This window comes from Pseudorhodobacter sp. W20_MBD10_FR17 (assembly GCF_052119765.1).
GTDB lineage: Bacteria > Pseudomonadota > Alphaproteobacteria > Rhodobacterales > Rhodobacteraceae > Pseudorhodobacter.
On sequence record NZ_JBGQOQ010000011.1, the window covers coordinates 1 to 109136 of the forward strand.

Annotated in this window: 122 protein-coding genes (1 of these 122 running past the window's edge); 43 read left to right on the forward strand and 79 right to left on the reverse strand. The window is 57.4% G+C overall.

The window, feature by feature from the left end:
• Positions 1–510 precede the first annotated feature (510 nt).
• Entirely contained in the window at positions 511–1503 is a 993-nt protein-coding gene (locus tag ACEN2J_RS09275) for an adenosine kinase (protein WP_442105231.1), read from the reverse strand.
• Positions 1500–2144, reverse strand: coding sequence for an endonuclease III (nth, locus tag ACEN2J_RS09280; protein ID WP_442105439.1), 645 nt, complete (start codon positions 2142–2144; stop codon positions 1500–1502). Before nth ends, ACEN2J_RS09275 begins: the two co-directional genes overlap by 4 nt.
• 118 nt (positions 2145–2262) lie before the next feature.
• Between nth and ACEN2J_RS09285 the strand changes: the two genes are divergently transcribed.
• The 3 genes from ACEN2J_RS09285 to ACEN2J_RS09295 all read left to right on the forward strand — a co-directional run bounded on the left by ACEN2J_RS09285 (position 2263) and on the right by ACEN2J_RS09295 (position 4790).
• Entirely contained in the window at positions 2263–3129 is an 867-nt protein-coding gene (locus ACEN2J_RS09285; protein WP_442105233.1) for a methylated-DNA--[protein]-cysteine S-methyltransferase, read from the forward strand.
• Between the two features lie 106 nt (positions 3130–3235).
• Positions 3236–3877, forward strand: a complete 642-nt coding sequence (locus ACEN2J_RS09290; RefSeq protein WP_442105235.1) for an OmpA family protein — start codon at positions 3236–3238, stop codon at positions 3875–3877.
• Positions 3878–4022: 145 nt separating this feature from the next.
• Positions 4023–4790: a FadR/GntR family transcriptional regulator gene (locus ACEN2J_RS09295; protein WP_442105237.1), complete on the forward strand. Its 768-nt coding sequence runs from the start codon at positions 4023–4025 to the stop codon at positions 4788–4790.
• Between the two features lie 65 nt (positions 4791–4855).
• Here the strand turns inward: ACEN2J_RS09295 and ACEN2J_RS09300 are convergent, their stop codons facing one another.
• The 5 genes from ACEN2J_RS09300 to ACEN2J_RS09320 all read right to left on the reverse strand — a co-directional run bounded on the left by ACEN2J_RS09300 (position 4856) and on the right by ACEN2J_RS09320 (position 7424).
• The gene (locus ACEN2J_RS09300) at positions 4856–5410 is read right to left on the reverse strand and encodes a F0F1 ATP synthase subunit B (protein WP_442105239.1); all 555 of its coding nucleotides are present in this window, start codon (positions 5408–5410) and stop codon (positions 4856–4858) included.
• A gap of 4 nt (positions 5411–5414) precedes the next feature.
• On the reverse strand, positions 5415–5969 hold the full coding sequence (locus ACEN2J_RS09305; RefSeq protein ID WP_442105241.1) for a F0F1 ATP synthase subunit B': 555 nt from the start codon (positions 5967–5969) through the stop codon (positions 5415–5417).
• Between the two features lie 76 nt (positions 5970–6045).
• Entirely contained in the window at positions 6046–6282 is a 237-nt protein-coding gene (locus tag ACEN2J_RS09310; RefSeq protein WP_022703988.1) for a F0F1 ATP synthase subunit C, read from the reverse strand.
• 49 nt (positions 6283–6331) lie between these two features.
• Positions 6332–7081: a F0F1 ATP synthase subunit A gene (locus tag ACEN2J_RS09315; protein WP_442105243.1), complete on the reverse strand. Its 750-nt coding sequence runs from the start codon at positions 7079–7081 to the stop codon at positions 6332–6334.
• Positions 7074–7424 carry an AtpZ/AtpI family protein gene (locus tag ACEN2J_RS09320; RefSeq protein WP_442105245.1) on the reverse strand — a complete coding sequence of 117 codons (351 nt, stop codon included), beginning with the start codon at positions 7422–7424 and terminating at the stop codon, positions 7074–7076. Before ACEN2J_RS09320 ends, ACEN2J_RS09315 begins: the two co-directional genes overlap by 8 nt.
• A gap of 216 nt (positions 7425–7640) precedes the next feature.
• Between ACEN2J_RS09320 and ACEN2J_RS09325 the strand changes: the two genes are divergently transcribed.
• Positions 7641–7979 (forward strand): ArsR/SmtB family transcription factor, encoded by a 339-nt coding sequence (locus ACEN2J_RS09325; protein ID WP_442105247.1) that lies wholly within the window; start codon positions 7641–7643, stop codon positions 7977–7979.
• Positions 7980–8246: 267 nt separating this feature from the next.
• Here the strand turns inward: ACEN2J_RS09325 and ACEN2J_RS09330 are convergent, their stop codons facing one another.
• The 9 genes from ACEN2J_RS09330 to ffh all read right to left on the reverse strand — a co-directional run bounded on the left by ACEN2J_RS09330 (position 8247) and on the right by ffh (position 14535).
• Entirely contained in the window at positions 8247–9056 is an 810-nt protein-coding gene (locus tag ACEN2J_RS09330) for a division plane positioning ATPase MipZ (protein WP_442105248.1), read from the reverse strand.
• Between the two features lie 312 nt (positions 9057–9368).
• A complete protein-coding gene (rpmE, locus tag ACEN2J_RS09335) occupies positions 9369–9590 on the reverse strand; it encodes a 50S ribosomal protein L31 (RefSeq protein ID WP_442105250.1) in 222 nt (73 codons plus the stop codon).
• Positions 9591–9601: 11 nt separating this feature from the next.
• Positions 9602–9976: a 50S ribosomal protein L19 gene (rplS, locus tag ACEN2J_RS09340; RefSeq protein WP_442105251.1), complete on the reverse strand. Its 375-nt coding sequence runs from the start codon at positions 9974–9976 to the stop codon at positions 9602–9604.
• A gap of 49 nt (positions 9977–10025) precedes the next feature.
• Positions 10026–10868 (reverse strand): tRNA (guanosine(37)-N1)-methyltransferase TrmD, encoded by an 843-nt coding sequence (gene trmD / locus ACEN2J_RS09345; RefSeq protein WP_442105252.1) that lies wholly within the window; start codon positions 10866–10868, stop codon positions 10026–10028.
• 174 nt (positions 10869–11042) lie between these two features.
• Positions 11043–11558 (reverse strand): ribosome maturation factor RimM, encoded by a 516-nt coding sequence (gene rimM / locus ACEN2J_RS09350; RefSeq protein WP_442105254.1) that lies wholly within the window; start codon positions 11556–11558, stop codon positions 11043–11045.
• Complete coding sequence (gene bluB, locus ACEN2J_RS09355) at positions 11558–12190, reverse strand: 5,6-dimethylbenzimidazole synthase (RefSeq protein ID WP_442105256.1); 633 nt, start codon at positions 12188–12190, stop codon at positions 11558–11560. Before bluB ends, rimM begins: the two co-directional genes overlap by 1 nt.
• Positions 12191–12217: 27 nt before the next feature.
• A complete protein-coding gene (gene rpsP, locus ACEN2J_RS09360; protein ID WP_442105257.1) occupies positions 12218–12580 on the reverse strand; it encodes a 30S ribosomal protein S16 in 363 nt (120 codons plus the stop codon).
• Positions 12581–12635: 55 nt separating this feature from the next.
• The gene (locus ACEN2J_RS09365) at positions 12636–12932 is read right to left on the reverse strand and encodes a chorismate mutase (protein ID WP_442105258.1); all 297 of its coding nucleotides are present in this window, start codon (positions 12930–12932) and stop codon (positions 12636–12638) included.
• A 103-nt stretch (positions 12933–13035) separates the two neighbouring features.
• The gene (ffh, locus tag ACEN2J_RS09370; RefSeq protein ID WP_442105260.1) at positions 13036–14535 is read right to left on the reverse strand and encodes a signal recognition particle protein; all 1500 of its coding nucleotides are present in this window, start codon (positions 14533–14535) and stop codon (positions 13036–13038) included.
• Between the two features lie 310 nt (positions 14536–14845).
• Between ffh and ACEN2J_RS09375 the strand changes: the two genes are divergently transcribed.
• Together ACEN2J_RS09375 and ACEN2J_RS09380 are read left to right on the forward strand one after the other, a co-directional pair.
• Entirely contained in the window at positions 14846–15727 is an 882-nt protein-coding gene (locus ACEN2J_RS09375) for a LysR family transcriptional regulator (RefSeq protein WP_442105261.1), read from the forward strand.
• Positions 15712–16611, forward strand: a complete 900-nt coding sequence (locus ACEN2J_RS09380) for a DMT family transporter (protein ID WP_442105263.1) — start codon at positions 15712–15714, stop codon at positions 16609–16611. Before ACEN2J_RS09375 ends, ACEN2J_RS09380 begins: the two co-directional genes overlap by 16 nt.
• Positions 16612–16626: 15 nt before the next feature.
• Here ACEN2J_RS09380 and ACEN2J_RS09385 read toward each other — a convergent pair whose 3' ends face one another.
• From ACEN2J_RS09385 to ACEN2J_RS09435, 11 genes are all read right to left on the reverse strand, one after another.
• Positions 16627–17421 carry an amino acid ABC transporter permease gene (locus ACEN2J_RS09385; protein ID WP_442105264.1) on the reverse strand — a complete coding sequence of 265 codons (795 nt, stop codon included), beginning with the start codon at positions 17419–17421 and terminating at the stop codon, positions 16627–16629.
• Complete coding sequence (locus tag ACEN2J_RS09390) at positions 17421–18200, reverse strand: transporter substrate-binding domain-containing protein (protein WP_442105266.1); 780 nt, start codon at positions 18198–18200, stop codon at positions 17421–17423. The genes ACEN2J_RS09385 and ACEN2J_RS09390 overlap by 1 nt, the downstream gene beginning before the upstream one ends.
• Positions 18201–18235: 35 nt before the next feature.
• Positions 18236–19306: a HesA/MoeB/ThiF family protein gene (locus tag ACEN2J_RS09395; protein WP_442105268.1), complete on the reverse strand. Its 1071-nt coding sequence runs from the start codon at positions 19304–19306 to the stop codon at positions 18236–18238.
• Positions 19307–19321: 15 nt separating this feature from the next.
• Positions 19322–19777, reverse strand: coding sequence for a dUTP diphosphatase (gene dut, locus ACEN2J_RS09400; protein WP_442105269.1), 456 nt, complete (start codon positions 19775–19777; stop codon positions 19322–19324).
• A 185-nt stretch (positions 19778–19962) separates the two neighbouring features.
• A complete protein-coding gene (locus tag ACEN2J_RS09405; protein ID WP_442105271.1) occupies positions 19963–20829 on the reverse strand; it encodes a dioxygenase family protein in 867 nt (288 codons plus the stop codon).
• Between the two features lie 11 nt (positions 20830–20840).
• Positions 20841–22148, reverse strand: coding sequence for a TRAP transporter large permease (locus ACEN2J_RS09410; RefSeq protein WP_442105272.1), 1308 nt, complete (start codon positions 22146–22148; stop codon positions 20841–20843).
• Positions 22145–22696: a TRAP transporter small permease subunit gene (locus ACEN2J_RS09415; protein WP_442105274.1), complete on the reverse strand. Its 552-nt coding sequence runs from the start codon at positions 22694–22696 to the stop codon at positions 22145–22147. The genes ACEN2J_RS09410 and ACEN2J_RS09415 overlap by 4 nt, the downstream gene beginning before the upstream one ends.
• Positions 22697–22725: 29 nt before the next feature.
• On the reverse strand, positions 22726–23799 hold the full coding sequence (locus ACEN2J_RS09420) for a C4-dicarboxylate TRAP transporter substrate-binding protein (RefSeq protein ID WP_442105276.1): 1074 nt from the start codon (positions 23797–23799) through the stop codon (positions 22726–22728).
• Between the two features lie 44 nt (positions 23800–23843).
• Positions 23844–24305, reverse strand: a complete 462-nt coding sequence (locus ACEN2J_RS09425; protein WP_442105278.1) for an OsmC family protein — start codon at positions 24303–24305, stop codon at positions 23844–23846.
• A 9-nt stretch (positions 24306–24314) separates the two neighbouring features.
• Complete coding sequence (locus ACEN2J_RS09430) at positions 24315–24980, reverse strand: malonic semialdehyde reductase (protein WP_442105280.1); 666 nt, start codon at positions 24978–24980, stop codon at positions 24315–24317.
• A complete protein-coding gene (locus ACEN2J_RS09435) occupies positions 24977–25861 on the reverse strand; it encodes a fumarylacetoacetate hydrolase family protein (protein WP_442105282.1) in 885 nt (294 codons plus the stop codon). The genes ACEN2J_RS09430 and ACEN2J_RS09435 overlap by 4 nt, the downstream gene beginning before the upstream one ends.
• 90 nt (positions 25862–25951) lie before the next feature.
• On the opposite strand from ACEN2J_RS09435, the gene ACEN2J_RS09440 reads away from it, so the two are divergent.
• Both ACEN2J_RS09440 and ACEN2J_RS09445 read left to right on the forward strand, forming a co-directional pair.
• Positions 25952–26338 carry a YciI family protein gene (locus ACEN2J_RS09440; protein ID WP_442105283.1) on the forward strand — a complete coding sequence of 129 codons (387 nt, stop codon included), beginning with the start codon at positions 25952–25954 and terminating at the stop codon, positions 26336–26338.
• A gap of 38 nt (positions 26339–26376) precedes the next feature.
• Positions 26377–27036, forward strand: coding sequence for a GntR family transcriptional regulator (locus tag ACEN2J_RS09445; RefSeq protein ID WP_442105285.1), 660 nt, complete (start codon positions 26377–26379; stop codon positions 27034–27036).
• An 83-nt stretch (positions 27037–27119) separates the two neighbouring features.
• On the opposite strand, the gene ACEN2J_RS09450 is transcribed toward ACEN2J_RS09445, so the two are convergent.
• The 3 genes from ACEN2J_RS09450 to ACEN2J_RS09460 all read right to left on the reverse strand — a co-directional run bounded on the left by ACEN2J_RS09450 (position 27120) and on the right by ACEN2J_RS09460 (position 29448).
• On the reverse strand, positions 27120–27899 hold the full coding sequence (locus ACEN2J_RS09450) for a COG4705 family protein (protein WP_442105287.1): 780 nt from the start codon (positions 27897–27899) through the stop codon (positions 27120–27122).
• A gap of 24 nt (positions 27900–27923) precedes the next feature.
• Positions 27924–28571, reverse strand: a complete 648-nt coding sequence (locus ACEN2J_RS09455; protein ID WP_442105288.1) for a hypothetical protein — start codon at positions 28569–28571, stop codon at positions 27924–27926.
• A 106-nt stretch (positions 28572–28677) separates the two neighbouring features.
• Entirely contained in the window at positions 28678–29448 is a 771-nt protein-coding gene (locus ACEN2J_RS09460; protein ID WP_442105290.1) for a phosphatase PAP2 family protein, read from the reverse strand.
• Positions 29449–29755: 307 nt separating this feature from the next.
• Between ACEN2J_RS09460 and ACEN2J_RS09465 the strand changes: the two genes are divergently transcribed.
• Positions 29756–30430, forward strand: coding sequence for a winged helix-turn-helix domain-containing protein (locus ACEN2J_RS09465; protein ID WP_442105291.1), 675 nt, complete (start codon positions 29756–29758; stop codon positions 30428–30430).
• Positions 30427–31773 (forward strand): sensor histidine kinase, encoded by a 1347-nt coding sequence (locus tag ACEN2J_RS09470; RefSeq protein WP_442105293.1) that lies wholly within the window; start codon positions 30427–30429, stop codon positions 31771–31773. Before ACEN2J_RS09465 ends, ACEN2J_RS09470 begins: the two co-directional genes overlap by 4 nt.
• A 107-nt stretch (positions 31774–31880) precedes the next feature.
• Here the strand turns inward: ACEN2J_RS09470 and coaBC are convergent, their stop codons facing one another.
• The 3 genes from coaBC to ACEN2J_RS09485 form a co-directional block, all read right to left on the reverse strand.
• The gene (coaBC, locus tag ACEN2J_RS09475) at positions 31881–33080 is read right to left on the reverse strand and encodes a bifunctional phosphopantothenoylcysteine decarboxylase/phosphopantothenate--cysteine ligase CoaBC (RefSeq protein ID WP_442105295.1); all 1200 of its coding nucleotides are present in this window, start codon (positions 33078–33080) and stop codon (positions 31881–31883) included.
• A gap of 179 nt (positions 33081–33259) precedes the next feature.
• Positions 33260–34093 carry a ChaN family lipoprotein gene (locus ACEN2J_RS09480; RefSeq protein ID WP_442105296.1) on the reverse strand — a complete coding sequence of 278 codons (834 nt, stop codon included), beginning with the start codon at positions 34091–34093 and terminating at the stop codon, positions 33260–33262.
• Positions 34093–34968: an RNA polymerase factor sigma-32 gene (locus tag ACEN2J_RS09485; protein WP_442105297.1), complete on the reverse strand. Its 876-nt coding sequence runs from the start codon at positions 34966–34968 to the stop codon at positions 34093–34095. Before ACEN2J_RS09485 ends, ACEN2J_RS09480 begins: the two co-directional genes overlap by 1 nt.
• Before the next feature lie 69 nt (positions 34969–35037).
• On the opposite strand from ACEN2J_RS09485, the gene cobU reads away from it, so the two are divergent.
• The 4 genes from cobU to ACEN2J_RS09505 all read left to right on the forward strand — a co-directional run bounded on the left by cobU (position 35038) and on the right by ACEN2J_RS09505 (position 38660).
• Positions 35038–35568: a bifunctional adenosylcobinamide kinase/adenosylcobinamide-phosphate guanylyltransferase gene (cobU, locus tag ACEN2J_RS09490; RefSeq protein WP_442105299.1), complete on the forward strand. Its 531-nt coding sequence runs from the start codon at positions 35038–35040 to the stop codon at positions 35566–35568.
• On the forward strand, positions 35565–36122 hold the full coding sequence (locus ACEN2J_RS09495) for a histidine phosphatase family protein (protein ID WP_442105301.1): 558 nt from the start codon (positions 35565–35567) through the stop codon (positions 36120–36122). Before cobU ends, ACEN2J_RS09495 begins: the two co-directional genes overlap by 4 nt.
• A gap of 82 nt (positions 36123–36204) precedes the next feature.
• Positions 36205–37077: a glutathione S-transferase gene (locus ACEN2J_RS09500; protein ID WP_442105303.1), complete on the forward strand. Its 873-nt coding sequence runs from the start codon at positions 36205–36207 to the stop codon at positions 37075–37077.
• Positions 37078–37142: 65 nt separating this feature from the next.
• Complete coding sequence (locus tag ACEN2J_RS09505; RefSeq protein WP_442105304.1) at positions 37143–38660, forward strand: YifB family Mg chelatase-like AAA ATPase; 1518 nt, start codon at positions 37143–37145, stop codon at positions 38658–38660.
• Positions 38661–38824: 164 nt separating this feature from the next.
• Here the strand turns inward: ACEN2J_RS09505 and gshB are convergent, their stop codons facing one another.
• The 3 genes from gshB to rsmI all read right to left on the reverse strand — a co-directional run bounded on the left by gshB (position 38825) and on the right by rsmI (position 41111).
• Positions 38825–39766, reverse strand: a complete 942-nt coding sequence (gshB, locus tag ACEN2J_RS09510) for a glutathione synthase (protein WP_442105306.1) — start codon at positions 39764–39766, stop codon at positions 38825–38827.
• A 74-nt stretch (positions 39767–39840) separates the two neighbouring features.
• Entirely contained in the window at positions 39841–40194 is a 354-nt protein-coding gene (locus tag ACEN2J_RS09515; protein WP_442105307.1) for a YraN family protein, read from the reverse strand.
• Positions 40191–41111: a 16S rRNA (cytidine(1402)-2'-O)-methyltransferase gene (gene rsmI, locus ACEN2J_RS09520; protein WP_442105309.1), complete on the reverse strand. Its 921-nt coding sequence runs from the start codon at positions 41109–41111 to the stop codon at positions 40191–40193. The genes ACEN2J_RS09515 and rsmI overlap by 4 nt, the downstream gene beginning before the upstream one ends.
• Positions 41112–41197: 86 nt before the next feature.
• On the opposite strand from rsmI, the gene ACEN2J_RS09525 reads away from it, so the two are divergent.
• Genes ACEN2J_RS09525 through murJ form a run of 3 tightly spaced genes read left to right on the forward strand, consistent with a single transcriptional unit; the run spans position 41198 to position 46782 of the window.
• Positions 41198–42376: a penicillin-binding protein activator gene (locus ACEN2J_RS09525; RefSeq protein ID WP_442105311.1), complete on the forward strand. Its 1179-nt coding sequence runs from the start codon at positions 41198–41200 to the stop codon at positions 42374–42376.
• A 30-nt stretch (positions 42377–42406) separates the two neighbouring features.
• A complete protein-coding gene (locus ACEN2J_RS09530; RefSeq protein ID WP_442105312.1) occupies positions 42407–45238 on the forward strand; it encodes a [protein-PII] uridylyltransferase in 2832 nt (943 codons plus the stop codon).
• The gene (murJ, locus tag ACEN2J_RS09535; RefSeq protein ID WP_442105314.1) at positions 45235–46782 is read left to right on the forward strand and encodes a murein biosynthesis integral membrane protein MurJ; all 1548 of its coding nucleotides are present in this window, start codon (positions 45235–45237) and stop codon (positions 46780–46782) included. Before ACEN2J_RS09530 ends, murJ begins: the two co-directional genes overlap by 4 nt.
• 211 nt (positions 46783–46993) lie before the next feature.
• On the opposite strand, the gene ACEN2J_RS09540 is transcribed toward murJ, so the two are convergent.
• The 4 genes from ACEN2J_RS09540 to ACEN2J_RS09555 form a co-directional block, all read right to left on the reverse strand.
• Positions 46994–47842 carry a fumarylacetoacetate hydrolase family protein gene (locus ACEN2J_RS09540; protein ID WP_442105316.1) on the reverse strand — a complete coding sequence of 283 codons (849 nt, stop codon included), beginning with the start codon at positions 47840–47842 and terminating at the stop codon, positions 46994–46996.
• 15 nt (positions 47843–47857) lie between these two features.
• The gene (locus ACEN2J_RS09545; RefSeq protein WP_442105317.1) at positions 47858–48601 is read right to left on the reverse strand and encodes an SDR family oxidoreductase; all 744 of its coding nucleotides are present in this window, start codon (positions 48599–48601) and stop codon (positions 47858–47860) included.
• A 116-nt stretch (positions 48602–48717) separates the two neighbouring features.
• Positions 48718–49602: a BadF/BadG/BcrA/BcrD ATPase family protein gene (locus ACEN2J_RS09550; protein ID WP_442105319.1), complete on the reverse strand. Its 885-nt coding sequence runs from the start codon at positions 49600–49602 to the stop codon at positions 48718–48720.
• A gap of 5 nt (positions 49603–49607) precedes the next feature.
• Positions 49608–49847 (reverse strand): accessory factor UbiK family protein, encoded by a 240-nt coding sequence (locus ACEN2J_RS09555; RefSeq protein ID WP_442105321.1) that lies wholly within the window; start codon positions 49845–49847, stop codon positions 49608–49610.
• 153 nt (positions 49848–50000) lie between these two features.
• Between ACEN2J_RS09555 and lgt the strand changes: the two genes are divergently transcribed.
• From lgt to ACEN2J_RS09575, 4 genes are all read left to right on the forward strand, one after another.
• Positions 50001–50885, forward strand: a complete 885-nt coding sequence (gene lgt / locus ACEN2J_RS09560) for a prolipoprotein diacylglyceryl transferase (RefSeq protein WP_442105323.1) — start codon at positions 50001–50003, stop codon at positions 50883–50885.
• Entirely contained in the window at positions 50872–51957 is a 1086-nt protein-coding gene (locus tag ACEN2J_RS09565; protein WP_442105325.1) for a class I SAM-dependent methyltransferase, read from the forward strand. Before lgt ends, ACEN2J_RS09565 begins: the two co-directional genes overlap by 14 nt.
• Entirely contained in the window at positions 51950–52702 is a 753-nt protein-coding gene (pgeF, locus tag ACEN2J_RS09570; RefSeq protein ID WP_442105327.1) for a peptidoglycan editing factor PgeF, read from the forward strand. The genes ACEN2J_RS09565 and pgeF overlap by 8 nt, the downstream gene beginning before the upstream one ends.
• A 244-nt stretch (positions 52703–52946) precedes the next feature.
• Positions 52947–53102 carry a hypothetical protein gene (locus ACEN2J_RS09575; protein WP_442105328.1) on the forward strand — a complete coding sequence of 52 codons (156 nt, stop codon included), beginning with the start codon at positions 52947–52949 and terminating at the stop codon, positions 53100–53102.
• A gap of 451 nt (positions 53103–53553) precedes the next feature.
• Here the strand turns inward: ACEN2J_RS09575 and ACEN2J_RS09580 are convergent, their stop codons facing one another.
• Entirely contained in the window at positions 53554–54054 is a 501-nt protein-coding gene (locus ACEN2J_RS09580) for an Lrp/AsnC family transcriptional regulator (protein ID WP_442105330.1), read from the reverse strand.
• A 189-nt stretch (positions 54055–54243) separates the two neighbouring features.
• Between ACEN2J_RS09580 and trxB the strand changes: the two genes are divergently transcribed.
• The gene (gene trxB / locus ACEN2J_RS09585) at positions 54244–55185 is read left to right on the forward strand and encodes a thioredoxin-disulfide reductase (protein WP_442105331.1); all 942 of its coding nucleotides are present in this window, start codon (positions 54244–54246) and stop codon (positions 55183–55185) included.
• Between the two features lie 58 nt (positions 55186–55243).
• On the opposite strand, the gene ACEN2J_RS09590 is transcribed toward trxB, so the two are convergent.
• The 3 genes from ACEN2J_RS09590 to ACEN2J_RS09600 all read right to left on the reverse strand — a co-directional run bounded on the left by ACEN2J_RS09590 (position 55244) and on the right by ACEN2J_RS09600 (position 56544).
• Positions 55244–55675: a DsrE family protein gene (locus tag ACEN2J_RS09590; protein WP_442105332.1), complete on the reverse strand. Its 432-nt coding sequence runs from the start codon at positions 55673–55675 to the stop codon at positions 55244–55246.
• 215 nt (positions 55676–55890) lie between these two features.
• The gene (locus tag ACEN2J_RS09595) at positions 55891–56118 is read right to left on the reverse strand and encodes a DUF1150 family protein (protein ID WP_442105333.1); all 228 of its coding nucleotides are present in this window, start codon (positions 56116–56118) and stop codon (positions 55891–55893) included.
• A 12-nt stretch (positions 56119–56130) separates the two neighbouring features.
• On the reverse strand, positions 56131–56544 hold the full coding sequence (locus tag ACEN2J_RS09600) for an Hsp20 family protein (RefSeq protein WP_442105335.1): 414 nt from the start codon (positions 56542–56544) through the stop codon (positions 56131–56133).
• Between the two features lie 199 nt (positions 56545–56743).
• Here ACEN2J_RS09600 and ACEN2J_RS09605 point away from each other — a divergent pair, with 199 nt between their 5' ends.
• From ACEN2J_RS09605 to ACEN2J_RS09615, 3 genes are all read left to right on the forward strand, one after another.
• Entirely contained in the window at positions 56744–56962 is a 219-nt protein-coding gene (locus tag ACEN2J_RS09605; protein WP_442105336.1) for a YdcH family protein, read from the forward strand.
• Positions 56963–57170: 208 nt separating this feature from the next.
• Positions 57171–57656 (forward strand): 5-(carboxyamino)imidazole ribonucleotide mutase, encoded by a 486-nt coding sequence (gene purE, locus ACEN2J_RS09610; protein WP_442105338.1) that lies wholly within the window; start codon positions 57171–57173, stop codon positions 57654–57656.
• Positions 57649–58725: a 5-(carboxyamino)imidazole ribonucleotide synthase gene (locus ACEN2J_RS09615; RefSeq protein WP_442105339.1), complete on the forward strand. Its 1077-nt coding sequence runs from the start codon at positions 57649–57651 to the stop codon at positions 58723–58725. Before purE ends, ACEN2J_RS09615 begins: the two co-directional genes overlap by 8 nt.
• A gap of 229 nt (positions 58726–58954) precedes the next feature.
• Here ACEN2J_RS09615 and ACEN2J_RS09620 read toward each other — a convergent pair whose 3' ends face one another.
• Positions 58955–59401: an NUDIX domain-containing protein gene (locus ACEN2J_RS09620; RefSeq protein ID WP_442105341.1), complete on the reverse strand. Its 447-nt coding sequence runs from the start codon at positions 59399–59401 to the stop codon at positions 58955–58957.
• 63 nt (positions 59402–59464) lie between these two features.
• On the opposite strand from ACEN2J_RS09620, the gene ACEN2J_RS09625 reads away from it, so the two are divergent.
• A complete protein-coding gene (locus tag ACEN2J_RS09625) occupies positions 59465–60238 on the forward strand; it encodes an esterase/lipase family protein (protein WP_442105343.1) in 774 nt (257 codons plus the stop codon).
• Here the strand turns inward: ACEN2J_RS09625 and ACEN2J_RS09630 are convergent, their stop codons facing one another.
• The 3 genes from ACEN2J_RS09630 to ACEN2J_RS09640 form a co-directional block, all read right to left on the reverse strand.
• Positions 60239–61078 (reverse strand): DMT family transporter, encoded by an 840-nt coding sequence (locus tag ACEN2J_RS09630; protein ID WP_442105344.1) that lies wholly within the window; start codon positions 61076–61078, stop codon positions 60239–60241.
• 205 nt (positions 61079–61283) lie between these two features.
• Positions 61284–62933: a chaperonin GroEL gene (gene groL, locus ACEN2J_RS09635; RefSeq protein WP_442105346.1), complete on the reverse strand. Its 1650-nt coding sequence runs from the start codon at positions 62931–62933 to the stop codon at positions 61284–61286.
• 86 nt (positions 62934–63019) lie between these two features.
• On the reverse strand, positions 63020–63307 hold the full coding sequence (locus ACEN2J_RS09640) for a co-chaperone GroES (protein ID WP_442105348.1): 288 nt from the start codon (positions 63305–63307) through the stop codon (positions 63020–63022).
• Positions 63308–63505: 198 nt separating this feature from the next.
• Between ACEN2J_RS09640 and ACEN2J_RS09645 the strand changes: the two genes are divergently transcribed.
• The 7 genes from ACEN2J_RS09645 (at position 63506) to ACEN2J_RS09675 (ending at position 69469) form a co-directional block, all read left to right on the forward strand.
• Positions 63506–64492: a TraB/GumN family protein gene (locus tag ACEN2J_RS09645; protein WP_442105350.1), complete on the forward strand. Its 987-nt coding sequence runs from the start codon at positions 63506–63508 to the stop codon at positions 64490–64492.
• A gap of 76 nt (positions 64493–64568) precedes the next feature.
• Entirely contained in the window at positions 64569–65489 is a 921-nt protein-coding gene (locus tag ACEN2J_RS09650; protein ID WP_442105352.1) for a manganese-dependent inorganic pyrophosphatase, read from the forward strand.
• A 63-nt stretch (positions 65490–65552) separates the two neighbouring features.
• Entirely contained in the window at positions 65553–66446 is an 894-nt protein-coding gene (locus ACEN2J_RS09655; RefSeq protein ID WP_442105354.1) for a TIGR01459 family HAD-type hydrolase, read from the forward strand.
• Positions 66447–66576: 130 nt separating this feature from the next.
• The gene (locus ACEN2J_RS09660; protein WP_442105356.1) at positions 66577–67020 is read left to right on the forward strand and encodes a MaoC family dehydratase; all 444 of its coding nucleotides are present in this window, start codon (positions 66577–66579) and stop codon (positions 67018–67020) included.
• Positions 67021–67047: 27 nt separating this feature from the next.
• Entirely contained in the window at positions 67048–67974 is a 927-nt protein-coding gene (locus tag ACEN2J_RS09665; RefSeq protein WP_442105358.1) for a bifunctional riboflavin kinase/FAD synthetase, read from the forward strand.
• The gene (locus ACEN2J_RS09670) at positions 67971–68453 is read left to right on the forward strand and encodes a YcgN family cysteine cluster protein (protein WP_442105360.1); all 483 of its coding nucleotides are present in this window, start codon (positions 67971–67973) and stop codon (positions 68451–68453) included. The genes ACEN2J_RS09665 and ACEN2J_RS09670 overlap by 4 nt, the downstream gene beginning before the upstream one ends.
• The gene (locus ACEN2J_RS09675; protein WP_442105362.1) at positions 68453–69469 is read left to right on the forward strand and encodes a threonine aldolase family protein; all 1017 of its coding nucleotides are present in this window, start codon (positions 68453–68455) and stop codon (positions 69467–69469) included. The genes ACEN2J_RS09670 and ACEN2J_RS09675 overlap by 1 nt, the downstream gene beginning before the upstream one ends.
• Before the next feature lie 19 nt (positions 69470–69488).
• On the opposite strand, the gene ACEN2J_RS09680 is transcribed toward ACEN2J_RS09675, so the two are convergent.
• Positions 69489–70085 carry a 2-hydroxychromene-2-carboxylate isomerase gene (locus ACEN2J_RS09680; protein WP_442105363.1) on the reverse strand — a complete coding sequence of 199 codons (597 nt, stop codon included), beginning with the start codon at positions 70083–70085 and terminating at the stop codon, positions 69489–69491.
• Between the two features lie 106 nt (positions 70086–70191).
• On the opposite strand from ACEN2J_RS09680, the gene ACEN2J_RS09685 reads away from it, so the two are divergent.
• Positions 70192–71208 carry a ribose-phosphate pyrophosphokinase gene (locus ACEN2J_RS09685; RefSeq protein WP_442105364.1) on the forward strand — a complete coding sequence of 339 codons (1017 nt, stop codon included), beginning with the start codon at positions 70192–70194 and terminating at the stop codon, positions 71206–71208.
• Positions 71209–71244: 36 nt separating this feature from the next.
• Here the strand turns inward: ACEN2J_RS09685 and ACEN2J_RS09690 are convergent, their stop codons facing one another.
• From ACEN2J_RS09690 to ACEN2J_RS09720, 7 genes are all read right to left on the reverse strand, one after another.
• Positions 71245–71595 carry an H-type lectin domain-containing protein gene (locus ACEN2J_RS09690; protein ID WP_442105366.1) on the reverse strand — a complete coding sequence of 117 codons (351 nt, stop codon included), beginning with the start codon at positions 71593–71595 and terminating at the stop codon, positions 71245–71247.
• A gap of 190 nt (positions 71596–71785) precedes the next feature.
• A complete protein-coding gene (locus ACEN2J_RS09695; RefSeq protein WP_442105367.1) occupies positions 71786–72184 on the reverse strand; it encodes a F0F1 ATP synthase subunit epsilon in 399 nt (132 codons plus the stop codon).
• A gap of 9 nt (positions 72185–72193) precedes the next feature.
• Positions 72194–73627: a F0F1 ATP synthase subunit beta gene (gene atpD, locus ACEN2J_RS09700; protein ID WP_442105368.1), complete on the reverse strand. Its 1434-nt coding sequence runs from the start codon at positions 73625–73627 to the stop codon at positions 72194–72196.
• Between the two features lie 21 nt (positions 73628–73648).
• Positions 73649–74524 carry a F0F1 ATP synthase subunit gamma gene (locus ACEN2J_RS09705; RefSeq protein WP_442105370.1) on the reverse strand — a complete coding sequence of 292 codons (876 nt, stop codon included), beginning with the start codon at positions 74522–74524 and terminating at the stop codon, positions 73649–73651.
• Positions 74525–74536: 12 nt separating this feature from the next.
• Positions 74537–76075 carry a F0F1 ATP synthase subunit alpha gene (atpA, locus tag ACEN2J_RS09710; protein ID WP_442105371.1) on the reverse strand — a complete coding sequence of 513 codons (1539 nt, stop codon included), beginning with the start codon at positions 76073–76075 and terminating at the stop codon, positions 74537–74539.
• Positions 76076–76636 carry a F0F1 ATP synthase subunit delta gene (locus ACEN2J_RS09715; RefSeq protein WP_442105373.1) on the reverse strand — a complete coding sequence of 187 codons (561 nt, stop codon included), beginning with the start codon at positions 76634–76636 and terminating at the stop codon, positions 76076–76078.
• 527 nt (positions 76637–77163) lie between these two features.
• Entirely contained in the window at positions 77164–77985 is an 822-nt protein-coding gene (locus ACEN2J_RS09720) for a methyltransferase domain-containing protein (RefSeq protein WP_442105375.1), read from the reverse strand.
• Positions 77986–78047: 62 nt separating this feature from the next.
• Here ACEN2J_RS09720 and gloB point away from each other — a divergent pair, with 62 nt between their 5' ends.
• Positions 78048–78821, forward strand: coding sequence for a hydroxyacylglutathione hydrolase (gene gloB, locus ACEN2J_RS09725; RefSeq protein ID WP_442105376.1), 774 nt, complete (start codon positions 78048–78050; stop codon positions 78819–78821).
• A 168-nt stretch (positions 78822–78989) separates the two neighbouring features.
• On the forward strand, positions 78990–81308 hold the full coding sequence (gene clpA, locus ACEN2J_RS09730; RefSeq protein ID WP_442105378.1) for an ATP-dependent Clp protease ATP-binding subunit ClpA: 2319 nt from the start codon (positions 78990–78992) through the stop codon (positions 81306–81308).
• 154 nt (positions 81309–81462) lie between these two features.
• Here clpA and ACEN2J_RS09735 read toward each other — a convergent pair whose 3' ends face one another.
• From ACEN2J_RS09735 to ACEN2J_RS09745, 3 genes are all read right to left on the reverse strand, one after another.
• Positions 81463–83472, reverse strand: a complete 2010-nt coding sequence (locus ACEN2J_RS09735) for a peptidoglycan -binding protein (RefSeq protein WP_442105379.1) — start codon at positions 83470–83472, stop codon at positions 81463–81465.
• A 3-nt stretch (positions 83473–83475) separates the two neighbouring features.
• The gene (locus ACEN2J_RS09740) at positions 83476–84684 is read right to left on the reverse strand and encodes a biopolymer transporter ExbB (protein ID WP_442105381.1); all 1209 of its coding nucleotides are present in this window, start codon (positions 84682–84684) and stop codon (positions 83476–83478) included.
• Between the two features lie 68 nt (positions 84685–84752).
• Positions 84753–85298, reverse strand: coding sequence for a gamma-glutamylcyclotransferase (locus ACEN2J_RS09745; protein WP_442105383.1), 546 nt, complete (start codon positions 85296–85298; stop codon positions 84753–84755).
• A 65-nt stretch (positions 85299–85363) separates the two neighbouring features.
• On the opposite strand from ACEN2J_RS09745, the gene ACEN2J_RS09750 reads away from it, so the two are divergent.
• Complete coding sequence (locus tag ACEN2J_RS09750) at positions 85364–86341, forward strand: DUF2125 domain-containing protein (protein ID WP_442105384.1); 978 nt, start codon at positions 85364–85366, stop codon at positions 86339–86341.
• A 3-nt stretch (positions 86342–86344) separates the two neighbouring features.
• Here ACEN2J_RS09750 and ACEN2J_RS09755 read toward each other — a convergent pair whose 3' ends face one another.
• The 5 genes from ACEN2J_RS09755 to ACEN2J_RS09775 all read right to left on the reverse strand — a co-directional run bounded on the left by ACEN2J_RS09755 (position 86345) and on the right by ACEN2J_RS09775 (position 91166).
• On the reverse strand, positions 86345–87136 hold the full coding sequence (locus ACEN2J_RS09755; protein WP_442105386.1) for an extensin-like domain-containing protein: 792 nt from the start codon (positions 87134–87136) through the stop codon (positions 86345–86347).
• Complete coding sequence (locus ACEN2J_RS09760) at positions 87133–88083, reverse strand: prephenate/arogenate dehydrogenase family protein (protein WP_442105388.1); 951 nt, start codon at positions 88081–88083, stop codon at positions 87133–87135. The genes ACEN2J_RS09755 and ACEN2J_RS09760 overlap by 4 nt, the downstream gene beginning before the upstream one ends.
• Positions 88083–89168, reverse strand: a complete 1086-nt coding sequence (hisC, locus tag ACEN2J_RS09765; RefSeq protein WP_442105390.1) for a histidinol-phosphate transaminase — start codon at positions 89166–89168, stop codon at positions 88083–88085. Before hisC ends, ACEN2J_RS09760 begins: the two co-directional genes overlap by 1 nt.
• 136 nt (positions 89169–89304) lie before the next feature.
• On the reverse strand, positions 89305–89925 hold the full coding sequence (rpsD, locus tag ACEN2J_RS09770) for a 30S ribosomal protein S4 (RefSeq protein ID WP_442105392.1): 621 nt from the start codon (positions 89923–89925) through the stop codon (positions 89305–89307).
• A gap of 170 nt (positions 89926–90095) precedes the next feature.
• Positions 90096–91166 (reverse strand): Hint domain-containing protein, encoded by a 1071-nt coding sequence (locus ACEN2J_RS09775; protein ID WP_442105394.1) that lies wholly within the window; start codon positions 91164–91166, stop codon positions 90096–90098.
• Positions 91167–91361: 195 nt separating this feature from the next.
• Here ACEN2J_RS09775 and ACEN2J_RS09780 point away from each other — a divergent pair, with 195 nt between their 5' ends.
• The 4 genes from ACEN2J_RS09780 (at position 91362) to ACEN2J_RS09795 (ending at position 96039) form a co-directional block, all read left to right on the forward strand.
• Positions 91362–92579, forward strand: coding sequence for an AGE family epimerase/isomerase (locus ACEN2J_RS09780; RefSeq protein WP_442105396.1), 1218 nt, complete (start codon positions 91362–91364; stop codon positions 92577–92579).
• 100 nt (positions 92580–92679) lie between these two features.
• A complete protein-coding gene (locus ACEN2J_RS09785; protein ID WP_442105397.1) occupies positions 92680–94029 on the forward strand; it encodes a DUF1800 domain-containing protein in 1350 nt (449 codons plus the stop codon).
• A gap of 3 nt (positions 94030–94032) precedes the next feature.
• A complete protein-coding gene (locus tag ACEN2J_RS09790) occupies positions 94033–95244 on the forward strand; it encodes a DUF1501 domain-containing protein (RefSeq protein WP_442105399.1) in 1212 nt (403 codons plus the stop codon).
• Positions 95245–95337: 93 nt separating this feature from the next.
• Positions 95338–96039 carry a GNAT family N-acetyltransferase gene (locus ACEN2J_RS09795; RefSeq protein ID WP_442105401.1) on the forward strand — a complete coding sequence of 234 codons (702 nt, stop codon included), beginning with the start codon at positions 95338–95340 and terminating at the stop codon, positions 96037–96039.
• A gap of 113 nt (positions 96040–96152) precedes the next feature.
• Here ACEN2J_RS09795 and ACEN2J_RS09800 read toward each other — a convergent pair whose 3' ends face one another.
• Positions 96153–96917 (reverse strand): response regulator, encoded by a 765-nt coding sequence (locus ACEN2J_RS09800; RefSeq protein WP_442105403.1) that lies wholly within the window; start codon positions 96915–96917, stop codon positions 96153–96155.
• A 182-nt stretch (positions 96918–97099) separates the two neighbouring features.
• Between ACEN2J_RS09800 and mce the strand changes: the two genes are divergently transcribed.
• Both mce and ACEN2J_RS09810 read left to right on the forward strand, forming a co-directional pair.
• Positions 97100–97504 (forward strand): methylmalonyl-CoA epimerase, encoded by a 405-nt coding sequence (gene mce, locus ACEN2J_RS09805; protein WP_442105405.1) that lies wholly within the window; start codon positions 97100–97102, stop codon positions 97502–97504.
• Entirely contained in the window at positions 97501–97785 is a 285-nt protein-coding gene (locus ACEN2J_RS09810) for a DUF1467 family protein (RefSeq protein WP_442105407.1), read from the forward strand. Before mce ends, ACEN2J_RS09810 begins: the two co-directional genes overlap by 4 nt.
• Here the strand turns inward: ACEN2J_RS09810 and ACEN2J_RS09815 are convergent.
• From ACEN2J_RS09815 to hisD, 14 genes are all read right to left on the reverse strand, one after another.
• Positions 97782–98483, reverse strand: coding sequence for an EI24 domain-containing protein (locus tag ACEN2J_RS09815; RefSeq protein ID WP_442105408.1), 702 nt, complete (start codon positions 98481–98483; stop codon positions 97782–97784). The two genes, ACEN2J_RS09810 and ACEN2J_RS09815, sit on opposite strands and share 4 nt — an antisense overlap.
• Entirely contained in the window at positions 98480–99058 is a 579-nt protein-coding gene (locus tag ACEN2J_RS09820) for a nitroreductase family protein (RefSeq protein ID WP_442105410.1), read from the reverse strand. Before ACEN2J_RS09820 ends, ACEN2J_RS09815 begins: the two co-directional genes overlap by 4 nt.
• A 275-nt stretch (positions 99059–99333) precedes the next feature.
• Complete coding sequence (gene phoB / locus ACEN2J_RS09825) at positions 99334–100026, reverse strand: phosphate regulon transcriptional regulator PhoB (RefSeq protein WP_442105412.1); 693 nt, start codon at positions 100024–100026, stop codon at positions 99334–99336.
• Positions 100026–100748 (reverse strand): phosphate signaling complex protein PhoU, encoded by a 723-nt coding sequence (gene phoU, locus ACEN2J_RS09830; protein ID WP_442105414.1) that lies wholly within the window; start codon positions 100746–100748, stop codon positions 100026–100028. Before phoU ends, phoB begins: the two co-directional genes overlap by 1 nt.
• A gap of 124 nt (positions 100749–100872) precedes the next feature.
• A complete protein-coding gene (pstB, locus tag ACEN2J_RS09835) occupies positions 100873–101670 on the reverse strand; it encodes a phosphate ABC transporter ATP-binding protein PstB (protein WP_442105416.1) in 798 nt (265 codons plus the stop codon).
• Positions 101671–101681: 11 nt separating this feature from the next.
• Positions 101682–103016: a phosphate ABC transporter permease PstA gene (gene pstA, locus ACEN2J_RS09840; protein WP_442105417.1), complete on the reverse strand. Its 1335-nt coding sequence runs from the start codon at positions 103014–103016 to the stop codon at positions 101682–101684.
• Positions 103013–104473, reverse strand: coding sequence for a phosphate ABC transporter permease subunit PstC (gene pstC, locus ACEN2J_RS09845; RefSeq protein ID WP_442105419.1), 1461 nt, complete (start codon positions 104471–104473; stop codon positions 103013–103015). The genes pstA and pstC overlap by 4 nt, the downstream gene beginning before the upstream one ends.
• Before the next feature lie 61 nt (positions 104474–104534).
• The gene (locus ACEN2J_RS09850) at positions 104535–105560 is read right to left on the reverse strand and encodes a substrate-binding domain-containing protein (RefSeq protein WP_442105421.1); all 1026 of its coding nucleotides are present in this window, start codon (positions 105558–105560) and stop codon (positions 104535–104537) included.
• 373 nt (positions 105561–105933) lie between these two features.
• The gene (locus tag ACEN2J_RS09855; RefSeq protein WP_442105423.1) at positions 105934–106797 is read right to left on the reverse strand and encodes a carbon-nitrogen hydrolase family protein; all 864 of its coding nucleotides are present in this window, start codon (positions 106795–106797) and stop codon (positions 105934–105936) included.
• A gap of 12 nt (positions 106798–106809) precedes the next feature.
• Positions 106810–107394, reverse strand: coding sequence for a GNAT family N-acetyltransferase (locus tag ACEN2J_RS09860; RefSeq protein ID WP_442105425.1), 585 nt, complete (start codon positions 107392–107394; stop codon positions 106810–106812).
• A complete protein-coding gene (locus ACEN2J_RS09865; protein ID WP_442105426.1) occupies positions 107391–107786 on the reverse strand; it encodes a ketosteroid isomerase-related protein in 396 nt (131 codons plus the stop codon). The genes ACEN2J_RS09860 and ACEN2J_RS09865 overlap by 4 nt, the downstream gene beginning before the upstream one ends.
• Positions 107783–108184: an arsenate-mycothiol transferase ArsC gene (locus tag ACEN2J_RS09870; protein WP_442105428.1), complete on the reverse strand. Its 402-nt coding sequence runs from the start codon at positions 108182–108184 to the stop codon at positions 107783–107785. The genes ACEN2J_RS09865 and ACEN2J_RS09870 overlap by 4 nt, the downstream gene beginning before the upstream one ends.
• Before the next feature lie 62 nt (positions 108185–108246).
• Positions 108247–108723 (reverse strand): UPF0262 family protein, encoded by a 477-nt coding sequence (locus tag ACEN2J_RS09875; protein ID WP_442105429.1) that lies wholly within the window; start codon positions 108721–108723, stop codon positions 108247–108249.
• A 64-nt stretch (positions 108724–108787) separates the two neighbouring features.
• Positions 108788–109136, reverse strand: the end of a protein-coding gene (gene hisD, locus ACEN2J_RS09880) for a histidinol dehydrogenase (RefSeq protein ID WP_442105431.1). It continues 953 nt past the right edge of the window; 349 of the gene's 1302 nt are visible here — the last part of the coding sequence; its start codon lies beyond the right edge, outside the window — the gene reads right to left on this strand; it ends in the stop codon at positions 108788–108790.

The following is a 109136-nucleotide window of genomic DNA, read 5'->3' on the forward strand; positions in this document are numbered from 1 at the left end:
GGAATTGAAGCCACAACCCCAGACCAGATCGCCGCATGACCGACAAGCCTCAAACACCAGATTTGACAATAACTCGATTAAAGCGGGTTGTCCCCCGCTTTGAAGAGGGCATTTGGGCACCAAGACAGGCACAGGCTTGGTCATGTTGAATTTGCGTTTGATCTAAAAAACCAGATCAAACGCAAATGAACTGTCTGAAATGGGTACAGCACAGGCGGCCAAGATTACTCCGCGCGCCCTTGGGAAAGGGCACAGATCAAACTATCACCCCAACATTTTCAGTGTCAGCTAGCCCTAGCTTGGCCCAGGACAAAACCTTAAAACGCGAACACATCACTCATACCAAAGAAAACAAAAGCACTAACCTTCGCCATTCATCTTGGCTCAAATACCTAAACACCCAACCAATCGACGCCAGCCCCCAAAAATAGAGACGTGTCGCTGCAACACTCGGCGACAGCAGCGTCAGGCTGATGGCCCCAAAGGGGCTTGAAGCCTGACGCACCCGCCTCAGATCACACCGTGCTCGGCAAACAATTTCATCAAATCCGCCTCTGGCCGCGCGCCAATATGGCTAATCACTTCTGATGCCGCGATGTTGCCCATCCGCGCCGCCGTCTCAAACCCCTGCCCATTGGTGATCGCCCACAAGAACGCGCCTGCGAACAAATCGCCGGCACCGGTTGCATCCACGATCTTGGTGGGAATCGCAGGCACATGCCAGTGCTGCCCATCCGCCAAAACATGCGCGCCATTGGCGCCATCGGTGCAGGCAACAATCGCCACATCCTCGGCCGCCGCCTGCAAAGCCGCATCATAGTCATCGGTCTGATACATCGACAAAATCTCGGCGCGGTTGGCGAACAACAGATCCACATCTTCCACAATCATCTTGCGAAACGCCGCGCGGTGGCGGTCAATGCAAAACGCATCCGACAGTGTGATGGAAACGCGCCCGCCTGCGCCCTTGCAGGCCTCAATCGCATCGGCAAAGGCTTGATGGCTTTCCGGCCCGTCAAAGCGGTAGCCTTCAAGGTAAATCCATTCAGCGTTGGCCATCTGATCGGCATCAATATCGGCTGGCGTCAAAAACTCGGACCAGCCCAGATAGGTGTTCATCGACCGTTCACCATCCGGCGTCACAATCACGATACAGCGTCCGGTTTCATGGCCGCCATCCTTGGGCGCCATCTTGGTCTCATACACGGCCCCCTGCGCGCGCAGGTCGTGGGCAAAAATCGCGCCCAACTGATCGTCTTTGACTTTGCCGACATAGGCCGTGCGCCCGCCCAAATGCGCGATGCCCGCAATTGTATTGGCCGCCGACCCGCCCGAGATTTCCTTGGCTGGCCCGATGCAGCCGTACAGCTCGACCGCGCGGCTCATATCGATCAACTGCATGATGCCCTTACCAATGCCGTTTTCTTCCAAAAATGCATCATCGGCGTGGGACAACACATCAACCATGGCGTTACCGATGCCGACCACCTGAAACTTTTTCATATCGTTTTATCCTCATAAGGGCAGAGATCGCGGATCGGGCAGATCCCGCATTTGGGTTTGCGCGCAACACAGATATACCGGCCGTGCAAGATAAGCCAGTGATGCGCATGCTGTTGAAATTCGGCGGGAATGTTATCCTCAATCGCGCGCTCGACAGCATCGACGTCTTTGCCGGGGCAAATGCCCGTCCGGTTGCCGATACGGAAAATATGAGTATCAACGGCCTGCGCGGGCATGTGAAACCACATGTTCAGCACCACATTCGCCGTTTTACGCCCGACTCCGGGCAAAGATTGCAGCGCGGCACGGCTCGATGGCACCTCGCCGCCGTACTCTGCCACCAAAATCTCGGCCATTTTCATCACATTCTTGGCCTTGGTGTTAAACAGCCCGATAGTCTTGATCGCCTCGGTCAGGCCCGCAAGCCCCAGATCAACCATCTTTTGCGGCGTATCAACATGGGCAAACAGCGGCCGCGTGGCCTTGTTCACGCCCACATCAGTTGCCTGCGCCGAAAGCGCCACCGCAACCAACAGGGTATAGGCATTGGTGTGAAACAGCTCCCCCTTCGGTTCCGGCTCAATCGCCTGAAACCGGGTGAAAATGTCGTGCATGTGGTGATAATCTAGCTGTTTTACCATATCCAAACCTATGCCCAAATTGCACAGCGCCTGCAAGGCTGGCCCGCGGATTTGCGCAGGAAACGGGTCGCATTTGCCACCCTGCCCCGCTAATCTGAACCCTAATAAGGAGGCGGTCATGCCCAGCGACCTAAGCGACAGCTATCATTTCCATGTCATGCGCCGCGCGATTGATGCGATTGACGCCCAAGAGCAGCCCTTGTCACTGGATCAACTGGCACAGACCATCGGCATGAGCTCCGCCCATTTCCAGCGCCTGTTCTCACAATGGGTTGGCGTATCGCCAAAACGCTATCAGCAATATCTGACGCTGGACCATGCCCGCCGCCTGCTGGCCGAACGCTTTACCGTGCTGGAAACCAGCCTTGCCACCAACCTATCGGGCACGGGCCGCCTGCATGATCTGTTCCTGCGTTGGGAGGCGATGAGCCCCGGCGACTATGCCAATGGCGGCGCGGGTCTGACCATCCGCTGGGGCTGGTTTGACAGCCCCTTTGGCCAAGCCCTTGTGATGGGCACCGAAAAAGGCATCTGTGGCATAGGCTTTGTTTCCGAGACGGATGAGGCAGCGGCGATGCTAGACCTTACCTCACGCTGGCCCAAAGCACAGTTCGTGCAAAATGCCGATATGCTGCGCCCTTGGGTTCAAACCGCCTTTGGCGCCACCGCAACGGCTGACAAAGCCCCACTTTACATGATCGGCGCGCCGTTTCAGATAAAGGTGTGGGAGGCGTTGCTGCGCATTCCTTCAGGCCATGTCACGACCTATTCCGAAATAGCCGACGCCATTGGCAATCCTCGCGCGGTGCGGGCCGTTGGCACGGCTGTCGGCCGCAACCCCGTCAGCTGGCTGATCCCCTGTCACCGCGCCTTGCGCAAATCGGGCGCATTGGGCGGCTACCATTGGGGCCTGCCGGTCAAACGGGCGCTTTTGGCATGGGAAGGCGCGCGGGCCGATCACGAAACGACCCTCTCTGCCCGCTGATTGGCCAAATTCCGCCTAAGGCCCCGCTTGAAATGGTGCAGCCCTTTGAATTCGGGTGTATGAAGAGTGGCTCCCACTGCAGGGGCCAATAATATGAGGCTTTGAGATGATTTTGAAAACACCGCTTACCCTGCTCACGCTGGGCGCATTCACACTGGCCGGCTGCGTTACGACCACCGAAGACAACCGCCGCCAAAATACTGGTGCCTTGACCGGCGCATTGCTTGGTGGCGCACTTGGCGCGACATCCAAAGGCGATGACAAGCTGCTGAAAACCGTGGTTGGCGCTGGGATCGGTGCCGCAATCGGTGGCGCGATCGGGTCAAGCCTTGACGCACAAGCCGCCGAGCTGCGCAATTCCATTGGCAATGACCGCGTGTCGATTACGAACACCGGTTCCGAACTGATTGTGAACCTGCCGCAAGATATCCTGTTCGCCACCGACAGCGCCACGTTGCGCGGCGATCTGACCCAAGATTTGCAGGCCGTTGCCCGCAGCTTGTTGAACTATCCCAACACCACCGTTCAGGTTCTGGGCCATACCGATAATACCGGCTCGGCTGCCTATAACCAAAACCTGTCGCAACGCCGTGCGCAATCTGTCGCCTCGGTTTTGCAGGCAAATGGCGTACCGGGTGGCCGGATCATCGCAATTGGCCGTGGCGAAGACCAACCTGTTGCCTCGAACCTGTCCGAAGCAGGCCGTGCGCAAAACCGTCGGGTCGAGATCGTTATTCGTCCAAACTAAGGTTTGCGGGACATTTAAGACAAAGGGCGGGTATCTCCTCGCCCTTTTTTCATGCGTTTTTTATGGCCACTGCCAGCCCATATTTAAGCATTGAGACTTGTCTAGTCTGGTCATAGAATTTGACCAATGCCGACTGGAGACGCCAATGCCCTTTGAACCTGTCCAAGCCGAAAAGCTGTCCTCTGCTGTTATCCGGCAGATTGAACAGTTGATATTGCGCGGTGTCTTGCGCCCCGGCGACCGGCTGCCGTCAGAGCGCGAGCTGTCCGAACGTATGGGCGTTTCGCGCCCCAGCCTGCGCGATGCAATTGCCGATTTGCAAGACCGCGGGCTGTTGGACAGCCGCCCCGGCTCTGGGGTCTTTGTCGCCGAGGTGCTCGGCTCGGCCTTTTCGCCCGCCTTGATAAACCTGTTTTCGCAACACGAAGAATCGGTGTTCGACTACCTCGCTTTTCGCCGCGACATGGAAGGGCTGGCCGCCGAACGCGCCGCAAAACTTGGGTCTGACACCGACCTAAAGGTGATCGGTACAATTCTTGCCAAGATGGAAGCCGCCCATGGAAAACGCGCCTCGACAGATGAGGCAGAGCTGGACGCCGCTTTTCACATGGCGATCATTGAAGCCAGCCATAACGTCATCATGCTGCATATGATGCGGTCGATGTATGACCTGTTAAAGCAAGGCGTTTTCTACAACCGGCAAGTCATGTTTCGAAATAAGACCACCCGAGCGGATTTGCTGGACCAGCATCGCGCCATCAATGCAGGCCTGCAAGCCCGTGACCCTGCCGCCGCACGCTTGGCGGTGAACGCCCATTTGGATTATGTCGAAGAGGCCCTAAGCGACCAGCTAAAAGCCAGTAAAAACGAGGCTATTGCCCGCCAACGTTTTGAACATGAACTATCGCGCTAAAGCTTTCAAAAAACAAAAAACCCGGCACTGAGGCCGGGTTTTTTTAACGTTTTCAAGAATCGCACTTAGTGCATCTTTGCACCGACTTGTGCAATCGCTGCATCGATTGAGGCAGCAGCAGTCTCTGCCGTCGATTGCTTGGCAAGAACTTCACCAGCAACTGCAACCGCAATTGCCACAGCCTGATCACGCACCGCGCGCACAGCACTGGCTTCAGCCGAAGCAATACGCTCTTCTGCCGCAGCCAAACGGCGTGCGATAGAGTTCGCCAAATCAACCTTGGCCTGTTCGGCCGCAGCATTTGCCTCTTCTTTGGCCGAGGCGACGATACGATCAGCCTGCTCCTGCACTTCTTTCTTTTTGCGCTCGTAGCTGGCCAAAACAGCCTTAGCTTCTTCGCGCAAAGCACGGGCTTCGTCCAGATCAGCTTTGATCTGCTCGGCGCGCTTGTCCAGCATTCCGGTCAACATGCCAGGCACGCCAAACTTCAGCAACACAGCCACGAACAGGATAAAGGCGATCGATACGATAAAGTTCGTATTGCCCAACGAGAAGAACGGACCCGTTGCCGCGATCGCAGGACTTGCTGCAACAGTTGCCAAAAGGAATAGCTTTTTCATGGCGTTATCCTTTCAAACGGGCGGAAACCGCCGCTGTGATCGAGCGTGCATCTGCTTTACCACCCAGAACTGCAACCAGTTCTTTGGCGGCTTCGTTTGCCACTTCAGTCACGCTTTCCAGCGCTCCTGCCCGAATTTCATTGATCCGCTTTTCAGAAACCGCTGCTTTTGCATCAATATCAGCATCCGCTTTGGCAGTTGCCTTGGCAAGATCAACATCAATATCCGCACGGGCCGCGGCGACGATTTTGCCAGCCTCAACACGCGCTGTTGCCAGAGCTTTGTTGTAGGCGGTTTCAGCTTCGGTCGCTTTTTGCTTCAGCTCTTCGGCTGCGGCCAGATCATTGGTGATCGTGCCACGGCGTTCGGCCAAAACAGCACTGATACGGGGCAAAGCGACCCGCGTCAGAATAAAGTAAATCGCGACCAGCGTGACCAAAAGCCAGAAAATCTGGTTTGGCCAGGTCGAAATATCAAGCTGCGGCATACCAACAGCAGCACCGGCATCATGGCCAGCGGCGGCGTGGGTTGCTGCAGCGTCATGCGCTTCAGTCGCCATGTCTTTTCTCCAGCATCTCAAAGACTTGGCCGGGCAGGCATCATGCCCCCCCGGCCAAAAGTTCAGAAACTTTGGATCAGACTGCGAACATCAACAGCAGAGCGATCAGGAACGAGAAGATCCCAAGTGCTTCGGCGAACGCAATGCCGACGAAAAGGTTTGCAGTCTGGCTTGCAGCTGCCGAAGGGTTACGCAGTGCGCCTGCAAGGAAGTTCCCTGCAATGTTGCCCACGCCGATACCAGCGCCGCCAAGACCGAAAGCGGCCAGACCTGCACCGATGTATTTACCCATTTCTGCGATATCGCCTTCCATAGCTTTTGCTCCTTATGGAATTGTAGATTGGTTGGTTGGTTGAAAGACCTTAGTGATGCGAGCCGCCGACAGCGTCGCGCAAATACACACAGGTCAGGATTGTAAAGACGTAGGCCTGTACGCAGGCCACCAGCAGTTCCAACCCGTAGAGGGCCGTTACTGCGCCGACAATTACAGGCGATGCTACTGCGAGCGTCGCAAAGCCTGCGATAACTTTGATAACAGCGTGGCCAGCCATCAGGTTGCCCGCCAAACGAATGGAGTGGGAAACCGGGCGTACGAAGTAAGAGATAACTTCGATCAAGGCCAAGATCGGGCGGATGATCAGGGGTGCAGAAGACACCCAGAACATGCTCAGGAACCCGATGCCATTTTTAACAAACCCAAGAACGGTCACACCAACGAAGACCAACAGCGCCAGCGTTACGGTCACCGCAACATGGCTAGTGGTTGTAAAGGCCGTTGGCAGCAGGCCCAAAAGATTCGAAAACAGGATGAACAGGAACAGCGTCATGACATAGGGGAAATACTTAATCCCTTCATGGCCCGTCACTTCTTCAACCATATTGTAGATAAAGCCGTACAGCAGCTCGGCAACCGACTGGCTGCGCGATGGCACGATAGCGCGGCGACGTGTGCCAAGAATCAGCAGGGCCGCAATAACCGCGACAGCAATAGCCATCCACAACGTCACATTGGTCACAGTGTACCAAGCGATATAGTCGCCGCCAAACAATGGCTTGACGATAAACTGGTCCATCGGATGGATGGCGAACCCTGTGCTTGCTTCTTCAGACATCGTTGCCCTCGTCGTTATCAGGGGTCCTGCCCCCGTTTGTTTTGTCATACGCTGGCGTCATGGTGTGCGCAGTCCGTAACATGGTCCGCACACCCGCCACAAAGCCAAGCAGCACAAAGATGACCAGAAAGATTGGTCGCGTGCCGAACACATAGTCCAACCCAAACCCGATCGACAGCCCCAGCAATAAGCCGGATACCAATTCGATCACCATCCTCCAAGCCATTTCGCCCTGCGAAAATGCCCCGCCGTTCTCGGCTTTCACCTTTTGCGGCCTCCCCTTAACATGCGCGATACGGGCCTCTAGGGCCTTGAGCCGCGCAGCATCGGGTTCTTCCGTCATCACAAAGATGTCCCTCAAACAGTTGCGCTTTAACTACGCAGCCACAGGCCCCGAGTCAAGCAATCATGCCGACATGTAAGCTATTGAAATAAATAGTTATTAAAAATGCGGCCCGCGAAAAATTCGGCGCCGCCCGGCGAAAATCACAAATCCGTGCGATTTCGCTTATTCAACCATTTGGTTGACGATTGCGCTGGCCCAATGCACAAACCAAACATGGCACATCCACTTGATACCACCTTCGCCGCCCTCGCCGACCCTACGCGCCGCTTGATCCTGTCAATGCTGCTCGAGGATGATATGGCTGTAACGGATGTGGCCGCCCCTTTTACCACATCCTTGGCAGCGATTTCAAAACATCTGCAAGTGCTGGCCGATGCGGGCCTGATCAGTCAGGAGAAACGCGGTCGGGTGAAATGGTGCAAACTGGAACCCGACGCGCTACGCGCCGCCTCGGTTTGGATGCAAGGGTTTGGACAGTTCGAACCGGTTGATCTTGATGCGTTTGAACGGTTTTTGGTCGCCGATCTGGGCGAGCCTGATCCGGCGGGCTAGGCAAACGCCCCCCGCCCCGCACAGGCATCAACTGGTTTGCATCAAAACCAATCTATTGTGCCAATCCGCAGCCTATTGCAGCCGCAGTTGCGCCCCATTTCAGCGCAAAGTAACTGCAGCCAAACAAAGGAACCTGCCCCATGACAACATCTCGCAACCTTACGATTGACCGTCTTCGCCGCGAAGCCCTAACGGGCGATTGCTTTGCAAACCGCCTGTTGCGGTTAGACCGCAATCGCGTGGCGCATTTGCCCAGCTTGGTCTTGTTCAGAAATCAATCGTCACGCCGGGCAGCTTAAGCTCGGCCATCAGGTCACGCAGCTCTTGGCGGGCGGCAAGGTTAGACATGTTCAGCTGGTCCACGCCTGTATCTTTCAAATCCAGCAGGGTCAGACCGCGCGGGAACAATTCCCGAAAGATAACCCGTTCGGAAAAGCCGGGGGCCACACGAAAACCGATACGACGCGACAGATCCTCTAGCGCCGCACCGACCTTTTTCTTGTTGTGCATCTGCTGCGCGCCCAAACGGTTGCGCACCACCAACCAGTCAATCGGCTTTAGCCCGGCCTGCGCCCGCAACTGCCGCGCCTGCCACACCATTTCCGAATAGATCGATGGGCCAGTCACCTTGCCCGTTTCGGCATCAATCCGCGCCAACAGGTCAAAATCGATAAAACTGTCGTTCAGCGGCGTAATCAACGTATCCGCAAGGCTGTGCGCAACCTGACTAAGCCGCGTGTGCGAACCGGGGCAATCGATGATGATGAAATCCGACACCGCCTCTAGCGCGGTCACCGCAGCCGACAAACGCGCATCATAAGGGTTTTCGCCCTCGGTAAGCGTTTCTGGCGCAATTTCTGGCAGGGTGCGATAATCCGGCGTTGGCAACTCAAGGCCTGCCCGTTCCAGATACGCCAAGCGATTCTCAATATAGCGGCCAAAACTACGCTGCCGCAGATCAAGATCAAGCGCGCCCACGCGGTGCCCCATGCGCACCAAAGCCGTGCCCACGTGCATAGAGGTGGTCGATTTACCCGACCCGCCCTTTTCATTCCCGACAACGATGATGTGCGCCATAATAAACCTGCCTTGCCATAGGGGCGAATTGCTCTCTCTAATGACAATGTGGCGTGCAAAGGTGAAGCCCTTTTCGGGAATATTCAAACCTTATGCGAAGACTGCGACCAATAGATCAATCTTGGCCCCTGCCCGGACCAAGGCTATGCCATGCAAAACCTGCCCTACCGTGCCAGAAGCGTTTGGGCCTGTGCGGTGCTGGCGCCGTAAAACCCAAACTTTCGCCCCAAGGGTCCAGCCTGCAATGGACCGGTCTTAAACGAAAAACGCCGCCCCAAAGGGACGGCGTATTCCGTAACACCGTGGCGGGTCTTAGAAGCCCAAGCCAGCGTATTTGTTTTTGAACTTGGTCACACGGCCACCGGTGTCCATCAGACGCGAGTTGCCGCCAGTCCAAGCTGGGTGCGCCAGTGGGTCGATGTCCAGCGCCATTTGGTCGCCTTCTTTGCCCCAAGTGGTGCGCGTTTGAAACACCGTACCGTCCGTCATTTTGACGTCGATCTTGTGATAGTCGGGGTGGATTCCATCTCTCATCGGTCCGCTCCTTATGCCTTAGGCGCTTTGTAATTGGTGTCTTCCACGATGCGGGCAGACTTACCGCGACGATCGCGCAGGTAGTACAGCTTGGCGCGACGAACGCGGCCACGACGGACTACTTCAATGCTGTCGATGTTGGTGGAATAGAGCGGGAACACACGTTCTACGCCTTCACCGAAGGAAATTTTCCGAACAGTGAAAGAGGCTGCCAAAGTGGCGCCGCCACGGCGAGAGATGCAAACGCCCTCATAATTCTGTACACGCGAACGCGTGCCTTCGGTTACTTTGTAACCGACTTTGATCGTATCACCGGCTTTAAAGTCCGGAATAACTTTGCCGAGGGCGGCGATCTGTTCCGCCTCGAGCTTTGCGAGCAGGTTCATACCTGGTCCTTTCAGTTGCTCACGGTTTTCCCGCGAAATTGATGCTGCCTCATTGCTCTTGGTCTTCAACCGAGTCCCTACCGTGCGATGCACAGTAAGCCCGCCAGAGATCAGGCCTGCGTTCTTTGGTCAGCCTTTCGGCCATTGCCTGCCGCCAGTCGGATATGTTCCCGTGATGGCCGGATTGAAGTACTTCCGGTATCTCAAGCCCGTTCCAAACGGCAGGTTTAGTAAACTGTGGAAATTCCAAAAGCCCGTCCGAAAAGCTTTCCTCTTCGGTGGACGTTTGATTCCCAAGCACGCGGGGTATAAGCCGCACAGTTGCATCAAGCAAGGCCGTTGCAGCAATCTCGCCGCCAGTCAGGACAAAATCGCCCAAAGACACCTCTTCGACGCCGTAATGATGCAGAACGCGCTCGTCCACGCCTTCAAACCGGCCGCAGAGCATGGTCATACCCTTGGCTGCTGCGAATCGCCGCGCCATCGCTTGGTCAAAGGGTTTGCCGCGGGGTGACAGGTAAATCACTGGCCATTCCGTGCGATCCGGCGTGCCGATGGCTGCCTCGTCCAGCGCGGCACCCACGACATCGGCGCGCAAAACCATGCCCGCGCCGCCACCCGCAGGCGTGTCATCGACATTCTTATGCTTGCCAAGGCCAAAGCCCCGCAGATCAATCGTTTCCAGCGCCCAGAGCCCAAGGTCCAGCGCCTTGCCCGTCAGCGACAGGCCCAAAATGCCCGGAAAGGCATCGGGAAACAGCGTGATAATTTTGGCCCGCCACGCGCCTGCAACCCGCACATCGGCCATCAGGTCGCGTGGTTTCAGGTTCGCCTGCACCGAAATGCGGCCATGCGATTTTTGCTTTGGGGGGGGCGTGTCATCTTGTGTCATATTCGGTGTTTAGCCCGTCTGCGCCCCAACGGAAAGGGGGAACGCAGACCCTTTGACAACGGCGGGCCCTGTGATGCCACCTCGGCTTGCAACACGGCAATTGCGGGATGCCCCTGCATGGCCATCAACCGCGATTTGTTTGGCACCATTTTTTGCCTTGACCCTGATAACTGGTTAGTCCAGCTCTTCGGGCAGGTTGATCACGACACGCCCCGCCGCAAGATCGACGGTGGGCACGGTGGCCATCGTAAAGGACAGCAAAACCGACGGCTTGCCCCCCCCGCCGATTTCCAACAAATCCCCCGCGCCGTGGTTGTGCACCGCCGTCACCGTCCCCAGCAAAACACCGCCCGTATCGCGCGCCTCTAACCCGATCAGGTCGGCGTGGTAAAACTCGTCATCTGGCAGGCTTGGCAGCTTGTCGCGTGACACAAACAGGCTGGTGCCGCGCAAGGCATCGGCTTCTTCTTTGGTCGCAATACCTGTTAGCCGCGCGCCCAAACCACCCGCAACGGGCCGCGTCAGCGTGACGTTGAAACTGCGGCTACCGTCTTCGGTATAGAGAGGGCCGTATTCCGCAAGCGCCGTCGGCTCGGCGCAAAAGCTTTTTAGCCGCACTTCACCGCGCACCCCGAAAGAGCCGGTAATCGCGCCGACGCACAGTTGGTTATTGGGGTCAGGTTTGGCCATCAGCGGCGCTCCACAAACAAAGCAGGGCTGCGTTTTTCCCAGCCTGCGGTTTCTAATTCAGGGGTTTTCGTCTCAATTTCGGGCCAGCCAACGCATAAATACCCTATCAGCCGCCACTCGGATGGAACATCCAAATCGCGCGCCAATTTAATAGGGTCAATGATCGACACCCAACCAATCCCCAAGCCTTCGGCGCGGGCGGCCAACCAAAACAAGGTGATCGCCCCCACGACCGAATATGCGCGCGTCTCGGGCATTGACTGCGCCCCAAGCCCTGCGCCTTTGTCGGTGCCATCGTCGCTGAACACCGCCAGTTGCACCGGCGACTCGCGCATTCCCGACAGCTTTAACCCAGCATAAATCTTGGCCTTTTCCGTGCCATAGCCTGCCAAAGCCTCGGTATTCTCGGCCTCAAAGTTGGCCAAAGCGGCGGCGCGCGCAGAATCGCTTTCCACCATAATCACCCGCCACGGTTCGGACAGCCCGACCGAAGGCGCCAGTGAGAACGCAGAGAGGCAGCGGTCTAAAACCGCTGCCTCTACCGGATCTGTGCGAAAGCGGCGCACATCGCGCCGCCAGCGCATCAAATCGCGTAACTCGGCCTGAAAGGCCTGATCATACTGGCCTTGCATGGGGTTACCTTACATGGGCCAGACCGATTATTCAGCGTCAGCTTCTGCTGGTGCAGCCGAACGAGCCGCTTTTTTCGCTGTCAATTCAGCCATACGCTTGCCAGGAACAGCCGCTTTCGGGTTGTTGCGGACTTTCTTTTCACGCACGCCAGCAGCTTCCAAGAAACGTGCAACACGGTCGGTAGGCTGTGCGCCTTGGCCCAACCAGTACTGAACGCGCTCCAGATCCATTTTCACGCGCTCTTCGGAATCTTTGGCCAAAAGTGGGTTATATGTGCCCAGTTTTTCCAAGAAACGGCCATCGCGTGGCATACGGCTGTCAGTTGCAACGATCGCATAGTGAGGGCGCTTTTTAGAACCACCACGGGCAAGACGGATTTTCATCGACATAACATAGTCTCCTTAGGGTTGGGTGTAAGGTGTGCAGTCGCGCACCGAATTTCGGTTATTTCTGTAGTATCTCGTGATGCCTGATCACTTCGGAAATGATGAAGGTCAGGAATTTCTTGGCAAATTCAGGGTCAAGGTCGGCTTCTTTTGACAGCCACTCCAAACGCTCAATCTGGCGCGCCTCGCGGCTTGGGTCAGAGGCTGGCAACTCGTGCATTGCCTTCAACTTCCCCACGGCTTGGGTCTGTTTGAACCGCTCGGCCAGCGTATAGACCAAAATCGCGTCCAGCCGGTCAATGCTGTCACGGTGCTCTTTCAGTAGCGCCTGCGCGCGGGTGGCCTCAGTCGTCATGGCTGTCTCTCCGTCAAGCCACCCCGATTTTCCGCCGAAAAATCACGCCAGATCTGAATCACAAGGGCAGGCTGATTTTTCGGAGGAAAATCGGGGCTCATCGTCATTTTTTCTTCATCATGCCAGACAAGCCCGGCGGCAGTGACATCCCACCGCCCATACCCGGAAAGCCGCCCCGGCCCATACCAAGCCCTTGCTTCATTCCGCGCGCGGCTTCTTCCATTTGCTCTGGCGTCATTTTCGACGGATCGGGCATACCCTTGCCGCCCATCATCTGCTTGATGGCTGCCTTCATGCCGCCACCTTTGCCCATTTTCTTCATCATATCGGCCATTTGCTTGTGCTGTTTCAGCAAACGGTTCAATTCTTGCACTTCAAGCCCCGCCCCCGCTGCAATCCGCTTTTTGCGGGATGCAGCAAGCAAATCGGGGTTGGCGCGCTCACGCTTGGTCATCGAGTTGATCAACGCGATCTGGCGTTTCAGCATGGTATCGTCAAAACCTGCCGCTTCGGCCTGTTTCGCCATCTTGCCCATGCCCGGCATCATGCCCATCAGGCCCTGCATGCCGCCCATTTTCATCATCTGCTCAAGCTGGCCTTTCAGGTCGTTCATGTTGAACAACCCTTTGGCAAAGCGCTTGGCCATACGCTCGGCAGCTTCGGCCTCAAAGGTTTCCTGCGCCTTTTCCACCAGCGCCACGATGTCGCCCATGCCAAGGATACGGCCAGCAACACGCTCGGCCTCAAACGTCTCCAGCGCGTCCATCTTTTCGCCAAGACCGACGAAACGAATAGGCTTGCCGGTTACAGCCCGCATAGACAGCGCCGCACCGCCGCGCCCGTCGCCATCCATCCGCGTCAGAACGACGCCAGAAATGCCAACCTTGCCGTCAAACTCGGTCGCTACGTTCACCGCATCTTGGCCGGTCAAACCATCAACCACCAACAGCGTTTCGCGTGGCTGGGCAATATCGCGCACCGCTTGGATTTCGTCCATCAACACTTGGTCAATGTGCAAACGGCCAGCGGTATCAAGGAACACCACATCATAGCCGCCCATCGAGGCTTGGATCTTGGCGCGCTTGGCAATCTGCACCGCAGATTCGCCTTTTACTATCGGCAGGCTATCCACGCCGACCTGTACGGCCAAAATCGCCAGCTGCTCCATCGCGGCAGGGCGGTTTGTATCAAGCGAGGCAAGCAGAACACGCTTTCCCATCCGCTCTTTCAGCCGTTTGGCCAATTTCGCGGTGGTGGTCGTTTTACCTGAGCCTTGCAGACCGACCATCAAGATCGTCGCAGGCGGGTTATCAATCTTCAGCGCTTCGGGTTCATCATCGCCCGCCAGAACCTTAATCAGCTCATCATGGACGATTTTCACAACCTGCTGGCCCGGCGTTACCGATTTGGTAACCTGTTGGCCTGCTGCTTTGGCGGCAACCTTTTTCACAAAATCGCGCGCTACGGCCAATGAAACATCGGCCTCCAGCAGTGCAACCCGCACTTCGCGCAGGGCGGTTTCAACATCGGCCTCGGTCAGCGCGCCTTGCTTGGTCAGCCGATCAAAGACACCGCCAAGGCGTTCTGATAAATTCTCGAACATGGGCTGCCTCCTAGGGCTGTTACAAAAGGCCGATATAAGAACCGGCGACGAAAAAACCAATGCAAGGCGGCACCTGTGGGCGCAACGCGCTGACAGATGGCGATCCCGGCAAAAGCCAAGGGACCGGAAGCAACTCACTTCCGGGGAATTACTGGGCTGATAGGCCGAGGCAGCGCCAGAGTCAAGTCGCACAGCCCATGTTCACGGGTTCAAACCGCGCCAAAAGCCGCCAGTCTGTACCAATAGCGACTTTTAGCTTGGGCGCCGATGCAATAGGCTACAGGTCACGCTACAACACAAAGGCCCTCGCATGGACAACTGGGACGAAATCAGAACAGCGTTTCAGGTGGCCCGCATGGGCACCGTTTCCAGCGCCGCCGAGGTGCTGGGCGTTCACCACGCCACCGTGATCCGCCATATCGACAGCTTGGAAAAACGCCTTGGCGAAAAGCTGTTTCAACGCCACGCGCGCGGCTATACCGCCACCGAGGCGGGGCGCGATTTATTGGCGGTTGCCCAATCCGCCGAAGACCAGTTCATTCAACTGTCCAACCGAATCAAAGACCATGGCCAAACCGTGACGGGCGAATTAGTCATCACCGCCATCGCCGACATCAGCCGTCAATTGTCTGACGTCCTTATGCAATTCCAGCAAGAATACCCCAACATAACCTTACGTTTTCTAACCGGCCAACGCCTGTTCCGGCTAGACTATGGCGAGGCCCATGTCGCCATTCGCGCAGGCTCGGCCCCGTCTGAACCCGATTATGTTGTCCAGCCTTTTTTGACCATGAAGCACGCGCTTTACGCCGCGCCCAGCTATGCTGCGGCCCATGGGTTGCCACAAACCGATGCCGATTTGGCCCAGCACCGTTTTGTCGTGAATGACGATATCGAAAGCCGCGCGCCCTTTAGCCTTTGGCTGCGTAATCTGGTCCCAGTTGAGGCGCTAAGCTATCGCGCGACAGAGCCTGCACCGCTTTACGATGCGATCTGTGCTGGCGCAGGTCTTGGGTTTATGTCGCGCGTGGCGGCACAGCAATTCCCCGATTTGATCGAGGTTTTCCCGCCGCGCCCCGAATGGTCGGCCAATCTTTGGCTGGTGACCCATGTCGATCTGCACCGCACGCTAAAGGTACAGCGCCTGCTGACCCACATAAAAAAGGCCGCCGCCGAATGGCAAACCCTTTAGGCGCATTCCGCCACGCCAATTTGGGCGGCCACATCGCGATGCTGGCCTTCTCGGCCTTGGTCGCGGGTTCGTTTTCGCTAGGCTCAATGGCCGCGCCATTTGTTGACCCCGCAGCCCTGACCACACTGCGCTTTGTCTTTGCCGCCATCCTCGTCGGTACGGCGGCGCTGGCGACGACAGGATTCAAACGCAGCGCCTTGGCGGCCCCGTGGCGCTATCTGGTGTTGGGCGGGTTACTCGCGGTCTATTTTGTGCTGATGTTCGAAGGGCTGAAAACCGCAGCCCCTGTGTCGACCGCCGCCGTTTTCACCCTGACCCCGCTGCTGGCTGCCGGTTTTGGCTGGTTGGTACTGCGCCAAATCACTACCCCGCGCATGGCGCTTGCGCTGTCCATTGGGGCAGCTGGGGCGGCTTGGGTTATCTTTCGCGCCGATTGGCAGGCGCTGATGGGCTTTCACATCGGTCGGGGTGAGATGATTTATTTCTGGGGCTGCGTCAGCCACGCGCTCTATACTCCGATGGTGCGCAAATTGAACAAGGGCGAATCCGCCCTCGTCTTTAGCTTTTGGACAATGGTTGCGGGGACGATCATCCTTGCGCTGTGGGCGTGGCCAGCCATCCTTGCCACCGATTGGGTGGGCTTGCCGCCAATCGTTTGGATCACGCTAGCCTATGTGGCCATTGCCTCCAGCGCCATCACCTTTGTTCTGATGCAATACGCATCCCTGCGCCTGCCCTCGGCCAAGGTCATGGCCTATACATACCTTACCCCGTCATGGGTGATTTTGTGGGAAATCGCCCTAGGGCGTGGCGTGCCGCCCTTGGGCGTTTTGGCAGGCATCGCGATGACAATCCTTGCGCTGTATTTGCTGCTAGAGGAGTAACAGCCCCGTTTGCGCCTAGCGTTCCTGCCCCTGCCGCAATCGCTGTTCCAACCGCCGCAGCGCCAATGACAACCCGATTGTCATTGTCAGATAGATCAGCGCCACCACGTTATACGTCTCAAAATACCGGAAATTTCCGGCGGCCGTAACCTTACCCAACTGCGTAATATCGGTAACGCCAAGCACCGACACCAGCGAGCTGTCTTTCACCATTGCAACAAAATCATTGCCCAAAGGCGGTAAAATCACCCTGAAACCCTGCGGAAATACAACAAGTCGGAAGGTGTGCCAGCGTGACAGACCCAGCGCCTCGGCCGCCTCGATCTGGCCTTTGTCAACCGAGGCCAACCCCGCCCGAAACACCTCGGCCAGAAACGCCGAATAGGCGATCGTCAACGCAATCACCGCCCGCCACAGTAATGAAAAATCACGGTTGCGCAGCGGCTCAACCCCCAGCAACCCCGTCAGCCAATTCCACAGATCGACCAAACCCGGTGCCAGTACAAAAGCAACATAAAGCAGCAGCACGATGATCGGCACACCGCGCACCACCTCAATATAAAACCGCGTGACCTGCCTGATCACGATAAACCGCGACCCTGCCGCCACCGCCAGCAACAGCCCCAGACTGGCGGCCATGCTGAACGCCACCACCGTCACCATCACCGTGGTCCAGATGCCCTTGGAAAGCGTCGCCAGCACTTGGGAATAGAGATCATCCGACAGCACATGCCAAAACAAGTAGCTGCCGATCCCGATCAGGATCAGCAGCCAATATGGAAAGTCGGGTTTATCTTGGTCGGGTCGCATCAGCCGCCAAAGCTGTAGTCAACAAACCAGCGTTTGTTCAGCGCATCCATCGTGCCATCGGCTTTCATATCTGCAATCGCCGCGTTGATTGGTGCCACCAAATCTGACCCTTTGGGGAAGATAAAGCCGAAATCCTCGGCCCCCAGTTTATCGCCGACAATCTTTAATTTTCCCTCTGATGCCGCAACATAACCCGCACCGCCAGTGCTGTCTGTCAAAGACAAATCAACATCGCCGTTGCGCAGCGCCTGAACGCCCGCGCCAAAGGTTTCAAACATCTTGATGCGCGGGTTGGCCTCATCCCCGTCCAACACCTCATACACGCCCACATAAAACGGCGTTGTGCCGGGCTGGGCGGCCATCAGCAAATCGGGATTGGCCGCAAAAGATTTGGCATCGGTAAATCGCGTCTCATCGCCGCGCACCAGCATCACCATTTCCGACCGCATATAGGCGTCTGAAAAGTCGACCTTTTCCTTGCGATCATCTCGGATCGTGATTCCTGTCATGCCCATATCAAACTGGCCTTCGGACACCGCCGGGATCATTGCGTCCCATGAAATATTCTCATAGGCGACGGTCAGGTTCAACCGCTTGGCAATCTCGGCCACCGCATCATATTCCCAGCCCATCGCCACACCATCCTTGGTGAATTGCAACGGCGGATAGGCATTTTCGGTGACAATGGTAATCTCTTTTCCAGCCAAATCCGGCAGATCGGCGGCAAAAGCAGGCACAGACATAAGGGCCACAAGGCCAAGCGTTATGGGTAGTTTCATGGGTCAGGCTCCCGTTAGAGTGATTTGGCGACAGGTTAACTTTCAGCGTGGGAATGTCCAGCCGCCAACGCAACTGGTGCATCTGCACAGGCAGCACAGTCCGCACGCGGTTTGGTCGCAATCACCCGCGCCTCACTGTACAGCCCGTCATAGATCATCAAGCGCCCGCGCAGCCCCTCGCCCGCTTGGGTCAGATATTTCACGGCTTCCATTGCCATCATCGTCCCAATCACCCCCGGCAAAGGGGCTGCCACCCCCGCCTCGGCGCAGGTGGGCACCATGCCATCGGCTGGCCGGTTGGGAAAAACGCATTCAAAACAAGGGCCACCGCGGGCTGGATCATAAAGGCTGATCTGCCCTTCCCATTGTGTAATAGCCGCTGCGATCAAGGGCTTACCCGCCGCCACGCAGAGCCGGTTTACCAAGTAACGCGTGTCGAAATTATCGGTGCCGTCTAGAATCAAATTATACTCGGCAATCAGCGCAGCCGTTGTTGCATCCAGCCGCCGATTATAGGCGCGCAGGTCCACAAACGGGTTCAAGGCCTGCAATGCTGCCACCGCAGACTGTACCTTTGGCATACCAATACGGTCATCCGTGTGGATCACTTGCCGTTGAAGGTTCGAGTTTTCGACCACATCCGCGTCGATCACCCCAATCCGCCCCACGCCAGATGCAGCCAGATACAGCAACGCAGGGCTGCCCAAACCGCCCGCCCCCACCACCAAAACGCTGGCATCTTTCAGCTTGCGCTGCCCTGCGCCACCAATCTCGCGCAGCATAATGTGGCGGGCATAGCGCTCTAACTCGGCTGGCCGAAATGCCTTGGGATCGATGGCATCAACAGGGCGGCGCGCCGAAACTTTGCGCCGCAAAGCCCGCAGTCCAAACCAATAGCCCGCAACAACCACGGCCACGGCACCAAACATCAGCCAAGCACTGAGACTGCCGCCCAGAATGGCCCCTGCCCTATTGGGTTGCGGGAAAATTGGCGACTGCACCGCAACCAATAGCCCCCACCAAACAACCGCCATACCTATGGCCAGCCGTGCAGGCAAAAATCGCCGCCCCAAGACCAGACCAACAAACCCCAAAAGCCCGATCATACCAAATCTCCGATCCTAACTTCCGGTCGAGCCGAACCCGCCAGCCCCCCGCTCGGTTTGCAGACTGAACTCTTCAACAACATCAAACTGCGGCCGGACAATGGGCACGAACACCAACTGCGCGATGCGCTCTCCGGGGATTATCTCAATCGGTGAACTGCCCAAGGGGCTTCGATTCCAAACGCTTATCAGGATTTCGCCCGCATAATCGGAATCGATCAAACCAACCGTGTTGCCAAGCACGAGACCTTTCTTATGCCCCAGCCCTGACCTTGGCAAAATAAGCCCTGCCACAGACGGATCACCAAACGAAATGGCAACGCCGGACTTGATCAGAATTGCAGGCTGTTGCGCCTCGATACGCACCACCTCATCCACGCAGGCAAATAAATCTATTGCCGCAGCACCTGCGGTTTGGAACTGTGGCAAACCCCAATCAAACAACCGCTTGTCCAAAACCTTAATCTGCATGTTTGCCCTCCAACAGCGATTGCTTTCCCATATAGGCCAAAGCTGCGGGTTTCAATCAGGCCACGCACAACAAAAGGCGGTGGCCAAGCAGGACAAACCGATGAAAAAGACCCCGCGTGCCATTATCATATGGCCGCGGGGTCGTCAGGATTGCTGCATCACGAACGGCATTCGCTGCCGGTGGCTTATTCCGCCAACAAAATCACATCGAATTTTACGTACAAGAAGGGCTCATTCACCTTGCCAGACAGCGCCATACCCGCAGGAAATTCAGAGCTCGGCTTTGTGTGGTAGGTCATCACCAGATCATCGCGCACACCGAACACGGTGTCTTGATCTAGGTAGGGATCATCGTCAGGGAAAATCTCGGTCACGAGCGAGCGATAGCCGGGCGCTGTCACGATGTAATGTAGGTGCGACGGGCGCCAAGGGTGGCGGCCTGCGGCATCCAGCAGCTCGCCTACGGGGCCATCACTGGGCACGGTGTATTCAACCGGCCGCACGGTGGTAAAGCGGAAATGGCCGGTCTCATCGGCGGTCATCAAGCCATGGAACGAGTTGATATCTTGATCAGGGTCTTGGCTGGAATACATCCCGTTTGGCGCAGTTTGCCAGATGTCGATTTTCGCATGCGGGATCGCCTTACCATCAGTGCCAAGCACCTGCCCCTCTACCAACAACACAGGGCCGCCGAAATCGCGCTTCATATCGCCACCCATTTCCAAAGGCGGCGGGTTCGACACGTGGAACGGCCCCAACACCGAAGACGACGTGGCGGCTGGGTCCGAATGCATCATATCAACCAGCGACGACATACCGAGCACATCGGAAAACAGCACAAATTCATTGCGCTCGGGCGTGGTGATGCGGCCTGCATGTTCCAGCATAGCCAACCCTTTGCGCCATTCATCATGGGTCAGGTTCACTTCGCGCGCGAAATCATGCATGTGCCGCGCCATTGCGACAAGCACCTCACGGGTGCGCGGGTCGGTGTCTTTGCCAAAATACTCGGCAAAAACCTCGGTGATATTTTCAACGGTTACGTTGCGCATGGCGGATACTCCTAGTTCAAAAGTGCAAGGCTAAGGTTTGGAAAGGCGATCAGAACGACCAGCACGATCAGCATGACAAAGGCAAACGGCAAGGCGCCCATGAACACGTCTTTTAGCGAAATCCGGTCATCGTTCAGTGTGGATTTAATCACGAAGCAGGAAATCCCAAGGGGGGGTGTCAACAGCCCGATTTCAGCGCCGACCACCGTGATAATACCAAACCAAACCAGCGATAGGTTCATCGCCTCAATCATTGGCAAGAACAATGGCACGACGATCAGGATGATCGAGGCCGTATCCAGCAACGTGCCAAGAAACAGCATCAGCAAGACATAGAGGAGCATCACCACCCAGAAGGAAGAGGCATTCCCCGCCAGCAAATCCTGCAATTGGTTGGGCAAGCCCGCCATGCCGAGCATCCGGCTGTAGATAGAGGCGGCCGTGATCAGGAACAAAATCGCCGCCGTGATATGGCCGGTTTCCAGCAACGCATCCCAAAAGGATTTGGCCGACATTGACCGGCGCACAACCGCGATCAGCAAAGCAACAAGCGCACCCGTCGCACCCGCCTCAACCGCAGAAAGCCAGCCTGTGTAGATGCCGCCAAGGACAACCGTGATTAGGCCAAGCGTCGGCAGCGTTTTCGACGCAACTTCACGGCCAGACATCCATTCGGTATCTTCAACAACGCGGCCACCAACGAAATTGGGGAAATACCGCGCCATGAACCAAATAGCGCCAACGTAAGCCACGGCCAGCATGATGCCGGGAATGACCCCCGCAAGGAACATATCTCCGACCGATTGCTCGGTCACAAAGGAATAGACGATCAGCATCGCCGAAGGTGGAATAATCATACCCAAAACCGAGCTGCCCGCAACCACACCCACGGCGAAACGCGGGTTATAGTCTTGCGCGATCATCTGCGGCACCGACACTTTGGTAAACACCGATGCCGAAGCGATGGACGAGCCGGTCACGGCGGCAAACACGGCGTTCGCCCCGACCGTGGCCATGCCAATCCCGCCTTTTACGCGGCGAAAACGCATGGTCATCACCTCATAAATATCGCGGCCCAGCCCGGCCTTGGACACGACCAGCCCCATAAAGGTGAACAGCGGAATCGTGGCAAAGGAATATTCCATCGCGCTGTCGCCCACTGCGATTTTCAGCAGGTTCAACGCCAGCGTGAAATTGTCGCGCAAGATCCAGATGGAAATGAACGAGACCACCCCCAGCGCCACCGGAATGTAGACGCCCGAATAGATCAGAAAGACGATAGCGATGACCGAAATCAGGCCAATTTCAATAGGACTCATGGCTTAGGCTCGTCATGTTCTGGGGCGCGGATCAGCTGGGGCCGGTCTTGCGCGGTGATGACTTTGATCGTGAACAATACGCAAGACAGCGCGGTGCCACAGGCGATGACCAGCTTGACCGGCCACCACGGCAGGGTGAACAGGCCCGGCACGCCGAAGTAGTCTTGGGTGTTCCACATGTGCTGGAATTCGGGAAACATGATATAGGCAATCAGGCCCATAAAGATGGCGGATACAGCATTGATGATGCGGCGCATGTTGGCGGTAAAACGGGGGTGTTTAGCGTGCAGCACGTTCAAAAACCCGTCCGACCGTGTGAGGCGGTCAACCCGCACCACATCTGCCAACTGCAAGAACACGATCATCACGACCGAGAACTGCACGATTTCATAGGTGCCCTTTAGGGGGGCATGGAAAAAGCCGCGTGCGATCACGTCGACGTTCAGGATGGCCACCACGACCAGCACCATCAAAGTGCCCGCGGCATTGGCGGCGATCGCGATGGAATTGGCGACCCGAGACAGGCCAACCAGTATTTGCGTAAGCATAAGTAATCCTCTCTCGGGTCAGCGCAGTGTTACGGCTTGGACCAGTCGCGTGCACCGACAAAGCCATCGGCTGCCAGCTTGGCAAGATAGGCGTCCAGCATCTCTGTCCCCGGCTCACCGGCAGCGTTCAGCGTGGTGACCAGTTCTTGGGCAATGTTTGGCATAGCATTTGCCCAAGCGGCGCGCTGATCTTCGGACAGCTCGGTAATCTCACCACCGCCAGCGACAAATGTTGCCTCAGATTCCGCCGCGATATCCATGGCGATACCCGCAAGATGATCGCGGTAATCAATGGCGACAGCTTTCAGCACATCCTTCACCTCATCCGGCAGGGCGTTCCAATAGTCGGCATTCACGGTGACGGTTTTCGAGTTCACAGCGCCCAAGTTTGCCTTAAGCATAAATGGTGCAACTTCCGAGATTTTGAATGTTGCAGCCGCTTCTGGCCACAACAGCGCCGCATCAACCAGACCGGTTTGCAGCATGTTGTAAAAGTCGGTCAAACCGCCAACAACACCCGCCGCGTCTTTGATACCTTCAAGATAGCGCAGGTTCATACCGGCGCCAGCAACCTTCAGGCCTTCCATATCCGACACTTTGGTAATCTTGTTTTTCGAGAAAACCTGATAGCTGTCGAGCACAACGCCTGTCGCCAGATAAACCTGGTTTTGGGCCGCAAATTCGTTCTGCATTGCTGGATATTCGCGCGCGATTTCGTCAATCGCTTTGGCAACAGCGCGGGCATCTGACGACACGAACGGGGTAACCGCTGCAAGGCCTTGGCTCGGCAGTTTCGACGAATGGAAAATCGTTGTCACGATACCGATGTCACCCAGACCCAGCTGAATACCTTCCAACACGCCTTTTGGCTTTACGATAGAGCCGCCATAGTTTTCCTGCCAGTCCATGGCGTATGTGCCAGTTTCGGCCAAACGGCGGTCAACTTCAGGGATAAAGAAATTCGTAAATTCACGCACCCAAAGTGAGCGGTCAGGGTAGCCATCAATGACCACCGCGCGGATTTTTTCTTGTGCGACAACGGGCATCGCCGTCATGGCCACAAGCACTGCGCCGATCAGGCTGCGTTTGGTCCAATTCATCATTTAGATATCCTCCCAGATAGTGGCCGAATGGCCCGTTTTCAGGTTTAGTTTTCCACTTTCACCCAGTTTACCGTCAGGTCTGTGCCAGCAGCCGTAAACAGCTTTGCAATGGCACAATATTTCGCCGTCTCGGTTCCAACCTCCTCAAGTTGGGCCGATGTAGCGGGGCCGTTGCAGGCCACAGTCAAGGTGATCTCGGGGAACGGCACGTCGATCTCTTCTTCCATCAACACGCCGCGCCGGTCGAATTTGCAATCGGCGTCAATGGTGATTTCGCCCAAATCAACGCCCAAGCGCTTGGCGTTTTTATTCCCGATCACATTGGTGCAGGCGATCAAAGCCGCCAGCGCCATTTCCGTTGGTGTGGCCCCCAGATTGGTGCCGCCACGTTCCAGCGGCTCATCCACCACTACCGTCAAATCACGCACCGGAATTTCGGTGCGCGCATGGGTTGGACAGGCCGCCTTGGCGCGGTAGGTCACAACGGTTTTCATCTTAACAGCCATGTGCGCCCCCTAAACGACCGTGCAGACCTGATCGAAGGTGAAACGCGGCAGTTTTTGGAACAGCGCCGTTTCATCCGCATAGCCGATGTTGCACAAAAAGTTGGATTTCAACGTGGTGCCTTTGAAGAATTCTTCATCAACAATCGCGTTAGAAAAGCCCGACATCGCGCCCACATCCAACCCCAAGGCCCGTGCGGCGATCATCAAATATGCCCCCTGCAATGTGCCATTGCGATAGGCCGTATCGGCGCAATACTCTGGCTTGCCGTCAAACAAATGGCGGCGGTCTTCATGCGGGAACAAGAACGGCAGTTCTTTCCAGAAATCCATATCATAGGCGATGATAACGGTCACAGGCGCGCCCATCATCTTGGCCACATTCTGCGGCTTCAGCGACTTGGCCAGCCGCGCCTTGCCCTCAGCCGATTTCACAAACACAAAGCGCGCAGGCAATGTGTTCATACTGGTCGGGCCGTTGATGGTGATGTCATACATCTCTTGCAGCACGTCATCTGCGATGGGCCGATCTGTCCACGCATAATGCGACCGCGCATCCCGCAAGATCAGGTCAATCGCGTCTGCCGACAGGTGATCAATGCGCGACCGCAATGCACGGTGGTCGGCTTGGGCTTTGGCGCGCGCGTCCTCTAACGCTTTTCCGGTTGGTGCATTCATTGGGCAGCCACTTTCGCGTTGAAATCCACCTCATCCATAATCGGGCTAGAGCAAATGCCGATGCTTTCGATTTCGATATCCACAACCTCGCCGGGGATCAGCCAACGCGGGTTAGGCTTTTTCGCATGGCCAACGCCAGGTGGGGTACCCATGGCGATCATGTCACCCGCTTCCAGCGTGGTATATTCAGAAATGATTGCAATGGCCTGCTTGACCGACCAGATCATATTGCCGGTATTTGACGATTGCAAAATCTCGGTCCCAACGCGGCTTTCGATTTTCAGACCAGCGGCACCTGCGGGCAGATCTTCGGGTGTCACCACAATCGGGCCAATCGCGCCGGTGTTGTCAAAGTTTTTGCCCGGCGTCCATTGGTGGGTTTTGCGTTGGTAATCGCGCACCGACCCATCGTTGAACACAGTATAGCCGAACACATGGTTCAGGGCATCATCTTCGGAAATATGGCGACCACGCTTACCGATGATAACCATCAGCTCGGCCTCATAATCCAGCTTTTCGGAACAGGTCGGGCGTACCAACGGCGCACCGGCGGCCATGATCGAATTTTGGCTGCGCATGAACAGCGCAGGGTAATCAGGGATGTCATATCCCCCTTCTTTGATGTGGTCGGTATAATTCAACCCAAGGCAAATGATCGTTTCGGGCTTGGCGACCGGCAGTGCCGGTGTCAGCGAGGCAACCGGAACACTTGGTGCCCCCGCGATCTTTGCCGCCAGCGATTCGACCAACGCAGGATTTGCAATCACACCCATAAGATCGGCCCCAACCGATGCATCAAGGGCCGTCAAATTAACAGCATTTTCGCCGTTTACCAAATAGACGGCGGTGCCGCCCGAAGCTTTGCCTACCAGAAATTTCATGCTCAATATCCTTGTCAGTTCATCCTTTTTCTGCCTACTATATTTATGAAAGTCAATAAATATCGATATTTTTAATTTAGGGAGACGATCATGGTCGCATGGACAGACTATAAGGCTGAGGCGAAATCGCGCGGCGCTCTGGCGCTGGAACTTTATGTTGCAACAAGTATTCCAGCCAAAGCCTCCGAAGATGTTAAGGCATCCCTGCCAGCGCACCTGGCCTATCAGGCCAAGCTGGAAGCCGACGGATCGCTGGCCTTTGCAGGGCCGATGTCGGATGAGACGGGCGAACATATGCAAGGCATGGGGCTGATTATCTACCGCGCCGACAGCCTAGAGGCCGCCCAAGCCCTAGCCAAAGCCGACCCGATGCATCAAAGCGGCGCACGCGCCTACACGATGCGCCGCTGGATGATAAATGAGGGTTCTGTTTCGCTGCATGTCGGGTTATCAACTAAAAACATATCTATGACCTGAACCTGTTGTTGTCCTTAACTTCTTAAAGTGAGTGCGCCATGAATGTGATTGACGGCAAAGACGGCTCGGCAACGCGGATGGCGTATCTCACCCTGCGGGACATGATCTTGACGGGCGAACTGCCCGCGGGCAAAAAGCTTAAGATCGAGGATCTTCGCACACTTCTGGCAACGGGTGCGTCGCCCGTCCGCGAGGCGCTCAGTTTGCTGACCTCGGACATGCTGGTCGAACGAATCGACCAGCGCGGGTTTCGGGCCGCCCCTGCCAGCATCGCCAATTTTGATGAGATTCTGTCGCTGCGCTGTGCCTTGGATGACAAGGCGCTGCGGCAGTCGATTGCGGCGGCCACATCGGTTTGGGAAGAGAGACTGGTGCTGTCACATCACCGCATGAATCGCACCGCAGCCAACGACCCTGCAAGTTTCGAAGACGCGCATAAGATGTTTCACATGACCCTTTTGGACAACTCCGGTTCGCCTATGTTAGAACGGTTCTGCAGCCAACTGTATGACCTGAACATTCGGTATCGCAATTTGGCGGCTGACGGGCCGGACTATAAAAAACGCGACATTCCGGCAGAACACCAAGCGATTTTGGACGCCGTCATCCGCCGCAAAGCTGATGAGGCATCGGCAGCCCTTTTGAACCATTACCGCCGCACCGGCGAATACCTGATGGGGCAATTGACCAACCTTTGATTTTGGCCCCCAGCAGTGGCCCCGCTTCCCAACGAAAAGAAAGGGCGCACCACCGCACGCCCTTTTTTTTGCGTCGGGCGTGATCACGCGTTCGGCACGATCTCTTGCCCCTCACGGGTCGCGGACATGTAAATCACGATGGCAACCATAGCAGATAGGAACATCGCGCTGGTGATGATGGTGCCAAAGCCAAGCCCGCCGTATTCACCAGGTTGCGACAGCAAATCCCCAAAAGACGCGCCAAGCGGACGGGTAAAAATATAGGCAATCCAAAAGGCCCAGACGCCGTCAAGTTTCAGGACATAGTAACCTGCGGTAATCGACGCAATGATCATGCCAAATAAGATGCCGGTTGCCATATAGCCCAGGGCGAAATGTTCGGCCACAAGGTCACCTGCCGCCGTTCCCAGCGCAAAGGTAAACAGGATGGCAAGCCAATAAAACATCTCGCGCTTTGTGGTAAAAATCGCGTGGATGGACAGCGTGCGCTCTGATGCGAACCAGACCGCAAAGGTCGCCGCTAAAGCGCCTGTAAAGAACAGGGTTGATGTGACCAGCGACACACCAAAGTTATCGACAAGGTTATCGGTGACAAGCGTGCCCACGATGCTGATCAACACCACGGCCAGCCAATAAGACCATGGCACATAGCGCTTTTGCGCGAATTGCAGCACCAATGCGCCGATCAGAATCGCCGCCATCAACAGCGATGTCATGGTTAGCCCAAGGCCAAGATTGACGGCAAGGTAATCGGCGGCCGTCTCGCCCATGGTCACGGCCATCAGCTTGATCAGCCAAAAATCAACAGTAACAGCAGGAACGCGATTATAGGCCAACGGTTGGGAAAATGCAGGACGGTTCATGTGAGTAATCCTTTCAAACGGCGATTATTTGGCAAGTAACGCAAGCGCTTGGGCGGAAAACCCATCCGCGCGGGCATCATCATCGGCGTTGCAGCGTTCCAACGCTTTGGTCTGAAAATCAGTAGCTTGCGCCAAAACATCGCCTGCAAGTTTGCCCGATGCCAACTCCGCAGCCACGTCTTTCAGCATCACCTCACAGGGCAAAGCGCGGCCGATTTCATCGGTGGTTGCGATGCCTGCAACGGTGGCCACGCCTTTGGGCGCATGGGTCGGCTGCAAGGACGGGTCGGCCAAGGCAATTTGCAAATCGGCCAATGTTCCGACCACGCTGCTTGCATCGGGGGTTTTGGCCCGCAGCGCCGAAAGGGCGGCATCGGCTGCATCATCAATATTGCCCCAATAGGCCTTGTTGATCGGGCGCAGGGTTCCGGCGGCCTCATCCCATGCGGATTCGAAATCAGTGATGCGCTTTTCGGCAGCGGTAAAATCGCCGGTGGCGCTGATGCTTTCCACATCATTGATGATAGTCACAAAGGCCGACATATCCCCAAGGTTTGGGCCTGCGGATGTGGCGGCCTGAACCGCAGCAGCGGGGGCCATCATCAGATAGAAGCCTGAAAATACAGCCACAGGCGCGGCAATCAGCGCAACACTAAGCATAAGGTTTCGCATTGTTTTGATCCTTGAGGGGAAAACGGTTTTGAAGGTTTACGCAGCGGGTTTGCCCGCTGATCGTTTGGGTCTAAGCGCCCGATCTAACCGGCCGCTGCCTGCTAGGTTACAACGCTGTAACCTTGCTGGGGCTAGTACGGCTTTCCGGCAGGTCGGGACCTGCGGACAGCCGCAGCGCCAAGGCCAAAACAACGGCAGAAGACAAGATAGCGGAAAACACCACATCGCTTAGGAAATGCGCCCCAACAACGATGCGGAGCGAAGAGCCGAACACCGCCAGCCCCCATATCGCCCAAAGCGACGGCACGCGCCATTTTGCCGCCAGCATTGGCACGAAAAACAGCGCAGCAAGGGTGGCGCAGGTGAACAACGCGCTGGTCTCGCCCGACACAAAGCTGCAGGCGCTGTGGCACTGCCCGCCCAATTCAAACGGAGAGGTAAACCCGAGCGTCCCGCCAAAGGCGTCGATATGATAGGGCCGCGCGCGCGCCCAAAGCGGCTTAATCATCCCGTTGACCAGCACAATCGGGATAATCAGATAGGCAAACGCGCTAAACCCGGCAATCTGGCAAAAGGCACCGCGCCCCTTTCCAGGAGCCTTACGCAGACGAATCACCAGCCAGCACGCAAGCAGCAACAAAATAGTCCCGTTTGTAACTATGATGAAAAATTGGCGCACATCTTCCCACAGCATACTTGGCCGCAGGGGAAATCCATTCGGGCCGCCAAACAACGCGCTGGTTGCAAGATCAAGGCGTGGAAACAGTGCAAACATGGCTATCGCCAGCACAAATGCCACGCCCACCCCATAAAGCCCACGGCGGGTGGCCGCGCGGTTAAAGCCAAAGCCCGAGGATGTCGTTAAGGTCTGCGCCATTCTAATGTCCGTTCAATTGTGTCTCGCAACCCTATGAAAGGATAAGATGCGTGGCGCATTAAGGAAAAGTTACAGTTTTGTAATCCGCGCGGTGCCACTGGCCGCCACAGACACATTGCAAATCTGTAATCCACCTGACAGGCAATTCAGTAAACTGCGCCCTATGCCTGCACAGCATGGGGGTGAAAGGACGCGATGACTAAGGATGATGAACACACCTGCGACAAAACCTGCGCCATGTTATAATGCCTCGAAGCGATCCGTCGTCAGCGCTTGCGCCGCCGAATCCAAAAAGAAAGAAGTGTTGATGAAAATACTCGTGCTGGAAGATGATAAAACCACCGGCCCCTACATCGCCGAAGGGTTGCGCGAAGAGGGGCATTCTGTCGATCTGTTCGCCAATGGGGCAGATGGTTTGGTGCAAGCGATGGTTGGCAGTTATGATGTTTTGGTCGTTGACCGGATGATGCCGGGCCTTGATGGCATAAGCCTTGTCAAAACCCTGCGCGGGGCGAAAAACCGCACGCCGGTCTTGTTTCTAACCGCAATGGGGGGCGTGGATGACCGGATTGAAGGGTTGAACGCAGGCGGCGATGATTACCTGATAAAGCCTTTTGCCTTTGGTGAACTTTCTGCACGCATCAACGCCCTTGGCCGCCGCCCCCAAATGGCCGAAGAACCAACAATCTTGCGCGCCCGTGATCTGGAACTGAACCTTTTAACCCGCAAAGTCACCCGCGCGGGCAAATCCATTGATTTGCTGCCGCGCGAATTTGCATTGCTAGAGGTGCTGCTGCGCCGCAAGGGCCGCGTGCAAACCCGCACCATGCTGCTCGAATCCGTTTGGGACATTCATTTTGACCCGCAAACGAACGTGGTCGAAACCCATGTCAGCCGCTTGCGCGCCAAGGTAGACAAACCGTTTGATGTGGATCTGATCGAAACGCTGCGCGGTTCCGGCTATCGGATTGATGCGGCATGACCCCCCGCCGCATCGTTGTTTCAACGCCTTTGCGTTTGACGGGCATCTTGATTGCCGTCTTTCTAGCGCTATTGTTGATTAGCTTTGCCGCGTCTTATCTGGTCATTCGCAACAGTTTTGACGCGGAGCTGCGGGACCAGATAGAGCAGCGAACCAGCCTTTACAGCACCATGCCCGCCGCAGATTTTTTGACCCAGCTTTCCCAAGATATTGCCGCAGCAGACCCCGAAACCATTATTCTGGATTACACGCCCACCAATGGCCCCCGCCTGTCAAATGTTGAGAACATGCCACCCGTTCAAACCCTGACCGTGGTGGCGGAGGGCGCGATTAGCGGCAAAGGCGTCGAAGACAGCTACCTTGCTGAAAATTTCGCCATCGCGGGCGGGCGTCTGACAATCGCCCTTAGCCGCGCGCAACTGGTTGATACAGGCGAGATTTTTTTAACAGTTCTGGCAATCTGCTTGCTGCCGACCCTTGCAATTTCGGCGGCAGTCGGCCTGTACTTTGCCAAAGATGCCAACGCGCGGATTACGGCAATCAGCGACATGTTACAGCGGTTCGGGCTGGGGGATCTCTCGGCCCGCGTCGCCCTTAACCCTGCCGAGCACGATGACCTGTCCGAGATTGGCCTCGCGGTAAACCATATGGCCGCCGCACAAGAGGCCGCGATGGCCGCCCTAAAGCAAGCGACCACCGACATTGCCCACGACCTGAAAACCCCAATTCAGCGCGTGGCCCTGACGCTGGACCGCCTGCAAAACCGGACCAACCTGTCGCCAGATCAGGCCGCATTTGTTGCGTCTGCGCTGGATGAAACCGACCGCATCGCCAAAACCTTTGACGCGCTGCTGCGCATTGCCCAGATCGAAGGCGGCACTTTGCGGGAACGGTTTCAACCTGTCGACCTCAGCGCCTTGGCCGCCGATTTCGTCGATGTGTTTGAGGCCTCGGCCGAAGAAAGCGGCCACACGCTGCGACTGGTGGCCGAAGCAGGGGCGATGGTTTCGGGCGATCGTGATTTACTGGGCCAAGTCATCGCCAATCTGATTGAAAACGGGTTGCGGCATGTGCCTGCGGGCGGTGACATTGCGGTTATGGTTGAAAAGACACGGGCGGGTATTGCGTTGCGCGTGGCAGATAACGGCCCCGGCATTCCGGCGCAGGAGTGCAGCAACGTCTTGCGACGCCTCTACCGTTTGGAAAGCAGCCGCACCACTGCAGGCAACGGCTTAGGGTTAAGCATGGTTGCAGCAATCAGTGATCTGCATGGCGCAGAGCTAATCTTATCCGACAACGCGCCGGGTTTGGGTGTCTCTCTGCTTTTCCCCAAAACCACATGACCGCGCCACCTGCCCCGATAAAGTGCTAAATCCGGGTCATCCTGCAAAACGCCTCTCATCCGTTTCCAAATATCCCTGCCAGAGGCCGCATTTTTGAAAAAAATGCGTCACATCTCCAGCGTTTGCGCAATCCGCGCTGCCAATTTTTGCGCGACCTCCGCCTTGCCCATCCGTGGCCAACTTTCGGCCCCACTGTCCGAGATTACCGTCACCGCATTCTCGGCACCGCCCATGATCCCCGTTGCGGGCGAAACATCATTGGCAACAATCCAATCACAGCCCTTGCGCAAACGTTTGGCCGTAGCATGGGCGATCACATCATCCGTCTCGGCGGCAAAGCCGACCACCAACGCCGGACGGCCGGTTTTCATCTGTGAAACCCGCGCCAAAATATCCGGGTTCTCAGAAAATTCCAACGCGGGCGCCTTGCCAGACCCATCTTTTTTCATTTTATGCCCTGCCGCATTGGCCACCCGCCAATCGGCCACCGCCGCGGCAAACACGGCCGCGTCGGCAGGCAGGCCCGCCTCGACCGCTGCCAACATTTGCGCCGCTGTTTCAACGCGCTGCACTATGACGCCTTCGGGCACGGGCACCGTTGCCGGACCCGTTACAAAGGTCACCTTTGCTCCCAAATCGCGCAAGGCCGCCGCAATCGCCGTACCTTGGGCACCCGAAGACCGGTTCGCGATATAGCGCACCGGATCAATCGGTTCATGCGTTGGCCCCGACGTCACCAGAATATGCTTGCCCGCCAATGGCCCCAGCGTAAAGTTGGCCTCAATCGCGGCCACAATTTCCAGCGGCTCGGCCATCCGCCCAGGCCCGTATTCACCGCAGGCCATGTCGCCGTCATTCGGGCCAATGATGCGAATACCATCGCCGCGCAGCGTGGCCAAATTGCGCTGGGTCGCGGCGTGTTGCCACATCCGCACATTCATCGCAGGCGCAATTAACACAGGCGTATCGGTCGCCAAAAGCAGCGTAGAGGCCAGATCATCCGCCCGCCCGTGCGCCATTTTCGCCATCAAATCCGCCGTTGCAGGGGCCACCACGATTAAATCGGCCGATCGAGACAGCTGAATATGCCCCATCTCGGCCTCATCCGTCAGGTCGAACAAATCGCGGTAGAGTTTTGACCCTGCCAGCGCCGACACGGAAAGGGGCGTCACGAACTGCTCACCCGCGCGCGTCAGTACTGGCGTCACACTCGCCCCGCGTTCACGCAGACGCCGAATAAGATCAAGCGACTTAAAGGCCGCGATTCCGCCGCCGATAACCAATAAAATGCGTTTGCCTGCCAACATGGGTATTCCGTCCGTTCTTAAGTTGGATCCACCCTAGCGCCTATTCTGACCGCTGTGAAACGGTTTTGCGAAACGCCAAGGAGGGGCCTTGCGCCCTCTTGGCCTGACGGCCAATCCACCAAAGGCGCCATTTTTGAAAGAATGCACCGATCACGATCTTTGAGCCGAACAGAAAGCGATTAAGGTTTTTGGAACGCCTTGCACGGGTCTTCGCGTGGGGTCGGTGCCGTCACGATCCAACGGTCAAAGGGCGGCGCGTCATTCGCCTCGCCTTCCAATTGCCCAATGCTGAACACTGTCACATCGGGTGCTGCCACTGCCAGTGCTGCGGGAATGCCGCGCAACCGGTCTGCGTGGCCAGAACCGGTAATCACTACTACTGGCCCACCGGTATCATGCAATGCGGCCAGTGCCATTTTGGCAAAGGCGGCGTCGCGCAGACGCTGCGCTTCGACCATCCCCGATAGCATTTCGACCGGTAGAGCATCGCAATGGGCGGCCATCTGATCCGCCTCGCGCGCGGATTGCTCGGAAGCGAGTAAGGGTTTTCCAAGACCATAGAGTGCGGCATCGGTGCCAAACACAGCAGCCGCGCCGTCATTAATCGCGCGGCGTACATCGTTGCGGTCCAGCGCCGCGCCATAGATATTGGCGTCCCCCAAGGCGGTAAAGATTGGGTAATACATCGAAAATGCAGGCCAGCCTGTGCCGTCCCAGCCCAAAGCGGCCTGAAGTTCACCCTCATCGGTGCGGCTTACGCCTTGTTTTAATTTTACCTGCGCCGAGATTACCTGCGCAGGCGTTAACATCTCAAACACCACAGCCTTGGGGGCCCAGCGCGCGACCAGTGTTGCTTGGGTCAGGTGGTGGGTTGGGTTGTCATGGATTTCGCCCAAGATCACGATCTGGGCTGGTGCCATGGTAGGCAGATCCGCAACGCCCACCTGTTGCGCAAGCGCAAATCCCCCAAGAACCGAGGCAACAGCCGCCAAAAAGATCGTGTTATATGTCATCACAAGAAATGATGCACCTCGCGGCTGCGGGTTTCAAGACTGCGCCGCAGCTTTACATAGGCCGCAGCTTCCAACTGCCGCACCCGCTCTTTTGACAGGCCGAGTTCAGCGCCGAGCGCCTCTAGCGTGCGGCCTTCTTCGCGCAGTTTGCGCTCAGTAATAATGAACCGTTCACGCGGGGCCAAATCGCCCATGGCGCCAATCAACCAATCGCGCAAATGCGCACGGTCGTGGCTATCTTCGACCACGTCAGCGGCCTGCACGCCGTCATCTTCCAGAGCATCAATCCACTCACGCCCTTCATCCTCGGACGATTGTGTGGCGTTCAACGAATAATCCGAACCGCCAAGCCGCCCGTCCATCATTTCAACATCTTGCACCGACACGCCAATTTCGCTGGCCACTTTGGCGCGCAATTGATGCCCGTCAAGCACCTCACCTCGTTTTCCCGCTTCACGCTCGACCTTGGCCTGCACACGGCGCAGGTTGAAAAACAGCGCCTTTTGGCTGCTGGTTGACCCTGTCCGCACCAAAGACCAATCGCGCATCACATAATCCTGAATGCTCGCCTTGATCCACCACATCGCATATGTCGAAAACCGCACTCCACGGTCTGGATCAAACTTTTCAGCCGCTTTCATAAGGCCCAAAGACGCCTCTTGAATCAGATCATTCATCGGCGCGCCATAGCGGCGAAACTTGGACGCCATGCTGATCGCCAGCCGCATATAGGCCGTGATCAACCGGTGCAGCGCTGCCTCATCGCGGTGGTCGCGCCACGCATAGGCCAAACGCAACTCTGTCTCAGCATCCAAAAGTTCCGCCTTCATCGCTTGGCGTGACATTGTTTGATCGCTATATCCGGCCTGTGCCATTCTACTTCCCCAAGAGTTAACACTTTTATACTGTTTCTACGCAGCCCCCCGTCGATTGGATCAATCCGAGTGCCAAAAAATACGCTCCACGCCCTTACAATCGTCACAGGTGGCGCTAAGTCAGGCAAATCACGATATGCAGAGGGGATCGTGATCGCCACGGACCGACCGCGCTTCTACATCGCCACGGCGCAGGCTTGGGATGCTGAAATGCAGGCCAAAGTCGCTGCCCACCGCAAAGATCGCGGCGACAATTGGCACACGATTGAGGCCCCGCGCGATGTTGCGGCAGCCCTTGCGCAGGCCCCCGCAGAGGCCGTGGTGCTGCTAGATTGCGCCACGATGTGGCTGACCAATTGCATGTTGGCAGATGCCGATCTGGCGGATGAGTCGGCCACCCTGCTCACAGCGCTCGCCGCCTGCGCCGCCCCCGTTGTGGTGGTCACGAATGAGGTAGGCTGGTCAATCGTGCCAGATAACCCCCTCGCGCGGCGGTTTCAAAATGCCCAAGGCCAGCTTAATCAACAGCTTGCCGCCCAAGCCGACCGCGTTATCGCCGTCATCTCTGGCCTGCCATTGGCCTTAAAAGGAGCGCTATGACCAAGTTTCATTTCGTCCGCCACGGGCCGACCCATGCCAAAACGCTTGTCGGCTGGTCCGATTTGCCCGCCGATTTGTCTGATACTGCTGCCATCGCGCGGCTCTCGGATCACCTGCCCGATGCGCCCGTCATCTCGTCTACCCTGCTGCGTGCCACCGCCACCGCGGATGCCATTCAGGGGCGCCGCCCCCGCCTGCCACATGACGCTGACTTGCGCGAAATTCACTTTGGCGACTGGGAGTTACAGCATTTCACCGAAGTCGAGGACCAAGCACGCATCCGCCGCTTTTGGGAGGAACCCGGCTCCATCGCCCCGCCAAATGGCGAAAGTTGGGATGTGGTTTGCGCCCGCGTGAACACCGCGATAGACCGCCTGATGGCCCATGATACCATCATCATCGTCGCCCATTTCGGCGTGATCCTGACACAGGTGCAGCGTGCCCTTGGCATTGGCGGCTATGAGGCGTTCAGCCATAAGATCGACAACCTGTCCGTCACTGACATCACCTATGACGGCGCGTGGTCTGCCGGCCGCATCAATCACATTCCGTGATGGATCGGCGCACAAACCAGCGTTTTTCTTATCGTATCGCCGCCGCTAAAACACCGTGAACCCCGCCCATAAGGATACGAAAATGACCTACGACCTTGCCATCGGTGATCGCGCCTATTCTAGCTGGAGCCTGCGTGGCTGGCTGCTGTTTGATGCCTTTGGCATCCCGGTCAAAACCCAAGCGGCGCGGCTTTATACCGATGAATTGCCCCAGCTCTTGGCGCATTTTCAACCCGCCCGCACCGTCCCCGTGATGCGCACGCCCGACGGTGTTGTCATCCCCGACAGCCTTGCCATGGCCGAGGAACTGGCCTCGCGTCACCCCGATGCTGGCCTGTTGCCAAGCAATCCGGCGGCCCGCGCCGTGGCCCGTGCTTTGATGGCCGAAATGCACGCAGGTTTTACCGCCCTGCGCAGCCATTGCCCAATGAACCTGCGCGTCAGCTATAGTGATTGTCAGCCCTCCGAGGCGGTGATCGCCGATCTTACCCGCCTGCAATCGCTCTGGGCTTGGGCGCGTGCCCAAACCGGCAGCAAAACCCCGTGGCTCTGCGGTAATTACTGCGCCGCCGATGCATTTTTTGCCCCCGTTGCGGGCCGCATTGCAGGCTATAACCTGCCTGTAGGCAATGACGCCGCCGCCTATGTCGCAGCTCATCTGGCGCACCCCTCGTTCCGCCAATGGCGTGCCATGGGCCACGCGGACGGTGCCGACCAAGACAATTACTTCCGCACTTACCCCCGTGGCCCATGGCCAGGCCCCACTCCGCTTGCTGCCAAAGCCGTGGAAACCGGCCCATCTGTTAACACCACCTGCCCATATTCCGGCGCCCCTGTGACGCATTTCATGGAGTTAGATGGCCGCATTTGGGGCTTTTGTAACGGCTTTTGCCGCGATAAAACCGTAGCCGACCCGCAGGCTTGGCCAAAATTCATGGCCCTCTATGATTCTTAAAATCGTTTACACTTCGTAAACCATTGCCCCGCTACTGATTAACTAAGGTTAACAGGAGTCGGGCAATGGTCGCACGGGCCTATACAGTCGCGTTTGAGGGCGTCGAGGCGCGGATGGTCGAGGTGCAATGCGCCCTTGCGCCAGGATTGCCGCATTTCGGCATCGTCGGGTTGCCCGACAAGGCCGTGTCCGAGGCCCGCGAACGCGTCCGCGCGGCCCTTGCCTCAATGTCCATCGCCCTGCCGTCAAAACGTATCACTGTTAACCTTTCCCCCGCCGATCTGCCCAAGGAAGGCTCGCATTTTGACCTGCCGATAGCACTCGCCCTGCTGGCCGCACTCGAAATCATCCCCCGCGATGCTGTCGAAAACACGGTGGCACTGGGCGAGCTTTCCCTCGACGGCCGCCTCGTTCCTGTCATCGGCGCACTCCCCGCCGCCATGGCCGCCGCCGAGGAAGACCGCAGCCTGCTGTGCCCCCGCGCCTGCGGCCCCGAGGCGGCATGGGTCGGGGCCACCCAAGTTCTTGGTGCCGCGACACTCGACGAAGTCGTGCGCCACTATACCGGCCAAAGCCCGATCACTCCGGCCGAGGCGGGTGAGGTGCAATCCCAAGGCCACAACCGCGATTTCGCCGATGTCAAAGGCCAGGAACGCGCGAAACGCGCGTTGGAAATCGCCGCAGCCGGACGTCATCACCTTTTGCTGGTAGGCTCCCCCGGCTCTGGCAAATCCATGCTCGCCGCCCGATTGCCCAGCATTTTGCCGCCTCTTTCGGCAACCGAGGCGCTCGAAACCTCAATGATCCACTCACTCGCGGGGCTGCTGTCTGAAGGCGGCATATCGCGTCAACGACCATTCTGCGAACCGCATCACACCGCGTCCATGGCGGCAATCGTCGGCGGCGGGCGCGGCGCAAAACCGGGGCAAATCAGCCTTGCCCATAATGGCGTGCTGTTCATGGATGAGTTTCCCGAATTTCCCCGCAACGTGCTGGAAACCCTGCGCCAACCGTTAGAGAATGGTGAAGTGGTAGTCGCCCGCGCCAATGCGCATATCCGTTACCCCTGTCGTTTTTTGTTGGTTGCCGCCGCGAACCCGTGCAAATGTGGCTATCTGGCAGACCCCGCCCGCGCCTGCGCCCGTGTTCCCCTGTGTGGCGAAGACTACCTCGGCCGGATTTCTGGCCCGTTGATGGACCGCTTCGATCTGCGGGTCGAGGTGCCGCCCGTCGCCTATTCCGATCTTGACCTCCCCGGCACGGGCGACAGCTCGGCCACCATTGCCGCCCGTGTGGCGGCCGCCCGCGCCGTGCAAACCAAACGCTATGCAGGTTTGCCTGACGTTCGGGTCAATGCCGAGGCCGAGGGCGCTTTGCTCGACGATATTGCCAAACCTGATGCGGACGGCAAGGCCCTATTAGCCCGCGTCGCCGAACGTTTTGGCCTCTCGGCGCGCGGCTATCACCGCGTCTTGCGAGTCGCCCGCACCGTCGCCGATCTTGACCATTCCACCGGCGTCCACAGCCCCCATATCGCCGAAGCTGTCAGCTTTCGCCTTGCGATTGGGCACAGTGAAAAATAGGCGCATCAGAACAGGCCTTTCCGGCGATGCTGACTTTGCACAGCCTTACCCAATATTTGGACCCGTGCTTGGCTGGGCCTGGCCCAGCTTTGGCCTGCCCCTTACAAAGCAGGATAGGCAAACAGCAGCGCCACAAAAACCAAACGGTCAAATCACGCCGAAACCTAAGCCCGCTTTGCCTCAAGCACCTCCCAGATTTTGGCGGCGGTATTGGTGCCATCGAATCGCTCCAACTCCTGTATGCCAGTGGGAGAGGTTACATTGATCTCGGTCAACCAATCGCCGATAACATCGATCCCCACGAAAACCTGACCATTGTCTCGCAACGTCGGTCCGATCCTCTCACAAATCTCGCGGTCACGCGCGGTCAGCTCCACTTTTTCGGCACGCCCGCCGACATGCATATTCGACCGCGTCTCACCCGGTTGCGGCACGCGGTTAATCGCGCCGACCGGCTCGCCGTTCACCAAAATCACCCGTTTGTCGCCCTTGGAAACAGCAGGCAAAAACTTCTGCGCGATCAAAGGCTCGCGGTTAATCCCCGAAAACAGCTCGTGTAAAGAAGACAGGTTGCGATCATCAGGTCCCAAGCGAAACACCCCCGCCCCGCCATTTCCATAAAGCGGTTTCAGAATAATATCGCCATGTTCCGCCTTGAACTCACGAATCATCGCCAAATCCCGCGCGATCAGTGTCGGCGGCGTTAAATCCGGAAAGCGCAAAACCAACAGTTTTTCCGGAAAGTTACGCACCCAAAACGGATCATTGACCACCAAAGTCTTGGGGTGGATCATATCCAGTATATGGGTTGTTGTTATATAACCCATGTCAAACGGCGGGTCTTGGCGCAGCCACACAACGTCAAAATCAGCGAGATCAACCTCAATCTCGTCGCCATAACTTACATGGTTTCCCTTCTCACGGCGCAACTCAATCGCATAACCACGCGCAACAACGCGCCCCTCACGATACGCCAATTTATCAGGCGTATAGAAGAAAAGAGAATGCCCCCGCACCTGCGCCTCAAAGGCGATCCGAAAGGTACTATCGGCGTCAATGTTCACAGATCCGATCGGATCCATCTGCAAAGCGACTTTAAGGCTCATGGCGCATCCTTTTATGTGACGTCCCTACTTGCCGTATGGTTTCACGCCTTGCAATCCATCATCACGAAATGTTTTTAGCCTTGGAATGCATTTTCCAACACTTCAATGCGCCCATACGCATCCACGAGCGCCACATCAAACCGGCATTCCGTCGCTTGCCCTGCCGGCTCACCAGCCAAAAACTCGGCCGCTGCTGCATAAATCCGCACCATTTGCCGAGAGGTCAAACGCGCCGCGGCCTTGGCATGTGTGGCTGCCTTTTTCACCTCGACAAAAACAATGGCAGCCCCATCGCGCATGATCAAATCAATCTCCCCCGAAACACCCCGCCACCGCGTTTCTGCCAAAACTTGGCCACCCTCAAAATACCGCCGTGCCACAGCATCCTCGGCCGCAAGCCCCGCCCGATAAGAAACCAATCCACTCATTCTTCGTCCTTTTCCTGATTTAACCGCAACGCAAGTTGGTACACGTCACGTTTTGGCAAACTCAGCTCAAGCGCCACATCGGCAGCAGCATCCTTGACTGATTTCTCAGCCAAAACAGCCCGCAACCGATCTTCGATACTGCTGGCATCCAACTTTTGCGCAACAGACCGTCCAACCAAAACAACAATTTCACCTTTCACAGCCCTGCCATCAAATGCGCGCACCAAGTCGCCCAAACTGCCGCGCGTCACCTCTTCGAATCGCTTGGTCAGTTCGCGGCACACCACCGCTTCACGCTCTTCCCCCCAAAGATCCAACATTTCACCTAATAATCGGTTAATTCTCTTCGGCGATTCGTAAAGAATTAGTGTCGCTTGCACGTCACCCAGCTCTTTCAGCATCTTTGCCCGCGCCCCTGCTTGTGTGGGCGCAAAGCCTGCAAACAGAAACCGGTCACTTGGCAGGCCCGAAACCGTCAGTGCCGCCAACACGGCCGAGGCACCAGGGGCCGCCAAAACCGTCAATCCTTCGGCAATCGCCGCGCGCCCCAACTGAAACCCAGGGTCGGCGACCAAAGGCGTCCCCGCCTCGGAGGCATAGGCGACAGACTTTCCTTCAGCCAGCGCGCGCAACAGCTTGGGCCGCATCATTTCACCGTTATGGTCATGATAAGCAAAGACATGCCGATCCCCCAGCGCCACACCGTGGATCTCCATCAGGTGCCGCAACGTCCGCGTATCTTCGGCTGCCAACACATCGGCCTTGGCCAAAATGTCCAATCCTCGCAAGGTTATATCCCGTGCTGCGCCAATCGGGGTTGACACAAAATACAATCCCGGTGCCAGCGGCCTTGGGTCGGGCCGAAACGCGCCGACCTTGTAAATTTCACCCGATGCATCACTTTGCTCAGAACTCATCGACCTGCCCCCTTCGAAAGTTTACTTCATTCCCCGAACCGCATAGGGTTATCCCGTCTGCTGTACCACCGGAATAAGGGTCCCGTATGTTGTCGTTTTTAGAATCCGCCCGCAAGTCATTGAAAGCTGTTGCTGTTGCGACGGCGACCTTGGCCGTTGCAGCCTGTCAACCTGTCAGCGTGGGGGGCGGCGCTGGCCCTTCGATTGATACGACGGCTGCGGTGCCTGTTGCACTTTTGGTCCCCAGTGGTTCGGGTTCGGCGGGTGATGACGTTCTGGCGCGGTCTTTGGAAAATGCCGCACGCCTGGCGATTGCCGACCTTGGCGATGTCAAAATCGATCTTCGGGTTTACAGCACAGCCGGCAAACCCGCTGGCGCCCAGGCTGCCGCTATCAGAGCCGTTGATGAAGGCGCAAAAATTATCCTTGGCCCCGTTTTTGCCCAAAATGCCAATGCGGCAGGTGTGGCTGTTGCCTCTCGCGGTGTGAACGTTCTGTCATTTTCGAACAACACTGATATCGCTGGCGGTAACGTCTTTGTCCTTGGGCCAACCTTTCAAAACACCGCCGATCGGCTTGCGTCTTTTGCCGTTGGCCAAGGCAAGCGCAACATCATGGTCGTGAATGACCGCACTGCCGCGGGTGAAACCGGGCGTGCGGCGATTGAACGTGGCGTTGCCAATGCAGGTGGCTCGGTCGTGGGGCGTGTGGCGTATGAGTTCTCGCAAAACGGCATCGTCAATGCAGCCCCCGAAATTGCGGCACAGGTCCGCAGCTCGGGTGCGCAGGCTGTGTTTATGACGGCCGATACCGCTGGCGCATTGCCCTTGCTGACACAACTTTTGCGTGACAACCGGATTGACCCCTCGGTCGCCCAGTTTATCGGCTTGACACGTTGGGATATTCCGACGGCAACCACATCCCTGCCCGGCGTCCAAGGCGGCTGGTTCGCGATGCCCGATCCGGCACTGTATCAGCAATTCCAAAACCGCTACCAAGCCGCCTTTGGCGAGCAGCCTCATCCGATTGCAGGGCTTGCCTATGATGGCATTGCCGCCATTGGTGCTTTGGTCAAACAGGGCAATTCCGGTGCGCTGACAACGCAAGCGCTGACACAAGCCTCGGGTTTTGTCGGCGTCAGTGGCATCTTCCGCCTGCGCGGTGATGGCACCAATGAACGTGGTCTGGCCGTAGCACAGATCCGCAACAATCAGGTGGTTATCATTGATGCCGCCCCTCGCAGCTTTGGCGGTGCTGGGTTCTAACCCAGCCCACCACTTAGACGGATACATCCTATGCCCCGCACAAAAGCGGCCCAAGCCATACCCGCCGGACCTTCGGCGGGTATCCCCTTTCCCAGCTTGCCCGATCTTGGCTTTGATGACCTGATCCTGCCGCCCGATCAGATCGTTGATCCCCAAGCCCTGTTTGATCGCATTGGGGCCGACATCACCAATGCCGAACAAAGCGCCGGGCGCGAGGCCCGCGCCATTGCCGTGCAGCACATGGCCGAGGCCCGCACAGCCGCCAACGCGCGGCTTGAACAGGCGTTCTTGCAAAACCCGCGCGAGGCCCGCGGCCTTATCCGCGCGAATGCTTGGCTGACCGACCGGATCGTCAGCACAGCATTGCAGGTGGCCACCACATATCTGCACCCTTTGCCCAACCCCACCGAATCCGAGCGCATCGCCGTTGTCGCTGTGGGTGGCTATGGCCGCGCCGAAATGGCACCGCATTCAGATGTCGACCTGCTGTTTCTGACCCCGTACAAGGTAACCCCTTGGGCGGAATCGGTCATCGAATCCATGCTCTATATGCTGTGGGATTTGAAACTCAAGGTCGGCCATTCCACCCGCACCGTGCGCGATTGTATCCGCCTTGCACGCGAAGATATTACCATCCGCACCGCCCTGCTGGAACGCCGCTTTCTGGCTGGCGAAGAGCCACTGGCCCAAGATCTGCGCACCAAGCTGTGGTCCGAGCTGTTTCGCAAAACCGGTCCCGAGTTTATTGAGGCCAAACTGATCGAACGAGCCGAGCGTCACAAACGCCAAGGCGGCCAGCGCTATGTTCTGGAACCCAATGTCAAAGAGGGCAAAGGCGGCCTTCGCGATCTGCAAACCCTGTATTGGATCGGCAAGTACCTGCACGAAGTTCGCACCGCCTCGGGGCTGGTGCAAGCAGGGCTGCTGACCCAAGATGAATATGACATCTTTGCCACCGCCGAAAATTTCCTCTGGGATGTGCGCTGTCATTTGCACTACATCACCAACCGGGCGATGGACCAGCTGACCTTTGACCTGCAAGTCGAAGTCGCGGCCCGCATGGGCTATACCGATACCACAGGCCGCCGCGCCGTTGAATATTTCATGCAAGACTACTTTCGCCACGCCACCCGCGTGGGCGAGCTGACGCGCATCTTTTTGACCCAACTTGAGGCGCGCCACGCCAAATCCGAACCCGCGCTGATCGGCCTGTTCCGCCGCCGCAAAAAGCTGAAATACGGCTTTGCGCTGGAACAAGGCCGCATCGTTTTTGGCACCGGCGGTGATTTCAAAGCCGATCCGCTGAACCTTATCCGCATCTTTGAGGAGGCGCTGCGCACCGGCTATTTGATCCACCCCGTTGCCATGCGCGCGATCACCGCCAACCTGCACCTGATTGACGAAGATCTGCGCACCAACCGCGAAACCCTGCGCATCTTTCACGATCTGTTGCTAAAGCACGGCAACCCCGAACGCAGCCTGCGCCGGATGAACGAGCTTGGCGTGCTGTCGGCCATTATCCCCGAGTTTGAGCCGATCGTGGCGATGATGCAGTTCAACGTCTATCACCACTACACTGTGGATGAGCATACGATACAAACCATTTCCACCCTCGCGCAGATTGAACGGGGCGAGTTGATCGAAGAGCTGCCGCTGTCGTCAAACATCCTAAAAGAAGGCGTCAACCGCAAGGTCATCTACACCGCCCTGCTGTTGCATGACATCGGCAAAGGCCGCCCCGAAGACCACTCGATCCTTGGCGCGCAAATCGCCCGCAAAGTCGCCCCCCGCCTTGGCCTGAACGCCGAGGAATGTGAAACCGTAGAATGGCTGGTGCGTTATCACCTGCTCATGTCAGATGTCGCGCAAAAGCGTGATCTGTCCGACCCGCGTACCGTGCGCGACTTTGCCAAGCTGGTGAAAACCCGCAAGCGGCTTGATCTGCTGTGCGTGCTGACGGTATGCGATATTCGCGGCGTTGGGCCGGGAACATGGAACAACTGGAAGGCGATGCTGCTGCGCCAGCTGTACCGTGATACCACCACCGCGCTGGAAAGCGGGCTGGAAACCCTGAACCGCGAAAACCGCGCCGATGCCGCCAAAAAACTGCTGCGCGAAAAGCTGTCTGCATGGGATGCCAAAGCTATCCGCGCCGAACTGAGCCGCCACTACCCCGCCTATTGGCAAGGGCTGCCGACCGAGACCCAAGCCGTCTTTGCCACGATGCTGCAAAACATCACCCCTGATGAGATCCGCATCGACCTGCACCCCGATGCCGACCGTGATGCCACCCGCGCCGCCTTTGCGCTGGCTGATCACCCCGGTATTTTCTCGCGCCTTGCCGGTGCCTTGGCACTGGTCGGCGCGAACGTGGTCGATGCCCGCACCTACACGTCCAAAGATGGCTGGGCCACCGCCGTTTTCTGGCTACAAGACAGTGAGGGCCACCCGTATGAGGCTGCCCGCCTGCCCCGCCTGCGCAGCATGATCGAGAAAACGCTGAAAGGCGAAGTTGTCGCCCGCGATGCGCTAAAAGACCGCGACAAGGTGAAAAAGCGCGAACGCGAGTTCCGCTTTCCGACCCATATCACCTTTGATAACGAAGGCTCTGAAATCTATACGATTATCGAGGTCGATACCCGCGACCGCCCTGGCCTTCTCTACGATCTGACGCGCACGCTGGCGGCCAATAACATCTATATTGCCTCTGCTGTGATCGCGACCTTTGGCGCGCAAGTGGTCGACAGCTTTTATGTCAAAGACATGTTTGGCCTGAAACTGCACACCACGGGCAAACAAGAGGCGTTGGAACGCAAACTACGCCAAGCCATCATTGATGGTGTCGAGAGGGCAAAAACATGACGCCAATCAAATTGGTTTCCGGCTTCCTCACCGTGGGGGGCTGGACGCTGGCCAGCCGTGGGGTGGGCTTTATCCGCGATGTGATGATGGCGGCCTATCTGGGCACCGGCCCCATGGCCGAGGCGTTTTTGATCGCGTTCTCCCTGCCCAACATGTTTCGCCGCTTTTTCGCCGAGGGCGCGTTTAACATGGCCTTTGTGCCCCTGTTTGCCAAAAAGCTAGAGGCGGGCGACGATCCGCACGGCTTTGCCCGCGATGCGTTTTCGGCCTTGGGCGCGATATTGATTGTATTCACCATCATCGGCACCATCGCGATGCCCGCACTGGTCTGGGCGATGGCGTCGGGCTTTGTCGGCGATGCGCGGTTTGATCTGGCGGTGGAATACGGGCGCATCAGCTTTGTCTATATCCTGTTCATCTCGCTTGTCGCACTGCTCTCGGGGGTGCTAACCACGCTTGGCCACTTTACCGAAGCCTCGTTTGTGCCGGTCCTGCTGAACCTGATCTTTATCGCGGCGATGCTTATCGCGGGGTATATGGGCTGGGATATGGGCATCACGCTGGCATGGACTGTGCCAGTCACGGGCGTGGCACAGTTTGCCTTTGCATGGTTCTGGGCGCGCAAAGCAGGCTTTGCCCTGACGCCCCGCTGGCCCCGTGTAACCCCCGAATTGAAACGCCTTGCCTACATCGCAGCGCCCGCCGTACTGGCCGGCGGCGTGGTGCAGATAAACCTGCTGGTGGGTCGGCAAGTCGCGTCGTTCACCGAAGGCGCGGTGGCGTGGCTTAGCTATGCCGACCGGCTGTACCAACTGCCGTTGGGCGTTGTCGGCATTGCCATCGGCACCGTTTTGCTGCCCGACCTGTCACGCCGCCTGCGCGCGGGGGATGAGGCTGGTGGCCAAAACAGTTACAACCGCGGCACCGAATTTGCACTGGCATTGACGATTCCCTCGGCGGTGGCGCTGGTGGTTATCGCCAATCCCCTGATTTCAGTTCTGTTTGAGCGCGGCGCATTTGATGTGTCAGACACCAACCCAACCGCATTGGCGCTGGCCATTTACGGCATCGGCCTGCCCGCATTCGTTCTGCAAAAAGTGCTGCAACCCCTCTACTACGCCCGCGAAGACAGCCGCCGACCGTTCTATTTTGCGGTGATGTCGATGATCGTTAACCTTGCGATTGCAGTGGGGCTGTTGCCGATTATCGGCTTTGCTGCCGCTGCATGGGCCACCACGCTGTCCGGCTGGGTCATGGCGCTGCAACTGTGGAACGGAGCGCGCAAAATGGGTCAGGCTGCACAATTTGACGCCCGCCTGCGCCGCCGCACCCCGCGTATCATTGCTGCCGCCCTGCTGATGGGTGCCACGCTGTTCGGCATGTCTGTGCTGCTAGATCCGGCCTTGCATACCCCCGGCTGGCGCTATGGCGCGCTGTTGATGCTCATCGCCTCGGGCGCGATCAGCTATTTCGGCTTTGGTTCCGCCATCGGTGCCTTTGCCATGTCTGATTTCACCGGTTCTCTGCGCCGCAAACGCGGCTAAGGGCCTCTCCCGCCATTCGTTGACGCATGCGCGTCGCCTCAATGTTGGGCCCGGCCGCAAACCTAACGGTTTGCGGCGACAGCACTTGTGAAACACCGCTCCCTAAGCTGCATCATCACGCGACCCAACGGCATTAAAAAAGCGGCGGCAAAAGTTTCCCCTTCGCCGCCGCCCCTGTTTTTAGCCGTTCAAAACGACCCTTCCCAACCCCTTAGGCCGGATCTGCGATCACATCCTGCCGCTGCTGGCCCAAGCCCTCAATCGACAGCTCGATCACATCGCCAGCTTTCAAATATTGCGGCGGCTTCATACCCATCCCAACACCCGGAGGAGTGCCAGTTGAAATCACATCACCCGGATGCAGCGTCATAAACTGGCTGAGATAGGCCACCACATGCGCGACCCCGTAAACCATGGTTTTTGAGGAGCCGTTCTGCATTTTCTTGCCATTCACGGTCAGCCACATGCTGAGGTTTTGCGGGTCTGCAACCTCATCCCGCGTCACCAAATACGGGCCGATCTGGCCAAAATTGTCGCACGATTTGCCCTTGGTCCACTGCCCTGCGCGCTCGGTCTGAAACGCCCGCTCGGACACATCGTTTGACACGCAATAGCCTGCGACATAGTTCATCGCATCGGCCTCGGTCACATATTTACACTTGGTGCCGATAATCACACCCAGCTCAACCTCCCAATCAGTCTTTTCCGAACCACGCGGGATAATTACGGGATCATTCGGGCCGCAAATCGCGCTTGTGGCTTTCATAAAGATCACCGGCTCGGGCGGCACAGCCATACCGCTTTCGGCGGCATGGTCGGCATAGTTCAGACCTATACAGATGAATTTGCCAGTGCCAGCAACGCAGGCCCCCAGCCGTGTTGCCGCATCGACCACTGGCAACGACAAAGCATCAATCTTGGCCAAACTCGCCAAAGCCGCATCGGTCAGCGCGCCGCCGCCGATATCAGCCACATGGGCCGACAGGTCGCGGATCGTACCATCCGACGCCAGAATGCCCGGTTTTTCCTGCCCCAACGGGCCGTGACGCAACAGTTTCATAGTGGTTCCTTTCGGTTAAACGTTCGACCAGCCGCCATCAATAACTTGGGCGGTGCCGGTGGTCAGGCTGCTGTCATCTGATGCCAGATAGACAACCAAATTCGCAATCTCTTCGGGGGTGCCCAGCTTACCCATCGGCTGGCGGGCCATAAACATTGCACGGCCTGCGGCATAGTCGCCGTTACCCAAATCCCGCATACGTTGTTCCAGCGACGGGCTGTCAATCGTGCCCGGGCAAATCGCATTGCAGCGGATGCCTTGGGTGATGAAATCGGCGGCTATCGCCTTGGTCATCCCGATCACGGCGGCCTTGGTCGTGCCATACACAAACCGGTTTGGAGCGGCGATAATGGAAGACGCCACCGACGACATATTCACAATCGACCCGCCGCCATTCGCCAGCATTGCAGGCAAAAACGCGCGCGTCACACGGTACATCGCGGTCATGTTCAGATCGACGCTAAAGGCCCATTGGTCCTCATCGCAATCCAAAATCGTGCCGTGGGCCACAAATCCTGCGCAGTTGAACAGCACGTCAATCGCGCCTACTCGTTCCGCCATCGCCGTCACTGCTGCCGGGTCGCGCACGTCAAACAGATGCGTCTGTACCCCTTCGGCGGCCAGCGTGGCCAAGGTATCGGGGTTGATGTCGGTCGCAATCACCTCTGCGCCTTCGCGCGCCATCGCAATCGCTACTGCGCGGCCAATCCCTTGCCCTGCGGCTGTCACAAACGCCCGTTTGCCTGAAAGTCTGCCCATGTTAACCCTCCCCGAAATCAGCCCGCCGATGCGGTACCATACCAGTTTACAAGGGCTATGATTTTGGTGCCCGAGTCAACCGCAACTCAGCATTTTGGTCAGAAACATTTGCCAAATCACGCCAAACCCCGAGCAAGCGCCCGTGCATGCCCCTGCGCAAGCCGCACCGCGCCATCAACGCCTTGGCCCTTTGGCGCAACAATCGCGCGTTGCACATGTTTGGGCAAGAACGGCGCGTAATGCGGACCAACTCCGCCCGACAGGCACAGCACGTCGGGCGCAGCAAAGCCCATAACCGCCAGCGCGCGCGCCAAATAATCCGCGCCGTGCTGCATCAGCGCCCCCCCCACGGCATCTCCTGCCTGTGCCGCCGCTACAACATCAGGCGCAAAGCCTGCGTAATCGGCAGGCCGCGCCGTGGCGGCAAAGGCGACTAAACCGCGCGGATCATGGTGGAAACGTGCAAAACAAGCCTCGGTTAGTGGCGAAAACGGCTCCATCCCGTCATGCGCCAACAAAACCCGCTGTAGCAACGATCGCCCCAGCCACGCGCCCGATGCGTCATCCGACAGCTGCAAGCCCCAGCCGCCAATTCGCAAGGACCGCCCGCCGCGACGGCCTGCAATAATCGTGCCTGTCCCCAAGGCGAGCAAAACCCCATCGGCACTGCCCAAAGCACCCTCAACCGCGATTACATGGTCTTCGGTCACAGTGATCTTTGCAAAGGGAAATTCGGCAGCCACGCGGGCGGCATCTTTTGCCGATTGCACCCCCGCAAGGCCAAAATGCGCCACACCGCCCATTAGGTCGGGCAGGCAAAGCCCCATATTTGCGGCCGCTTGCGACAGCGCCGCACGCACGCTGGCAATAGCGAAGTTAAAATCAGAGGTCACATTTGCGGGGCCACCCGTGGCTTGCGCCAAAACGCGGCCCCTAGCATCGGCAATGGCGATGCGGCAGCCCGTGCCGCCGCCATCACAACCAATAACAAACGACGCCATGCTTATTACTTGGCTTCCAATGCGGCCAAACGTGCCGACAGCGCCTCGTTTTCCTCACGCGCTTTTTGCGCCATCGCGCGGACGGCGTCAAATTCCTCACGCGTGACGAAATCACGGCTGGCCATCCAACGGTCGACCATGCTGCTCATCGCGGTTTCTGCCTCGGTTTTGGCGCCTTGGGCCACGCCCATCGCATTGGTCATCAGTTGCGACATATCATCGAAAAATTTGTTGCGGGTCTGCATCGGGGCCTCCTAAAGGTGCCGGTGGTTGTGAAAACGGTTACCCCATATATGGCGATCCATCGCCGCAGGGGCAAGCGGCTGCGGCGAATTGGTTGACATCGCGCCAACAGCACCCGAAAACCCCCACCAACTGCCTCGCATAAGGACCGCGCCATGCACGGCTACATCCCCTTTCCCAATATCTCGCCCGAGCTGTTTTCGATCAGTTTTGGCGGTCTGACCTTTGCTCTGCGCTGGTATGCGCTAGCCTATATTGCGGGGATGATGATCGGCTGGCGGCTGGTTCTACATGCCATCGCCACGCCGCGGCTGTGGGCGGGCAGCGCGCCTATGACGGCCGAGCAGGTAGAGCGCCTGCTGACATGGGTGATCATCGGGGTAATTTTGGGTGGCCGGTTGGGGTTCGTGCTGTTTTACCAGCCCGGTTATTACCTGTCGCACCCGCTTGAGGTGCTAATGGTTTGGCAAGGTGGCATGTCGTTTCATGGCGGCTTTATGGGTGTGGTTGTGGCGTCATACCTGTTTTTCCGGTCAGAAAGGATTCCGCTTTTGCCTGCCGCCGACCTGCTTGCAATTGCCGCCCCGCCCGGCCTGCTGCTGGGACGCATCGCCAATTTCATCAACGCCGAGCTATGGGGCCGCCCGACCGACATGCCATGGGCCGTGGCCTTTCCCGGCGATGCCGCGCAATATTGCCCCGATGTGGTGGGGGTTTGCGCCCGCCATCCCAGCCAGATTTATGAGGCGGGATTAGAGGGGCTGCTTCTGGGGGGGGCTTTGCTGTGGCTGGTGTACCGCCGCAATTGGCTGCGCCATCCCGGCCAAGTGATGGGCCTATTCTTTGCCGGTTACGGTGCGGCGCGGTTTTTTGTTGAATTTTTCCGCCAACCCGACGCGCAGTTTCAATCGATCGGCAACCCGCTTGGCCTTGCCTTTCATCTTGGCGGCTACGGGCTGACGATGGGTCAAACCCTGTCGCTGCCAATGATTATTGTCGGGCTGGTGCTGATTTGGTGGGCGCGTCGTGACAAAGCCTGAGACCGATTTGGAAACCCTGTTAAAGGCGCAGATCGCCGCCGACGGGCCGATCACGCTGGCCGCGTATATGGCGACGTGCCTGCTGCACCCCGACTATGGCTATTACACCACCCGCGACCCGCTGGGCCGTGCAGGCGACTTTATCACCTCGCCCGAAATCAGCCAGATGTTTGGCGAGTTGTTGGGCCTGTGTTTGGCCCAAGCATGGGTAGACCAAGGTGCGCCCGACCGGTTTATTCTGGCCGAGCTTGGCCCCGGCCGAGGCACGCTTATGGCTGACCTGCTGCGCGCCACCCGCAAGGTTCCGGGCTTTCATGCGGCGGCGACCTTGCATCTGGTCGAGGCCTCGCCCAGCCTGCGTGCTTTGCAAAAACAAGCGCTTGCCAGCTATCCGGTCACATGGTCCGACAGTATTGACGCGGTGCAAAATGACGCCCCGCTGTTCCTGATCGCGAATGAGTTTTTTGACGCGCTGCCGATCCAGCAATTCACCCGCCACGCGGGCGGCTGGTGCGAAACGATTATCGGCGTGGCGCAAAATCAGCTGGTCAAAGGCTATGCTGCACCCGTTTTGCAGCCCGAGCTAGCCCACCGCCTTGAGGATACAAAGCCCGGCCAAGTGGTCGAGACCCGCCCTGACGCGACCCCAATCATGGCCCGTATCGGGGGCCAAATCGCAAGGCATGGCGGGGCTGCGGTGATTATTGATTATGGCAACTGGCGCTCTAATGGCGATACGCTGCAAGCCATGCGAAACCACGCCTTTGCCGACCCGTTTGCGCAGCCCGGCCACGCCGACCTAACCGCCCATGTCGATTTTGAGGCCATAGCGCAGGCCGCAAGCCCAGCCACGGCCACTGGCCTGACAGATCAAGGCGCGCTGCTGGCCCGTTTGGGCATCGGTGCGCGGGCTGAATTATTATCGCGCAATCTGACGGGTGCCGCATTGGAAAATCACCTCAGCGCTACACAACGCTTGACCCGCGCCGAAGAAATGGGAAGCTTGTTCAAAGCGCTGGCCCTTTACGCCCCCCATCACCCAGCACCTGCGGGATTTGACCAAAATGCTTGAAATTATCACCGCTGACGCCTTACAACCGCTTCGCCACGGTTTTTTCACCCGTAAAGGTGGGGCATCCTCGGGTATTTTTCAGGGCCTGAACTGCGGGCCCGGCAGCACCGACCTGTCCGAGGCAGTTGATATTAACCGCGCCCGCGTGGCTGCCGCGATGGATGTGACCACCGATCATTTGCAAACCGTGCATCAGGTTCATTCCCCCGATGTCGTCACCCTGACAGGCCCTCTGATCATCCGCCCGCGCGCCGATGCAATGGTGACAGCCACGCCGGGCATCGCGCTGGGAATTCTGACCGCCGACTGCCAACCCGTGTTGTTTGCAGACCCCATCGCGGGCGTGATTGGCGCGGCCCATGCGGGCTGGCGTGGCGTCAAAGATGGCGTGCTAGAATCCACGCTGGATGCAATGGAGGCCCTGGGTGCCACCCGCGCCAACATCACCGCCGTCATTGGCCCGTGCATTTCGCAAGCCGCCTATGAGGTTGGCCCCGAATTCATGGAAAGCTTTATCGACGACACCCCTGAAAACGCTCGCTTTTTCGCCGGTGGCAAGGGCGACCGAGTTTTGTTTGATTTGCCCGCTTTTGGCCTGACAAAGCTGCGCGCCGCAGGTGTGGGCCATGCGGAATGGACACGCCATTGCACCTATTCAGACGCCGAGCGGTTCTTTTCCTATCGACGCACCACCCATTTGAATGAGGCTGACTATGGTCGCCTGATCTCGGTTATCCGGCTTTAAATCACAAGCCGATTGGGGCCAAAGCGTGGCTGATTTCGCCGCACTTCGGCCCCAAAGCTGTTAAAAATCTTGGTAAAAACAGACAAATCCCCTTTGTTTCATGGCGAAACCGAATAGTTACAACGCCGCCACAATCTGCCACCGCCACGCGACAGAATTCTTTGAAAACTGAATGCGCCGCCAAATCTGCGCCCCATTGCTCCGGCATATTTGGTCACACAAACCGACAATGCAGGAGTAGATCATGAAACAACGCCGCTGGCTAAAATCCATTATCGCCACGAGCCAAGAGCAAATGCCCGCTCTGCCGTTTCAACGTGGCAACCGGCGCAAACCAATTTCGCTTAAATCAGCGCCCCCCGCACCTTCGGCAGAACGCGCGACAGTAGCAACTCAATAAGGTTTGTGGAACTTGAGCAAACACTTGGCTGCTGCAGGACTAAGCCACGCTTTTTAACTAAATTCCGAATCACGGATAAGGTGCTAGTGCACTATTTTTAGCCAATTTCAATTATATTATTATATACTTTTAAAACAAACCACGCCGTACACGGGCATTGTTGCGCCAAACTAAATTAATTGAGAATAAACTTTGACACGCCGCCTCATTTCAGCCATTTTCCCTCAAGTGGCGCGATAGGTTATCGCACCATTCGGAGGTTCGGGCGGCAAGTATGATAAGACCAAAGGGTGATCGGGCCTAAGGCACTCTTTCCGTCACAACGGCCAGGTTTCAAAAAGGGCGGCCCTGATATGCTCCTCTGGCATATCGCGACGGGGCCGCTTCTTTTGTTTTAAAGATCGTGCCGAGAAACCGCCGCGTCAGATATTTCAGTGAAAAACCGAAACCCTTAGGCGTTCCGGTTTAGCCGTTCTTCCAAAACCTCAAACGGCACGCCCGGCTCATCCTTCGCGCCACGGATCACAAGGCTGGTCTTAACGCTAGCCACGTTTTCGGCCTTCAATAAATCGCCCGTCAAAAAGCTTTGAAACGTCGAAAGATCGGGCGCCACGCATTTTAGAATAAAATCGATCTCACCATTCAGCATATGACATTCACGCACCAAGGGCCACGCACGGCACCGGCCCTCAAACGCCGAGAGGTCGCCCTCAGCTTGGCTGTGCAGGCGCACCATGGCGAAAACCTGCACCTCGAACCCCATTTCGCGCGCATCAATATCGGCGTGATAGCCTTTAATATAACCCGCCTCCTCTAGCGTGCGCACGCGGCGCAAACAGGGCGGCGCCGAAATACCGACGCGTTTTGCCAATTCCACATTGGTCATCCGGCCATCGGCTTGCAATTCCGCGAGGATCTGGCGGTCGATAGGATCCAATTTCGAGCCAGCCATAACGTTCCATTCCTTTTGTACTACAGCATTTATTGGCGGACCTTATGTTTTCCAACAGCTTTGCGCAATAATGTTTCAACGTTGCGCAACAAATTGTCATAAGGCGACGAAGGCCTGCGGCGGTTTGAGGGGTTTTCGCCCCAGCCCACAGCGCCTATATGGAGTAAGCAACATTTCTTTGGGGGCATCATGGCCGAGACACGTCACAGCAAAATTCTGATCATCGGTTCCGGGCCTGCAGGCTATACCGCCGCCGTTTATGCGGCCCGTGCAATGACCAACCCGATTTTGGTCCAAGGCCTGCAGCCCGGCGGCCAACTGACCATCACGACCGAGGTTGAAAACTGGCCCGGTGACAGCCATGTCCAAGGCCCCGACCTGATGGTGCGGATGGAAGAGCATGCACGCGCGATGGGGGCCGAGGTGATTTCAGATTACATCGCCAACCTTGATCTGTCCAAGCGCCCGTTTACCGCGCAGGCCGACAGTGGCACCACATATACCGCCGATGCCGTGATTTTGGCGACTGGCGCGCAGGCCAAATGGCTAGGCCTGCCATCGGAAGAAAAGTTCAAAGGCTTTGGTGTTTCGGCTTGTGCGACCTGCGACGGTTTCTTTTACCGTGGCAAAGAGGTTGTCGTCATTGGCGGCGGCAATACGGCTGTTGAAGAAGCGCTATTTTTGACCAATTTCGCCACCAAAGTCACATTGATCCACCGCCGCGACAGCCTTCGTGCCGAAAAGATTATGCAGGATCGTTTGTTCAAAAACCCCAAAGTTGAAATGCTTTGGAACCATTCGGTTGAAGAAGTTCTGGGCGACACATCGCCTTTGGGTGTGACCGCAGTGCGCGCCAAAAACGTTGAAACGGGCGAGATTACAGACGTGCCTTGTGCTGGCTTCTTTGTTGCCATCGGCCACGCTCCGGCCTCGGAATTGGTTAAGGATCAGCTTGAATTGCATAATGGCGGCTACGTTAAGGTAAAGGCGGGCAGCACGCTGACCTCTATTCCCGGCGTGTTTGCTGCGGGCGATTTGACAGACCACGTTTATCGCCAAGCTGTCACCTCGGCCGGAATGGGGTGCATGGCCGCCCTTGATGCCGAACGGTTCTTGGCCGAACAAGAGTAATGAAAAACGGCCGGGGGCAAAACGCTCCCGGCCGCCCAAGGTTCATCCTTTGCGCCAATTACGGGCGCACATAGGCAAAGCCTTGTTCCTGCAGCTCAATCAGCCGCACTACACCCGAAGGCACAACCACCGCCTCGGACACCAAGGGCACGTCTGCCCCCGCTTTTTTCGTCATCGCCGCAAGGGTGTTGCCACAGGCCGAAAACTTGATCTTTGGCATTTCAAGCGACATCGCAGACAGCCGATCCGCCACAGGCGATTTGCCCACGACAAACATGTTCAACCCCGGCCCATAGGCGACCAGCTCAATCTCGACCATGTCACCGATGGACTCGTAATAACTGTTAACGTTTTGCGCGTTATTCAACGCCATATTCATCACCGCCGGATCATTTTCATCGACATGAATGGCGAGATGATGTGCGACGCCTTCGGCAAGTGCTGCGAATGGCAAGAGTGCGGCAAGTGCAAATGTTGCGAGCAGTTTCATCGTTTTTTCCTCCCTATTTCGAAAGGGAAGGATGAAACACATCCGCAAAGATTGATATGTATAATCGCGTGCTCCGCAAAAAATTGCACCAAGGTGGCCCCGTCACACCGCCCTTTTAGCGGGTCGGGAAACGGAGACTTTTGTTTTGCTGCCATTCGCCATTCGGGCGCACGCGAAAGGCGACACGATATGGCTTGTTGTCTTTCCGAAAGGCGTTAATGCACGCTGACCGGCGCAAAGTCGTGCTCCCGTGCCAAAGCAAACGCCATGCGCTTGTCGGCAACCAAGGCCAAACGCTCACCATTACCACGATGCACTGCAAAAATCCGCGTCAGGCCTTCGGCTTGTTCTTGTAACTCAAACGGCAGGTCGGCCACGTCAACTGAGCGCACATAAACGATCCGGTCTGCGGGTTTCGTCATTTTGTCAAAAGGCGTTTCCATAGGTTTTACTCCTTAACGGCGGTCAATTGGAATGGTTTGCACAACGACATCTGGCGTCGCGCGGCGCAATTCGATATGCAGCAGGCCATGTTCAAGCCCTGCGCGCGCGACCTCAACCCCTTCAGCCAAAACGAAAGACCGCTGAAAAGCCCGTGCCGCGATACCGCGGTGCAGGAACAGGCGCTGGGTGTCATCCTCGGCTTGTCGGCCCCGCACCACCAACTGGCGGTTTTCAACCGTGATGCCGAGATCATCTTCGCAAAAACCGGCAACGGCCAGAGTAATGCGATAGTCATTTTCCGACACCGCCTCAATATTGAACGGGGGGTATCCCTCGGCGGCGGTTTTTGCTGTGCGTTCGACCAGCCGTTCCAGCTGTTCAAAGCCCAAAAGATGGGGGTGCGCCCCAAAGCTTAATTTTGTCATCGACATGTCCTTTTCAAAGCGACAGTTCGGAGTTGCGGGCCCCATGTGACGGGCGCCCTTATGAATTGAATATGGGGTGCAAAACGCATGGCTGCAAGTGGCACAGTCTATCGCGCGGCTGACAGTTTTCGTACATTTCTTAAACTTCTTCGCTATACTGCGGTTCAAATGGAATGAACGACTCAGTGATCACATATATATGAATGCCTCGAACGAACTAAAACACGACGAAATGCTGCGTATTCGGCTTGCCGTCTTGCAGCGCGAACACCGCGATCTGGATGAGGCGATTGTTGCGGTTGAAGCCTATATCAACCCTGATCAATTAATGCTGCGGCGGCTGAAAAAGCAAAAGCTTAGCCTGAAAGAGCGTATTGTGAAGATTGAGGATGAGCTTATTCCCGATATTATCGCCTAAGGTTTTTTGCGAAAAAGTGGGGGGCGCTCGCGCCCCCCTTGGCCTTGCGGCCAATTCCCCCCTGAGGATATTTTCACCGAACAGAAAGCCGTTGGTGCGGCAGGATAAGGTACATAGGTTTCGTGTTTTGGTGCCATTCCACCTTGCCCCTAAACCTGCCGCAGTTATAGTGCCCGCTTTCTGAGGGCCAGCATAAGGAAATGGCTTTATGGCTATCGAAGTAGGGATCATCATGGGAAGCCAATCGGATTGGCCAACCATGAAAGAGGCGGCGACGCTTTTGGATGAGCTTGGCATAGGTTATGAGGCCAAAATCGTTTCAGCCCATAGAACGCCTGACAGGTTATGGGCCTATGGAAAATCGGCCGTGGATCGCGGATTGAAGGTGATTATTGCCGGTGCTGGTGGGGCCGCGCATTTGCCCGGGATGATGGCGTCAAAAACCCGTGTTCCGGTTGTTGGTGTGCCGGTTCAAACCCGCGCGCTTTCGGGTGTTGATAGCCTGTATTCCATTTTGCAAATGCCGCGCGGATTTCCTGTGGCAACGATGGCAATCGGGTCGGCGGGCGCTGCGAATGCGGCGCTGATGGCGGCGGGCATTCTTGCACTAAACGATCCAGCTTTGGCGCAGCGCCTTGATGCGTGGCGTGAGGCACTGTCGGCCTCGATCCCTGAGGAGCCAAGTGATGACTGACATTTTGGCACTGGGCTCCACAATCGGCATTCTTGGCGGCGGTCAGCTGGGCCGTATGCTTTCGGTTGCTGCGGCGCGGCTGGGTTATAGAACCCATATATTTGAGCCGGGGGCAAACCCGCCTGCTGCCGATGTTGCCCATTCGGTTACCACGGCCAGCTATGATGATGCGGCCGCGCTGACGGCTTTTGCGGGTGCTGTTGATGTTATCACTTATGAGTTTGAAAACATCCCCACCTCGGCGCTTGATTTGCTTGAATCACTGCGGCCCATTCGCCCCGGCAGGCAGGCTTTGGCGATCAGCCAAGACCGCATTGCCGAGAAAGATTTTCTCACTAGCCTTGGCCTGACTGTGGCGCCTTATGCCGCGGTGCGGACGGTTGCCGAACTGGATGCCGCCATTGCCAAAATCGGCTGCCCTGCGATTTTGAAAACCACCCGTTTGGGCTATGATGGCAAAGGCCAAGCGCGGATTATGGCGGCAAGTAATGCCGCCGATGCTTTGGCCGCGATGAACGGTGCCGATGCGGTGCTGGAAGGGTTTATCGACTTTTCGCATGAAGTGTCAGTGATTGCTGCCCGCAGTCTGGACGGCTCGGTTTCGGCCTATGATCCGGGTGAAAACGTGCATCACAGCGGCATTTTGCACAGCACAACTGTGCCCGCCAAACTGACGCCAAGCCAGCGCACGGATGCCGTTTTGCTTGCTGCCCGCATTTTGAACGCGCTGGAGTATGTCGGCGTGATGGGGGTCGAATTGTTCGTCACCCCTGCCGGTTTAATCGTGAATGAAATCGCGCCGCGCGTCCATAACTCGGGTCATTGGACGCAAAACGGGTGCGCTGTCGATCAGTTTGAGCAGCATATTCGCGCCGTGGCGGGCCTGCCTTTGGGCGATGGGTCGCGCTTTGCCGACGTGACTATGGAAAATCTGATCGGCGATGATATGGACCGCGTGCCTGCGATCTTGGCCGAAAAAAATGCAGCCCTTCACCTCTATGGCAAGCCCGAGGCGCGGCCGGGCCGCAAGATGGGCCATGTCAACCGCATCACACGCGGCATTACTTAACCCCTACAGCACAGGCGCCAAATAAAAGCGCCGGTGCTGTAATGTCGCCTAGCGCAGGATCGAATATTTTTTCCGGTTAGAAAGCCTTCGCGCTGTCAAAACGCATAGCCCCACGCGCTATGGGGCCCAACAGCAGCACATAGTCGGCGTCATCCTTAAATAAATCGAACATTGCGCTGCTGTCATCCCGCCCAAATCGGGTGAAATAGAGATATTTTCCAACATAAACCTATTTCACCAACAACTCGAGCGGATCATAGATTATCTCGTTCCCCCAAGCTGACCGCGCCAGACTATCGGGCTTAAAACGAATACACTCCATCTCATCCCTGCTGAAAAAACGGCGCTCGGTTACAATGCCTTCGGGGTCACGCCATGCTACATCCAACGCGCCTGCAATGATGTCACAGCGAAAATACACATCCACTTGATGAAACCCCTGCTCTGGCGCATGAAACTCATTCACCAAAACGGGCGCGCCCACCGCGACGGTCAGGCCGGTTTCCTCATAAACCTCACGGATCAGATTATTTGGCAAACTGGACCCAAGCTCGACCCCGCCGCCCGGCGCGCACCATAAATCGGAAACGCCGCCGCCATAGGCATTGACCAGCAACAACCGATCTTGCTGCAAGATCAGCGCCCGAACGGCCAAACGAGGGGAACGTGGTTTCATGACACTAAGCCTGCAACCGTGCTGCGGAATTGTCCAGCGCCAAGCATTGCAATCGGCCCCGTCATGCCTACCTTGCCCTATATGAAAACACTCACTCTGCTTGCCTTTATCGCCCTCCCCTCCCAGACGTTTGCCCAAACCCCTGACTGTGTTGTGCTGCTGCACGGCTTGGCGCGCAGTGAAAACTCGCTTTTGGCGATGGAGGCCTCTCTAAAGGCCCAAGGATTTCATGTCATAAATCAGGGCTACCCCTCGACCCAATCGCCGATCATCACACTCGTCGAAGAAAACGTCATCCCTGCCGTGGCCGCCTGTGGCAAGGCGCGCACGCATTTTGTGACCCATTCGATGGGCGGCATACTGACCCGCGCCTACCTTGCACGGTACCGGCCCGAAAATATGGGGCGGGTGGTCATGCTGGCCCCGCCCAATCATGGGTCCGAGCTGGTTGATGTCTTGGGCGATCTTTCACTGTTTCAATGGATAAACGGCCCCGCTGGTGCGCAATTGGGCACGGTCCCGACGTCAATGCCAAACCAGTTGCCGCGCCCTGATTACCCGCTGGGCATCATCGCTGGCAACCGCAGCCTGAACCCCGCCGCGTCAATGCTGATTGACGGTCCGGATGATGGTAAAGTGTCGGTAGCCAGCACCGAACTCGGCGGCATGACCGCCCACATCACCCTGCCGGTTACGCATACCTATATGATGCTAAACCCTTTGGTCATTACCCAAACCACGCTGTTCTTGCGCCACGGAGCCTTTGCGCCCGACCTGCCGCTAAGCGAGGCTGTCAAGATTGTGCTTGGCACCCAGATCGTTGAACCCCAAAACTAGCTACCTAGGCCGTCCGCTCAGACTGGCCAAACCAACCCCGCCCAACACCACAAACGCCGCCACAGCAAAGCGCCATGTCAGCGGCTCGCCCAAAAGCAAGGCGCCCGCAATAGCCGCTAAGATAGGCACCGAAAGCTGCGCCACCCCCGCGCGTGACGCCCCCAAACGCGGCACAATCGCATACCAAAGCGCATAGCCCAGCCCAGACATGACCGCCCCCGAAAGGGCCGCTAATGCCACACCAGCCAGCGTCAGCGCGCCTACATCCAACCGCCACAACGCCACGATAAGCATCACCGGCACCGCAAGGCAAAAGTTTGCTGCGGTCGCCGCCAACGGGTCGCGCGCTCCCCTGCCAGCCAGCGAATAAACGCCCCAGCCAATACCGGCTGCCGCCATCAACAACGCAGGCTGCACAGCCACCGCCTGCCCCGCAGGCGACACCAGCCAAACCAATCCAGCAAAGGCCAAAGCGGCCCCCAACCAGCGCAAGACAGGCACTCTCTCACCGGCCATACAGGCGCCGCAAAACATGGTTACCTGCACCATGCCGAACAGGACCAATGCGCCAACCCCTGCGGCCAAATCCACATAAGCCAAGGAAAACCCGACCAAATACAACAACAACCCAATCACACCCGGCGCCCGCCCCGCCCAACCCGGCCAAACCGCCCGGCCCCGCGCCAACACCAAAAGCGCCAAAGCCAGGGCCCCGAACAGCAACCGCAACACAGCAAAATCCAATGCGTCCATGCCAAACTGCGCAACAGCCATCCGGTTCAAAACCGAATTTGCAGCAAAAGCTGCCATTGCCAGCGCCGTTACCCAAAATAGCCGCATTCCATTTTCTTTCTTTACAACCGCCGCCCGGGCATCCCGCACAGCCGCCCCATTTCATCTTGGCACAAATACCTAAAAGCTCTGGCCCCGCAACCGACCTCACAAACACTTGTACCGCGGCCAAAAACGAAAAAGGGCACCCGCAAAGGCGCCCTTTCCCAATTGTCCCACGGATGGGGCAGATCATTTCATGCAAAGCATGAAATTACATCATGCCGCCCATACCGCCCATACCGCCCATGTCTGGCATGCCGCCGCCGCCATTGCCGTCTTTCGAAGGCTTGTCAGCGATCATGGCTTCGGTGGTGATCAGCAGGGAAGCAACCGAAGCTGCGTCTTGCAGAGCAGTCCGAACCACTTTGGCCGGATCGATAACACCAAACTTGAACATGTCGCCATATTCGTCGGTTTGGGCGTTATAGCCGAACTTCGGATCGTTGGACTCGCGGACTTTGCCAGCCACGACCGAGCCGTCAACACCAGCGTTTTGCGCGATCTGGCGCAGTGGTGCTTCCAGAGCTTTGCGAACGATGTTGATACCGTTGGTTTGGTCAGCGTTTGCGCCTTCCAAGCCCAGCAACACTTTGCCAGCCTGAACCAGAGCAACACCACCACCGACAACGATACCTTCTTGTACGGCCGCACGGGTCGCGTTCAAGGCATCATCAACGCGGTCTTTGCGTTCTTTCACTTCGATTTCCGACATGCCGCCAACGCGGATCACAGCAACACCGCCAGCCAGTTTGGCCACGCGCTCTTGCAGTTTTTCTTTGTCGTAATCGGATGTGGTTTCTTCGATCTGGGTACGGATCTGGGCAACGCGTGCCTCGATCTCGGCCTTTTCGCCAGCGCCATCAATGATGGTGGTGGTGTCTTTGGTGATGGTCACTTTCTTGGCGCGGCCAAGCATGTCCATGCCAACGTTTTCCAGCTTCATGCCGAGGTCATCGGAGATAACCTGACCACCGGTCAAGATCGCGATGTCTTGCAACATGGCTTTACGACGATCGCCAAAGCCAGGTGCTTTAACAGCCGCGATTTTCAGGCCGCCGCGCAGTTTGTTCACCACAAGCGTTGCAAGCGCTTCGCCTTCAACATCTTCGGAAATGATCAGCAAAGGCTTTTGCGACTGGATAACTTGCTCCAGCAAAGGCACCATTGGCTGCAACGAAGACAGTTTCTTTTCGTGCAACAGGATCATCACGTCTTCCAGATCAACAATCATCTTGTCTGGGTTGGTGACAAAGTATGGCGACAGGTAACCACGGTCGAACTGCATGCCTTCGACAACTTCGGTTTCTGTTTCCAGACCCTTGTTTTCTTCGACGGTGATAACACCCTCGTTGCCGACTTTCTGCATCGCGTCCGCAATCTGACGGCCGATTTCAGCTTCGCCGTTGGCCGAGATTGTACCAACTTGCGCAACTTCTGCGCTGTCCGAAACAGGGCGTGCAGCCGCTTTGATCGCGTCTACAACCTTGGCAGTTGCCAAGTCGATGCCGCGCTTCAGATCCATCGGGTTCATGCCAGCCGCAACCGACTTCAGACCTTCGATGATGATGGCTTGTGCCAACACAGTCGCAGTCGTGGTGCCGTCGCCAGCTTCGTCATTGGTCCGGGAAGCAACTTCCTTAACCATCTGCGCGCCCATGTTTTCGAACTTGTCGGCAAGCTCGATTTCTTTGGCAACCGTTACACCGTCTTTGGTGATGCGCGGTGCGCCAAAGGATTTGTCGATCACAACGTTACGGCCTTTTGGGCCCAAAGTTACCTTTACCGCGTTGGCAAGGATGTTAACGCCGCGCAACATACGGTCACGGGCATCGGTATCAAATTTGACGTCCTTAGCAGCCATTTTGCTTGCTCCAGTTTGTCTTGAATTTCAATTGATTAGCGTCTCACAAGGTGGCGTGCGCCTTAGCGCACAGCCGACCGTCAGCCTCAGCCGATGGTCCCCATGATGTCGCTTTCTTTCATGATCAGAAGCTCTTTGCCTTCCAGCGTAACTTCTGTGCCCGACCATTTGCCGAACAACACGCGATCACCAACTTTTACGGAAGGTGCGATCAACTCGCCGCTATCCTTGCGTGCGCCTGCGCCAACTGCGATAATTTCGCCTTCGGCTGGCTTTTCTTTTGCGGTGTCGGGGATGATCAGGCCGCCCTTGGTTTTGTCTTCGCCTTCAATGCGGCGAACCAACACTCGGTCATGCAGCGGTGTAAATGCCATCTGTGAACACTCCCTTAAGGTTCCAGGTTAATATCGATTAGCACTCAGTCTGCCCGAGTGCTAACGACACTTACCTAGGCACAGTCCCTCAGCCTGTCAACCACATCATACGCTAAAATTTTACGGCATTTGCAAAGCGCGTCCGCGCATGGCAGGTTCCGGCTCACACGCCACACCCTACCCTAAAAGGCTCTTAAAATGCTCCGCATTGCCCTCGCCCTCTCGCTGTTTTTTGGCGCCACATCCGCCCGCGCCCAATGTGTTGGCGAGAACCTGATTGCCGCGCTGCCCGCAGCCGACCAAAGCGCCTTGCTGGCCGCTGCCCATGCCCAACCCTTTGCCACCGGAAACCTGTGGCAGGCGACGCGCGGCGACGAGGTGCTTTACCTTACCGGTACGTTTCACCTCGACGATCCGCGCCATGACGCTGTAATGGCCCAGCTTTTGCCCCTGCTCGCCCAATCAAAAACCCTGCTGGTTGAGGCTGGCCCAAAGGAAGAGGCCGCACTGCAACAAAAGCTGGCCTCTGACCCCGCAGAGATGATGGATACGGCAGGCTCTGGCCTGAAAGAGGCGCTGTCGGATGAGGATTGGCAAGCCCTGACTGCCGCCCTGCTGCAACGCGGTATCCCTTCCTCATTGGCCGAAAAGCTGCGGCCTTGGTTTGTGTCGATGATGCTAGCGATCCCACCCTGTGCCTTGCAAATGGCGGCCAAAGGCGGCGGGCTTGATAAGCGCCTTATCCTTGCTGCGACAGAACGCGACATTCCGGTCGCGGCGCTAGAGCCTTTTGATACCGCCCTTGGTGTGTTTGACGGCCTTAGCCAAGAGGAACAGCTGCTGATGATCCGCAACGCCCTGCAAGTTGAACAAAACTCCGAAGACTTTCTGACCACGACCGCGGATGCATTCTTTGCCGGCGAAAGCCGCCTGATATGGGAATATTCGCGCTATATCGCCAACACTCTGCCGGGGGCCACACCAGCCTCGACCGATGCCGATTTCGCACAATCCGAAAAGGCGCTGATGTCTGATCGCAACGCTGCATGGATTGAGCATATTGAGGCGGCGCTGCAAAACGGCCCTGCCTTTGCCGCGTTTGGCGCGCTGCATTTGTCGGGCGAAACAGGCGTTCTGGAACTGCTAAAAGCGCGCGGGTTCACCATCACACCGCTGCCCAATTAACCGGTACCTGCTGCGTGACAAACCCGCCGCCCGCGCCTATAAAGCGGCAAAACGAACAGCACATAGGTTTTTCACAATGACCACACTCGTATTCGGCCACAAATCCCCCGACACCGACAGCACCGGATCTCCCATCATCTGGGCATGGTATCTTACCGAAATCCTCGGCATTCCTGCCAAGCCCGTGCTGCTGGGCGAGCCCAATACCGAAGCCGCCTTTGTGCTGAAACATTGGGACCTCGTGAAACCCGAAATCATCGCAGATGTGTCGGCCTCTGATACCTGCTGGATCGTTGATACCAATAACCCGGCCGAGCTGCCGCCCTCAATCAATGAGGCGAATGTCGTCGGCATTATTGACCACCACCTGCTGGTGGGCGGGATTAAAACTAAAGCGCCAATTGATATTACCATCCGCCCGCTGGCCTGCACCGCTACCATTATGCACGACCTGATCGGCGATGCGCTGTCACGTGCGCCGCGCAGCATTAAAGGCGCGATGCTGTCATGCATCATCTCGGACACGCTGCAATTCCGCAGCCCCACGACCACCCCGCATGACCGCGCTGTCGCCGAAAAACTGGCGGCTGATCTGGGCGTATCGATCCCCGATCTTGCGACCGAGCTGTTTGCTGCGAAATCCGATGTCTCGGCGTTTTCCGATGCGGAACTGTTGCGTATGGATAGTAAGGAATACACCGTCGCGGGCAAAGACCTGCGCGTTTCCGTGCTGGAAACCACAGCCCCCGCCGTTGTGCTGGACCGCAAAGCCAGCCTGATGGCATCGATGACCGGCGTTGCGCAAGAGGACGGCGCCGACCAAGTGCTGCTGTTTGTGGTCGATATCATCAAGGAAGAGGCGACGCTGCTGGTCCCCAACGATTTGGTCAAACAAATGGCCGAGGCGTCGTTCGGCGTCACCGTCACAGGCGATACGGTCGTGCTGCCAGGCGTGATGAGCCGCAAAAAGCAGATCATCCCCGCGCTGAAACTCTAGTCATCTGGGAGGCGGCGGCACAACTTTCCCGCCTCCCCCCTGCCCGCCAAAATTGGACCCGACATGCCCCATATTCTGACCAGCTTTGCCGAAATCACCCCCAACTACCGCGCCTTATTCTGCGATCTGTGGGGATGTGTACATGATGGCGTAAAGCCGTTTCCGGCGGCGGTTGCGGCGCTGCAAGCGTTTCGCGCCCAAGGCGGCATTGTTATCCTTGTCTCCAACGCCCCGCGCCCAAAACCCAGTGTTTTGCTGCAACTTGACCGGATCGGCGTGCCGCGCGATGCCTATGATGAGGTGATAACCTCGGGCGATGCTACGCAATACGCCTTTCTGTCCGGCGCGGTTGGTCAAAAGGTCCACCACATCGGCCCCATGCCCAAAGATCAGCCTTTCTTTAGCGAATTTGCCGATCCAGCCTTGGCAAAAATGGCCGCCGAAAACCCGATCGAACTGGTCCCGCTGGATCAGGCCACCGGCGTCATCTGCACCGGCCCGAATTCCGAATTTGACGAAACGCCAGACGATTACCGCGCCGCGTTCCTGCTTGCGAAAACCAACGGCCTGAAGATGCTCTGCGCGAACCCCGATATTGTGGTTGATTATGGTGACAAACGCATCTACTGTGCCGGCGCTTTGGCACAGCTGTATGAGGAAATGGGCGGCGAAGCACTCTATTTCGGCAAGCCCCACCCACCAATCTATGATCTTGCGCGCCGCCGTCTTGCGGCCATCGCGGGCGAGGTGGACGACAGCGCCATCCTCTGTGTGGGCGACGGAATTAACACCGATGTTTTGGGCGGCATGCAAGAAAACCTCGACAGCTTGTTCCTGACCGAGGGGCTGTGCGCAGGCCAATTTGGCCCCGCCGATGCGCTAGATGCCGAGGCGCTGGATGCGTGGCTTGACGCCGAACAGCGCAATCCGACCTATGTGATGGGCACCCTGCGCTAAACCATCACGCAATATTGTTACCAAATTAGCACCGCAATCGGAAATAAATTACCAAGCCGATTGCGCTGCGCTGCGGCATTTGCTATGTCATCCCAGTGATACCTAAACGGGATAACATAGGGATTCGGTCATGTTTGATAATCAACCACGCGGAACGATCTGCATCGAAGATATTGAAATCGGCATGTCCCGCCATCTTTATAAAACCGTCACCGACCGCGATATCGAACTCTTTGCCGAGGTCTCGACCGATCGAAACCCTGTGCATCTTGACGATGCCTATGCACAAGACACGATATTTGAAGGCCGTATCGCCCATGGCATGCTGACCGCGGGGCTCATTTCGGCAGTCATCGGTGAGCAACTTCCCGGCCACGGTGCCGTCTATCTGGGCCAAAGCCTGAAATTCATGGCTCCCGTCCGCCCCGGTGATTGCGTCTATGCCGAGGTAAAGGTGACCGCGATAGATATAGGTCGCCGCCGTGTTACCCTTGAAACCCATTGCGCAGTGGGCGATACCGTGGTGCTAAAGGGTGAAGCGCTGGTTCTGGCGCCTAGCCGCAAGTTTGATTGACATCGGGCATCGCCCGTAAGGACGGGCATGCAGGTTTATCAACATTGGCAAGGGGTTAGCCCCGAACACCGTGGTGCATCCGTTGCGATGGGCAATTTTGACGGCGTCCACCTTGGCCACCAACACGTTATTTCGCTGGCCGCTCAGCACGGCCCTTTGGGAATTGTCACGTTTGAGCCCCACCCGCGCAGCTATTTCGCCCCGCAATCCGGCCCGTTCCGTCTGATGAACGCCGAGGCCCGCGCCAACCGGCTGGCCAAACTGGGCGTGCAAACCTTGTTTGAGCTGCCCTTCGACGCCACCCTCGCCAGCCTGTCCCCTGAGGCGTTTGTGACGCAGGTCCTGGCCGAAGGCCTTGGTGTCTCGCACGTCACCGTCGGTGCGGATTTTTGCTTTGGTATGGGCCGCAAAGGCACTGCTGCCGACCTTGTTTCGCTTTGTGCGACCCAAGGCATTACCGTCCATCTGGCTGACCTTGTACAGGTCGAAAACACCGATATTTCGTCTACGCGCATCCGTCAGGCGCTGTCCGATGGCGACACGAAAACCGCCAGCCAAATGCTGGGCCATTGGCACCGTATCGACGGAGCGGTGATCCACGGCGAAAAGCGCGGGCGGCAGTTGGGCTTTCCCACCGCCAATATGGATGTGACCGGCCTGCACTTGCCCCGCAATGGCGTTTATGCGGTGTATGCCGACGTGCTGACCGGCCCGCAAAAGGGCCATTACCTTGGGGCGGCCAACCTTGGCACCCGCCCGATGTTTGGCGAAAACCGCCCCAACCTTGAAACCTTTCTTTTTGATTTCAAAGGCGATCTTTACGGCCAGCACCTGTCTATCGCCTTTGTCGAATGGCTGCGCGGCGAGGAAAAGTTTGACAGCCTTGAAGCCCTTATCACCCAAATGCACGCCGATTGCGACCGCGCGCGCACCATCCTACAGGCTGCCAAATGACCGATAAACTGCCCCCTATCGCCGCCGCGACCGGCCTGCGCCCGCGCTATTGGGAAACTGTGCCGTTGAAAAAGATGTCGGGCGCGGAATGGGAGGCGCTGTGTGACGGCTGCGGCAAATGCTGCCTTAACAAAATCGAGTATGAGGATAATGGCGAGCTGGCCTTTACCCGCGTTGCCTGCCGCTTGCTTGATGGCGACAGTTGCCGCTGCTCCAACTATGCGACACGCCACAAATATGTGCCGGAATGCGTGCAGCTTACCCCGAAAAAGCTGGAACAAGTGGCCTATTGGCTGCCCACCACCTGCGCTTACCGCCTGATCCACGAATCCAAACCCTTGCCCGAATGGCACCCGCTGATTACCGGCGACCCTGAATCGGTGCATCTTGCCGATGCGTCTGTGCGCGGCTGGACCGTGCCGGAATCCGAGGTGGATGAAGATGATTGGGAAAACTATATCATAACGGAGCGCACATAATGTTTTTCGCCTCAGATAACGGTGCGCCCGTCCCTCAACCGATCATGGATGCCCTTGCGCGTGCCAACACCGGCCAAACCCTATCATATGGTGCCGATGCCCCGATGGCCCGCCTGCGCAGCCAAATTCGCACGCTGTTTGAGGCCCCCGATGCCGAGGTTCACCTTGTCACCACCGGCACCGCTGCCAATTCACTTGCGCTTTCGCTTTATACTCCGCCATTTGGCGCGACGCTGTGCCACCGTCACGCCCATATCGCCGAAGATGAATGCGGCGCACCCGAGTTTTTTAGCGGCGGGGCCAAACTGCTGTTGGTTGACGGCCCGCATGGTAAAATGACGCCAGACACGCTGGCCGCCACATTGGCGCAAAGCGGCGGTTCGGTTCATTCCGTGCAACCCTCGGCCCTGTCCCTGACCAACGTGACCGAGGCCGGCACCACCTACACCCAGGCCGAGTTGACTGCGCTCACCACGATTGCAAAAGCCGCAGGTCTGGGCACGCATCTGGATGGCGCACGCTTTGCCAATGCGCTAGTCGCCACCAACGCCAGCCCCGCCGATCTGACATGGCGCGCGGGCGTTGATGTGCTGACGCTTGGCGGCACCAAAAACGGCCTTTTGGGGGCCGAGGCGATCATTCTGTTTGACCCTGCCAAGTCATGGGAACTGGAATTGCGCCGCAAACGTGCAGGCCACCTCAGTTCAAAAATGCGCTATGTCGCGGCGCAGCTTGAGGCCTGGTTTGAGGGGGGCTATTGGCTGGAATTGGCCAAGCATTCCAACGCGATGGCCGCCCGCCTTGCCGCAGGACTTGCCCGTTTGGAGGGTGCGGAACTGTTGCACCCTGTGCAGGCCAATATCGCCTTTGCCCGCCTGCCCGCCGCCGCCCATGCCCGCGCCAAAGCTGCCGGTGCCGTCTATAGCGATGCGGAGGATGGGCTTTGCCGCCTTGTCTCCGCATGGTGTACGACGCCCGAGGAAGTAGACGCGCTGCTAGCTGCCTTTCGCGGCTAACAGCGCCAATCGCGGGGCCTTATAGCTTGCCACCCAAATACAGGTCCAAGTCCTCAAGCCGGTCTTGACCCCAAAACATCTCATCGCCCACGGCATAGAACGGCGCGCCAAACACGCCCCGCGACACGGCCTCTTCCAGATTGGCAGCATAGGTCTCGGCCCCTGCCAGCATCCCGCTGCCCGCCAACCCCGCATCAAAGCCCGCAGCGGTCAGTGCCGCACGGATCACCTCATCCTCGGCGATGTTCTGCTGCTCTGCCCAACAGGCGCGTGTGATGCCGTGGACCAACCCACCCAAATCACCGCCGCCCGCCGCCTGCGCCGCAATAATCGCGTAGGATGACGGCGCGGGGTTAGTGGGCCAAAACATCGGCGCGGGGTTCATCGGCACCCCTACCTTAGATGCTTGCCGCCGCATTTCTTGCAGGCGGTACGCCTTGCGGCTTTCATGCCGGTCCTTGGGTGCCTGCCCGCCCGTGCGGCCAAACAACGCCACCACATCCAGCGGCTTATAGGCAATGCTCGCGCCATGCCGCGCGGCGATTTCCTCTAACCGTGTGCCTGCCAAATAGGTAAAGGGCGAAATCGTGGCAAAGTAGTAATCAATATGGGTCATTTTAGCGCCTCATCAGCTGTCCAAGGTTTGCGCAGACCCTAACCCGATGGTAAGCGGTGTCAACGCCACCCGAATCCCCGTTGCCCACTGCTCAAAGGACAAACCCATGGCTAACAGCAATGAACCAAAGTTGATTTCAGGCAATGCCAACATGCCCTTGGCAACGGCGATCGCCCGCCGCATGTCACTGCACCGCGGGATGAGCGTGGGATTGGTCGACGCGCGGGTTGAACGGTTCAACGATGGCGAGATTTTTGTCGAGGTGTTTGAGAACGTACGCGGCGAGGATATGTTTATCATCCAGCCCACCTCAAACCCAGCCAACGACAACCTGATGGAACTGCTGATTATGACCGATGCGCTGCGCCGGTCGTCGGCGTCACGCATCACGGCCGTTATCCCCTATTTCGGCTATGCCCGCCAAGATCGCCGCACCAAGGCCCGCACACCGATTTCCGCCAAACTGGTCGCGAATATGATGGTCGAGGCAGGTATTGAACGCATTTTGACGCTAGATCTTCACGCTGCCCAGATCCAAGGCTTTTTCGATATTCCGGTGGATAACCTCTACGCCTCACCCATCTTTGCCCTTGATATCATGGCGCAATTCAAAGGCTCGATGTCGGATATGATGGTAGTGTCGCCGGATGTTGGCGGCGTGGCGCGTGCGCGCGAGCTGGCCAAACGCATCGGCGCGCCACTGTCGATCGTTGACAAACGCCGCGAAAAGGCCGGTGAGATCGCTGAAATGACCGTGATCGGCGATGTGTCGGGCAAGAAATGCATTATCGTCGATGACATGTGCGATACCGCAGGTACGCTTTGCAAAGCTGCCGAAGTGTTGCTTGAAAACGGTGCGTCCGAGGTTCACGCCTACATCACCCATGGCGTCATGTCCGGCCCTGCGGTCGATCGCGTGACCCATTCCGTGATGAAATCGCTTGTTATCACCGATTCCATTGCGCCCTCGGAGGCCGTTAAGAACTGCCCCAACATCCGCATCCTGCCGACTGCACCGATGTTTGCCCAAGCCATTTTGAACATCTGGAACGGTACATCTGTGTCATCGCTGTTTGAAACGGAAACACTTAGCCCGATTTATGAAGGCATGTACCGCGCCTAACCCATTACGGGGGGGGTACTCCTCCCCCGTTCTGCCTTAGTACAGCTCCCAATCGTCTTCGTCTTTTACACTACCAATCGCAGTCCAATCCGCGCGGATGCGTGCCACGCGCGTATCACCCCACGTGCGAAACACCAGATAAAACCCCTCGACAGTCACCTCATCGCTTGAAATATCCGCGCGCATATTGGTTTTTTGGTCCATATCCCACATCGAGATTGATACCGTCACCACCGGCACGGCCGCAAATACCTCAGGAAATTTCACGAATTTCCGGCTTTCGCGCGGGCCATTGCCCGTCCACATCACGCCGCCATCGGCAAAATCCGAAAACAGGGTCCGAGACCCTTGTTGGATGCCGATCGTATGGGCCGAGAATCGTTTCATTTCAAATCGTCCTATTGCCGCCCACATGTCCAAAATCGAAAATATGCGCGGCCCAAGTTTAAAGCTGGTAAATTACTAGCTTAAATAGGTTAGCCAACAATGAATACAAAACTTTGAAAGCGAGAAACCCAGTTTTTATGTGAAAAGGCCCCGAACACTGCCGGGGCCTTTTCAGAACTATATAACGGGCTTAGTGCGCTTCGTGGTTCCGCAAAACCATCATATCCTGCACCAGCTTTTCCGCTGCATCCTTGTCTTCGGGCAGTGCCATACTGGCCAGCTCACGCGCTTGTTCAATCATCCCGTCCAGCACGGTGCCAGATAGATCATCAACAGCAACAGCCTGCTCGGCCAGTACTGAAACACCCGATGCCGTGATTTCAGCGAAACCGCCGGTCACAGCAAAGGCCAGTGTTTTATCGGCACCAACTGCCTTTAGAATGCCGGGGCGAAGTGTGGTGATGGTGGGGGCATGCCCCTCCATCGCCGTCAGATCACCGTCAGCGCCAGGAATTTGGACCTCGACCGCCTGAAACGAGGCAAGCCGTTTTTCCGGTGATACCAGGTCGAATTGCAAAGTCGCGGCCATGTCGCCCCCTTATGCCGCTGCGGCAGCAAGGCGCTGCGCTTTGGCGATCACATCATCAATGTCACCAACCATATAGAAGGCGGCTTCTGGCAGGTGGTCATATTCACCAGCAACCACAGCTTTGAACGAAGCGATGGTTTTTTCCAAAGGCACCTGAACGCCGTCGGAACCGGTAAAGACCTTTGCCACGTCGAAAGGCTGGCTCAGGAAACGCTCAATCTTACGCGCGCGGGCAACGGCCACTTTGTCGTCTTCCGACAATTCGTCCATACCCAAAATCGCGATGATATCCTGCAACGATTTATAGCGCTGCAAGGTTTGCTGAACGGATGTCGCCACGCCGTAATGCTCTTCGCCAATGATCAGCGGGTCGAGCAGACGCGAGGTCGAACCCAGTGGGTCCACAGCCGGATAAATCCCTTTTTCCGAGATAGAGCGGTCCAGAACGGTCGTCGCGTCCAAGTGGGCGAACGATGTTGCTGGCGCAGGGTCGGTAAGGTCATCCGCAGGTACATACACGGCCTGAACCGAAGTGATCGAACCGTTTTTGGTCGATGTAATACGTTCCTGCATGGCGCCCATGTCGGTTGCCAGTGTTGGCTGATAGCCCACCGCCGAAGGAATACGACCCAGCAAAGCCGAAACTTCCGAACCCGCTTGAGTAAAGCGGAAGATGTTGTCCACAAAGAACAAAACGTCCGAACCGGTATCATCACGGAACTGCTCAGCCAAGGTCAGACCCGACAAAGCAACCCGCATACGCGCACCCGGAGGCTCGTTCATCTGGCCGTACACCAGTGCGATTTTCGACTTTTCCAAATCATCGGGGACGATAACGCCGGATTCGATCATTTCGTGATAAAGGTCGTTGCCTTCGCGCGTACGCTCACCCACGCCAGCAAATACGGACACGCCCGAGTGTACTTTGGCGATGTTGTTGATCAATTCCATGATCAAAACTGTTTTGCCAACGCCCGCGCCGCCGAACAGACCAATTTTGCCGCCCTTGGTGTAAGGCGCCAAAAGGTCGATAACCTTGATGCCGGTCACCAGAATTTCGGTCGCAGTCGACTGATCGGCAAAGCTTGGCGCCTGACCGTGGATCGAGCGGCGCTCTTTCGAGTTGACCGGGCCTTTTTCGTCAACCGGATCGCCGGTCACGTTCATGATGCGGCCCAAGGTGGCCGAACCAACTGGAACCGAAATCGGCAAGCCTGTGTCGGATACAGCTTCGCCACGAACCAAACCCTCGGTCGCGTCCATAGCGATTGCACGAACAGTGCTTTCGCCAAGGTGCTGCGCCACTTCGAGGATCAGTTTCTTGCCGTTGTTTGTTGTTTCAAGTGCGTTCAGGATGGCCGGAAGGTCACCCTCAAACTGCACGTCCACGACAGCGCCGATTACCTGCGTAATCTTACCGGCTGCTTTTGGTGCTTTCGCCATGTCAATACTCCGTTAAGCGGGTCAGAGCGCCTCAGCGCCCGAGATGATTTCAATAAGCTCTTTGGTGATCGCAGCCTGACGCGAGCGGTTGTAGATCGTCGTGTATTTGTCGATCATATCGCCAGCGTTGCGGGTTGCGTTGTCCATCGCACTCATCCGGGCACCCTGTTCCGAGGCCCCGTTTTCAAGCAAAGCGGTAAAGACTTGCGTCGCTACACCGCGCGGCAGCAGGTCGGCAAGAATGCCTTCCTCTGACGGCTCGTAATCGTACAAAGCAACTGCATCGCCTGCATCCACCGCGTCAAATTTCGCGGGAATAACCTGCTGTGCAGTTGGGACTTGGCTGATAACCGATTGGAAACGGTTGAAGAACAGCGTTGCGACGTCAAACTCACCCGCTTCAAAGCGCGCAAGAATTTCGCGTGAAATCGCCTGCGCTTGGGTATAGCCCACCCGCTTCACTTCTGACAGGTCAACATGACCAATCATCAATGATGCGAAATCGCGCTTCAATTGTTCCCGACCCTTTTTGCCAACAGTCAAAATCTTGACCGTCTTGCCTTTTGCCAGCAGCTCATTTGCCTTCAACCGCGCCATCCGCACGATAGAAGAGTTGAAACCGCCGCAAAGGCCGCGCTCAGCCGTCATCACCACCAGCAGATGCACCTTATCCTCGCCGGTCCCGGCAAGAAGCCGGGGCGCCGAGGGAGACGTGCCAACCGAGGCAGAAAGCCCCGCCATGACTGCATTCATCCGCTCGGCATAGGGCCGACCAGCTTCTGCAGCTTCCTGCGCGCGGCGAAGCTTCGCCGCGGCAACCATCTGCATGGCTTTCGTGATCTTACGAGTATTTTTGATACTCGTGATCTTATTTTTTAAGTCCTTTAGGCTCGGCATCTACCTACCCCTTTAGGCGAAATCTTTTGCGTATGCATTCAATGCGGCTTTGATCTTGTCCTCAAGCTCGCCCTTCACCTTACGGTCATTGTTGGTGATATCCGCCAACAGATCCGCATGTGTAGAACGCAGGTGCTTAAGCAAGCCAGCCTCATAGCGACCAACATCTTTTACCGCGATTTTATCAAGGTAGCCCTTGGTACCGGCAAAGATTACGCAGACAATTTCTGCGCCTGTCAGTGGCGAATACTGCGGCTGCTTCATCAATTCGGTCAAACGCGCACCACGGTTCAGCAACTGCTGGGTCGAGGCATCAAGGTCAGAACCAAACTGCGCAAAGGCCGCCATTTCGCGATACTGCGCCAATTCCAGTTTAACCGGACCAGCAACCGATTTCATCGCATCTGTCTGCGCCGCAGACCCAACACGCGAAACCGACAGACCGGTGTTCACGGCAGGGCGAATGCCCTGATAGAACAGTTCGGTTTCCAAGAAGATCTGACCATCGGTGATCGAAATCACGTTTGTCGGAATAAACGCCGAAACGTCGCCGCCTTGGGTTTCAATGATCGGCAGAGCCGTCAACGAGCCCGAACCATGTTCAGCGTTCAGTTTCGACGACCGCTCCAACAGGCGCGAGTGAAGATAGAAAACGTCGCCAGGATAGGCTTCGCGGCCTGGTGGACGGCGCAACAGCAGCGACATCTGACGGTAAGACACAGCCTGCTTGGACAAATCATCATAGATGATCAGCGCGTGGCGGCCATTGTCACGGAAGTGTTCAGCAATCGAAGTCGCGGCATAAGGTGCCAAGAACTGCATCGGTGCTGGATCAGAAGCGGTTGCAGCCACAACAATCGTGTAGGCAATCGCGCCGGTTTCTTCCAGTTTCTTTACCAACTGCGCAACGGTCGAACGCTTTTGGCCGATAGCTACGTAAACGCAGTATAGCTTTTTGCTTTCGTCATCGCCAGCAGCTTTGTTGTAAGAGGCTTGGTTCAGAATGGTATCCAGCGCGATGGCTGTTTTACCTGTCTGACGGTCGCCAATGATCAATTCGCGCTGACCACGGCCAACGGGGATCATCGCGTCAACCGATTTCAGGCCGGTTGCCATTGGCTCATGCACCGATTGGCGCGGAATGATGCCGGGGGCTTTTACGTCTGCAATCGCGCGCTTTGTCGTCCCGATTGGGCCTTTGCCGTCGATTGGGTTACCCAAACCGTCAACAACGCGGCCAAGCAGTTCGTCACCGACTGGAACGTCCACGATCGACTTGGTGCGTTTAACAACGTCACCTTCTTTAATGGCGCGGTCATCGCCGAAAATAACGATACCAACGTTATCAACTTCGAGGTTGAGGGCCATACCGCGGATACCACCGGGGAATTCGACCATCTCACCGGCCTGAACCTTGTCCAGACCATGAACACGGGCAATACCATCGCCTACGCTCAATACGCGGCCAACTTCGGCCACTTCGGCATCTTTGCCAAAGTTTTTGATCTGGTCCTTCAGGATCGCAGAAATTTCAGCTGCTTGGATACCCATTTATCCGACCTCTTTCATTGCATTCTGGAGAGCCGCGAGCTTTGCCTTAACCGACGTATCGATCATGGTAGAACCCAGCTTTACGATCAGACCACCGATGAGGGATTCATCGACAGCGGTTTTTAGTTTCACATCCTTACCGACACTGGCTTTCAGTGTTTCGGCAAGGCTTTTTGCCTGCGCAGCGCTCAGCTTAACGGCAGAAGTTACCTCAGCGGTCACCTCGCCTTTTTCTTCGCTGATCTTATCTTGCACAATCTTGGTCAGGTGCGGCAGCACAAACAGACGGCGTTTTGACGCCATCAATGCCAATGTGTTGGCGCTCAGGGGGGAAAGCCCCATTTTCACGGCAATTGATGCAATCGCTTGTGCCTGATCTGCGCGGGTATAAACCGGCGAAGAAATCAGTGCATTCAGGTCGGCAGAGCTTTTCAAGGCCGCATCAAGGGCGTCAATGTCACCCTCCAGCGTCTTAAGGTCTTTGCTTTCCTTAGCCAGCTCAAACAGAGCAGTGGCGTAGCGTGCAGCAATGCCGGAGGAGATCGAAGCTGATTCTGACACGTCATCCCTTCCGAAATTAGGCCCCCGCTTTGCGTCACACAAAACAAGGGCATCCTATGGCGCATACACATGCATGCGTCTGAATTTTGAAGGTGTGTACCAGAGGCGGATTTGTGCCGCAACCATGAAGAAAAGGTAAAATGCTCGTGATCGACGTTAACATGTCGCAGTACGACACAGATTTTCATTTTTTTGGCGGTTCAACCCGCAGCTTGCCCCCTTATCGCGGCAACAGTCGGGATTCCCACCGACTTTAACGACACAGTCAAGGCCACCTCCCGGCAAATTCTATGGGATTTTGAACGGATAGGGTGATTCTGAAGAGTATGATCGTGCTGCCCCAGCCGTTTCGATAAACGGCTGCCCCATAGATTAGGACCAGATCGGGCAATCTGTGCTTATGGCCGCCGCGCGTTTTAGCGAATCTCGCCTGCTTGCGGGAACCTAAACGGGCGACGCCCGCCTAAATACCGCCGACATGTTGCAATTACCGCGATGTGCGCTCAACGGCTCAAACCGCAACACATTCATGCTTTTGTTTTTCTGGATTGAATGAGGCTGGCAACTCCGTCCCGCAGCAGAGGATCGTTTCCCCGCAACGCAGGCTCGGGCGCGCCTTGGCCCATGCCTTCCAATACCCGCAAGGGGCGGCGCACCACGGCACCCAAGCCGCCCTGCACCGGCGCGCGATGCTGTTTTGACACTTCAACCATCAACACACCGCCGGCCAACAAAGCCGAAAACCGCCGGCCGTTGCGTTCAAAGAAGTCAGATGTCCGCAACCAAAACGGATGCCCTGACGGCGGCCCGTAAAGCGCCGAGCTGCTGCGCTCAACCGTGAAATCATACCGCTTTAGCTGCGCCTCGAGCTGGCTCATGGAATAAGGGCGGCCAAAGCCGAATGGCGTGCCATCACGCCGCGCCCATAGCCCAGACCGTGACGGCACAATAAACAACGCCCGACCACCGGGGCCTAGCACCCGTGCCGCCTCTTCAAGCACAAATGACGGTTGCTCGGATGTCTCTAATCCGTGCATCAGAATCAATCGGTCCACAATTCCAGTCGCCAGTGGCCATGCGGTTTCCTCACACAGCACCGCCACATTCGCCATGCCCGCAGGCCAAGGCATTACCCCTTGCGGCGCGGGCATCAACGCCACCACCCGCCGCGCGTCTGTCAAATAAGGCCGCATCAACGGCGCGGCAAAGCCAAACCCCGCCATGGTTTGCCCCGCCACACTGGCAGTCGGCCACATCCGCACCACCGTATCGCGGATCGCGCGCTGCGCCACACGGCCCAATTTGGTCCGGTAATAGAAATTACGAAGATCAAGCACATCAAGATGCATTGCAGCCAAGGCCTTTTTCGGGCGAAGTTACCCCAACATTACCCAAAGTGAGGCAAAAGACCATGGCGATTGAAATTCTGACCATCCCCTGCCTAAGCGATAACTACGCCTACCTTATCCACAACTCCGAGACCGGCGATACCGCCCTGGTCGACGTTCCCGAGGCAGCGCCTATCCTTTCCGCCTTAAACGCCCGCAACTGGCAGCTTACCGATGTATTGTTAACACATCATCACTGGGATCATATTGATGGCCTGCCCGGCCTCTTGGCAGGCCTGCCCCAAACGCCCAAAATCTGGGGGGCCGCCGCTGATGCCCACCGCCTGCCGCCCTTGGATCGCGCCCTTACAGATGGCGAAACCGTCATCATCTGCGGCGAGCCGGTCCAGATTTTCGACCTGTCAGGCCATACGCTTGGGCATATCGCCTTTTACTTTCCCACCACTCAGGCGCTGTTTTCCGGCGACAGTGTAATGGTCATGGGCTGCGGCCGCTTGTTTGAAGGCACGCCTGCGCAAATGTGGGCCAGCCTGCAAAAACTGACCGCCCTGCCCGATGCAACCCGCCTGTTTTCGGGCCATGAATACACCGTCAGCAACATTCGTTTCGCATTGGCTCTTGAACCCGCCAACTCCGAGCTTATCTTACTGGAAGATCGCATGAACACTCTGCGTGCCAAAAATACGCCGACGATCCCCACAACACTGGCACAAGAACGTACATTCAATCCGTTCCTCCGCGCCCCAAACCCCGACATGAAGGCAGCGCTTGGCATGACCGGCGCCCCAGATGTTGATATCTTTACCGAAATCCGCGCCCGCAAGGACAAATTCTGACCATTCCCTCCAACGATTCATCACTTTTTTCCACCTTTGCGACAGAAAGCTTAAATAATCGGAAAAAAGACTTGAAGCCGCCGAAATAAAACCGATCCTTAATAGTATGAGGCCATGGTCATTGGGTAATCGCCCAAACGGCCAGCAGAACACGAGGAGCACTATACCGTGCCATCATTTTCCACGACGCTTGAACAGGCAATCCATGGCGCTTTGGCACTGGCCAACGCGCGCCGCCACGAACTTGCCACGCTGGAACATTTGCTTCTGGCATTGATTGATGAACCCGAGGCCTCGCGCGTCATGAAGGCGTGCTCGGTTGATCTTGACGAATTGCGCAAAACCTTGGTTACTTTTATCGACGATGACCTGTCCACCTTGGTCACCGATGTTGATGGGTCCGAGGCTGTGCCGACGGCCGCTTTCCAGCGCGTCATTCAGCGCGCTGCGATTCATGTCCAATCCTCGGGCCGTAATGAGGTGACTGGTGCCAACGTCTTGGTCGCCATTTTTGCCGAGCGCGAATCAAACGCCGCCTATTTCTTGCAAGAGCAAGACATGACCCGCTATGACGCGGTCAATTACATCGCCCACGGCGTCGCCAAAGACCCCGAATTTGGCGAGCAGCGGCCTATCACCGGCGCAGAAGAGCACATGGAAACCCCTAAGGGGGAAGCGGGAGACGCAAAAGAATCGGCGCTGTCAAAATACTGCGTCGACCTGAACGTCAAAGCCATCAAAGGTGATGTTGACCCACTGATCGGGCGCGAATCTGAGGTTGAGCGCTGCATTCAGGTGCTCTGCCGCCGCCGCAAAAACAACCCGCTTTTGGTCGGCGATCCCGGGGTTGGCAAAACCGCCATCGCCGAAGGCCTCGCATGGAAGATCGTACGCGGCGAAACGCCTGAAATCTTGGCCAAGGCCACGATCTACAGCCTTGATATGGGCGCGTTGTTGGCAGGCACCCGCTACCGCGGCGATTTTGAGGAACGTCTGAAAGCCGTTATCAAAGAAACCGAAGAGCATCCCGATGCGATCCTGTTCATCGACGAAATCCACACGATCATCGGTGCAGGGGCCACGTCGGGCGGCGCTATGGATGCCTCAAACTTGCTAAAACCAGCGCTTCAGGGCGGCAAGTTGCGCACCATGGGCTCGACCACTTACAAAGAATTCCGTCAACATTTCGAAAAAGACCGCGCCCTCTCGCGTCGTTTCCAGAAAATCGACGTGAATGAGCCGTCCGTTCCAGACGCGATCAAAATCCTTATGGGGCTAAAGCCCCATTTTGAGGAACACCATGATCTGCGCTACACCGCCGATGCGATCAAATCCGCCGTCGAACTGGCTGCACGCTATATCAACGACCGCAAGCTGCCGGATTCTGCGATCGACGTGATTGATGAGGCAGGTGCCGCACAGCATCTCGTTACCGAATCCAAGCGCCGCAAAACCATCGGCACCAAGGAAATCGAAGCTGTGGTCGCCAAGATCGCCCGCATCCCGCCGAAGAACGTCACCAAAGACGATGCCGAGGTCCTGCGCGATTTGGAAAAATCGCTCAAACGCGTGGTGTTTGGTCAGGACAAAGCAATCGAGGCCCTCGCCTCGGCCATCAAGCTCGCCCGCGCAGGCCTGCGCGAGCCCGAAAAACCCATCGGCAACTACCTGTTCGCAGGCCCAACCGGGGTTGGCAAAACCGAGGTCGCGAAACAACTCGCCAACACTTTGGGGTTGGAACTGCTGCGGTTTGACATGTCCGAATACATGGAGAAACACGCCGTGTCTCGCTTGATCGGCGCGCCTCCGGGCTATGTCGGCTTTGACCAAGGCGGTATGCTGACGGATGGCGTCGACCAGCACCCGCATTGCGTTCTGCTGCTTGATGAAATGGAAAAGGCGCATCCGGATGTCTATAACATCCTGCTGCAAGTCATGGATCACGGCAAACTGACCGACCATAACGGCCGGACAGTCGATTTCCGCAATGTTATCCTCATCATGACGTCAAACGCCGGCGCGCAAGAAATGTCCAAATCAGCGATTGGCTTTGGACGTGATCGGCGGACGGGCGAAGATACTGCCGCGATTGAACGGACCTTTACTCCCGAATTCCGCAACCGCCTTGACGCGGTGGTAAGCTTTGCCCCCTTGGGTCGCGAAGTCATCCGCCAAGTGGTTGAAAAATTCGTCCTCCAACTCGAAGCCCAACTCTTGGACCGCAACGTTCATATTGAGATGACCGAAGAGGCCGCGAATTGGCTCGGCGAAAAGGGCTATGATGATAAAATGGGCGCGCGCCCACTTGGGCGCGTGATTCAGGAACACATCAAAAAACCGCTGGCCGAGGAATTGCTGTTTGGCAAGTTGATGAAGGGCGGCGTGGTCAAGGTCGGCCTCAAAGACGGCTTACTCGACCTTAGCTATGAAGAACCGAGCAAGCCGCGCATAACAGGCAAAAAAACCCCGCTCCTCACCGCCGAGTAACGGGCTGACATGATAAGCCTTGCTTTTAGGCCTCCGCACACGCGGGGGTCTTTTCTTTATCCTGTCATCCGCACGGCTATGATGAGTAAAAAGACATTAAAAACGGCGTCATAATTCGCGCCGCCCGCCTTGCCATTGCAGGCACCAACCCCATTCAGCGTTCTGTAAGCTTCAGCTCAATGCGCCGGTTTTGGGCGCGCGCAGCCTCTGAGTCGCCGACCGCCACCGGCTGCCATTCGCCAAACCCAGTCGCCGCCATCCGATTCGGGGGGAAACCCAGATCATTTTGCATGAATCGCACCACCGACAGGGCGCGGGCCTGGCTTAATTCCCAGTTATCCGCAAAGGCCCCTGTCCCTGACAGAGGAACGTCATCGGTATGGCCATCCACGCGGATGATCCAATCAATCCCGTCTGGAATTTGCCCTGAAACCTCGCGCAGCGTCTCGACCACGCCGGCAATCTGGCGCCGGCCCTCGGGGGCCAAAGTGGCCGAGCCGGGCTGAAACAACACTTCGCTCGAAAACACAAACCGGTCGCCGACAATCCGAACGCCTTCGCGGCCGGCCAGAACGCTGCGCAACTGGCCAAAGAACTCGGACCGGAAAGTTTCTAACTTCTTCGTCTCAGCCAACAAGCGTTTGCGCTCGGCCTCTTCCAGTTCGGCCCGCCTTTTTTGCTCGGCTGCGACCTGCGCAAGGGCGGTGTTCAGTTGCGTTCCCAAAGTATCAAGCCGCACATCTGCCGCCTGATCTTTGGCCGCCGAAGCATCCAGCAAACCCTGCAAATCGCCAAGCTGGCCACGCAACGCCGCGATCTGCTCATTCAACAGCGCCACCCTGCGGGCATTATCTTCCGACTTCGTTTCTGCATCGGCAAGGGCGGCGCGGGCCGTTGCCAGCAGCGCATCTTTACCGGTCAAATCCGCTCCAGACTGGTTGGCTGCCGTCTGCGCCGCCGCCAGCAAGGTAAGCGTTTCTTCGGCCCGTTTTCGCTGGTCTTCCAAGGCCAAAGTCATCGCGGTCAACTCGGTTTGCGAGGCGGCGAGTTTGGCCCGCAAGGCCTCCGCCGCCGCGAGATCGACCAGCCGCGCTTCTTCTTCTGCCGTCAGCTTGGTCTCGACGCCCTCCAGCCGTGCCCGCAAAGCCTCGGCTGCGGCGCGTTCTGCCAGTAGGGCTGCTTGCTCTTGGGTCAATGAGGCCTCGGTGCCCTTCAACTGGTTTCGCAACGCCTCGGCGGCAGCAAGTTCGGCCAAACGGTTTTTCTCGGCCTCGGACAGGCTGGCCTCTAGCGTGGCCATCCGGTCTTTTAGGCCCTGCGCGTCTTGGCTTGCGGCTTGCGCCAGTACCAGATCTTTTTGCAACCGCGCCACTTCGGCCGCCAGTGCCTCGGCCTTGGCGTCGGTTTTGATCTGCGCATCGGTTGCAGCCCCCAGACGCGCCGCAAGGGCTGCCAATTCCGCACCGCGGTTTTCAACTTTCCCTTCAGCCTCGGTCAGGCGCACCAGCGTATCCGCAAGGCTTGCTTGCCCGTCTGCCAGCTTGGTTTTCAAATCGGCAACAAGCGCATCCAAGGCCTCGCGCCGTGCTGCGGCCAAACGGGCCGTCTCGGCTTGGGCATCAATCTCGTCTCGGGCACGGGCCAGTGCCAGATTTAACGCCTCTTGTTCGGAAATCATCCGCGTTTGCGCGGCTTCAAGATCGGCGACATTGGCGGTCAAGGTTTCGGCTTGGCCCCGTGCCGCGTCGCGTTCGGCAAGCAGGCTGGCCACCTGCTGCTCAAAGCTGCTGATGCGTGCGGTTGCGGTATGCAACTCGGCCTGCCGCGCGATAAGCTGGCTGGACAGCGAGGCCGCAAGTGCTGCTTGTGTTGCCCCCTCGGCCTGTGCTGCGGTTAGGCTTTTGCCCAACTGCCCCACCTCAGCCGCCAGATTATCGGCACGGTTTCGTTCCAACCCCAAAGCATCTGCAAGCCCTGCGACTTGGGCGGTTAGACTGTCCAGCTCATGGTCTTGGGTATCAATGGTTTCACGCAGCACCGATTGCACGATCATAAAGATCGACAACACAAACATCAGCACCAGTAAAAGCGCCGTCATCGCATCGACAAACCCCGGCCAGATCGAGCCGTTCATCTTTTGCCCGTTACGACGGCTGAGCGCCATAGCCTAGCCCCGCCCTACAGCGCTGCGCGACAATTGACGGATCGCATTCGTCAAGCCGGCAATATCAGATCGCAGATCAGCCACGCTTTCTTGGCGGCCAGCCGAAATCTCTTCCAAAATGCGCAACAATTGCACGTCAATTGAGCGCAGACGCATCCGGTTCTCGGCCTCGGGGCTTTCCTCATTCAGGTTCGCCAGCACTTGCGCATAGCTATTTTGGCTATCGGCAATGCGGGTCAAAACCTCGATCTGCGCTATGGCAATTTGGGCAAGCTGGTCTTGGGCTTGGCTACCGGCTTGCACTTGGGCCGACAAATCCTTGACCGCCTCGGTCAAGCTGCCCAACCGCTCATCAGCCTCATTCCGCGACACATCGGCCTGCACAAACAGATTTTGCAGAACCTCCAACTGACGGGCGACTTGGTCCATAACCCCGCCAAGCCCCGACATATCATCGCCATCGCCGCTACCGTCGCCAGCGGAAAAGCCTAGGCGGGTGATCGACGACAGCCATTCTTCCAGCTCGCGGTAAAAGCGGTTCTGGCCGTGGCTGGCGAACAATTCCAACATCCCCACAACCAGCGATCCCGCCAGCCCCAAAAGCGAGGAGGAAAACGCCGTGCCCATACCGCCCAGCTGCACCTCTAGCCCGCCCATCAGCTTGCCAAACACCTCCATCCCCGTTTCGCCCGGTTGTGGTGCAAGGTTGCGGATGGTCTGCACAATAGCAGGAACAGTGGTGGCAAGGCCGTAAAACGTACCCAAAAGCCCAAGGAATATCAATAGGTTGACAAGGTATCGCGTGATATCGCGGGCCTCATCAATCCGCGTGGCAACACTGTCTTGGATAGACCGCGATGACGAGGCCGAGATTTGCATCCGCGCGCCACGGCTGCGCAACAGCGCCGCCAGCGGAGCCAACAAGCGCGGGGCGCTGACCTGCTCGGCATCGGGGGTTGGCTGCACAAAACCAAGGATCCACCGTACAGATTGCATCAGCTGCAACACCTGCCAAAAGCAGGCCAGCACGCCAAACACAAAAACCATCACGATAAAGCCGTTCAGCCAGACGTTGGCCAAAAAGACACTAGAAAGAAGCCCCCAAGCCACAAAGGCCCCAATGGCCACAAGGACGACCACGGCCAGCATCAAGATGATCTGGCGGATCGGTTGGGTAAATGACAATTCTGCCTCGGCTGTGGTCTTGTCCATGCGGCGCGCTCGACCCTTTTTGGTATAAGTTGATTTAACTTAGGCGTGTTATGGCGTGCTGCCAACCATCATTTCACAGCAGTTTCGCGCAAAGCCGTCACGCGAGCACAAAGCCATTCCAGATCGGTGTCGCCAATGCCCAACTGCGCCAAATGGGCAGAGGTGTTGAACAGATATTCACAATTGCGCCCGCGCCCGCCAACGGCTTGGGCGATGATCTGCGCCTGCTCCTCTAACGGCAGGGTGCAGTATTGGTCATGCGAAGGGTCGATCACATAGCACAGCGCGGTGACTTCGCTGCCATCGTCCAACTGCAACGGCAGCCAATCCTCTAAATAGGCCGCAGAAACCAACTCGCGTTCGCGCAGTGCGGCCAAGGTCGCCTCCTCGGCGCCGTCTTGCACGCGAAACGCCACGCCGGCACATTTGGCCGCCGCCGCGCGATCCAACGCAAGCACAAGGCCAGGGTCGATTTCGGTGCCACGATGATGGATAGACCGCATACAAAAACTACGGTGCCAGCCGTTCAGCATGGCAACACGCTGTTCGGCCACGGCAAATCCGGGGTTCCAAACCAATGATCCGTAACCGAAAACCCAAAGTGGCTTTTGCATCTACTGGCCCTCCGCTCTTTGGCCTTGTAGACAGCATCTGCGGCAAAATGAAAAGAGGGCACAGGATGCGCTGGTTGACGAGCTTGGTGATAGTATTAGGCTGCCTTTGGGGCGGCTATTGGTTTGTCGGCGAACGCGGGTTTGAAGCCGCCGCGCGCGGTTGGTTTACTGGGCTTGAGGCAAACGGCAAGGTCGCAACCTTTAGCAAACTAGAGGTTCATGGTTTTCCCAACCGCTTTGATCTGACGGTGAAAGACCCACATTTCGCCGACCCAGCACGTACGATCGACTGGACAGCACCGTTTTTTCAAATTCTTAGCCTGAGCTATAAACCGTGGCATGTGATCGCCGCCTTTCCGAATGAACAGCGTTTGACCCTGCCATATGATGCCATGACCATCCGGTCGGAGAAGATGCAAGCAAGCGTGGTGGTCAAGCCGCAGCCCGCGCTGCCCTTGGATAGGATGACCCTGATTGGCGCGGCGGTTTCCGCCGTTGGCGATAGGGGCTGGGTGGTCAGTGCCGATGCCCTGCAATTTGCCACGCGCTTGGATGAAAGCCGCGCGGATTGGCATGAGATTGGCTTGAATGTTACCAACCTTACCCCCGATGCAGGCTTAACGGTGCTGTTCAACGGGGTTTTACCGGCGCAGATAGGGCTGATCCGCGCTGATGCGCATGTGGGCTTTACCGTACCGATTGACAGGCAAGTGCTGACCACACAGCCGCAGATTGCGCGGCTTGACCTTGATAATCTGCGCATTGAATGGGGCACATTGCAGGTTACGGCCAAGGGCAGCGTGATTGCCGATGCCGATGGCTTTGCCCAAGGCGATGCCGTTCTGCGGTTGGAAAACTGGCGTGTGGCATTGGATGTGGCACAAAGCACAGGCATTCTGTCGGCCAAGGACCGCCAGCTTTGGGAACAGGCGGCACAGTTTTTGGCCAGAAATTCCGACAGTTTAGAGCTGCCCTTGAAATTCAAAAGCGGCCGCAGTTTTGTGGGGCCGTTTTCTGTCGGGCCTGCCCCTCGGTTGCGTTAGGGTTTATTTGCAGTAAGGCCCGCCGCGATACTTTGCGGTATCAAGGTGCAAATGGTTCTCATGATAACCATCCGAGCCAGGGCCCAACGTGGTGCCAAAAATCCCGCAAGCGCCTTTATGGGCGCTGCGGATCGCTTTGCCACGGTTTGATTTATAATCGTTCAACACCGTGACCTCGGTGCCATTCTCCAGCTTAAACCCTGCGATATCAATGGCTTTTCCGCGGCCATGTTCGCTGACTTTGGCGCCTTTGACGTTGTTTCGGCCGCGGCACGCGTAATGCGCGGCCACGTCCAAGCCGACCACTTTTGTCTTGCCAAAAGCAGGCTTTAGCTTGGTTGTCACCCACTTACGCAGAGCGCGAGCCGTCTCGCAATCAAGCGTTGCTGGCATCGAAAGCTTGACGCCGTCAACAGCTGTCACACGCACGGGCGCATCAATGCCACAACCGTTTTGGGGGCTTTTGATCGCCGTAATCATAGTGCCCTCAATCGCGCTATCTTTGCAAACGCCCCCGGCGGCGTATGTTTTCGGTTTTTGGACGGCTCGTTCCTGCCCGCCAAACAGCTTGCCGATAACACCTTGTGGCGGGGCGCTGACCTTTTCGACAAAGCCTTTTGGCCGCGGTTGCGGGCGGATGGAGCGCGGCAAAATCAGATTTTCGTTAGACGACACCTGAACGGCTACGGGTTGCGATTGCGGCGGGCGCGGCTGTGGGCGAACCGAACCAATGTCGGCCAGTGCAGGAAGGCCAAATGTACAGGTCAGGCAAACGGCAAACGCAAGCCGTTTCATGCGTTGGCTTCGGGTTCGGATTTAGCCTGCGCTGGCTGGCCGCCACGGCCAAAATCGGGGGCGTCTGTATCTTGGCCCGCTTGGATAATGCTGCGGCGAATGGCGCGGGTGCGGGTGAAATACGCATGCAAATGCGCACCGTCGCCTTTGCGAATAGCGCGCTGCAAGGCGAACAATTCCTCGGTAAACCGACCAAGGATTTCCAGCGTGGCGTCTTTGTTTGTCAAAAACACATCGCGCCACATGGTCGGGTCGCTGGCGGCAATACGGGTAAAATCGCGAAAGCCAGCAGCCGAATATTTGATCACTTCGCTATCGGTCACGCGGCGCAAATCATCGGCCACGCCGACCATCGTATAGGCGATAAGGTGGGGCGTGTGGCTGGTAACGGCCAACACCAAATCATGGTGCGGTGCGTCCATTTCTTCAACATTGGCGCCCATCCCTTCGCAAAGATTGCGCAGGTGGGTCACGGCATCAGGGTCACTGCCTTCGGGCGGGGTCAGCAGCCACCAGCGATTTTCAAACAGCGTGGCAAAGCCAGATCGCGGGCCGGAATGTTCGGTCCCTGCCAGCGGATGGCCGGGAATAAAATGCACCCCTTGCGGGATATGCGGGGCGACGGCATCGATCACCGCTTGTTTGACCGAGCCTACATCGGTGACAGTTGCGCCAGCTTTCAGATGCGGCGCAATCTCAATGGCAATGCTGCCCATCGCACCAATCGGCACGGCCAAAACCACAAGATCGGCACCATCAACCGCCTGTGCGGCCGTGTCAAAAACCGCATCGCAAAAGCCAAGCTCCATCGCGGCATCGCGTGTGCCGGCCGATTTTGCATGGCCGACAATCGTGCCCGCAAGCCCGCGTTGCCGCATCGCATGCGCCATGGATGACGCGATCAGCCCCAAGCCGATCAGCGCTACTTTTTCATAGATCACAGCCATTAACGTTTGCCTTTGAACTGCGCCACAGCATGCGCCACACGGCGACACGCGCTTTCATCGCCAACGGTAATGCGCAGGCAATGCGGCAGCTTATACCCCGCCACGCGGCGCACAATCAGCCCTTGGTCACACAAAAACGCATCGCAAGCCTCGGCCTCGGCGGCATCAGCGAAACGGGCAAGCACGAAATTGGCCAGCGACGTGTCGGACGGCACCCCAACCTCGGCAAGCGCTTCGGCAAGCCAAACCCGCATCCGCGCATTATCGGCACGGCAACGGTTAATATAGTCTTGGTCACGCATAGCGGCCTCGGCGGCCTCAAGCTGGGTGTTTGACAGGTTGAAAGGCCCGCGAATACGGTTCAGCACGTCAATAATCGCCTTGGGGCCATAACCCCAGCCGATGCGCAAACCGCCCAAGCCGTAGATTTTCGAAAAGGTCCGCGTCATCACCACATTGTCGCGCTGCTCAATCAGCGACAGCCCGCCGTCATAGCCATCAACATATTCGGCATAGGCCCCGTCTAGCACCAAGATCGCTTGGGGTGGCAAGCCTTCGGCAAGTTGCGCCACCTCGGCAGCCGAAATCATCGTGCCGGTGGGGTTGTTGGGGTTAGCGATAAACACCAGTTTCGTGCGCTCATTACAGGCAGCCAGCAGCGCGCCGACATCAGTTGTACGCTCACGCTCGGGCACCTCAACAGGGGTGGCACCTGCCGCCATCGCCGAAATGCGGTACATGAGGAAACCGTGCTCGGTGAACAAAACCTCATCACCGGGGCCTGCATAGGCCTGGCACAGAAAGTGGATAATCTCATCACTGCCGACGCCGCAAATGACGCGGTCGGCATCCAGATGCTGCACGTCGGCAATCGCCTCGCGTAGGGCGGCGTGATCGGTGTTGGGGTAGCGGTGCAACGCATGAACCGAACGACCAAACGCCTCTTTGGCCTTATCCGACGGGCCAAACGGGTTTTCGTTTGAGGACAGTTTGATGGTGTTGGTTTTGCCAGCAACAGTGGCTGCACCGCCTACGTACAAGGCGATGTCCATAATGCCTGGCTGTGGCCGAATGTCAGACGTCATAATAGCGCTCCCCCGAGATGCAGCGTCTTGTTAACGGCTTCGCGCGGCCCTGACCAGAGGCTGTAAACGCAAAACGCCGCCCAAATTGGGCGGCGTTTCATTTGGCCCACAGTTGCAGGCCCTATTTCTACCAAGATTAGTTCTTGGCGTAATATTCGACCACAAGGTTTGGTTCCATAACAACAGGATATGGCACGTCGCCCAAAGTTGGGGTGCGCACAAATGTTGCGGTCATTTTCGAGTGATCAACTTCGATATAGTCAGGCACGTCACGTTCAGCCAAAACAACAGCTTCCAGAACGATCGCCAATTGCTTGGAACGGTCACGCACTGCAATCACGTCGCCTTCTTTAACGCGGTAAGACGCGATATTCACGCGCTGACCGTTTACGGTGACGTGGCCGTGGTTCACGAACTGACGTGCAGCAAACACTGTTGGCACGAATTTCGCACGGTAAACAACAGCATCCAAACGACGCTCCAGCAGACCTACCAGCATTTCGCCAGTGTCGCCTTTTACACGTTCCGCTTCGGTATAGATCTTGCGGAATTGCTTTTCGGTCAGGTCGCCGTAGTAACCCTTCAATTTCTGCTTTGCGCGCAACTGTGTACCGAAATCGGACAGTTTGTTCTTACGGCGCTGACCGTGCTGGCCCGGGCCGTATTCACGCTTGTTCACTGGCGACTTTGGACGGCCCCAGATGTTTTCGCCCATACGGCGGTCAATTTTGTACTTGGCAGAGGTGCGTTTTGTCATCTCTGATCTCCTTCGGTTATAGACATGAAGGGCGTTGTCCTTCCCCTTGGCCGCTAGGCCGCGGGTGACAGGGTTCCTTTTGCAAGGGCCACCAACACCAATGAAAAGTCCTCGGACGTAAATCCGAGGACAGGGCGGCTTATATAGGCCCGCGCCATGGTGTCAACCGGTTAAGCCGCTAAATTGTGCCGCAAAATAGCGGCCTCGGGGCCAGACAGGTTGCGCCGCGCGTAATCGCCGTAAATATGCGGGTTATCGCCAAGCCCCGGCAAGATTTGCAACAGGCCTGCCTGCTGGTCCGGCGCGACCGTATCCAACGCGGTGTTCGACGGATGAAAGCTTTCGGTTTCCAACCCATTCGCCCAGATCACCTGATGGCGTTCAAGCAAGATGTGAATATAGGTCACGTCACGCAAGGTTTGATCGACCACAATAGAGCTGTCGTTGATCAGGTCTTCCGCCGCCACCAACACCTCGGGCGTGTTGAACAAATCCTGTGTCGCCGCCCCTTTTACCAACATGCGATGCTGCGGCGAAACCAAAAGATCATCCTCGGGACGCCCCAACCCCAGCGCATTTGCCCGCAGCCGGATGGGCCGCAAATGGGGCATCGCATGCAACCGCGCGCCTGTCATCCGGCGGGCGCCGATCCACAAAATCTGCTGCATTCCGTTGTCTTTGGTGGCGATATAATCACACGGCCGCAAATCTTGAATCAACTGCGCGCCGCCCTTTGTGCGAATGGCCGTGCCGGGGGTAAAGCAAATCACCCCGCCTGCCGCGCGCGCGCCTGTAACCTGCGCTGTGCGGTCGATCGCCAAGCGCACCACCCACAAATCACTGTTTGCAGGCGGAATCTTATCGACAAACATCAACAGGCGCGCGCGAGTATCGGGCACGTCGATCAATGTGACCGTATAGCTTTGGATGCCATCGGTGACGATAAAACTTTGGTCTGGCAAATCTTCGCCATGATCGCCCGCAGCCTTGGCGATGCTGCTTGGCGTAACCGCAGATCCGATCAGCCGCCGCACCATCCGTGCTGCGCGTTTGCGTAAATCCGCTGCCCCTTCGGCACCTTGCAGTAGCAAAACGTCCTGCGCACCATCTACGCGAACGGAGTCACCTGTCCAGCGCCAAGAGGCGCCAACGGCGAGTACGTCCAATGGTGCGGCCTTCAGGCCGTCTGTTTCTGTCTGCGCCCAAGAGATAACGAACGTGCCTTGAAAGCCCGTTCCCATTGCCTGTATGCCTGCTCGTTTTTTTATCTTTATATCAACATAGGGTAACAGGCGATGCACGGCTTGGCTATTGCAATAATACCACAAGTGCAGAGAATCGAATATAGCTCTGCCGCACGCTCACGGCTTGACTGCCATACAAGTATACCATTATCCGGTTAACAGCCAAAAGCCGGATAGCAAAAAGGGAATCCGATGAAACCTTGCCCGCCCCAACCCGCCGCCCAAACTGAAAATGCCACCGCCATCAATGCGCAATTTTGGGCTGATTGGTTTTGGCGTGATTTCTTGGGTGATTGGCTGGCGCAGGTCCAAGATGGCGATTTTGGCGTGTTTGACGCGCTGGATGCAGATGGGACCCCCGACCTGACGGCTGGCAAATCCCTGTTGGCGCAAGCCCGCACGCTGTTCACCCTGTCACATGCGGCACTTTTGTCGGACGATCCGGCCCTTTTGGCTGCCGCCAAAAAACAAGCCGCATTCTTGCACCGCTTTCGCAAGGCCCCCGGCCTTTACCGCTGCACGGCCAACCGCGACGGCAGCCCAACGGGACAAGCCGCCGATGAAGGCGCCCGCAGTTATGACCAAACCTTTGTCATTCTGGGGCTGGTCACGTGGAACCGCCTCTGCCCCTCGGACGGCGTCCCGCAGTTGATTGAGGAGTGCTGGCACGCCCTGCAAACCGAACTGACCGACCCCGCGACAGGCCTTTTGTTGAACGATGACATCGGGGCCAATCTGACCCCCGCCCAAAACCCGCATATGCATTTGTACGAAGCCTGCTTGCAAGCCATGCGCATGACCGGCGATGCCGTTTGGCTGACACGCGCCGCCGGATTGCGCAGCACCGGCCTAGACCATTTCATGGACCAAGACAGCGGAAGTCTTGCCGAATTCCTGACCCCCGATCTGTTGCCCCTGCCCGGCGCGGATGGGCAAAGACGTGAAATCGGCCATCAATGCGAATGGGCATGGCTGCTGCTGCAAGAGGCCGAGCTGGCCGAAACGCCCGCTATCGGCGCACCCGCAGCACGGCTTTTGGCCTTTGCCGATCGGTTTGGCTTTGCCCACTCTGGCCCGCTGAAAGGCGCTGCATTTGATGCCATCTCGGCTGCGGGCGAGGTCACCGAAAACAGCTTTCTGTTGTGGCCACAAACCGAAGTCATCAAAACACTCGCCATCCGCCACATCGCAGCCGAGCCAGAGGCAGGCGCCCGCGCACAGGCCATGCTGTGCCTAATGTTTGATCGCTGGTTTGCAGGCCGCCCCGTCTTCGTGAACCGGCTTGACGCCGAGGGCAACAGCCTGTGGTCCGAGGCGCTGACCCGGTTGATGTACCACGTGATTTTGGCCATGACCGAAGGGGCGCGGGCAGGTTTATGGCCCGGCCCAGCAACGGCAAAACCGGCATAAGGTCGGCAGCCTTTCGCCTGTGCGGCAGGGCAACGGCAATGTGAGATGAAAGCGACACAACGATCGGCTACCTTGGGGCTGATACATTTGGACTGCGCGCATGATTGACCCGCCAACCCTCGCCGCTTTTCGTTTTGGCTATGGCCTGCCCCATGCCAACACCGCCACGCCACAGGCGATGCTGGCCGCGCTGACTGGCCCCGATTACATGGCCGAAACGCACCCAACCCAAGGTCTTGCCGAGGTGCTACCGATGATGGCAAGCGCGTTTGAAGCCCGCAAAATGGCGCGCAAAGACAAAATGTTGGGCGCAGATTACAAGGCGGCAATCCGCGCGGTCACCCTTGCCGCCGAGGCGGGTGTGCGGGCGCAATTTGCCCGAGCTTTAGATGCCGAAGACGGGTTTCGCGAACGGCTGGTTGCTTTTTGGGCCGATCATTTCACCACCAAGGCGCGGTCGGCGGTGGAACGCGGCCTGCCCGGCGCGCTCATCCATGATGCAATCCGCCCGCATGTTTCTGGCCGCTTTGCAGATATGCTGATCGCGGCCACCTTGCACCCGGCGATGCTGTCTTTTCTGGATCAGTCCGCCTCTACCGGCCCCAACTCACCCGTCGGCCAGCGCAGCAAACGCGGACTGAATGAAAACCTGGCGCGCGAACTGTTAGAGCTGCACAGCCTCGGCGTTGACGCAAATTATGCACAGGTCGACGTGCGGCAAATGGCGCTGCTGCTAACGGGGCTTGCGGCCAACCCGTCCAGCGGCTTTCAGTTTAATGCCAATCGGGCCGAACCGGGCGCCGAGACCGTGCTGGGAAAACCCTATGGCGGCGAAGGCCTTGCGCCGATCAAAGCCGCCCTGACCGACCTTGCCCACAGGCCTGAAACCGCCGCCCACATCGCTCGCAAACTCGCCGTGCATTTCGTGGCCGACCAACCCGATCTGGCCTTGGTGGCCACGATGACCACCGCCTATCAAGACAGCGGCGGTGATTTGCAACAGGTCTATGCCGCGATGCTGGGCCACCCTGCCGCATGGGCACCCGAACAGGGAAAGGCCCGCCAACCGGTGGAATTTGTGCTAGCAGCACTACGCGCTTTTGGCATGACGGGGGCAGAGTTGCGGCGCATGGGGCGGGGCCAATTTATCCGGATGGTTCAACGCCCTATGGCGTTAATGGGCCAAGACTGGCAACAGCCCATAGGGCCCGATGGTTGGGCCGAGGCGACCGAAGCATGGATCACCCCGCAAGGGCTGGCCGCCCGCATCACTTGGGCGATGGAGGTGCCAGGCCGCTTGATCGTACCGATGCCCGACCCTGTGGCCTTTGCCAAAACCGCCCTTGGGCCGGCTGCCGATGCGCGGTTGCTTTGGGCCGTGGCGCGGGCAGAATCGAAACGCGAAGGCGTGGGGTTGGTGCTTGCCTCGCCCGCCTTTAACCGGAGATAGCCGATGGACAGACGCCAGTTTTTGCGAGCAATGACAGGGGCTGGATGCTCGGCTGCGGCCTATCCGTGGCTGACGTCGGTGACCATGGCCCAAGGGGCAGGGCTTGGCGAAAACCGCCTAATCGTGGTGATTTTGCGCGGCGCTATGGACGGGTTGGATGTGGTGCAGCCGGTGGGTGACCGTGATTTCGCAGCGCTGCGCCCGCACCTGCCCATCAGTGAGATCGGCCTGACAGGGCCGTTCGCGCTGCATCCGGGCCTGAGCGGGCTGCAAAGGTTGTGGCAGGCAGGCCAGCTTGGGTTTGTGCATGCAACGTCAACGCCTTACCGCGACAAACGCAGCCATTTCGACGGTCAAATTATGCTAGAGGCCGGCACCGGCATGGATATGCCAATCGCCTCGCAACACGATGGCTGGCTGAACCGCATGTTGCAATCCGTACCCGGCCTGACCGCCGAAACCGCCTATGCCGTGGGGCGCGAGGCCCTGCCGTTGCTGGCGGGCAAAGGCCCCAGCCGTGAGTGGACGCCCGAGGTGAAACTGGCGCTGTCGCAGCAAGGCCAGACCTTGCTCGATCACATTTATCACGACGACGACCTGTTTCGCGAGGCCAGCACCGAGGCGCTGGAGCTTTCACAAGGCCTGTCGGGCCGCGAAATGCGCGCACCACGCGAGGCGGTAACTGCCAAACCCGCCATGGGCGCGGACAGGGCATGGCCAGACATCGACAGCTTAGTCGATTTCGCAGCGGGGCGGTTGAACGGGGCCACGCGCATTGCCGCGTTTTCGCTGGCGGGCTGGGATACGCATCGCCGCCAAGCGGCTGCAATCAGCCGCCCATTGTCGCGGCTGCAAAGGATTATTCTGCGGATGCAGGCCCAACTTGGCCCACAAAACTGGGGCCGTACGACCTTGATTGCAATGACAGAATTTGGCCGCACCGCGCGGCAAAATGGCACCGGCGGCACCGATCACGGCACTGGCGGCGCGATGGTGCTTGCGGGGGGCGCCTTGCGCGGCGGCACTGTGCTGGGCAAATGGCCGGGCCTGTCAGAAGCCGCGCTCTATGATCGCCGTGACCTGATGCCAACCTCGGACGTGCGGGCCTGGGCTGCGTGGTCGATGCGCGGTTTGTTTGGCTTGGACCGCTCGGTGCTGGAAAACGCCGTTTTTCCGGGGCTGGACATAGGCCAAGACCCAAAGCTGATTTTGTAGCCGCAAGGGAATTGGCCTGCCGCGATTGGGTGTTGCCGTTGCAAAGCTATCACCGCATAACTGGGTTAACCAGTTTTTGCACAGGGCGCGCATATGTCAAAAGACCTAACAAAATGGGTTCCCCCTGCGGCCCCCGTTGGCGCACCGCTAAAAGGCACTTATATTGGGTTAGAGCGGCTTGATGCCGATGTGCATGCTGCCGATTTGCACCGCGCTTTTTCGGGCCATGATGCGCTTTGGGATTACATGCCCTATGGTCCCTTTACCTCGGCTGCGGCGTATCATCGCTGGGCCAAGGAAATGGCGGCCCAGAGTGACCCGCTGTTTTATGTTTTGCGCGACCAAACAACGGGCCATTGCGGCGGGGTTGCAAGCTATTTGCGCATTACGCCGACCGCCGGTTCAATCGAGGTTGGCCATATCTGCATTAGCCCCGAACTGCAAAACAGCGCCGCCGCAACCGAGGCGATGGTCTTGATGATGCAATGGGCGTTTGATGCGGGATATCGCCGCTATGAATGGAAGTGCAACGCCGCCAACTTGGCGTCACGTCATGCCGCACAGCGTTTTGGATTCTCCTATGAAGGCATCTTTCGCCAAGCTGCCGTGGTCAAGGGCCGCAACCGCGATACGGCTTGGTTTTCCGTAATCGACAGCGAATGGCCCGCCCTGCGTGAGGCGTTTTCGGCTTGGCTCGCGCCGTCGAATTTTGACGCAAACGGCACTCAAAGAGAACGTCTTAGCGACCTGACCCGTCTGGTCCGCGCCAATGATGACCCCGCCCTGAGGGGCTGAAACCGCAGGCGAGGCGTACAGCCCTATACTACGCGCATGCGGCGGCTAAAAACGATGCGGCTGATCCGATTTGGCTGTTAGAAACAACGCCAACACTCTCTTGAACCAGCCTCTCATCCCTTTTCAATCGCTTTCGCAAAGGGATCCGCCGCACCATTGATCCGCTGCGCCAGAACCTGCCCAAGCCCTGCCAACCCCTCGGACGAACAACGTGCTTGCACAGCCGCAGTTTCAAGCGTCGCATCATGGCAACTGCGCGCCAATCCACGTACAAAATCAACAACATAGCGGTCACCCTCTTCTCCGCCGCTTTCGATAAGATCGGCAGCATGGATGAAATCGTCTTGCAGCGCTTGTTGGTCAGGATGAATATTGCGTACCTCTCTCAGCGTGCAACCACCCACAGGCTGGCCCGTAAGATGGCCCAAAATCACCTGTTGGAACTTGGCCAAACTCTCCAACGGTTTTTCTATAAACCCTGCCGCGCCCGCCCGCACGGCCGAGGACCAACCGTCAGGATCACCGCTAATCGCCAAAACAACGCTTTGGCCTTTGTTGTTTTTGACCAGTTCACGGATCAAATCGACCCCATTGCCATCGGGCAAGCCCAGATCAATCAGCACAACATCGGGGCGATACACGGCAAGGTGCCTACGGGCCGCTGCCAGTGTTTCAACCCTGCGCAGGCGCGCGCCGCTGCGTTGGCACAACAACCGCAGCGCCTCAGACGCAAATCGGCTGTCTTCAACCGCAAGCAATGTGATCCCAGCCAAGGGCAACGCAGAGTCTTTTTTCAGGTTGGATAAACCGGGGCTTTCGGGCAGCGCGGGGGCCGCAAACGAAAGGAACGGTACAGTAAGGGTTAATGGGGACGGCATGTTTGACCTTTCAATCTGGCAAGACTGTCACCAAGTTGAACCCCGAATCCCCTAACGATTGATGAATCAGCAGCATAAAATTTGAACATATCCACAAGATCCCCTGCGGCAGCGCGCCCCCTTGCCCCTGCGGCCGTCACACCGCATAAAGCCACACGAAACCCGCCAGAACGGAGCCCCAGATGATTGGACGCCTGAACCACGTTGCCATTGCTGTGCCTGACCTAGAGGCCGCCGCTGCACAATACCGCGACACCCTGGGTGCCACTGTTGGCCCCGCACAAGATGAGCCAGATCACGGCGTGACGGTGGTGTTCATTACCCTGCCCAACACCAAGATCGAGTTGCTGTATCCATTGGGTGAAAACTCACCCATCAACAGCTTTTTGGAAAAGAACCCAGCAGGCGGCATTCACCATATCTGCTATGAGGTCGATGACATTCTTGCCGCACGCGATAAGCTGCAAGCCGCAGGCGCACGCGTTTTGGGCACAGGCGAGCCAAAGATCGGCGCCCATGGCAAGCCGGTTTTGTTTCTTCACCCCAAAGATTTTAACGGATGTCTAGTGGAATTGGAGCAAGTATGACCATCACCGCTGCCCTCGTCATGTTCGCCGTGTGCTGGTTCATGACATTTTTCGTCGTGCTGCCGCTACGGTTCAAATCGCAGGGTGACATGGGCGAAGTTGTGCCCGGCACGCCCAAAAGCGCACCGTCCGGTTTTGTAGTGAAACGCAAAGCCTGGATCACTACAATCGCCGCGACGATCATTTGGATCATCTTGTGCAGTATCATCCTTTCGGGCAAAATTACCGTGCGTGATTTCGACTATATGGGCCGGATGCCGCCGGAAACGGTGCAGAACTAACGCTGCGGTTCCATCGCGTGCAAGCGGTGGAACAAATGCGTAAAGGTGGCCGCCCCCAAAACCGGAATCAGCAGGTTGATAAACGGAATGGAAAGTGGTGCTGCCATCAACCCACCTGCCCACCACACCGTTAGCCAATGACGCTTGCGCAGGGCTTTGGCGGCCTTGCGCCCCATCCGGCGGGCTGCGACCAGCGTGAAATACTCGCGCCCCAGCAGCAACCCGTTGACCGCCCAAAACACCACCGGAATGAACGGCCCCGCAAAGGCGTAAAGCACCAGCGCCAGCACGTTCACGCTAACCAAAAGCGCAAAGAAATTCAGTGTATCAATCGCGGCATCCCCAAAGCTTTGCTTTTGCGCGGGCGGCAGGCCGGGGTAATGCTTATCCTCAACCGCTTGGGCCACATCATCCAGAAACAAAGACGTAAAGGCCGAGGCGACCGGCATCATCAAGAACACCGACAGCCCCACCATCAGCAGCGCAGACCCCCAGCTAAGCAACGTGTCAAGCCCGCCCACAGGCCCGACAAACGGGATGTTCACACTGTCGGGCACAAAGGTTTGGATCACCGCCAAGAACCCTGCATAAACGCCAACCAACAGCGCCAGCGTCAGGCCCACGCCCCACAGCAGAACCTTGCGAAAGCGGCGGTCGCCCATCTGGCCAATCGCTTTTAAAAAATCGGAAAATATCATTCCGTCACCCATTCCACCAAGGCGGGCACATCAGGGCGGGGCCGTTCGGGCGGCGTATTTTGGGCGGTCCCAATGTGAATAATGCCAGCCACGGTTTCATCTGCCGTCAGCCCCAAGCCTTGGGTCACAAAACTGCGGTCATGGGATGGCCAACCCGACAACCAATTTGCCCCCCACCCCGCCGCAAGAGCCGCATTCAGCAAGGATACACACACCGCACCTGCCGAATACACCTGTTCACTCACCGGTATTTTATCGGACGGCTTTGGGCTGGAGATCACCACAACAGCCAAGTTTCCGGTTTCAAACTGCGCCGATCCTTTGGCGGTTTTGTCCGCATCTAGCCCAAGCGCCAAAGCGCGCGCCTCGGCCAGCGCTGCAAGCCGCGCCATTGCGCCCTGTTCCAGCACCAACAGCCGCCAAGGCTCTAGCTTGCCATGGTCAGGCACACGGACTGCCGCCATCAACAAGGGCATCAGCGCGGCGCGGTCTGGCACGGGTAGGCCCAACATTTTGGCAGGCACTGACCTGCGCGTTTGCAAAAATTCAGATGCCGATTTTTCTGGGTTTGCCATGGGCGGCTCCTTTTGCGTGTTGCTCTTGATCGAATGAAGCTAACAATCGGAACGCACCCGATTGCCCCCTTGATGTCATGGATTGGCAGGGCTTGGTCAAGGGGAACACTGTAAATGCACCGCAAAGGCCTGCAGTTTTTCTGACCGCAAAGCACCCCTACGCGGGCCCATCATCTTGGCAAAAATACCTAAAAACGGTGGGCCCATAAAAAAAAGCCTGCCATATTGGCAGGCCAAGGGGGAAATCACGTCCCAAGCGGCAGGGTCAAGCCCTGCTAGCCCAAAGCATAGCCTGCACCGCGCACGGTGCGCAAAGGGTCTTCACCACCATGCTGGCACAATGCCTTGCGCAAGCGCCCGATATGCACATCCACTGTGCGGGTATCGACGTAAATGTCGCGGCCCCAAACACGATCAAGCAACTGATCACGTGCCCAAACGCGGCCCGGTTTTTCCATAAACGTCGACAGCAGCCGAAACTCGGTCGGGCCCAGCTTCAAAACCTTATCGGCGCGGTAAACGCGGTGGGTCTCGGCATCCAACCGGATATCATCATATTCCAGCATCAGCCCCATCGTTGCAGGCCGCACACGGCGCAACGCGGCACGCACACGGGCCATCAACTCGACCACCGAATAGGGCTTGATAACGTAATCATCGGCACCGGTTTCCAGCCCTCGCACGCGGTCAACCTCTTCGGCACGCGCGGACAACATGATAATCCCGATATTGCGGGTTTCGGGCGACATTTTCAGCCGCCGGCACACCTCTATCCCTGAAACCAGCGGCAGCATCCAATCCAATACAATCAGATCGGGCGCGGCTTCCTCGACCAGCATCAAGGCCTCTTCGCCATTTGCCGCTTGCACCACACGAAACCCTTCGGCCTCTAGATTATAGGCCAAGACTTCACGTTGGGCTGGCTCATCCTCGACTAACAGAACCAGCGGAAGCTCTGCGCCAGCCATTAGCCATGCTCCGACATAGTGACGGCGGTCGATGTCAAATCACCCTTTGGTCTGGGATCTTCGGGCAGCGCCCCCGTAACCAGATAAATCACCTGCTCGGCAATCCCCGTGGCATGATCGCCCACACGTTCGATGTTCTTGGCGATGAAATGCAAGTGCATGCAAGACGAGATATTGCGCGGGTCTTCCATCATATGAGTCAGGAATTCGCGAAACAGCGCATTATACATCTGGTCGACATCGGCATCACGCAGCCGTACATCTGCGGCCAATTCAACATCACGCTGGATCAGGCTGTCGAGCGCGTCTTTCAACTGCAATTGCACCGCCTTGGCCATCCGGCGAATGGCCCCTGCTGTGCCATCAATCGCGGGCATCTGCGACAACACGACCGAGCGTTTGGCAAGGTTCTTGGCAAGGTCGCCGCAGCGCTCCAAGGAGGCGGCAATCTTCATCACCGTCAGTACTGTGCGCAAATCACCCGCCGTGGGCGCGCGCAGGGCGATCACACGGGCCGCCTCGGTGTTAATCTGCTCTTCCAACGCGTCTACGGCTTTGTCACCGGCACGCACCTTGGCGGCAAGCTCATCGTCGCGGCTTTCAAGGGCAAGGGCCGCGTCCAGCAACCCCGCCTCAACCAGCCCGCCCATTTTCAGCACCAGCGCCTGAATGGCTTCTAGATCACGGTCAAAAGCGCGGGCGATATGGCGATCGTTTTGCATAATGTCTCTCCCAATGGGGGTTTCGCCGTGTGTCTGCCCTAGCAGACCCTCTGCGAAACGCATCTGTCCAATTCGTTACAAGTCTTGGGGCGCCGCAATCTGTTGCAGACTGCCGTGCACCATATTAGCCGATACGGCCCGTGATATAGCTTTCCGTGCGCGGGTCTTTTGGCGAGGTAAAGATCTGGCCGGTTTCGCCATATTCGACCAAAGTCCCAAGGTGGAAAAAAGCGGTGCGCTGGCTGACACGCGCCGCTTGCTGCATCGAGTGGGTCACGATCACCACCGAAAACTGCGCACGCAAATCGTCAATCAATTCCTCAACCTGCGCCGTGGCTATAGGGTCAAGCGCCGAGCACGGCTCATCCATCAGCAGCACTTCGGGGCTGGTTGCAATGGCACGCGCGATACACAAACGCTGTTGCTGACCGCCCGAAAGGCCGGTGCCGGGGGCTTGCAAACGGTCCTTTACCTCATTCCAAAGCGCGGCCTTGCGCAACGAGGTCTCAACCACCTCATCCAGTTCGGCCTTATTGCGGGTCAGGCCGTGGATTTTGGGGCCATACGCCACGTTGTCATAAATCGATTTTGGGAATGGGTTCGGCTTTTGAAACACCATGCCGACCTTGGCGCGCAGCTGCACCGGGTCTACCTTGGCGTCATAGATGTTTTCGCCGTCCAGCAAAATCTCACCCTTAACGCGGCAGATATCGATCGTGTCATTCATCCGGTTCAAACAGCGCAGAAACGTCGATTTGCCACAGCCCGACGGGCCAATAAAAGCCGTCACGGTTTTGTCCAAAATATCGACATTCACCCCTTTGATCGCATGGGTATCGCCGTAAAACACGTCAACGCCGCGTGCCGTGATCTTGTTGGTTTCGGTATTCACATTTCTCTCCACAATACGCAGGTCGTCCATGTCAGGCCCCTTTACCAGCGACGTTCAAAACGGCGGCGCAACAGGATTGCGACGAAGTTCATAATGACTAGGAATATCAGCAGCACGATAATAGCGCCCGAGGCCCGCTCTACAAAGGCCGGATCGGCGCGCTGTGTCCAGTTATACACCTGCACCGGCAGGGCTGCGGCAGGGTCAAAGAACCCTTCTGGCGGCGCGCCCGGATAATCGCGCACAAAGGCCACCATCCCGATCAGCAGCAAGGGTGCTGTTTCGCCCAAGGCCTGTGCAAGGCCGATGATCGCACCTGTCAAAATGCCCGGCATCGCCAGCGGCAAAACATGGTGGAAGATCGATTGCATCTTGGACGCGCCCACCCCCAATGCCGCCTCGCGGATCGACGGTGGAACGGCCTTAAGGGCTGCACGGGTGGCGATGATGATTGTCGGCAAGGTCATCAATGTCAGCACCAACGCCCCCACAATCGGTGCCGATTGCGGCAGGCCCGCAAAGTTGATGAACACGGCCAACCCAAGAATACCGAACACAATCGACGGCACAGCCGCAAGGTTGGAAATGTTCACCTCAATCAAATCGGTAAAGCGGTTTTGCGGCGCAAATTCCTCGAGGTAGATCGAGGCCGCAACACCGATCGGCAAGGCCAACACCAACACGATAATCATCATATAGGCCGACCCCAAAATCGCCACGCCAAGACCCGCCGCCTCGGGGCGCAATTCAGATGCATCGGGCGCGGTGATGAACAGCCAGTTGAACGGCATATTCAGCACACCCTTTTCGCGCAGCGCATCAGCCAAATGAAGCTGATTGACCGAGACATTGCTGTCACGTTCGGCGGTCTCTAACGTCACACGGCCTTTCAGATAGCCATCAATCCGGCCATTCGCGAGGATCTTAAAGCTGACGGTTTGGCCGATCAGATCGGGGTTAGCCAAAACGCGGTCACGAATTTGCGCAGGGGCCTCTTTGGAAATCATATCCTTGACGTCTTTGGACGTCAGACCGTCAATGACGATACCGTTGTCGGCAATCGCCTTATCCAGCGCATCGGAAATCAGGCGCCCGTAACCAATCGTGGTGACCTTGGCCAGATCATCCGGGTTACGATCCCCCTTTTTATCCAGCACCTTCGCATCCAAAGCAATCGGCAGTTCCAGCATGGTTTGCCGGAAGGAACTGGTTCCGTTGAACAAAACCGACGACAGCAACATCACTAGGGCTGCAAGACCAATGGCAACCGAAATCAGGCCGTACAGGCGAAACCGGGCCTCGGCCCTATTGCGGCGTGCCGTGCGGGCATCGGGCGCGAATAGTGACGTGCGCGCTTGGGCGTTTGCATCGGTCATTCGTATTGCTCCCGGTATTTACGCACGACGATCAGGGCGATCACATTCAGTGCAAGAGTAAAGAAAAACAACATCATCCCCAGCGCAAACGCCACCAGCGTTTCGGGCGAGGCAAATTCGGTATCGCCGGTCAGCTGGCTGACGATTTTCACGGTGATGGTGGTCATGGCTTCAAACGGGTTCAGGCCAAGCTTGGCCGCGGCCCCTGCCCCCATCACCACGATCATGGTTTCACCAATCGCGCGGCTGGCGGCCAACAGAACCGCCCCCACAATCCCCGGCAAAGCGGCCGGAAAAACCACCTTGCGGATGGTTTCAGACTGGGTGGCCCCAATACCGAATGAGGCATCCCGCAGCGATTGCGGGACCGCCGAAATGATATCATCCGACAGCGACGACACGAACGGGATCAACATAATCCCCATAACCAGCCCTGCCGTCATCACCGATGAAGACGAAGTGCCAAGACCAAGCGGCTGGGCAAAGTAATCGCGCAAGAACGGCCCAACGGTAATCAGGGCGAACAGGCCGTAAACGATGGTCGGGATACCGGCAAGAATTTCAATCGCGGGCTTGGCAAAAGTACGCAGCCGTTTGGACGCATATTCTGACAAATAAATCGCGATCATCAGCCCGATAGGCACAGCGACCAGAAGCGCCACAAACGACACATAGAGCGTGCCCCATAGCAGCGGCCAAATACCCAAAGACGAGCCACCACGAAACTGCGGGTTCCATGTCAGGCTAAAGAAAAACTCTTTGGCGGGGTAAAGTTGAAAGAAGTGGACCGTTTCAAACAGCATCGAAGACAAGATGCCAAAAGTGGTTAGAACGGCCACCAATGACGACGCGATCAGCAACGCTTTGACAAAGTTTTCAAACACATTACGGGCGCGGAAATCGGGCGACAGACGCTTGTAAGACAGGGCAAAACCGGCCAGAGCGGCCGCGATCACCACAGCAGCCATAATCAGGCGCGCCGTGCCTTGCAGGCTGCGATAGGCCTTTGCGGCCTCTAGAACGCTGGGCTGCACATCGCTGCCAAGCGCCACGCCGACACTGCCCAACTGGCCCCGAATATCGGTGGTCTCGGTACGCAGGTCGGCAAGTGTGGTTTCGGTTAGCTGCCCTTGGGCAACCAAGTTATCCAATCCGCCTGTGATACGGCGCACATCCGACATCACCAGACTCAACGAACCACCCTCGGGAATGTCACCTGGCTGCAACAGGGCCGACACACGGCCATCAATCACAACAGGTTGCAGCAAAAGCCAAGCGCCCAGCAGCAACAGCGCCGGAACGGTTGTAAATAGAAAAACGCTTTGGCCGTAATAGCCAATCAGCGAATGCAAGCGGCGGCGGTCGCCATTGACCTGCGCCATCACACGGCTGCGTGCCAAGAAATATCCTGCAAGGCCAAGTGCCAAAATGATTAGGATAAGAAAGGGAAGGCTCATGTGGGCTAATCCGAATGCGAGGAAACGGGTGGCGCGAGACCGCGCCACCCGATTTGGTTGCTTACTTCAAAGGTGCCATTGGTGTTTCGGCTTCAACCATTGCTTGGGTTGCTGCCAACTCTGGGTCCGATACCAGACCGTAAGCGGCCAATGGGCCATCAGGGCCAGCCATGTCATCCGACACAAAGAAGTTTACGAATTCACGCAGGCCGGGGATCACACCCATATGAGCGTTCTTGACGTAGAAATACAACGGGCGCGACACAGGGTATGTGCCCGAAGCGATGGTTTCAGTCGAAGGCAACACACCCGACATGGTGGCGACGCGCAGCTTGTCAGTGTTGTTTTCGTAGAACGACAGACCAAACACGCCGATTGCGTTTTTGTTGGCGGCCAGACGCGACAAGGTTTCGGTGTAATCGCCGTCAATATCTACAGACGCGCCATCGGTGCGCAGCGCCAAGCATTCTTTGCCTGCATCCAGACCAGCCGCTTTGAAAGCCTCGGCAGCGCCGGACGCTTCACAACCAGCCTCGATCACCTTTACGTCGAACACTTCGCGCGTGCCGTGCTTGGTGCCGGGAACGAATGTCAGAATGTCTTGTGCTGGCAGGGCAGCGTTTACGTCAGCCCAAGTTTTGTTTGGGTTCGCAACAACTGCGCCGTCTTTGACAACTTTGGCGGCGATTGCGTTGTACCAATCGGTTGGGGTGAAGGCAAATTCTGGACCGTCGATTTCGCTGGCGAATACAATGCCATCATACCCGATACGCACTTCCATAACGGCATCAACACCGTTTGCAGCACAGTTGTCGATATCAGATTGCTTGATGCGCGACGAAGAGTTCGCGATGTCGATGGTGTTTTCGCCAACACCTTCACACAGCTTTTTACGGCCAGCACCCGAACCGCCCCCCTCGACAACAGGTGTCGGGAAATCGAAGTTTTCGCCAAAGGCTTCGGCTACGATGGTTGCATAAGGCAACACGGTCGAGGACCCCGAAATTTGAACCTGATCGCGCGCAGAAGCGCCGGTGGCGGAAAGGGCGGCAATTGCAAGTGCCGAAGTGAGCATGACGGTTTTCATAGAAGTCTCCTGTCTGATGGCAGCCTGTTTGGCTTGGGTGTTGCCTAACGGGTGTGTGTGACAGCTATGCAAAAATAGTGTAACATCTTTATGACAAAGCCAGAAGGCGCAACAACGCGATATTCCTATATACTGCTGATTTCTATGTGTTTAAATTGAAATACTTGACTGTCACAGACAATTTAAATTTGTTTTATTTCCGCCTTGGGCCGACATATTCACTTGATGTCAGGATCGATTTTGCCTCGCATTTACCGCGCATGCCCCTACGATTCGTTGAACCCGAACCACAGGCAAGCCGCAGGGGGCTGCTGTTTAAGGGGGCATCGAGCCCCCGAAAACAGCGTTGCCAAGCAACATAGCTCTTGATCGGTCAAGCTTGGGATATACGGGCAAACTGCTCGGGCCAGTGCATGTGGTTCAGCACGCCCCCATCGCGGCGCAGCTCGTGGATCGCGTCCAAAGAGACGTCAGCAATAGCCCAGCCTGCAACGTTCAGCGCCGTTTCGGCAAAGATGCCATTATCGGGGAAACCACGGTCGGGCGGGCCGTAGATTGACGCTGACCCTATGTTCACATCAACCGCCGGACAAAAGTCGCAGTCGCCAACCGTGGGGGCATGCACGACGATACACTGATTTTCCAATGCCCGCGCCATTGACCCCACGCGCACGCGGGTAAAGCCTGCGTAACTGTCAGTGCAAGACGGCGCGAGCAGGATTTCGGCCCCCGCCTCGACCAAGGCACGCGCCAGCAAGGGAAACTCGCTGTCATAGCAGATCACCACGCCAATTTTGCCAATCGGTGTGTCGAACACTGGCAGACCGGCGCCTGCGACGACATCCCATGTTTCGCGTTCAAAGCGGGTCATGATCTGCTTGTCTTGATGGCCGATCACACCTTCTGGCCCGTAAAACACGGCCCGATTGACGGGGCGATCATTGATGAAAAACGGGGCCGAGGCACCAAGGATATAGATGCCATGCTGGGCCGCGAGGTCACAATGCAGCGCATCAACCGCCGCGCCATGGCGGGCCACCTCATGCAAAGCGGCCTCAATATCCTTGGCCACGTCACGGCCGCCAAGGCTTGCCAATTCCATCGCACCATATTCAGGAAAGACCAAAAGCTGCGCGCCCTGCCCTGCAGCGTCATTCACCCATTGCGTGATCTTGGCACGATATTCAGCAAAATCAGCAAGATCGCTCAACGGATAGGCGGCGGCGGCAATTTTCATTGTAGTATTCCTTTAGAGAGTGCGCATCCAAAACTGGAGCGGTTTACGGCTAGAGGCGGTTTGCCCAACATCCAGCCAGTCAAATTCGGCAACAACGCCCGCCAATGGCGCATAGCCGCGCCCGCGCCAAAACGCGTGGTTAGAGCGGGCATCTGCTGGCCGCAGCGGGTGGTCATCAGAGCGCATGACCGAGCAAAACGCCATATATTTCCGGCCGAGCGCGCGGGCATGCGCCTCACGCAGATCAAAGAACCCGTGGCCAAAGCCCTGCCCGCGATAGCTGGGCAGCAACACGGATTCGGCGCAGTAAAAAATCTGATCCAGTGGCAGGTTTTGCGCGGCAAAGGGCGCGGCAAATTCGGCGGCGTGATCTTCCATCGGGGTGCCTGTGGCGGCGCCAACCAGTGCCGCGCCGTCAAAGGCACCCACAACAATCGCGGCGCTGCTGTTGCGATAGGTCGCCATATAATCACGCTCATGCTGCAAGGTGCCCGCATAAAGATACGGCCAATCGCGAAACACCGCGATGCGCAGGCGGGCGACATCATCCAAAGCGGCATCAAGCGCCGCGCCAGTCAGGGTGCGCAGGTCAGTCACGAGATTTGGGCAATCCAGTCGTTGAGGTTGTAAAACGTGGTGATACGCGCAATTTTTCCATCGCGCAGATCGAAAAACGCCCCCGCAGGCAAAATATAGGTCTGGCCAGTGGCCGTTGGCAGGCCCGGATCGGTTTGCAGATAGGTGCCATGGACGGTAAATTCCGCCGCAGCACGGCTGCCATCATCACTGGAAAAGACAACGATGTCGCGCAGTTCCTCGCGGTAGCTGGCCCCCATATGGCTGCAAAACTCAGCAAATTTTGCGCGGCCAATACGGATACCGCCTTCATTCACGCGGTGCTCTACATCATCGGTCACGCAGGCCAGCATCCCTGTGGCATCACCTGCGTTAAAGGCGGCATAATAGCGCGAAATCAGGTCACTGCTCATTGTTCTTCCTCTATCGGGGGGCCGAAACGGTCTAGCATTTTGGCGCGGATTTGGTCGCGCGCCTGCCTGTAGGCGGACAGCTTGGCCTCGCGCCCCTCACCCAAACCTGTTGGGTCAAGAATAGGCCAATATTCGATGTCTAAATGGTGAAAGCGCGTCAATTCCAACGCCATCCGCTGGCTTGCTGGCGAAAGGGCGACGATCAGGTCAAACTGCGACAGGTCATCGCCCCAAAGCTGCATTTCCTCAAACGAGCGACTGCGGTGGCGCGACAGCTCTATCCCCAACTCGCGGCACACGGCGATCGAAAACCCGTCTACCTCCATGTCATTCTTGACACCTGCCGATTGGACATAAGCCTTTTGGCCATATAGTTTTTTCATTAAGCCTTCGGCCATGGGCGAGCGCACAGCATTGTGGTCGCAACAAAACAAAACCGATTGGGGAAACGCGGCCAAACTCAACCCCAGTGCAAAACGCAAATCAGGGTGAACAGACGGCGGGCGGTGTCGATATCGACGTCAGCCTTGCCTTCCAGGCGCTCTTGCAGTACCCGCGCGCCTTCATTGTGAATACCACGCCGCCCCATATCGATGGCCTCAATCTGGCTGGGCGGCAGGCGTTTCACCGCCTCAAAATAGCTTTCGCAAATTTGGAAATAGTCCTTTACCACCTGCCGAAACGGGCCAAGAGACAGGTGAAACTCGCCCACCTTTTCCATGCTTTCGGTGCTGATATCAAACACCAACCGCCCCTCGCGGATGGCAAGGCCAAGGCGGTACGGGCCATCTGGTGCCGCCTTGCCGTCACGCGCTGGCAGCGTAAAGCTGTTTTCTTCCAGCAGATCAAAAATCGCGACTTTGCGCTCTTGCTCGATCTCGGGCGTGGGCGCGGCAAGGCCGCTATCATCAATTTCTATATGGCAAATGCGGGTCATTCGATTATTTCCATCACGGGTGCTAGTGAATTGATGGCCTTTTGTCGCACAGGGCGCAAGGGCGTTAGTCGTTAAGCTGGTCCAACCGCGCCTGCACCGACAGCCCATGCGCCTGCAAGCTTTCCGATGTGGCAAGCCGCACCGCCGAAGGGCCAATGGCACGCAAAGCGGCTGGCGTCATCTGCGCCATGGTGGTGCGTTTCATGAAATCGAGCACCGAAAGCCCACTGGAAAACCGCGCAGAACGGGCGGTGGGCAGCACATGGTTTGGCCCCCCCACATAATCGCCAATCGCCTCGGGCGTGTATTGCCCAAGGAAAATCGCACCGGCATGGGTGATCTTTTGGCTCAACCCTTCAGGGTCAGCCACGCACAGCTCCAAATGCTCAGGCGCCACACGGTTCGACAGCGTC

Excerpts from the sequence above, each read along its gene's own strand:
- ACEN2J_RS09275 (WP_442105231.1), bottom strand. The coding sequence starts at position 1,503 with ATGAAAAAGTTTCAGGTGGTCGGCATCGGTAACGCCATGGTTGATGTG.
- nth (WP_442105439.1), bottom strand. The coding sequence starts at position 2,144 with ATGGTAAAACAGCTAGATTATCACCACATGCACGACATTTTCACCCGG.
- ACEN2J_RS09285 (WP_442105233.1), top strand. The coding sequence starts at position 2,263 with ATGCCCAGCGACCTAAGCGACAGCTATCATTTCCATGTCATGCGCCGC.
- ACEN2J_RS09290 (WP_442105235.1), top strand. The coding sequence starts at position 3,236 with ATGATTTTGAAAACACCGCTTACCCTGCTCACGCTGGGCGCATTCACA.
- ACEN2J_RS09295 (WP_442105237.1), top strand. The coding sequence starts at position 4,023 with ATGCCCTTTGAACCTGTCCAAGCCGAAAAGCTGTCCTCTGCTGTTATC.
- ACEN2J_RS09300 (WP_442105239.1), bottom strand. The coding sequence starts at position 5,410 with ATGAAAAAGCTATTCCTTTTGGCAACTGTTGCAGCAAGTCCTGCGATC.
- ACEN2J_RS09305 (WP_442105241.1), bottom strand. The coding sequence starts at position 5,969 with ATGGCGACTGAAGCGCATGACGCTGCAGCAACCCACGCCGCCGCTGGC.
- ACEN2J_RS09310 (WP_022703988.1), bottom strand. The coding sequence starts at position 6,282 with ATGGAAGGCGATATCGCAGAAATGGGTAAATACATCGGTGCAGGTCTG.
- ACEN2J_RS09315 (WP_442105243.1), bottom strand. The coding sequence starts at position 7,081 with ATGTCTGAAGAAGCAAGCACAGGGTTCGCCATCCATCCGATGGACCAG.
- ACEN2J_RS09320 (WP_442105245.1), bottom strand. The coding sequence starts at position 7,424 with ATGACGGAAGAACCCGATGCTGCGCGGCTCAAGGCCCTAGAGGCCCGT.
- ACEN2J_RS09325 (WP_442105247.1), top strand. The coding sequence starts at position 7,641 with ATGGCACATCCACTTGATACCACCTTCGCCGCCCTCGCCGACCCTACG.
- ACEN2J_RS09330 (WP_442105248.1), bottom strand. The coding sequence starts at position 9,056 with ATGGCGCACATCATCGTTGTCGGGAATGAAAAGGGCGGGTCGGGTAAA.
- rpmE (WP_442105250.1), bottom strand. The coding sequence starts at position 9,590 with ATGAGAGATGGAATCCACCCCGACTATCACAAGATCGACGTCAAAATG.
- rplS (WP_442105251.1), bottom strand. The coding sequence starts at position 9,976 with ATGAACCTGCTCGCAAAGCTCGAGGCGGAACAGATCGCCGCCCTCGGC.
- trmD (WP_442105252.1), bottom strand. The coding sequence starts at position 10,868 with ATGACACAAGATGACACGCCCCCCCCAAAGCAAAAATCGCATGGCCGC.
- rimM (WP_442105254.1), bottom strand. The coding sequence starts at position 11,558 with ATGGCCAAACCTGACCCCAATAACCAACTGTGCGTCGGCGCGATTACC.
- bluB (WP_442105256.1), bottom strand. The coding sequence starts at position 12,190 with ATGCAAGGCCAGTATGATCAGGCCTTTCAGGCCGAGTTACGCGATTTG.
- rpsP (WP_442105257.1), bottom strand. The coding sequence starts at position 12,580 with ATGTCGATGAAAATCCGTCTTGCCCGTGGTGGTTCTAAAAAGCGCCCT.
- ACEN2J_RS09365 (WP_442105258.1), bottom strand. The coding sequence starts at position 12,932 with ATGACGACTGAGGCCACCCGCGCGCAGGCGCTACTGAAAGAGCACCGT.
- ffh (WP_442105260.1), bottom strand. The coding sequence starts at position 14,535 with ATGTTCGAGAATTTATCAGAACGCCTTGGCGGTGTCTTTGATCGGCTG.
- ACEN2J_RS09375 (WP_442105261.1), top strand. The coding sequence starts at position 14,846 with ATGGACAACTGGGACGAAATCAGAACAGCGTTTCAGGTGGCCCGCATG.
- ACEN2J_RS09380 (WP_442105263.1), top strand. The coding sequence starts at position 15,712 with ATGGCAAACCCTTTAGGCGCATTCCGCCACGCCAATTTGGGCGGCCAC.
- ACEN2J_RS09385 (WP_442105264.1), bottom strand. The coding sequence starts at position 17,421 with ATGCGACCCGACCAAGATAAACCCGACTTTCCATATTGGCTGCTGATC.
- ACEN2J_RS09390 (WP_442105266.1), bottom strand. The coding sequence starts at position 18,200 with ATGAAACTACCCATAACGCTTGGCCTTGTGGCCCTTATGTCTGTGCCT.
- ACEN2J_RS09395 (WP_442105268.1), bottom strand. The coding sequence starts at position 19,306 with ATGATCGGGCTTTTGGGGTTTGTTGGTCTGGTCTTGGGGCGGCGATTT.
- dut (WP_442105269.1), bottom strand. The coding sequence starts at position 19,777 with ATGCAGATTAAGGTTTTGGACAAGCGGTTGTTTGATTGGGGTTTGCCA.
- ACEN2J_RS09405 (WP_442105271.1), bottom strand. The coding sequence starts at position 20,829 with ATGCGCAACGTAACCGTTGAAAATATCACCGAGGTTTTTGCCGAGTAT.
- ACEN2J_RS09410 (WP_442105272.1), bottom strand. The coding sequence starts at position 22,148 with ATGAGTCCTATTGAAATTGGCCTGATTTCGGTCATCGCTATCGTCTTT.
- ACEN2J_RS09415 (WP_442105274.1), bottom strand. The coding sequence starts at position 22,696 with ATGCTTACGCAAATACTGGTTGGCCTGTCTCGGGTCGCCAATTCCATC.
- ACEN2J_RS09420 (WP_442105276.1), bottom strand. The coding sequence starts at position 23,799 with ATGATGAATTGGACCAAACGCAGCCTGATCGGCGCAGTGCTTGTGGCC.
- ACEN2J_RS09425 (WP_442105278.1), bottom strand. The coding sequence starts at position 24,305 with ATGGCTGTTAAGATGAAAACCGTTGTGACCTACCGCGCCAAGGCGGCC.
- ACEN2J_RS09430 (WP_442105280.1), bottom strand. The coding sequence starts at position 24,980 with ATGAATGCACCAACCGGAAAAGCGTTAGAGGACGCGCGCGCCAAAGCC.
- ACEN2J_RS09435 (WP_442105282.1), bottom strand. The coding sequence starts at position 25,861 with ATGAAATTTCTGGTAGGCAAAGCTTCGGGCGGCACCGCCGTCTATTTG.
- ACEN2J_RS09440 (WP_442105283.1), top strand. The coding sequence starts at position 25,952 with ATGGTCGCATGGACAGACTATAAGGCTGAGGCGAAATCGCGCGGCGCT.
- ACEN2J_RS09445 (WP_442105285.1), top strand. The coding sequence starts at position 26,377 with ATGAATGTGATTGACGGCAAAGACGGCTCGGCAACGCGGATGGCGTAT.
- ACEN2J_RS09450 (WP_442105287.1), bottom strand. The coding sequence starts at position 27,899 with ATGAACCGTCCTGCATTTTCCCAACCGTTGGCCTATAATCGCGTTCCT.
- ACEN2J_RS09455 (WP_442105288.1), bottom strand. The coding sequence starts at position 28,571 with ATGCGAAACCTTATGCTTAGTGTTGCGCTGATTGCCGCGCCTGTGGCT.
- ACEN2J_RS09460 (WP_442105290.1), bottom strand. The coding sequence starts at position 29,448 with ATGGCGCAGACCTTAACGACATCCTCGGGCTTTGGCTTTAACCGCGCG.
- ACEN2J_RS09465 (WP_442105291.1), top strand. The coding sequence starts at position 29,756 with ATGAAAATACTCGTGCTGGAAGATGATAAAACCACCGGCCCCTACATC.
- ACEN2J_RS09470 (WP_442105293.1), top strand. The coding sequence starts at position 30,427 with ATGACCCCCCGCCGCATCGTTGTTTCAACGCCTTTGCGTTTGACGGGC.
- coaBC (WP_442105295.1), bottom strand. The coding sequence starts at position 33,080 with ATGTTGGCAGGCAAACGCATTTTATTGGTTATCGGCGGCGGAATCGCG.
- ACEN2J_RS09480 (WP_442105296.1), bottom strand. The coding sequence starts at position 34,093 with ATGACATATAACACGATCTTTTTGGCGGCTGTTGCCTCGGTTCTTGGG.
- ACEN2J_RS09485 (WP_442105297.1), bottom strand. The coding sequence starts at position 34,968 with ATGGCACAGGCCGGATATAGCGATCAAACAATGTCACGCCAAGCGATG.
- ACEN2J_RS09495 (WP_442105301.1), top strand. The coding sequence starts at position 35,565 with ATGACCAAGTTTCATTTCGTCCGCCACGGGCCGACCCATGCCAAAACG.
- ACEN2J_RS09500 (WP_442105303.1), top strand. The coding sequence starts at position 36,205 with ATGACCTACGACCTTGCCATCGGTGATCGCGCCTATTCTAGCTGGAGC.
- ACEN2J_RS09505 (WP_442105304.1), top strand. The coding sequence starts at position 37,143 with ATGGTCGCACGGGCCTATACAGTCGCGTTTGAGGGCGTCGAGGCGCGG.
- gshB (WP_442105306.1), bottom strand. The coding sequence starts at position 39,766 with ATGAGCCTTAAAGTCGCTTTGCAGATGGATCCGATCGGATCTGTGAAC.
- ACEN2J_RS09515 (WP_442105307.1), bottom strand. The coding sequence starts at position 40,194 with ATGAGTGGATTGGTTTCTTATCGGGCGGGGCTTGCGGCCGAGGATGCT.
- rsmI (WP_442105309.1), bottom strand. The coding sequence starts at position 41,111 with ATGAGTTCTGAGCAAAGTGATGCATCGGGTGAAATTTACAAGGTCGGC.
- ACEN2J_RS09525 (WP_442105311.1), top strand. The coding sequence starts at position 41,198 with ATGTTGTCGTTTTTAGAATCCGCCCGCAAGTCATTGAAAGCTGTTGCT.
- ACEN2J_RS09530 (WP_442105312.1), top strand. The coding sequence starts at position 42,407 with ATGCCCCGCACAAAAGCGGCCCAAGCCATACCCGCCGGACCTTCGGCG.
- murJ (WP_442105314.1), top strand. The coding sequence starts at position 45,235 with ATGACGCCAATCAAATTGGTTTCCGGCTTCCTCACCGTGGGGGGCTGG.
- ACEN2J_RS09540 (WP_442105316.1), bottom strand. The coding sequence starts at position 47,842 with ATGAAACTGTTGCGTCACGGCCCGTTGGGGCAGGAAAAACCGGGCATT.
- ACEN2J_RS09545 (WP_442105317.1), bottom strand. The coding sequence starts at position 48,601 with ATGGGCAGACTTTCAGGCAAACGGGCGTTTGTGACAGCCGCAGGGCAA.
- ACEN2J_RS09550 (WP_442105319.1), bottom strand. The coding sequence starts at position 49,602 with ATGGCGTCGTTTGTTATTGGTTGTGATGGCGGCGGCACGGGCTGCCGC.
- ACEN2J_RS09555 (WP_442105321.1), bottom strand. The coding sequence starts at position 49,847 with ATGCAGACCCGCAACAAATTTTTCGATGATATGTCGCAACTGATGACC.
- lgt (WP_442105323.1), top strand. The coding sequence starts at position 50,001 with ATGCACGGCTACATCCCCTTTCCCAATATCTCGCCCGAGCTGTTTTCG.
- pgeF (WP_442105327.1), top strand. The coding sequence starts at position 51,950 with ATGCTTGAAATTATCACCGCTGACGCCTTACAACCGCTTCGCCACGGT.
- ACEN2J_RS09575 (WP_442105328.1), top strand. The coding sequence starts at position 52,947 with ATGAAACAACGCCGCTGGCTAAAATCCATTATCGCCACGAGCCAAGAG.
- ACEN2J_RS09580 (WP_442105330.1), bottom strand. The coding sequence starts at position 54,054 with ATGGCTGGCTCGAAATTGGATCCTATCGACCGCCAGATCCTCGCGGAA.
- trxB (WP_442105331.1), top strand. The coding sequence starts at position 54,244 with ATGGCCGAGACACGTCACAGCAAAATTCTGATCATCGGTTCCGGGCCT.
- ACEN2J_RS09590 (WP_442105332.1), bottom strand. The coding sequence starts at position 55,675 with ATGAAACTGCTCGCAACATTTGCACTTGCCGCACTCTTGCCATTCGCA.
- ACEN2J_RS09595 (WP_442105333.1), bottom strand. The coding sequence starts at position 56,118 with ATGGAAACGCCTTTTGACAAAATGACGAAACCCGCAGACCGGATCGTT.
- ACEN2J_RS09600 (WP_442105335.1), bottom strand. The coding sequence starts at position 56,544 with ATGACAAAATTAAGCTTTGGGGCGCACCCCCATCTTTTGGGCTTTGAA.
- ACEN2J_RS09605 (WP_442105336.1), top strand. The coding sequence starts at position 56,744 with ATGAATGCCTCGAACGAACTAAAACACGACGAAATGCTGCGTATTCGG.
- purE (WP_442105338.1), top strand. The coding sequence starts at position 57,171 with ATGGCTATCGAAGTAGGGATCATCATGGGAAGCCAATCGGATTGGCCA.
- ACEN2J_RS09615 (WP_442105339.1), top strand. The coding sequence starts at position 57,649 with ATGACTGACATTTTGGCACTGGGCTCCACAATCGGCATTCTTGGCGGC.
- ACEN2J_RS09620 (WP_442105341.1), bottom strand. The coding sequence starts at position 59,401 with ATGAAACCACGTTCCCCTCGTTTGGCCGTTCGGGCGCTGATCTTGCAG.
- ACEN2J_RS09625 (WP_442105343.1), top strand. The coding sequence starts at position 59,465 with ATGCCTACCTTGCCCTATATGAAAACACTCACTCTGCTTGCCTTTATC.
- ACEN2J_RS09630 (WP_442105344.1), bottom strand. The coding sequence starts at position 61,078 with ATGCGGCTATTTTGGGTAACGGCGCTGGCAATGGCAGCTTTTGCTGCA.
- groL (WP_442105346.1), bottom strand. The coding sequence starts at position 62,933 with ATGGCTGCTAAGGACGTCAAATTTGATACCGATGCCCGTGACCGTATG.
- ACEN2J_RS09640 (WP_442105348.1), bottom strand. The coding sequence starts at position 63,307 with ATGGCATTTACACCGCTGCATGACCGAGTGTTGGTTCGCCGCATTGAA.
- ACEN2J_RS09645 (WP_442105350.1), top strand. The coding sequence starts at position 63,506 with ATGCTCCGCATTGCCCTCGCCCTCTCGCTGTTTTTTGGCGCCACATCC.
- ACEN2J_RS09650 (WP_442105352.1), top strand. The coding sequence starts at position 64,569 with ATGACCACACTCGTATTCGGCCACAAATCCCCCGACACCGACAGCACC.
- ACEN2J_RS09655 (WP_442105354.1), top strand. The coding sequence starts at position 65,553 with ATGCCCCATATTCTGACCAGCTTTGCCGAAATCACCCCCAACTACCGC.
- ACEN2J_RS09660 (WP_442105356.1), top strand. The coding sequence starts at position 66,577 with ATGTTTGATAATCAACCACGCGGAACGATCTGCATCGAAGATATTGAA.
- ACEN2J_RS09665 (WP_442105358.1), top strand. The coding sequence starts at position 67,048 with ATGCAGGTTTATCAACATTGGCAAGGGGTTAGCCCCGAACACCGTGGT.
- ACEN2J_RS09670 (WP_442105360.1), top strand. The coding sequence starts at position 67,971 with ATGACCGATAAACTGCCCCCTATCGCCGCCGCGACCGGCCTGCGCCCG.
- ACEN2J_RS09675 (WP_442105362.1), top strand. The coding sequence starts at position 68,453 with ATGTTTTTCGCCTCAGATAACGGTGCGCCCGTCCCTCAACCGATCATG.
- ACEN2J_RS09680 (WP_442105363.1), bottom strand. The coding sequence starts at position 70,085 with ATGACCCATATTGATTACTACTTTGCCACGATTTCGCCCTTTACCTAT.
- ACEN2J_RS09685 (WP_442105364.1), top strand. The coding sequence starts at position 70,192 with ATGGCTAACAGCAATGAACCAAAGTTGATTTCAGGCAATGCCAACATG.
- ACEN2J_RS09690 (WP_442105366.1), bottom strand. The coding sequence starts at position 71,595 with ATGAAACGATTCTCGGCCCATACGATCGGCATCCAACAAGGGTCTCGG.
- ACEN2J_RS09695 (WP_442105367.1), bottom strand. The coding sequence starts at position 72,184 with ATGGCCGCGACTTTGCAATTCGACCTGGTATCACCGGAAAAACGGCTT.
- atpD (WP_442105368.1), bottom strand. The coding sequence starts at position 73,627 with ATGGCGAAAGCACCAAAAGCAGCCGGTAAGATTACGCAGGTAATCGGC.
- ACEN2J_RS09705 (WP_442105370.1), bottom strand. The coding sequence starts at position 74,524 with ATGCCGAGCCTAAAGGACTTAAAAAATAAGATCACGAGTATCAAAAAT.
- atpA (WP_442105371.1), bottom strand. The coding sequence starts at position 76,075 with ATGGGTATCCAAGCAGCTGAAATTTCTGCGATCCTGAAGGACCAGATC.
- ACEN2J_RS09720 (WP_442105375.1), bottom strand. The coding sequence starts at position 77,985 with ATGCATCTTGATGTGCTTGATCTTCGTAATTTCTATTACCGGACCAAA.
- gloB (WP_442105376.1), top strand. The coding sequence starts at position 78,048 with ATGGCGATTGAAATTCTGACCATCCCCTGCCTAAGCGATAACTACGCC.
- ACEN2J_RS09735 (WP_442105379.1), bottom strand. The coding sequence starts at position 83,472 with ATGGCGCTCAGCCGTCGTAACGGGCAAAAGATGAACGGCTCGATCTGG.
- ACEN2J_RS09740 (WP_442105381.1), bottom strand. The coding sequence starts at position 84,684 with ATGGACAAGACCACAGCCGAGGCAGAATTGTCATTTACCCAACCGATC.
- ACEN2J_RS09745 (WP_442105383.1), bottom strand. The coding sequence starts at position 85,298 with ATGCAAAAGCCACTTTGGGTTTTCGGTTACGGATCATTGGTTTGGAAC.
- ACEN2J_RS09750 (WP_442105384.1), top strand. The coding sequence starts at position 85,364 with ATGCGCTGGTTGACGAGCTTGGTGATAGTATTAGGCTGCCTTTGGGGC.
- ACEN2J_RS09755 (WP_442105386.1), bottom strand. The coding sequence starts at position 87,136 with ATGAAACGGCTTGCGTTTGCCGTTTGCCTGACCTGTACATTTGGCCTT.
- ACEN2J_RS09760 (WP_442105388.1), bottom strand. The coding sequence starts at position 88,083 with ATGGCTGTGATCTATGAAAAAGTAGCGCTGATCGGCTTGGGGCTGATC.
- hisC (WP_442105390.1), bottom strand. The coding sequence starts at position 89,168 with ATGACGTCTGACATTCGGCCACAGCCAGGCATTATGGACATCGCCTTG.
- rpsD (WP_442105392.1), bottom strand. The coding sequence starts at position 89,925 with ATGACAAAACGCACCTCTGCCAAGTACAAAATTGACCGCCGTATGGGC.
- ACEN2J_RS09775 (WP_442105394.1), bottom strand. The coding sequence starts at position 91,166 with ATGGGAACGGGCTTTCAAGGCACGTTCGTTATCTCTTGGGCGCAGACA.
- ACEN2J_RS09780 (WP_442105396.1), top strand. The coding sequence starts at position 91,362 with ATGAAACCTTGCCCGCCCCAACCCGCCGCCCAAACTGAAAATGCCACC.
- ACEN2J_RS09785 (WP_442105397.1), top strand. The coding sequence starts at position 92,680 with ATGATTGACCCGCCAACCCTCGCCGCTTTTCGTTTTGGCTATGGCCTG.
- ACEN2J_RS09790 (WP_442105399.1), top strand. The coding sequence starts at position 94,033 with ATGGACAGACGCCAGTTTTTGCGAGCAATGACAGGGGCTGGATGCTCG.
- ACEN2J_RS09795 (WP_442105401.1), top strand. The coding sequence starts at position 95,338 with ATGTCAAAAGACCTAACAAAATGGGTTCCCCCTGCGGCCCCCGTTGGC.
- ACEN2J_RS09800 (WP_442105403.1), bottom strand. The coding sequence starts at position 96,917 with ATGCCGTCCCCATTAACCCTTACTGTACCGTTCCTTTCGTTTGCGGCC.
- mce (WP_442105405.1), top strand. The coding sequence starts at position 97,100 with ATGATTGGACGCCTGAACCACGTTGCCATTGCTGTGCCTGACCTAGAG.
- ACEN2J_RS09810 (WP_442105407.1), top strand. The coding sequence starts at position 97,501 with ATGACCATCACCGCTGCCCTCGTCATGTTCGCCGTGTGCTGGTTCATG.
- ACEN2J_RS09815 (WP_442105408.1), bottom strand. The coding sequence starts at position 98,483 with ATGATATTTTCCGATTTTTTAAAAGCGATTGGCCAGATGGGCGACCGC.
- ACEN2J_RS09820 (WP_442105410.1), bottom strand. The coding sequence starts at position 99,058 with ATGGCAAACCCAGAAAAATCGGCATCTGAATTTTTGCAAACGCGCAGG.
- phoB (WP_442105412.1), bottom strand. The coding sequence starts at position 100,026 with ATGGCTGGCGCAGAGCTTCCGCTGGTTCTGTTAGTCGAGGATGAGCCA.
- phoU (WP_442105414.1), bottom strand. The coding sequence starts at position 100,748 with ATGCAAAACGATCGCCATATCGCCCGCGCTTTTGACCGTGATCTAGAA.
- pstB (WP_442105416.1), bottom strand. The coding sequence starts at position 101,670 with ATGGACGACCTGCGTATTGTGGAGAGAAATGTGAATACCGAAACCAAC.
- pstA (WP_442105417.1), bottom strand. The coding sequence starts at position 103,016 with ATGACCGATGCAAACGCCCAAGCGCGCACGTCACTATTCGCGCCCGAT.
- pstC (WP_442105419.1), bottom strand. The coding sequence starts at position 104,473 with ATGAGCCTTCCCTTTCTTATCCTAATCATTTTGGCACTTGGCCTTGCA.
- ACEN2J_RS09850 (WP_442105421.1), bottom strand. The coding sequence starts at position 105,560 with ATGAAAACCGTCATGCTCACTTCGGCACTTGCAATTGCCGCCCTTTCC.
- ACEN2J_RS09855 (WP_442105423.1), bottom strand. The coding sequence starts at position 106,797 with ATGAAAATTGCCGCCGCCGCCTATCCGTTGAGCGATCTTGCTGATTTT.
- ACEN2J_RS09865 (WP_442105426.1), bottom strand. The coding sequence starts at position 107,786 with ATGAGCAGTGACCTGATTTCGCGCTATTATGCCGCCTTTAACGCAGGT.
- ACEN2J_RS09870 (WP_442105428.1), bottom strand. The coding sequence starts at position 108,184 with ATGGCCGAAGGCTTAATGAAAAAACTATATGGCCAAAAGGCTTATGTC.
- ACEN2J_RS09875 (WP_442105429.1), bottom strand. The coding sequence starts at position 108,723 with ATGACCCGCATTTGCCATATAGAAATTGATGATAGCGGCCTTGCCGCG.